Annotated in this window: 68 protein-coding genes, 6 pseudogenes and 1 riboswitch (2 of these 75 running past the window's edge); of the genes and pseudogenes, 33 read left to right on the top strand and 41 right to left on the bottom strand. The window is 72.2% G+C overall.

Annotated features, from left to right (window positions below):
* The 9 genes from ACIRRU_RS15970 to eccD all read right to left on the bottom strand — a co-directional run.
* Positions 1–18570: the 5' portion of a lonely Cys domain-containing protein gene (locus ACIRRU_RS15970; protein WP_403680536.1), read on the bottom strand. It extends 16806 nt beyond the left edge of the window; only the first 18570 of its 35376 coding nucleotides appear in the window; its start codon is at positions 18568–18570; its stop codon lies beyond the left edge, outside the window.
* Positions 18571–18657: 87 nt separating this feature from the next.
* On the bottom strand, positions 18658–19026 hold the full coding sequence (locus ACIRRU_RS15965) for a hypothetical protein (protein WP_363204749.1): 369 nt from the start codon (positions 19024–19026) through the stop codon (positions 18658–18660).
* Between the two features lie 2 nt (positions 19027–19028).
* On the bottom strand, positions 19029–19481 hold the full coding sequence (locus ACIRRU_RS15960; RefSeq protein ID WP_403680751.1) for a YbaB/EbfC family nucleoid-associated protein: 453 nt from the start codon (positions 19479–19481) through the stop codon (positions 19029–19031).
* Positions 19482–19587: 106 nt separating this feature from the next.
* Entirely contained in the window at positions 19588–23136 is a 3549-nt protein-coding gene (locus tag ACIRRU_RS15955; protein WP_403680748.1) for an AAWKG family protein, read from the bottom strand.
* A gap of 48 nt (positions 23137–23184) precedes the next feature.
* Entirely contained in the window at positions 23185–23658 is a 474-nt protein-coding gene (locus ACIRRU_RS15950; RefSeq protein ID WP_403680533.1) for a type VII secretion system-associated protein, read from the bottom strand.
* A 96-nt stretch (positions 23659–23754) separates the two neighbouring features.
* Positions 23755–24063, bottom strand: coding sequence for a WXG100 family type VII secretion target (locus ACIRRU_RS15945; RefSeq protein WP_363204747.1), 309 nt, complete (start codon positions 24061–24063; stop codon positions 23755–23757).
* 90 nt (positions 24064–24153) lie between these two features.
* Positions 24154–24489 (bottom strand): hypothetical protein, encoded by a 336-nt coding sequence (locus ACIRRU_RS15940; protein WP_363204746.1) that lies wholly within the window; start codon positions 24487–24489, stop codon positions 24154–24156.
* A gap of 480 nt (positions 24490–24969) precedes the next feature.
* Positions 24970–26487, bottom strand: coding sequence for a type VII secretion protein EccB (gene eccB / locus ACIRRU_RS15935; protein WP_403680530.1), 1518 nt, complete (start codon positions 26485–26487; stop codon positions 24970–24972).
* A 45-nt stretch (positions 26488–26532) separates the two neighbouring features.
* A complete protein-coding gene (gene eccD, locus ACIRRU_RS15930; RefSeq protein WP_403680527.1) occupies positions 26533–27939 on the bottom strand; it encodes a type VII secretion integral membrane protein EccD in 1407 nt (468 codons plus the stop codon).
* A gap of 405 nt (positions 27940–28344) precedes the next feature.
* Here eccD and eccCa point away from each other — a divergent pair, with 405 nt between their 5' ends.
* Entirely contained in the window at positions 28345–32370 is a 4026-nt protein-coding gene (gene eccCa, locus ACIRRU_RS15925; RefSeq protein WP_403680525.1) for a type VII secretion protein EccCa, read from the top strand.
* A 60-nt stretch (positions 32371–32430) separates the two neighbouring features.
* Here the strand turns inward: eccCa and ACIRRU_RS15920 are convergent, their stop codons facing one another.
* The 4 genes from ACIRRU_RS15920 to ACIRRU_RS15905 form a co-directional block, all read right to left on the bottom strand.
* Positions 32431–33711, bottom strand: coding sequence for a S8 family serine peptidase (locus tag ACIRRU_RS15920; protein WP_403680523.1), 1281 nt, complete (start codon positions 33709–33711; stop codon positions 32431–32433).
* Positions 33708–37019, bottom strand: coding sequence for a right-handed parallel beta-helix repeat-containing protein (locus tag ACIRRU_RS15915; RefSeq protein WP_403680521.1), 3312 nt, complete (start codon positions 37017–37019; stop codon positions 33708–33710). Before ACIRRU_RS15915 ends, ACIRRU_RS15920 begins: the two co-directional genes overlap by 4 nt.
* A 143-nt stretch (positions 37020–37162) precedes the next feature.
* A complete protein-coding gene (locus tag ACIRRU_RS15910) occupies positions 37163–38443 on the bottom strand; it encodes a ricin-type beta-trefoil lectin domain protein (RefSeq protein ID WP_403680519.1) in 1281 nt (426 codons plus the stop codon).
* Entirely contained in the window at positions 38440–39105 is a 666-nt protein-coding gene (locus ACIRRU_RS15905) for a type VII secretion system-associated protein (protein ID WP_403680517.1), read from the bottom strand. The genes ACIRRU_RS15910 and ACIRRU_RS15905 overlap by 4 nt, the downstream gene beginning before the upstream one ends.
* A gap of 282 nt (positions 39106–39387) precedes the next feature.
* Between ACIRRU_RS15905 and ACIRRU_RS15900 the strand changes: the two genes are divergently transcribed.
* The gene (locus ACIRRU_RS15900) at positions 39388–40566 is read left to right on the top strand and encodes a mannose-binding protein (protein WP_403680514.1); all 1179 of its coding nucleotides are present in this window, start codon (positions 39388–39390) and stop codon (positions 40564–40566) included.
* Positions 40567–40714: 148 nt separating this feature from the next.
* On the opposite strand, the gene ACIRRU_RS15895 is transcribed toward ACIRRU_RS15900, so the two are convergent.
* Complete coding sequence (locus ACIRRU_RS15895) at positions 40715–40909, bottom strand: hypothetical protein (protein ID WP_403680511.1); 195 nt, start codon at positions 40907–40909, stop codon at positions 40715–40717.
* 647 nt (positions 40910–41556) lie between these two features.
* On the opposite strand from ACIRRU_RS15895, the gene ACIRRU_RS15890 reads away from it, so the two are divergent.
* Together ACIRRU_RS15890 and ACIRRU_RS15885 are read left to right on the top strand one after the other, a co-directional pair.
* Complete coding sequence (locus tag ACIRRU_RS15890; protein WP_403680509.1) at positions 41557–43167, top strand: hypothetical protein; 1611 nt, start codon at positions 41557–41559, stop codon at positions 43165–43167.
* Between the two features lie 320 nt (positions 43168–43487).
* Complete coding sequence (locus tag ACIRRU_RS15885) at positions 43488–46490, top strand: family 16 glycoside hydrolase (protein ID WP_403680507.1); 3003 nt, start codon at positions 43488–43490, stop codon at positions 46488–46490.
* Between the two features lie 116 nt (positions 46491–46606).
* Here the strand turns inward: ACIRRU_RS15885 and ACIRRU_RS15880 are convergent, their stop codons facing one another.
* Positions 46607–47191 (bottom strand): DUF998 domain-containing protein, encoded by a 585-nt coding sequence (locus ACIRRU_RS15880; RefSeq protein ID WP_403680504.1) that lies wholly within the window; start codon positions 47189–47191, stop codon positions 46607–46609.
* Positions 47192–47401: 210 nt separating this feature from the next.
* Here ACIRRU_RS15880 and ACIRRU_RS15875 point away from each other — a divergent pair, with 210 nt between their 5' ends.
* From ACIRRU_RS15875 to ACIRRU_RS15865, 3 genes are all read left to right on the top strand, one after another.
* Positions 47402–48610, top strand: coding sequence for a saccharopine dehydrogenase C-terminal domain-containing protein (locus ACIRRU_RS15875; protein WP_403680502.1), 1209 nt, complete (start codon positions 47402–47404; stop codon positions 48608–48610).
* Positions 48611–48743: 133 nt separating this feature from the next.
* The gene (locus ACIRRU_RS15870) at positions 48744–49151 is read left to right on the top strand and encodes a YciI family protein (protein WP_403680500.1); all 408 of its coding nucleotides are present in this window, start codon (positions 48744–48746) and stop codon (positions 49149–49151) included.
* Between the two features lie 8 nt (positions 49152–49159).
* Positions 49160–50314, top strand: a complete 1155-nt coding sequence (locus ACIRRU_RS15865; RefSeq protein WP_403680745.1) for an RNA polymerase sigma factor — start codon at positions 49160–49162, stop codon at positions 50312–50314.
* A gap of 39 nt (positions 50315–50353) precedes the next feature.
* Here ACIRRU_RS15865 and ACIRRU_RS15860 read toward each other — a convergent pair whose 3' ends face one another.
* From ACIRRU_RS15860 to ACIRRU_RS15850, 3 genes are read right to left on the bottom strand one after another with little or no spacing between them, the layout of a single operon-like run.
* Positions 50354–51394, bottom strand: a complete 1041-nt coding sequence (locus ACIRRU_RS15860) for an ABC transporter substrate-binding protein (protein WP_403680497.1) — start codon at positions 51392–51394, stop codon at positions 50354–50356.
* 14 nt (positions 51395–51408) lie between these two features.
* Complete coding sequence (locus tag ACIRRU_RS15855; RefSeq protein ID WP_403680494.1) at positions 51409–52191, bottom strand: ABC transporter ATP-binding protein; 783 nt, start codon at positions 52189–52191, stop codon at positions 51409–51411.
* Positions 52191–53294 (bottom strand): FecCD family ABC transporter permease, encoded by a 1104-nt coding sequence (locus ACIRRU_RS15850; protein ID WP_403680492.1) that lies wholly within the window; start codon positions 53292–53294, stop codon positions 52191–52193. Before ACIRRU_RS15850 ends, ACIRRU_RS15855 begins: the two co-directional genes overlap by 1 nt.
* 97 nt (positions 53295–53391) lie before the next feature.
* A riboswitch (cobalamin riboswitch) is annotated at positions 53392–53509 on the bottom strand.
* Between the two features lie 102 nt (positions 53510–53611).
* Between ACIRRU_RS15850 and ACIRRU_RS15845 the strand changes: the two genes are divergently transcribed.
* Positions 53612–53941: an antibiotic biosynthesis monooxygenase family protein gene (locus ACIRRU_RS15845; RefSeq protein WP_403680490.1), complete on the top strand. Its 330-nt coding sequence runs from the start codon at positions 53612–53614 to the stop codon at positions 53939–53941.
* Positions 53942–54592: 651 nt separating this feature from the next.
* On the opposite strand, the pseudogene ACIRRU_RS15840 reads toward ACIRRU_RS15845, so the two are convergent.
* The 3 genes and pseudogenes from ACIRRU_RS15840 to ACIRRU_RS15830 form a co-directional block, all read right to left on the bottom strand.
* A pseudogene (locus ACIRRU_RS15840) lies at positions 54593–54969 on the bottom strand (transposase); the annotation flags it as partial.
* Between the two features lie 46 nt (positions 54970–55015).
* Positions 55016–55492, bottom strand: coding sequence for a protein phosphatase (locus tag ACIRRU_RS15835; RefSeq protein ID WP_403680487.1), 477 nt, complete (start codon positions 55490–55492; stop codon positions 55016–55018).
* On the bottom strand, positions 55486–56538 hold the full coding sequence (locus tag ACIRRU_RS15830; protein ID WP_403680484.1) for a GNAT family N-acetyltransferase: 1053 nt from the start codon (positions 56536–56538) through the stop codon (positions 55486–55488). The genes ACIRRU_RS15835 and ACIRRU_RS15830 overlap by 7 nt, the downstream gene beginning before the upstream one ends.
* A 366-nt stretch (positions 56539–56904) precedes the next feature.
* Here ACIRRU_RS15830 and ACIRRU_RS15825 point away from each other — a divergent pair, with 366 nt between their 5' ends.
* The 3 genes from ACIRRU_RS15825 (at position 56905) to ACIRRU_RS15815 (ending at position 60554) form a co-directional block, all read left to right on the top strand.
* On the top strand, positions 56905–58056 hold the full coding sequence (locus ACIRRU_RS15825) for a hypothetical protein (protein ID WP_403680481.1): 1152 nt from the start codon (positions 56905–56907) through the stop codon (positions 58054–58056).
* 327 nt (positions 58057–58383) lie between these two features.
* On the top strand, positions 58384–59844 hold the full coding sequence (locus tag ACIRRU_RS15820) for a hypothetical protein (protein WP_403680479.1): 1461 nt from the start codon (positions 58384–58386) through the stop codon (positions 59842–59844).
* The gene (locus ACIRRU_RS15815; RefSeq protein WP_403680477.1) at positions 59841–60554 is read left to right on the top strand and encodes a hypothetical protein; all 714 of its coding nucleotides are present in this window, start codon (positions 59841–59843) and stop codon (positions 60552–60554) included. The genes ACIRRU_RS15820 and ACIRRU_RS15815 overlap by 4 nt, the downstream gene beginning before the upstream one ends.
* Here the strand turns inward: ACIRRU_RS15815 and ACIRRU_RS15810 are convergent.
* Positions 60518–60934, bottom strand: a complete 417-nt coding sequence (locus ACIRRU_RS15810) for a nucleoside-diphosphate kinase (RefSeq protein WP_403680474.1) — start codon at positions 60932–60934, stop codon at positions 60518–60520. The genes ACIRRU_RS15815 and ACIRRU_RS15810 overlap by 37 nt on opposite strands.
* A 247-nt stretch (positions 60935–61181) precedes the next feature.
* On the opposite strand from ACIRRU_RS15810, the gene ACIRRU_RS15805 reads away from it, so the two are divergent.
* Together ACIRRU_RS15805 and ACIRRU_RS15800 are read left to right on the top strand one after the other, a co-directional pair.
* Positions 61182–61961, top strand: coding sequence for a class I SAM-dependent methyltransferase (locus ACIRRU_RS15805; RefSeq protein ID WP_403680472.1), 780 nt, complete (start codon positions 61182–61184; stop codon positions 61959–61961).
* Positions 61958–62536: a GrpB family protein gene (locus ACIRRU_RS15800; protein WP_403680469.1), complete on the top strand. Its 579-nt coding sequence runs from the start codon at positions 61958–61960 to the stop codon at positions 62534–62536. The genes ACIRRU_RS15805 and ACIRRU_RS15800 overlap by 4 nt, the downstream gene beginning before the upstream one ends.
* A gap of 141 nt (positions 62537–62677) precedes the next feature.
* On the opposite strand, the pseudogene ACIRRU_RS15795 reads toward ACIRRU_RS15800, so the two are convergent.
* The 5 genes and pseudogenes from ACIRRU_RS15795 to ACIRRU_RS15775 form a co-directional block, all read right to left on the bottom strand.
* Positions 62678–62803: pseudogene (locus tag ACIRRU_RS15795) on the bottom strand (transposase); the annotation flags it as partial.
* Positions 62804–62940: 137 nt separating this feature from the next.
* Entirely contained in the window at positions 62941–63075 is a 135-nt protein-coding gene (locus ACIRRU_RS15790; protein ID WP_403680467.1) for a hypothetical protein, read from the bottom strand.
* A gap of 47 nt (positions 63076–63122) precedes the next feature.
* Complete coding sequence (locus ACIRRU_RS15785) at positions 63123–63893, bottom strand: tyrosine-protein phosphatase (protein WP_403680465.1); 771 nt, start codon at positions 63891–63893, stop codon at positions 63123–63125.
* A complete protein-coding gene (locus ACIRRU_RS15780) occupies positions 63887–65086 on the bottom strand; it encodes a hypothetical protein (RefSeq protein WP_403680463.1) in 1200 nt (399 codons plus the stop codon). The genes ACIRRU_RS15785 and ACIRRU_RS15780 overlap by 7 nt, the downstream gene beginning before the upstream one ends.
* 178 nt (positions 65087–65264) lie before the next feature.
* Positions 65265–66551 carry a hypothetical protein gene (locus ACIRRU_RS15775; protein ID WP_403680461.1) on the bottom strand — a complete coding sequence of 429 codons (1287 nt, stop codon included), beginning with the start codon at positions 66549–66551 and terminating at the stop codon, positions 65265–65267.
* Between the two features lie 289 nt (positions 66552–66840).
* On the opposite strand from ACIRRU_RS15775, the gene ACIRRU_RS15770 reads away from it, so the two are divergent.
* The 5 genes from ACIRRU_RS15770 to truD all read left to right on the top strand — a co-directional run bounded on the left by ACIRRU_RS15770 (position 66841) and on the right by truD (position 71908).
* The gene (locus ACIRRU_RS15770; RefSeq protein WP_403680458.1) at positions 66841–68169 is read left to right on the top strand and encodes a B12-binding domain-containing radical SAM protein; all 1329 of its coding nucleotides are present in this window, start codon (positions 66841–66843) and stop codon (positions 68167–68169) included.
* Between the two features lie 4 nt (positions 68170–68173).
* Complete coding sequence (locus tag ACIRRU_RS15765) at positions 68174–69325, top strand: aminotransferase class I/II-fold pyridoxal phosphate-dependent enzyme (RefSeq protein WP_403680455.1); 1152 nt, start codon at positions 68174–68176, stop codon at positions 69323–69325.
* Complete coding sequence (locus ACIRRU_RS15760; protein ID WP_403680453.1) at positions 69322–69981, top strand: hypothetical protein; 660 nt, start codon at positions 69322–69324, stop codon at positions 69979–69981. Before ACIRRU_RS15765 ends, ACIRRU_RS15760 begins: the two co-directional genes overlap by 4 nt.
* Positions 69981–70604: a 2OG-Fe(II) oxygenase gene (locus ACIRRU_RS15755; RefSeq protein WP_403680450.1), complete on the top strand. Its 624-nt coding sequence runs from the start codon at positions 69981–69983 to the stop codon at positions 70602–70604. The genes ACIRRU_RS15760 and ACIRRU_RS15755 overlap by 1 nt, the downstream gene beginning before the upstream one ends.
* A 215-nt stretch (positions 70605–70819) precedes the next feature.
* Complete coding sequence (truD, locus tag ACIRRU_RS15750) at positions 70820–71908, top strand: tRNA pseudouridine(13) synthase TruD (protein WP_403680448.1); 1089 nt, start codon at positions 70820–70822, stop codon at positions 71906–71908.
* A 129-nt stretch (positions 71909–72037) separates the two neighbouring features.
* On the opposite strand, the pseudogene ACIRRU_RS15745 reads toward truD, so the two are convergent.
* The 7 genes and pseudogenes from ACIRRU_RS15745 to ACIRRU_RS15715 form a co-directional block, all read right to left on the bottom strand.
* Positions 72038–72196 (bottom strand): annotated as a pseudogene (locus ACIRRU_RS15745) (ATP-binding protein); the annotation flags it as partial.
* A gap of 179 nt (positions 72197–72375) precedes the next feature.
* Positions 72376–72844, bottom strand: a pseudogene (locus tag ACIRRU_RS15740) (IS5/IS1182 family transposase); the annotation flags it as partial.
* A 26-nt stretch (positions 72845–72870) separates the two neighbouring features.
* Positions 72871–73521, bottom strand: a complete 651-nt coding sequence (locus tag ACIRRU_RS15735; protein ID WP_403680445.1) for a 2OG-Fe(II) oxygenase — start codon at positions 73519–73521, stop codon at positions 72871–72873.
* Between the two features lie 53 nt (positions 73522–73574).
* Positions 73575–74321: a helix-turn-helix domain-containing protein gene (locus ACIRRU_RS15730; protein ID WP_403680443.1), complete on the bottom strand. Its 747-nt coding sequence runs from the start codon at positions 74319–74321 to the stop codon at positions 73575–73577.
* A gap of 218 nt (positions 74322–74539) precedes the next feature.
* Positions 74540–76396 carry an ABC transporter ATP-binding protein gene (locus ACIRRU_RS15725; RefSeq protein WP_403680441.1) on the bottom strand — a complete coding sequence of 619 codons (1857 nt, stop codon included), beginning with the start codon at positions 76394–76396 and terminating at the stop codon, positions 74540–74542.
* Complete coding sequence (locus ACIRRU_RS15720) at positions 76393–78246, bottom strand: ABC transporter ATP-binding protein (protein ID WP_403680438.1); 1854 nt, start codon at positions 78244–78246, stop codon at positions 76393–76395. The genes ACIRRU_RS15725 and ACIRRU_RS15720 overlap by 4 nt, the downstream gene beginning before the upstream one ends.
* Before the next feature lie 214 nt (positions 78247–78460).
* Complete coding sequence (locus tag ACIRRU_RS15715; protein WP_403680435.1) at positions 78461–78706, bottom strand: acyl carrier protein; 246 nt, start codon at positions 78704–78706, stop codon at positions 78461–78463.
* Positions 78707–79027: 321 nt separating this feature from the next.
* Between ACIRRU_RS15715 and ACIRRU_RS15710 the strand changes: the two genes are divergently transcribed.
* The 6 genes and pseudogenes from ACIRRU_RS15710 to ACIRRU_RS15685 all read left to right on the top strand — a co-directional run.
* Complete coding sequence (locus tag ACIRRU_RS15710) at positions 79028–80551, top strand: class I adenylate-forming enzyme family protein (RefSeq protein ID WP_403680432.1); 1524 nt, start codon at positions 79028–79030, stop codon at positions 80549–80551.
* Entirely contained in the window at positions 80548–81834 is a 1287-nt protein-coding gene (locus ACIRRU_RS15705) for a type III PLP-dependent enzyme (RefSeq protein ID WP_403680429.1), read from the top strand. Before ACIRRU_RS15710 ends, ACIRRU_RS15705 begins: the two co-directional genes overlap by 4 nt.
* The gene (locus ACIRRU_RS15700) at positions 81827–83005 is read left to right on the top strand and encodes an acyl-CoA dehydrogenase family protein (protein ID WP_403680428.1); all 1179 of its coding nucleotides are present in this window, start codon (positions 81827–81829) and stop codon (positions 83003–83005) included. The genes ACIRRU_RS15705 and ACIRRU_RS15700 overlap by 8 nt, the downstream gene beginning before the upstream one ends.
* A 52-nt stretch (positions 83006–83057) precedes the next feature.
* Positions 83058–84173: a nucleotidyltransferase family protein gene (locus ACIRRU_RS15695; RefSeq protein ID WP_403680425.1), complete on the top strand. Its 1116-nt coding sequence runs from the start codon at positions 83058–83060 to the stop codon at positions 84171–84173.
* 192 nt (positions 84174–84365) lie between these two features.
* On the top strand, positions 84366–85373 hold the full coding sequence (locus tag ACIRRU_RS15690) for a glycosyltransferase family 4 protein (protein ID WP_403680423.1): 1008 nt from the start codon (positions 84366–84368) through the stop codon (positions 85371–85373).
* 29 nt (positions 85374–85402) lie between these two features.
* Positions 85403–85804 (top strand): annotated as a pseudogene (locus ACIRRU_RS15685) (transposase); the annotation flags it as partial.
* Positions 85805–85811: 7 nt separating this feature from the next.
* Here the strand turns inward: ACIRRU_RS15685 and ACIRRU_RS15680 are convergent.
* Positions 85812–85982 (bottom strand): annotated as a pseudogene (locus ACIRRU_RS15680) (transposase); the annotation flags it as partial.
* A gap of 414 nt (positions 85983–86396) precedes the next feature.
* Between ACIRRU_RS15680 and ACIRRU_RS15675 the strand changes: the two are divergent.
* From ACIRRU_RS15675 to ACIRRU_RS15645, 7 genes are all read left to right on the top strand, one after another.
* Positions 86397–99035: an amino acid adenylation domain-containing protein gene (locus ACIRRU_RS15675; RefSeq protein WP_403680421.1), complete on the top strand. Its 12639-nt coding sequence runs from the start codon at positions 86397–86399 to the stop codon at positions 99033–99035.
* Between the two features lie 52 nt (positions 99036–99087).
* On the top strand, positions 99088–99801 hold the full coding sequence (locus ACIRRU_RS15670; RefSeq protein WP_363204727.1) for a DinB family protein: 714 nt from the start codon (positions 99088–99090) through the stop codon (positions 99799–99801).
* Positions 99802–99965: 164 nt separating this feature from the next.
* Positions 99966–100487 (top strand): hypothetical protein, encoded by a 522-nt coding sequence (locus tag ACIRRU_RS15665; protein ID WP_403680419.1) that lies wholly within the window; start codon positions 99966–99968, stop codon positions 100485–100487.
* Positions 100457–101986 carry a hypothetical protein gene (locus ACIRRU_RS15660; protein ID WP_403680416.1) on the top strand — a complete coding sequence of 510 codons (1530 nt, stop codon included), beginning with the start codon at positions 100457–100459 and terminating at the stop codon, positions 101984–101986. The genes ACIRRU_RS15665 and ACIRRU_RS15660 overlap by 31 nt, the downstream gene beginning before the upstream one ends.
* Positions 101983–103356, top strand: coding sequence for a VWA domain-containing protein (locus tag ACIRRU_RS15655; protein ID WP_403680413.1), 1374 nt, complete (start codon positions 101983–101985; stop codon positions 103354–103356). Before ACIRRU_RS15660 ends, ACIRRU_RS15655 begins: the two co-directional genes overlap by 4 nt.
* A gap of 96 nt (positions 103357–103452) precedes the next feature.
* On the top strand, positions 103453–104580 hold the full coding sequence (locus tag ACIRRU_RS15650; RefSeq protein WP_363204723.1) for an AAA family ATPase: 1128 nt from the start codon (positions 103453–103455) through the stop codon (positions 104578–104580).
* Positions 104577–107408: a hypothetical protein gene (locus ACIRRU_RS15645; protein WP_403680410.1), complete on the top strand. Its 2832-nt coding sequence runs from the start codon at positions 104577–104579 to the stop codon at positions 107406–107408. The genes ACIRRU_RS15650 and ACIRRU_RS15645 overlap by 4 nt, the downstream gene beginning before the upstream one ends.
* Before the next feature lie 142 nt (positions 107409–107550).
* Here ACIRRU_RS15645 and ACIRRU_RS15640 read toward each other — a convergent pair whose 3' ends face one another.
* Positions 107551–108315, bottom strand: coding sequence for an SDR family oxidoreductase (locus ACIRRU_RS15640; RefSeq protein ID WP_403680408.1), 765 nt, complete (start codon positions 108313–108315; stop codon positions 107551–107553).
* A gap of 307 nt (positions 108316–108622) precedes the next feature.
* On the opposite strand from ACIRRU_RS15640, the gene ACIRRU_RS15635 reads away from it, so the two are divergent.
* Both ACIRRU_RS15635 and ACIRRU_RS15630 read left to right on the top strand, forming a co-directional pair.
* On the top strand, positions 108623–109510 hold the full coding sequence (locus ACIRRU_RS15635) for an SIS domain-containing protein (RefSeq protein ID WP_403680406.1): 888 nt from the start codon (positions 108623–108625) through the stop codon (positions 109508–109510).
* Between the two features lie 50 nt (positions 109511–109560).
* A complete protein-coding gene (locus ACIRRU_RS15630) occupies positions 109561–110430 on the top strand; it encodes a ketose-bisphosphate aldolase (RefSeq protein WP_403680403.1) in 870 nt (289 codons plus the stop codon).
* Positions 110431–110509: 79 nt separating this feature from the next.
* Here ACIRRU_RS15630 and ACIRRU_RS15625 read toward each other — a convergent pair whose 3' ends face one another.
* The 5 genes from ACIRRU_RS15625 to ACIRRU_RS15605 form a co-directional block, all read right to left on the bottom strand.
* Positions 110510–111994 carry an HAD-IA family hydrolase gene (locus ACIRRU_RS15625; RefSeq protein ID WP_403680401.1) on the bottom strand — a complete coding sequence of 495 codons (1485 nt, stop codon included), beginning with the start codon at positions 111992–111994 and terminating at the stop codon, positions 110510–110512.
* Between the two features lie 61 nt (positions 111995–112055).
* Positions 112056–113093, bottom strand: coding sequence for a hydroxyacid dehydrogenase (locus ACIRRU_RS15620; RefSeq protein WP_403680398.1), 1038 nt, complete (start codon positions 113091–113093; stop codon positions 112056–112058).
* Complete coding sequence (locus ACIRRU_RS15615) at positions 113090–114028, bottom strand: carbohydrate ABC transporter permease (protein WP_403680395.1); 939 nt, start codon at positions 114026–114028, stop codon at positions 113090–113092. The genes ACIRRU_RS15620 and ACIRRU_RS15615 overlap by 4 nt, the downstream gene beginning before the upstream one ends.
* Positions 114025–115026, bottom strand: a complete 1002-nt coding sequence (locus ACIRRU_RS15610) for a carbohydrate ABC transporter permease (RefSeq protein ID WP_403680392.1) — start codon at positions 115024–115026, stop codon at positions 114025–114027. Before ACIRRU_RS15610 ends, ACIRRU_RS15615 begins: the two co-directional genes overlap by 4 nt.
* Positions 115027–115124: 98 nt before the next feature.
* On the bottom strand, positions 115125–115343 hold the final stretch of the coding sequence (locus ACIRRU_RS15605; protein WP_403680389.1) for an ABC transporter substrate-binding protein. 1086 nt of this gene lie beyond the right edge of the window; the window shows 219 of its 1305 coding nt (coding positions 1087–1305); the start codon falls outside the window, past its right edge; its stop codon occupies positions 115125–115127.

The raw sequence follows: 115343 nt of genomic DNA, 5'->3' as shown, positions 1-115343 counted from the left end.
GCCACCGCGGAACTCGATCTGGCGGTCGACGAAGTAGATCCCGAGGTCCTCGGCGCTCGCGAGATCGTCGGAGGACGCCTCCAACGCCAGCGATCCCAGGTCCAGTACGTCCTGGGCGGTCACCCGGGCGTCGCGCGGCATGTGCAGGACCTGGCGTGTGAGGTCGGCGAGACCGTCCCGCAGGCTGCGGCCGGCGGCGGTCTCCTCTGCCAGCGCGAACAGGGCCTGGGAGGTCTCCTGGAGCCGGGCCCTCGGGGCCCGGCTCCACTGCGGTCCGAATACGGGCGCGAGCCAGTCCGGCCAGGTCCAGACCGGAGTTTCGGCGCTCTCGTCGTCCTCGGAGTCCGTACTCGCGTCCGAGTCCGCGCCGCCTTCGTCGGCATCGGATGCCGCCGGGGCCGTTCCGGGGGGCAGCGGTGGCGGCACGGAGCCGTCCGGTTCCGTCTGCGGGGAGGGCGCGGGCAGCGACACCGGGTCAGCCCACACGCGTTCCCTGCGCTCCTCCTTGGTGTCCGCCCATGCCTGATCCCAGCTCGTCCCGTCCGCAGCGACTTGCGCCGGGAGGTCGCCGACGACGGCGGCCCACACCTGGAGGTGACGGCCCCTCAGTCCGCCCTGGTCGAGACCGGCGAGGGCCTGCTCGCGGAACGGGCCGAGGAGGCTGCCGGGGGCGTGCAGGCGGGCGGGGTTGTCGGCCCCGCGGGTCTCGTCGCGCAGAAAGAGCTGATGGGCCAGCTCATGGGCGAATTCCACCGGTTCGGCGTCCGCCCACCACGCCCGCTGGTTCATGGGCCGGTCCCGGCCGACGAGGTCCACGGTCAGGTGCGGGGAGGCGTCCGGCGCGACGGGGGTGAGGGTGATGTGCACCCGGTCGCCGTTGGGGAGGCGGTGCTCCGGGCGGTTGTAGAACTCCTCCACTCCCTCGCGCACCCGCGCCAGCACGGTCTCGGAGTCCTCCTGCCCGTCCCCCGGGCGCAGCGCGAGGCGGATCTCCAGGTCGGTGACGGTCTCGCCGCCGATGGCGATCCGGCGTACGTCGAAGGAGGACCGCACCACGACGCGCGGCCGGTCGTCGACGCGGGCGCGCGGCGCGGGTCCCTCGCGCAGCGGGATGCGGAACGCGGTGCCGCCGCCGTCCTCGGGCACCAGGTACAGGGACGAGCCGTCGGTCGTGACGCGGTACGGGGCGGCGTCCGGGTCGAGGTCCGACAGCGCCGGCGCCACGGTGTCGATGTTGGCGACACGGCCCAACCAGCCGCTGTCACCGCGCAGGAGGGCGCCGGACACGGGGTGGACGAAGTCGTCGCCGAAGCGCGTCCAGCCGGTCGGCGGGATCTGCTGTCCGGTGGGCAGGCGCAGGTGCCCGGTGTCGGCGACCTCGTACCGGAAGGGCTCCGGCCGGGAGTCGGCGGCCCGGGTGTAGGGGAACCAGCGGCGGGGGCCGGGCTCGGGGCTCTTGCCCTTGCCGGAGGCGGCAGGCGGGGCGGGCGCCTCGGAGGCGGGCAGCGCCCCGGGAGGCGCCTGTTCGCCGAACCGGGGCCGCATCACGGTGACGGGGCGGCCGATCGGCCACTGCTCGGCCACCGGGTCGAGACCGTCGTCGGGCGAGCCGCCGCGGAGGCCGCGGGTGGCGATCCGCCGGGGTCCGCCGCGCCGGTCGTCGACGGTGACGCGCACGGTGTCGGGGGCGGCACCGTCCCGGTCACGCGCCGACACCGGCCGGATGGGGAAGAGGTCGGCGCTCAGGTGCGGCCCCGGCAGCCCGTCCTGGAGGTGGGCGAGCGCGGTCGCCAGCTCCTCGTGGACCGTTTCAGCCAGGGCTTGGGCGCGGATCTTTCCGAGGTCGCGGGTCAGCCGGCCGGGCCGGTGGCCGGTCAGCGTGATCTCGGGCAGGGGGAGGCCGTTGGCGCTGTTCCACAACCCGGTGCGGGCCACTCCTGCGGCGAGGTGCCGGATGGCGAACGCCGAGCCCTCGGGCGTGCGCTCCGCGCCGGGATCGAAGAGTACGGGGACGGGGAGCAGCTGCTGACCGCGCAGCACGCTCACGGTGAGGGGATTGGCCTCCGCCGCGCGCTCGTCGCCCAGGAGATGGGCGTTGACGTCGTGCGCCGACTCTCCGGGCCGCTGGGAGAACATGCGCGTGTACCAGCGCCCCTTGCCGGGGACGACCCGTTCGATGTCCTTCACCCGCTGGGCGGCCGACCCCAGGAGGTTGGTGAACCTCTCATGCTCCTCGGTGTGTTCCGGGGAGCCGACGGCAAACCGGTCCCGCTTGTCCTGGGCCTCCTTGGCACGGATCAGGAGGATCGTGAGGTCGTGGAAGCGCTTCACCTCCCGGAGGTGCTCGTCGACGCCGTCCGCCGTCTGCCGGGCGATCTCCCGACTCAGATCCTCCGCGAGCTCCCGCAGTTCCGCGACGGAGTGGCTCTCGTAGTTCGCGGTGACGGTCCGGCGGTAGCGCTGCTCGTGCTGGCCCTCCCGCGCGTGGTTCTCCAGGGAGATCTGGTGGGTGCCGTCCTCGCTGGCGAGGACCACGGTGATGAAGTGGTAACCGAAGTACGACGAGCCGGGCGTGCTCGACGGCACGGCGTAATTCGTCTCCAGACTCGGGCCGTTCTCCCCGGGCGCCGCGACGGACTGGACGAGATAGCCCTCGCCGACATCGGCCCACGCGTATTCGTTGACGCCGATCCGCCTGGCCGCCACCGTCAGCTTCTCGCGCCGGGGGTCCTCGGCCGACTCCAGATTGAGGGCGCTGCCGTAAGCCTCGCCGGGGGTGGGACCGGTGTCGTCGCCGCCGGAGGGCCGGTCGTCCTGGCGGACCAGCGAGGCCGCCCAGCTGAGGTCCGCCCGGTCGAGGGATACGTCGCCGTCGGCGGCCTCGGCGAGCCCTTCGGCCAGATGATGGGTACCGGTGACCTCGGTCCCGCTGGTGGCGTTGACCGGCGCGGTGACCGCGGGCCCGCCGTGCGGGGCGCGGAAGATCAGGTGCGAGGTCCGGTTCTCGTTCGCCAGCATGTCGGCGAAGTCACGGCAGACCTCCTCGGTGGAGTCGCCCGCGCGGTTGACGAAGAAGGGGGTGACCTGGAAGAGCCGGCGGCTACCGCCGCCGGGGAGCGGCAGGATGATGCTCAGCTCGTCGTCCGTCCGGAGCCGGACGACCAGTCCCGCCCGCTTCAGTTTGGCGGTGGCCTCCTCGACCGCTCGTGAAGTGGCGTAGACCTGCTGCCCGTATTCGCCCTTCAGTACGGCGAGCGTGCGGTCGGCAGAGATCCGGATCGCGGGGAGGTCGGCGGTCGTCGCCAGATCCCACAGCTGGTTCGACAGCACGAGTTCGGGCGCGTCCTCGGTGCCCTCCAGGGCTCGCGGAGTGCTCCATTGCGGCCGGCTGCCGCCGATGGTGCGGAAGAGGACGCCCTCTCCCCGCTGGTCGACGATCCCGTAGTTCCGCGTGATCAAAGGCCGGGCCCTGCGCGCCTCGACGGCCGTCGCGCTCCCGGCCTCGTCCGACAGGCGGTCGGCCGTCTCCGGGCTCTCCGGGGCGCGTTCGCCCGCGACCGGATCCTGTCCGGGCAGCAGGGACATCCATGCCTCCGCCGAGCTGTCGCGCACCGGACCGATGGTCAGGCGGTCGGGGCCGCCACGCCAGTCGGTGACCACGTGCACGGCGGGCTCGGCCCCCTGGACGGCGGAGTCGGCGAGATTCGGATACCAGACGCGGGAGCCGGTGAGATCCGCCACGAAGCGGGCGACCGACTCGATCTCCTCGTGGGACAGGGCCAGCACCACGTCCGCACCCTCGGGCCTGGCGGGATCGCGGGCCACCAGCCTGGCCAGTTCCCCGGGCTCCTCCACGCGCAGCGTGCCGTCCGGGGTGTGCAGATGCAGGGTGTCACCGGAGGACTGGGCCAGCACCACGTACGCGTCCGGCCAGGGGGCGGGCCAGATGACCTGGAGCCCGTCCCCGTCCTGTGCGGCGTAGGAGTCGAGGGGCGGCGTCGGTGCGCCGACAGCGGCCCAGTTCCGTCCGGCGACCCGTTCGGACCTGAACCGGCTTCCCTCGCCCAGGGCGATGTCCTGGCGCGTCAGGTATTCGGCGAGCAGGTCCTCGTCGGCCAGTTCGTCGGGCGAGGCGCTGAGCGCCAGTGATCCCAGGAGCAGCAGATCGCGCGGGCCGACCGGAGTGCCGGGGCCGAGGTTCAGCACGCGCCGGGCCAGGCCGTGCAGGCCGTCGAGGACGCCGGTCGCCACCGAGGCGCGACCGGCGTCCCGGCGGGACAGCTCTTCCAGCGACCGAGCGGCTTCGATCATCACGTCGGTCGAGTAGTCGTGCCTGGCGGCTGATCCGAACAGCAGGTCCCCCCAGCCGTGCGGCGCCGTGTCCGCGTCGCTCTCCGCGCTCGCGGAGTCGCCGTCGTGGGTGTCCGTGAAGCGGAAGCGCGACAGGGCCTCTGCCTCCGCGTCTCCGGCGCGCAACCGGTCCAGCGACTCGATCAGCCCTTCCGGGGGCTCGGCCCAGCCGCTGCGGCGGTCGGGCGGCGGGGGCAGAGCGGTGTGCACGTCGCCGTCCGCGGCCGGCTCCGCCGAGCCGGCGGCGGGCGGAGCGGGGAGTGCGGGGGCAGGGGGGTGCGGCTGCGCCAGGTGGAGGCCTTCCGCCTGGTCCCACAGGGCGCGGAACCCTTCGTACACCTCGTTCTCGGCGCGGGTGGCCTCGACGGGATTGGCGGGTCCGGGGCCGTCCTGCTCGGGAGTGGTGCCGAACAGCCGCTCCAGCAGGGGCAGCAGGTCGGGTTCGTTGGCACGTACCCATTCCGCGCCGTTGTTGCGCGGCTGGCCGGTGTACGGATCATGGCCGGCGTTGGTCGAGAGGTAGGCGTTGACGGCCTGGGCGAAGTACTCGAACTCGTCGGTGGAGCCGTAGTTGTCGGCCGGACGGTCGTCGACCGCACTGCGGCGGGGGCCGTCCGGCCAGTCCACATAGGCGGGGTCCTGCCCGGTGGGCGGGTTGAGCTTCGCGCGGTAGGCGGCCGTGATGGCCCGCCGGTCGGAGTCGCTGAGGCCGTAGAGGTGGATGGCGTGCGCGAACTCATGGGTGGTGGTGGAGTATCCGTCCACGTAGCTCGGCGCACCCGCCACGCCGGAGGCCTCCCCGAGAAGGTTCTCCTCGGTGACGCCCGTGTTCAACTGGCCGACACCGCGCACGGTGTCCCAGGTACGCCGGTCCGTCGCGGAGAGTTGGACTCCGGCGAGGCCGCGGAACGGGCTGAGCGTCGTCAGGGCCTCGTTCTTCGGCACCACCAGCACCCGGGCTCCCCGCTCCAGCAGGCGGATCGCCACCGCGGGGTCGCGCAGCATGGCCGCGATCCGTTCCCGAGCCGCGTGTCCGGCGGACACCGGCTGATCCACGCCGGACGCCACGTGCACGAGCAACTGGGCCGCTGTCTCGGCGAGTTCGCCATCGGTGAGGGTCGAGCGCAACGCCGCGACCAGGGCGGGGTCGGCGGCCAGCCGCTCCCGGTCGGCGGAGGACAGCAGCGCCAGCTCCCTCGCCCGGTCACCGGCCGTCATCCCGGGCAGCAGTGCCGCCAGGTCGGCGAGCGCGCCGGTCGGCGGGGAGACGGCGGCGGCCGTCGCCGGGGTCGGCAACGTGCTCGACCGCCCGGGAGCGGGTGCGGCGGTGTCCTGGGCGGGCGGCGGGGGTAGCGGGGTGCCTTCGGACCGGGCCGGGGCGGGCGCCGGGGTCAGCTCGGTGAGCGGGACGAAGTCGCCGCCGCGGCGGCGGAGCCGGATGTGCGGTTCTCCGGCGGCGGGCGGGCCCGGGTAGGTGTGCGCGGTGCCGTTCTCCTCGATCAGAGTGACGGCGGTGCCGGTGGCGGAGGCGGCCCACCGGGCGAGGACGCGGTCGGCGTCCGGCCCCCAGGGGGCGGTGGCCAGGTGGCGGCGCAGGTGGCTGTCGACCGCCTGCGGTCCAGGTGCGGGCAGACCGGGCCGGACGACCATCGGCGGCGGGGTGAAGAGCGTCCCGCGTTCCTCGCGGGTGCCGGGCAGCCCGTTCAGCCGCATCAGGGCGGCCGGCGACTCCCCGGCCCGCCGGATCAGCCGACGTTCCTCGCGCCGGTCGAGGCCGGGCTGCCTCGCGACCTGCTCCAGGGCGGTCGAGAGCGCGCCGAAGAAGCCGTTGCCCCGGCCGGTGGGGGTTCCCTGGCGGTAGGTGGCACCGTCCGGGCCGGTGAGGATCCCGTGGCGGTCGAGCCGGTAGCGGGGGCCGGTGGCGTCGGCGGGCGCCAGCCAGGGCGGGGTGGTGTGGGTGCGGTGGGCGGGCGGTTCGGCGTCGGCGGCCGAGGTGCCGGTCGTACCCGGGGCCCGGCTCGTACCGGAGGGCGCGGGCGTCGAACCCGTCGCCGTGGTCGACCCCGTGGTCGTCTCCGCCGTCGGCAGCGCGGTCGTGACCGGGGGCGCCGCGCCGGGTGCCAGGGCGGCGGAGAAGAAGTCGTCGGAGGCGAACAGCACCGGACCGGCCGACAAGTCGGCCGTCGCCGGGTCGGCCCCGTGCGGGAGGAACGTCTGCTGCCGCCCCTCCCCCGTCACCACGGTCACCGGGACGCCGAGGACCCGGGCGGCGAGCGCGGGCAGCAGGTCCGCGCCGCCGTGGTCGCCCGCCCGCCGCTCGGGCGGCGGCGGGGTTCCGGGGTCCGGCGTCGTCGCCACGGGCTCGGCGGCGAACGGGCGCGCGAGGGCCGCCGTGGCCAGCGCCACCCGCTGCCGCGGGCTCGGCCAGAACGTCTGCGGGAGACGGCCCAGCGCGTCGAACTCGGTCTGCTGGGCGGCGCTGAGCTCGATGCCCGCCGCGTCCAGTTCCTCCTGGGTGAAGGTGTCCGCCGCGTCGAGGGCCAGCCCGTCGAGCAGGTCGCTGTTGGCGTCCTCGGCCAGTGCCCAGGCGAGCCGGTGGCGTGCGGCGTCGACGGCCTCGGCGGTGACGTCCGGGTTGGCGGGATCGGCCGTGAACCGGTCCCGCAGGTCGCTGTCGAGCAGGTACGGCAGCCTGCCCCGGTCCTGTGCCGTCGCCAGGAGCGCGTGGAAGAACGAGGCCCCGTCGTGCGGGACTTCGTGTACCTCGTGCACCGTGGCGCCGTCCGGCGAGGTCAGGGTGCGGGGCGCGGTTCCGGTGGCCTCGGTGACCTGGTAGGGCTCGGGCGCCTCGGAGCGCCAGTCGGGCTCGGTGTACTCCTGTGGCGCGTCCTTCACCGGGACCGCGCCCGTGCCCTGGTGGTGGGCGGTGAGGCGGGTGGCGGCCAGGTGGAGGCGGTGGTGGTCGGTGGCGGCGGTCTCGACGCGCTGCTGCCAGCGGCGTACGTCGTCGCGGGCGGCCTGCCAGGCGGCGACGGCCGGGGACTCGGCGACCGGCCGGGGCAGCACCGTCGCGGCACCGTCCTCGCCGAGCGCGGCCCGCTCCTCGGGGCTCAGGTCGAGCCAGCTCTCGCGGGCCACGGCGCGGGCGTCGTAGTAGCGCGTCTCGGCGAAGGCCAGGTCGGCGGCCGCCTTGCCCTGGGCGTCCCACGCGTCGCGGGCCTCCTCGGGGAAGGTGGTGTCGTCCAGCAGGCCGAGGTCGCGGGCGATGTCCTCGCGCAGCCAGACCAGGGCGGTGGTCTCGGCCTCGGCGGCGCGCGGCCCGCGGCGGGGCTTGCCCAGGGCCTGCATCGGGCGGCTGTCGGTGACCCGGTGGTCCACCTCCGCCACCGTGAGCCAGCTCACCGGGATCGCGTAGAGCATGCTGCGGTCGGGCACGACCTTGACGTGCGAGCCGAGGGTGGTGTCCACGCCCGCCTTGAGGGCGGTGGAGTCGTTCGCGCCGCCGATGGGGACGTTCGCCCCCGGGTTGGTCACGCCCGCGTTGCTGTTCCCGGCCAGCGGGGAGGTGCTGAGCGCGCCCTCGATGTTGTCGGTGAATCCGGGTTCCAGCGCGTCGCCGGTCTTGTGCCGCCGCACCGCCTCCATGCGCGGCTTGTTCTCCACGGCGAGCAGCCGCGCCCCGCTCCGGTGCATCTTGGCGTAGACGCGGGAGTCGGCGGTGTGGGACTGGCCGAGGAGCCGGGCGGAGGACTGGGTGGGCAGCGGCGACCCGTCGGGGCTCAGCGCCTCGCGGAAGCCGCCGGTGAGGCCGATCTGCGAGGTGGACTCCTGCTGGGCCTGGGCGGCTGCGGTGCCGAGGCCGGTGAGCGGGGTGTGCCGGGCCATCCGTACGCGTTCGGCGAGCACGTCGCCCGTGTGGCGCTTGCCGAGGTCGGCGTCGCCGGGGAAGCCGTCGGCGCGGGCGGTGGCCAGGGTCAGGGCGTCCTGGACGTTGGGGGCGCCGAGGATGTCCACGGCGAGGATGCCGGAGCCCAGGACGTCGTCGACGGACAGGATGTCCGGGTCGCTCTCCCCGGTCGCCGGGTCCGTGGTCCGCCAGGCCGCGATCCCCTCCGGCCTGGCCTGATCGGCTGTCAGGACCTTGACCGCGCGGTCGGGTCGGGGCACGTCCTGCTCGGTGAGCGCGCCGTCGCTGCCGTCGCCCACGGGGGTGAGCAGGCTGGTCGGCAGGACTTCGGAGAGGCTGCCGACGTCGGCGGTGATGTCGGCGACCAGCGTCTTCCCGGCGGAGTCGGTCATGCTGATCGTCAGGGTGTAGCCGGTGACGATCTCGGCGTGCGTCTGGGTGGTGGCGATGTTGGGCATCGCGGTGGAGCCGACGGTGTCGCCCCGGCTGGAGGCGTGCTGCTTGGCCGCGGTGCCCTGGAGAGCCGGGTTGGCGGCCAGAACCCCGTCGCCCGTGGCGCGTTCGCTGACGCTGAGGGTCACGTCGCCGCCGCGGTCCTGGGTCCGGGCGTCGGCGTCGTCGCGGGAGGTGGTGCGGTAATCCTCCAGTTCGTAGCCGGTGCGCAGCCGCTGCACGGTGGTGGTGACGGGGGTGAGGGTGAACTTCAGCTGGCCGGGGCTGCCGCCGACCGGCAGGTGGTGCGGGCTGGACCAGGCGCGGTAGCGGACGGGCAGGGTCAGTCCGTCGGTGGTCAGTTCGTGGGTGTGGGAGCGCAGGAAGTCCGGGGAGATGCGCTGGAGGGCCTGTTCCCGGTCGTGCGAGGGGACGCCGAGCCTGTCCAGCTGCCCCATCAGCCGGGGTGCCGCCGGGCTGGCGTCGAGCTGGCCGCTGGGGTGGGAGGCGAAGCGCCGGCCGCCCAGGAAGGACGGCAGCCGGTAGCCGCGGCCGAGGTTGGCGGGGGTCGAGGTGCCGAGCCCGTCGGGGGCGAGACCGGCCTCGATGGCGTCCTGCATCGGCAGGTGGAACATCACGGCGTCGCGGACGCGCTGGAGTGCGGCGGCCGCCCTGCGTGGGGCGAGAGAGCGCCCGAGCCGTTCGGAGATCCGGCCGGCCGCGGAGCTGATCCCGCCTCCGGCCCGGGTGCCGATGGCGCCCATCGCGGCCGTCCAGCGGTCCCGTACGGCGACGGTCTCGGTGGCGTCGGCGACCACCAGGTACATCCGGCCGGCGTAGCTGAGCGTGGTGTTGCGTCCCCGGGTCAGGGTCTGCGCGGCGCTGCGGCCCTTGCCCCAGGCGTACTGGAGCGCGGTGGAGTACGAGCCGACCAACGCCCCGGCGCCGGGTGCCTTCTGGAGCGGCATGCTCGCGCCCTGGAGCCCGAGGGTGGTGCGTGAGGTGGTGCTCGAACTGCCCGCCACCCGGTGCTCGTTGCCGAGGGTGGCTTCGATGTTGCCGGGTTTGGGGTCGCTCTTGACCCTCAGGTTGTCGAGTTCGCCGCGGACGGCGCCCTTGAGGTAGTGGGTCGACAGGGGGCCCGCGCCGGTGAGTCCGGTGATGCGGGAGCCGAACGGGCCCAGGTACTGGCCGAGTTGTCCGGCGATCCCGAGGTTGGCCATGGCCCGGCGCAGGGCGGTGCGCACCGGGGCGCCGGGGGCGTTGGTGTGCCAGGAGGTGCCGGAGGCGCGGTCGGCGGTGTCCTGGACGAGCTGCTGGCGCTGCTCTCCGCCCTCGGTGCTGAGCACCACGTGCGGGGCGCGCAGCAGGCGCTGGACGCGTTGCCGGGTGGCGGCGTCGGTACGGGGCAACGGCCGGGTGCCGTCGAGCAGTTGGTCCGCCTCGGTGGCGGAGAGCTGGCGCGGCGGCGGGGTGGGCGCCGGCGTGGTGGCGGGTGTGGCGCCCGGATGGGTGGTGGTGGTGGCCGTCGCGGGACCGGTGGTCGCGGGGGCGGGCGGGTCGGTGGGGGCGTGGCGGTCGGAGCCGTGGCCGGTGGGAACGGCCAGCTCGACCCGGCCGACGGTCTCGCTCCCCCGGGCGAACAGGGGACGGTCACCGACCTTGCTGACGAACACGCCCGCGCCGAGCAGCCCCACCGAGACGAGCCGGGTCCAGCCGCGGGGGCGGCGGTGGCCCTCGAAGCTGGCGCCCAGCTCGACCTGGTAGCTGTAGAGGTCGGCGACGTTCTGGTAGGCGAGGTGGTCGTGGGTGACCGCCACGGTGTTCTTGGTGGCCCGGGTGTCGGTCTTGGCGTAGCGCGCGCCGACGGTGAGGTTGCCGGTCTGGCGGGGCAGTCCGCTCTCCGGCTCCTTGTCGTGGTCGCGGGGTGAGACGCCGAGTTCGACCCCGGTGGAGAGGGTGGTGGAATCCTGCTGCCCCTGCCCCGACAGCTCGGTGCCGATCACCGCGTTGCGCAGGGAGCGTTCGCTGAGGGTGGTCTCGAACCGCCGGTCGGTGAGCCGGGCGCGCAGGATCAGGGTGTGGTGCCCGCGGCGGACCTTGCCGTCCTCGGTGAGGGTGACCGGGACGCCGGTGGTCGTGAGGTCGTCCAGGCTCTGCGCGAGGGTGGGCCGGTTCAGCGCCTCGCGGACCTGGCGTTCGTTGTGCAGGGCGACGCGCATCCGCCCGTCGCCGTACCAGAGCTTCGCCAGGTGCGGGTGGCGCAGCATCAGCGGCGGGACGAACAGCGACGGGTAGGCGCGGGTGAGGGTGTCCAGCACGGTGTCGGAGAACGCGCGCAGGGGGTCCTGGGGAGCCGGGGCCGGGGCGGGCGGCGTCGCCGTGGTGGTGGTGCCGGGCGCGGGGGTGGTGGCCGGGGCGGGGCGCTGGTCGGGCCGGAAGCCCTCGGCGCGGACCTGGCCGCCGAGGTGGACGGGGTCCTCGCGGGTGAGGTACCAGGGCACCGGGGGTTCCGCGTCCGGGTTGGGTCCGGTCGCTCCGGGCGTACGGCTGTCCCAGCCCGCGAGGCGGCGCGCGTCCTGGGTGGAGTACCAGTCGAGGCTGACCACCCGGACGGGGCGGGCGGCAGCGGCGGGTTCCCCGGCCTTGCGCACCATCAGCGTGCGCTCCACCCGGTAGAGGGCGACGGGGTGGTTGCGGACGCGGCCGGTGACCTTGCGGGCGGCGTCGGTGCCGAGGTAGTGGCCGCGTCCGGTGCTCAGATCGGTGCGGACCAGGGGGCCGCCCTGGATGCGGACGTCGGTCTCCGGGCCGATCAGGGTGTAGTTCGGCCCGGCGGTGACCTGGACGCCGAAGCGGGTGTCGCGGACGTGTGCGCGCTCGTTCTGGTACGTGGTCTGCGTGAGGTCGCGGACCTCCGACTTGACGGACTCGGTGACCAGGGTGGCGCGGTGCGGGATGGACCGTTCCACGACCAGGTGGCCCAAGGGGTGCTGTCCGCTGCCCCGGGTCAGTTCGGGGCCGCTGACGGGTCCGGCGAACCGCCCGAACAGGCCGAGCAGCCGCTCGGGGCGGACGTAGGAGATCAGCGTTCGGTGGGCCGAACTGCCGGGCCGGGCACCGGAGACGGCCAGTGCCACGTCCTCCGGGGGGTCGGTCAGATGCAGGGCGGTGGTGTCGGTGACGCGGGGCTCGACCCCGTCGGGGAAGGTCAGGGTCTCCGGGGCCCGCTTCGGTCCCTTGAAGGGGACGGTCAGTTCGTCCGGGAGCCGCCAGCTGAGCCCGTCGCGCATCGCGAACGCCGCGGAGTGCACGGGGGTGCGCCGCCACCGTGGACCGGGGGTGGTGGTGTCCGCTCCGGTCGTCTTCGGCGCTTCGGTGATCCGCTCGACCCGTACCCGGTAGTGGACGTCGTCCAGGTGCAGGTGGGAGCCTTCCCATCCCCGGTACTCGCTCTGGTGGTACGCCTGGGTGCCCTGGGTGTAGTCGGTCTTGCGGCTCCAGCCCAGCGAGATGCCGATCTTCAGCATCCAGTTGAGCGGCGGGCCCATCCCCAGGGCCCCGGCGACGCGGCGGCCGACGCCGACGCTGCGTCCGCCGCCGGTACCGGCCTGTCCCCTGCGTGCGGTGTCCACCCGGACGGTGCCGTCGTCGCCTATGCCGCCGAAGCGTTCCCAGCGGTGGTACGGGATGGCTTCCACGATCAGTTCGTGGCCGACGCCCGACTTCTCCCGGCCCACGAGACGGGCGCCGCGGGGTGCGGTGAACGCGCCGGGCTGGTCGCGCAGCAGGCGCAGCAGTTCGGCGTCGTCGAACTGGCCGCGGAGCTTCTTCGGCAGCTGGTCGAAGACCTCCTTGGTGACCTGTTCGGGTCCGCGCAGGCTGAGGGAGCCGAGACCGTGGAGGAGCCCGGTGCGCGGGGTCGGTCCGGGGCGGGCGCCCGGCCGGCTGCCGTCGCCCGGGTCGCTGTCCGGGCTGATCAGCACGGTGGGCAGGCGGCTGCCGTCGTCGAAGGTGACCGTGCGCGGCGCGGGGCCGGGCGGCGGGGCGTTCTCCCCGGTGAGCAGCCGGGCGGGGCGGTGCCGCTCCAGCTGGGTCTCCAGGGGGGCGGTGTCGCCGGGCTCCGTGGCCGGTGTGCCGGTGCCGTCGAGGTCGGTGATGCCGATCATGCCACGCAGCCACTCGCCGAAGACGTCGTCGGCGGGCGGTTCCGTGGCCGGTTCCCCGACGGCCGTGCCCGTGGCCGGGGGCGTGGGGGCGGGGGCGGGCAGGGACGTCGTCGGGATCAGCGCGTCGTAGTGGTCACGGCCGTTGTAGGCCAGGTGCAGGGAGTCGGTGGCACCCGTCCTGAGGGGGGTGACGAGGCTGTTGGTCCCCCCTGCCGGGTCCGGCTGGACGAGTCGCAGGTCGACGTCGAGGGTGTGGGCCAGCAGTTGCGGGATCTGGTCGGCGAAGGGCGTGGACCAGAGTCCGGTGCGTTCGGCCGCCGCGAGGATCAGTCCGTCGGTGCCGAGCCGCCTCGCGTCGGCGGGGGTGGGGGCGACACGGGCGAGTTCCGGGTAGCCGCTGTCCCGCAGGACGCGCCGCCACCGGCGCCCGTCGCCGCCGGTGACGACGTCCTGCTCGATCCCGTCCCAGCGCCGCGTGAGGCGCTCGCGCGACTCCGGGTCCCGGACCCCGGCGAGCGCGGTCATCCGCAGGTCGTCGACGACGGCGAGCACCGGGTCCGGGGTCGGCTGGGCCGCCGTGGTGAGCAGTTCGGACCCGGTGAGCCGGTCGCGCAGGAGGCTCCGGAGCCCGGCGACGTTGCGCGCGGCCCAGGCGGGCGGCACGGACCTGCTGCGGGCGGAGTCGAGCACGGCGTGGAAGAAGCAGTCGCCGTCGGCCGGGGTGGTGAGCCGGTGGAAGGACCGGGCGTCGGCGTGGACCCTCTCGCCGAGGCCGGGCACGGAGGTGTCCCGGCCCGCCAGGTCGACGTCGGCGGCGATGCTCCCGGGGCGGCCGGGCGGCGCGGGCTGGCCGGGGCCGGGGGTGGCCGTTTCCTCGGATACGGGAGGAAGCTGCTGCGGCTGGTGGAGCCGACGGGCGAGTTCTGCGGTGTCGGCCGGGTCGAGGCCGAGTTCCGCGAGGGGAAGCGGAACGTCTGCGAGGGACCAGGCGGTCCGCGCCGACTGGGCGTAGGAGAGGCCCTGGACGTCGGCCCGGGAGACCAGGGTGTCCGGGGTCAGCGCGGGCGGCGGCAGCAGGTCGGCGAGCGTGGTCGTGGGGGTGGCGGCGGACCGCAGCCCGGCGGCGGCCTCCAGGAAGGCGGTGTACTGCGCCGGGGTGGGCCCGTCGGCGGGCTCCACGGCGGGTCCCCCGGTGGCGGCGTGCCAGTCGGTGACCATCCGGTCCAGCAGCTCCGTGGTCATCCGGCCGTCGCCGTAGCGCGCCGCGGTGCCGGGGTCGAGCCAGCGCAGCCCGTCCACGTACGCCAGGGCGTTGAGCGCGTCCCGGTTCTCCGGCCGCTGTTCGGCGTCCGGGCCGAGGACATCGCGCAGCGTACGGACCTGTTGGAGGGTGCGGGCCTGGGCGAAGGGGTCGGCCGGGCCGGGGCCCGCGTGCAGTCCCGCGTCGCGGGCCAGGGCGTCCAGATCCGCGCCGGCCGGCTCGGGGGTGAACAGCCGCCACCGCCCCGGGCCGTCCGCCCCGTCGGTCAGGACCGGCCAGACGGTGCCGTCCTCGTCGCGCGCCGTACCCACCTCGGAGGTGGGGGCGTAGACCGGTCGTCCGGTCCGGTTCGCCACGTGCTGGGCCACCGGCAGGCCCGCGATACGCGGCTGACGGCCGGTCTCGCAGGAGAACAGCACCAGCGGCCGGTCCTGCGGGTCGTCCTGGCTCCAGGCCTTGAGGACCTCGCCCAGCTGGACACCGCTCACCTCGATGGTGGGCCGGGCCGCGTCGTCGGTGCCGAGGGTGACCGTCCGGGGGGTGCCGTGCCCGGCGAAGGCGTCGGCGCCGTGCTCGGTCCCGGAGGTCGGCAGGGGGGCGGGAGGTCCGGTGAACACCCTGGTCGAGGCGGACGGGCCCGCGCCGTCCGGGTCGGCGGGCAGGGAGACGCTCCCCACCCCGCGGAAGGAGTCCTGGCCGAGCAGGGCGCGGCGGCCAGCGCTGTGCCGCGTGCCGTCCTCCTGCGGTCCCTGGGACACCGTCAGGGTGCGTATGGCCTGCCCCGGGTGGGGCCCGGTGGCGGATTCGGGCACCCAGCGGCGCAGTTGCGCCAGGGGGACCGTCGCCCCGTCGAGCGTGGTGACGACCGGGCCGGCGTCGGGGTCCCCGTCCCGCGCGGTGACCGGGCGGAGGGTGATCCGGCCCGCCGGGGGCGGTGTCGTGGGAGGCGCGGGCGTGTTGTCCGGAAGGGTCTCGGTGGGCGGCGGGGTGGCGGTCCCGTTCGCGCCGCGGCGTCCTCCGCCGGTCCCGGGACCGTCCTGGCCGGTGCCCCGTCCGCCGCCACGGCCCGATTCCAGCTGTACGTCGGAGGCCGGACCGGTCCAGGGGCGGGAGAGGGACGCCAGTTTGGCCGCGCCCGAGGAGACGGTGGGGACGGCCCGGTCGGCCCGTACGGTGGGCTTCTCCGGGGGGCGTACCGCACCGGAACCGGGCTTCTCCGAGATGTTCGAGCCAGGCTTCTCCGGGACGGAGGTGACAGCGGGGATCTCCGCACCCCGCCCGGTGGTCCCCTTCTCCGAAGAGAGAGTGACGGGCTTCTCGGACGAGAGGGTCGACGGCACGGCGCCCTTCGTCCGGTCCGGCGAGGAGAGACGGACGCCCGTGCCGAAGGCGTCGGCCAGCGGCAGCAGTACGTCGGAGCCGGGGAACGCCGCGGTACCGGAGTCCGCGGTGGGGGTGGTGAGCGGACGGACCCGCACCGGTGCGCCCGGGGCCTCCCGGGTCAGTTCGACGGCCGGGCGGATCTGCGGTCCGCTCCCGCCGACCGTCGTCGCGGGGCCGAGGACGACCGCACGGTCGGTTCCCGCTCCGTCGAGCAGCGCCGCCGCCTGCGGCGACCCCTCTGTGGGCAGGTCCGCCTCGGAGACCACCACGGTCAGCGGCGGCGGAGTGCTCGCAGCGTCCTCCCGTACGGGGACGGGCGGTGCCTCGGCATCGGCGGGACCGGTCTCGGACCGCTGGTCGGGCGCGGCGTCGAAGGAGCCGACGGTGTTCGGCCGCGCCGGAGCGACGGTGTCCGCGTCCACGTCCGGGTCCGGGTCCAGCTCCGGGTCCGGCGAGACCGTCGGGTCGGAACCGGCCGGGGGACGCTGGTCCGACGTGTCGACGACGCCGTCCGAGGAGCTGTCGGCGACAGCCGGTTCTCCGGTCCGCGGTGTCTCCTCGGCGACGTCGGAGCCGGTGGACACCGCCTCGCCCTCGCCGGTCCCCGGGACGTCCTCCCCCGTGGTCCGCGGATCCGCGTCCGGTGAGGTACGGGTGCCGTCGACCGCGCCGTCGGCTTCCGGCCTGAAGGTGTTCTGGGCCGGACCGGAGGAGGGGCTGCCCCCGGGGAGGCCACCGGGCCGGGCGGTGCCGCCCTGCCCCGACGCGGAACTGGCGACGGGTGCGACCGGGGCGACGGGACCGCCCTCCGGACCACCGGACACGGGAGCCTGCTGGTCGCTCCGCCCCGTGGCGTCTGTCGTGACCTGGATGTCCGGCGTGGTGTCCCGCGCGTCGTTGCCGGTGGTCGTGTCGTTGCCGGTGGTCGTGTCGTTGTTGGTCGTCGCTTCGTTGCCGGTAGTCGTGTTGTTGTTGGTGGTCGCTTCGTTGTTGCTGGTCGTGTTGTTTTCGGAGTTGCCGCCGAGGTCTCCACGGTCTCCGTCGACGGGTTGCCCGGCCGGCTCCTGGGCGTTCCCGTCGATCGGGGCGTTGCCGTTCCCGGGCGCCTGACCGTTGAGGGGCGCACCGGAGCCGACCGGCGCGTTCCCACCGACCGGGGCATTCCCGTTCACCGGCGCGTTCCCGCCCACCGGGGCGCTCCCGTTCACCGGGACGTTCCCGTCGACCGGCACGTTCGCGCTGTCCGGTGTTCCGCCCGGGGTGGGCGCACCGGACGTGATCGGACGGTCGACCGTGACCGGAGTGTCGAACCCGCCGAGGGCACGGCGGACGTTCTCGACGTCCACCTCGGCGGCCGGGTTGCCACCGCCGGAGATCACGCGCACCTCGGGAGAGTGCGACAGGCCTTCCTGGAGGCGGTCGCGGACCTCGATCTCGGCGGCGCCCGGCGGCTGGCCGCCGCGCAGTGCCGCCAGCTCCCGCAGGGCCTGCTCACGCACGTCGGCGGGGCCGCCGTGGACCTGGTTCCACAGCTCGTTCTCGGCGGCGGTCACCGGCATCGGGCCGGGGGTGTAGGCGGGTGGGGCCGGGGTGCTGTAGGGCGGCGGGGCGAGGGGGGCCGAGCCGTCGGAGACGTACGGGGGCGGCTGGTCGCTGCCGATGCCGTTCTGGCCGGTCGTCCGCTGGGCCGGCGGCGGTGCCCCGGTCCCCGGTCCCGATCCGTCACCGGTGCTGTCGGTGTCGCCCCGGCCGTCCGTACGGGCGGGTCCGTCCGGGCCTCCGGAACGCGTGGCGTCCCCGTCGCCGCCGATGTCGGAGGAGGAGAGGGTCGGCGGCGGCTGGACGCGCAACTTGTCGATGACATGGCGCAGTTCGGCCGCGCTGTTGACCGCGGAGTCGGAAAGCGTGGACTCGACCTGGCTGCTGACGCCCGCACCGACGAACGTCTGCCAGCTGGTGGACCAGTCCCCCTCGAAGGCCCCCTTGATGAGGATCTCCGCCAGCGCCTCACCGGAACCGGCGGCGAGGAAGTCGCTGACTCCCTTGAGCCCGTAGTGCCCGGCCAGCGCGCCCGGCCGGTCGGAGTTGTGGCGCAGGATCTGGCTGTTGCGCCACAGCTCGGGGTTGTTCCGGAAGGAGAGCGGGCCGTCCCGGAAGGTGACGGGCGGCTTGGGCGTCGGAGTCGGGGTGGGCGTCGGGCCGTTCCCGTACGGACTCGGATCGGGACGGTCCTTGGGGAAGCCGTCCGGGTCGGGACCCGCCTTCGGGTTCGGGGTCGGACCGCCCTTGAGGTCGATGTCCGGGCGGTCCTGGATCTTGGGCGGGGGCTTGAAGTCGAGGTCCGGTCCGTCCTTGAGGAACTTGCCGTCGAAACTCTTGACGATGTCCCGGGCGAACTTGTCGAAGACGCTGGTGAGGAAGCCGGCCGCCGCACCGAAGGCCGCCGCCTTGCCGATGTCGCTCCAGTCGATCCCGTCGGGCCGGCGGCCGTCGGGGGCGAAGTTCATCATCGCGAGCCGTACCGCGAAGGTGGTGAACGCCTCGGCGAAGGCCTCGGTCAGCGAGGGCGCCAGATGCAGTCGCTGGAGGAGATGGCTCAGCGTGGTGAGGATGAAGAAGCGGCTGCGCAGCTTGGCCATCATGATCTGGCTGGCCGACGCGCCCCCGGTGAAGAAGGACATGGCCAGGTAGATGGCGATCTCGATCAGCAGCCGGATGATCTCGGCGATCACCTGCCACTTGCCCTCCATGATGTCCATGGAGGTCTTGCGCCGGCCTTCGCCGATCTTGTCGAGCTGCCCGGCGAACTCGCGGAGGTAGTTCTTGCCCCCGTCGTCGACGAGCATCCCCATCGCCTTGCCGTACGACGAGGACAGCTCGTCCGGCATGGACTCGCCGATGTCGTGGACCGACTTGTCGATGAGCGAGGAGAGCTGCTCCAGCTTGCGCCCGAGGCCGACGTAGGGCTGACGGCTCTCGAAGGCGAGATCTTCGTCGGCGTCCATGAGCTTCTCCCCGGTGAGGATGAAGATCATGGCGTTGACCTCGGGCGAAACCTGGATGCTCACCGACGGCCGCCCCGGGCGTCACGCGGGCAGAGCACAGCGGCCGCTCCCGGCACGGTGGCGAACGAGGGGCGGCGCGCGGCGCGGAGTTCAGCGGCGGCCATGCCCGCCCGGACCGTCGAAGCCGTCGGTCTCCAGACGGCTGTTGCCCTGCTGGATCTCGTCCAGGTTGCGGTCGCGGGTGTCCTTCATCATCTGGACGTTGCCGATCGTGGCGTCGGTGATGGCGACCACCGCGTCCCGGATGGAGAGCATGGTGTCCTTCGTGGTCTGCCGCTCCTTCTGCTCCTGCGGCTTGGCCTTCTCGGAGAACTCGCTGTTGGTGCCGGGCCAGCTGACCGTGGGGGCCAGCCCGTCGAGGAACTCCTCGGTCATGGCGTCGGTGAGCGTGCTGATCTCCTCCAGCTGCCGGGTGAGAGCCTCGATGCGCTGCGGGTCGACGTGGTAACGCTGTCCCATCGTCAGTCCTCTCCCTCGGCGCCGAGCGCGTCGTGCCAGGCGGGTGTGGCCGGGACGTCACGCCTCTTCTCGGGGTCGTCCTCCAGCACCTCGGGGCCGAAGATCCGCTCCCAGTCCAACTCGAACCCCTTCAGCTCCGGCAGGTCGCTGCTGGGCTCGGTGAAGGGGGCCATCGCCTGCATGACGTGCCGGTTCATCTTCACCCGCGCCGCGCCGGCCGCCTCCAGGACGCTGGCGGCCAGCTCCTGCGGGGACATGTCCCGGTACTTGTTCTCCAGGAACTCGATTCCGGCCAGTTCGCCCTGGGGTCCGGCGGTGGCCCGCACCGCGCGGTCGGAGGAGACCACGCTGAACGAGGCGGAGCGCAGTTCCCGTTCGGTACGCGCCACCGCCTCCTGCGCCGCGTGCAGTTCGGACATGGCCTTTTCCAGGCGCTTCTCCAGCGATTCCGTCACGGTCACGCCTCCTCTGGCGTTGATCATTTCATATCTGCGGCCTCTGGTGATCAGGAGATCCGGGTACCCGGTAACGATCCCGGTCCGGGGCGGACCCGGCCCTCCCTCACCTGCCGATCACCGACGGGGTGCCGCCCTCCTCGGTGCCCCAGACGTCGGCGTCCTCCTCCAGGTAGTCCGCGGAGGTGGCGGGCCTGCGGCCCTCCTCCTGTTCCTCCTCGTCGGAGTCGCCACCGGTGGTGGCCACCCGGCGCGCCGGGGCGAGGAAGGTGTCGCTGTCCTCCTGACGGTTCCACGGGCTGCGTCGGCGGCGGTTGCGGCGTTCGCTCTCCTCGGCCGCGTCCACCAGGACGCTGCGGACCCGCTCGCCGTTGCCCTTCTCCCCGCCCGCGCCCATACCGCCCATCCCGCCACCCATCGGCATACCGGGCGTTCCCGGTGTTCCGGGTGCTCCCGGCGAGCCGGGAGAGCCGGGACCGGTGCCCGTGCCGGGGGTCGTCGCGTTGTTGGTCACGCTGTCGGAGAGGGGGGCGACCTGGCCGGGCGTCTGCTGCGAACCCGAGAGGCCGCCGTCGGCGTTCAGCCCGCCTCCGGAGACCGACTGGCCTCCGCCCAGCCCCAGTTCGGGCAAGGAGACGTCGCGGCTGATCGAGCCGCCACCACCACCGCCCCCGCCCACTTGGAGCTGTTCGCCGAGATCCAGGTTCCGGTCGCTGTTGAGCCCGTCGAGGTTCCCCAGATCACGCTGGGCGTTCTCCGCCACGTCCCGCTGCGTGTCGAGCTCCCGGCGCAGATCGTCGAGCGCGTCCGAGGAGTTGTTGCCGCCCCGCGTGTTGAGGTCGTTGAGATCGATCGTCTCGGTCCGGCCCTGCGGGTCGGTGACGGTGGCCACGCCGGTGTCCGGATCGATGACCTGGCTGGAGCCGTCGGGGAAGGAGTTCCTGAGCTGACCGTTGTCCAGGACCGTGGTGGAGCCGTCCGGGTTGGTGACCTTCGCGCCGTGGGTCAGGTCGGTCGTGGTGGTCGTGCCGTCCGGCGCGACGCTGGTGAGCATCCCGGTCTCCGGGTCGAAGCTGCTGCTGCCGCCGTCCGCGAAGGTGGTGGCGAAGTCACCGTTCTTCAGCTCCGTCACGCCGCCCGTCGGAGTCTCCAGGCCGGTCGGGTCGCCGTTGAGGTTGCCCAGGTCACCGAGATTCTCGACGGTCTCCCGGTTCCCCAGGTCACCAAGTGATTCGGTGGTGGGCAGGTCCGCGTTGATGTTGTCGAGGTCCGGGATTTCGCTGCGGTTGTTGAGACCTTCGAGGTTGCCCAGGTTCGACGTCGTGGTCGTACCGTCGGGAGCGGTGGAGGTGGCCTGGCCGGTCGCCGGGTCGACCACCTGGGTGGTGCCGTCGGGGAAGGTGGTGGTCAGCTTGCCGTCGTCACCGAGCGAGGTGACCGAGCCGTCGGGGTTGGTCACCCTGGTGCCGTCACCGAGGTTCTGGGTGATGGTGCTGCCGTCCGGGCCGGTGGTGGTGAGCACCCCGCTGTCCGGGTCGAAGGAGGTGCTGCTGCCGTCCGGGAATCCGGTGGTGAGCTGGTTGCCGTCGAGCTGGGTGACGCCGCCGGTCGGGGTGTCGAGGGAGCCCCCCGCAGGCGTCTTGTTGAGGTCGCCGAGGTTGCCCAGGCTCTCGGTGATGGCCTGGTTGGCCGCGTCGGCCGGGTTCTTGTTGTTCGCCGGGCCGCCGTTGAGGCCACCGAGGTTGCCGAGGTTGCCGAGGTTCTGGCTCACCGGCAGCGGACCGCCGACCGGTGTCTGCTGGTTCTCGCCCCCGGTGCCGTTCACGTCCCCGATGTTGCCGAGGTTCTCCGTGACCGCCTTGTTCACGTCGTCCAGGCTCGGGGAGTCTCCGCCGCCGGGACCGCCCTGGCCGTTGACGCCGCCGAGGTCCCCGAGGCTCTCGGTGACCGGCAGGTCCTCCTTGAGGTTCAGCAGGGAGTCGAGGTCGACCGGGCCCTGGTCGCCGCCTCCGCCGGGCCCGTTGATGCCGCCGAGGCTCTCCTTCATCTGCTTGGTCTGTTCCTCGGCCTCGCGCTTGGCCTCCTCCTGCTGCTGGCGCTGTTCCTCCCGCAGCTCCTCCTGGTACTTCTTGTCCTCCTCGCGCTGCTGCTGCTGTTCCTCGCGCAGCTCGTCCTGGAGTTTCTGGTCCTCCTCGCGCTGGAGGCGCTGTTCCTCGCGCAGCTCGTCCTGGAGCTTCTTGTCCTCCTCGCGCTGCTTCTCCTGCTCCTCGCGCAGCTCGTCCTGGTACCGCCTGTCCTCCTCGCGCTGGAGGCGCTGTTCCTCCCGCAGCTCCTCCTGGAGCTTCTTGTCCTCCTCGCGCTGCTTGTCGAGCTCCTCCTTCTCCTCCTTCGCCTTCTTCTCCTCGTACGCCTCGGAGGCCGTACTGGTCGACTTGGGCTCGGGAACGTTTTCGGAGAAGTCCTTCGAGAGCGTGATGAACTGGTTGTTCAGGCGGGACTGGACCTCCCGGGCCGGTTTGACGAGGTAGTCGTCCACACCCCGGCTCCAGATGTCGACGGCCTTGTCCCCGACCTTCGCCCAGTTGGCGATGTCGGTGAGGTCTCCGTAGTCCGGGTGCGTCTGGGAGAAGCCGCCCTGGGGGTTGTGCCGGACGGTCGTGGTGTAGCGGGTGGTGGTCGACGTGATGTCCGTCTTGGCGACGTTGTTCGCGTCGACCCACTGGGCCAGGTCGTCCAGGACGTACCGCAGCACCCGGTGCGGGTCGTAGTAGTCGGACTGGGCCCACTTCAGCCAGGCGGCGAGCAGGTCGCGGGCGGCCTGCTCCAGTTGCTGACGGCCCAGGGAGAGCGCGCGGGAGTAGACGGTGGCGCCGGTGCCGGTCTGGTCGCCGCTGCCGGCCGTCTCGTTGAAGGTCTCGACGTAGCTGTCGTAGTTCTCGCGGATCTTGTTGATGAGGCTGCGGAAGACCTCCGCGGCCTCGCCCTTCCAACTCGCGTCCTCGCGGCCGAAGCGGTCCTCCCAGTCCTTCAGCAGCGGCGCGTGGTCCTTGAAGAACTTCGCCGCGTAGTCGAAGGACTGTCCCGTCTCGTTGAAGGAGTCGAGGTCGACGACATCGGCCTCCTTGGCGACCAGACCGCTGAACCGGCCGTCACCGCTGTTGCCCTTCAGCAGGGCCATCAGCGCCGCCCGGGGCCCGTTCATGTACTGGGCCAGCGGGATGGTGCTCATCTTGTCCTTGTTGTAGTCCGTGAACTCGTTGCCCTCACGGACGGACACGTCGTTGACGTCGGTCGAGTCGGTTCCGGCGAAGATGATCTCCTCGCCGGCCTTCACCCGTCCTTCGAAGACGATCCGGGCCTGCATGATGGATCGCTTCTTGCCGCTGTCGAAGAACCAGATGTCGTAGTCCTGGCCGCTGCTCTGAAGGAAGCCGGAGTCCTTGACGAGGAGGCTGAGGCTGCGCTCCTTGATGTCCATCCGGAAGAGCTTGCCGCCGTGGTCGGAGCGGAGCTTGTCGAAGATCTTGCCGCGCTCGGGCACGGGATATCCGGTGATGTGCGTGACCAGTTCGGCCCAGTTGTCGGCGGAGGCCGCGTCCTGGTCCTCGTACTTGTCGACGTTCTCCACGGATGATTCGTCGTACCGGTCAGCCACCACGCGCCCCTTCTCTTCCCTCGCCGCCCGGCCGTTGCCGGGGTGCGGCTACTTCTCTTCCGACTCCGTGGAACCGCTGGTGAGCGCATCGACCTCTTCGAAGGTCATGAGCAGCGTCTGGGCGTCGATGGCGTCCAGGTTCTTGTTCTTGGTCTTGTTGGCCTCCTCGATGGTGTCGGTGAGGGCCTCCTTGAGCTCCTTGAAGAGCTCCATCTGGTCACCGAGCAGCTTGTCGAGGGAGGTCGCCACGCTCTTGACGCTCTCGACCAGCGCGGGACCGGAGACGAGCTTCTGCGTGTTCATCAGCCCGAGGCGCAGCAGCTGCCGGTCCTGGTCGAGGTTCTCGGCCGTGGTGTAGCCGCTGATCAGCTCGCCGAGAGGGCGGATGCGGCCGTCCCCCTCGCCCTCGCCGTCCTCCTTGTGCTTCTTGGCCTTGGTATAGACCGGGTGGACCTCGTTGTCGCGGAAGTTCTCCATCTGCTTGAGGTCGAAATGCTTGACGTCGGCCTGCTCACCGGCCATGGGACGTCCTCCTGCGGTTGGTTCCGGACGGGGTCAGCGGAGCGGGACCGGGGCCCGCCCCCCGCGGCTGGCGGGAGGCGGGCCCCGGTCGGAGGGCTAGCGAGGACGCACACTTCCCCAGTTGTCGGCGCTGCGGCGCTCGTCCCGGGAGTGGTTGTCGTGGATGCTCTGCACCAGCTCACCGCTGTCACCGAGGAGCAGGGCCATGTTCTTGGTCGCCTGGTCCCACTCGGCCTGGACCCCGCGGTACATGGCCTGGTCGTCACCCTCCCAGGAGGCGATGAGCGGCTTCAGCTCGTCCTCGAGGTTGTTGAGGGTGGTGATGATCTGCTTGGTCTGCTGGGTCAGCTCCTCGATCGCGTTGCGGACCGTGGAGTACTGCACATCGATGATGCCGTCGGCCATGACATCTCCTCTCAAATCGCCGGGCCCCAGGGCCCGGGGTGCTCACGGACTCCGGCCTCACCAGGGGGCCGGCGCCGCGAAGGGGGCGGTTCAGCGCAGCGCTTCGAAGACGCCCTGGCTGGTCTTGCTGTTGAGCACCTCGGTGAGGTCCTGGTTCTCCTTCGCCAGCCGGTCGGCCGACGTGACGTTCTCCTGAAGGGCGTCGACCATCTTGCTGATCTGGACGACGACCTTCTGGGCCTCGCCGTTCCAGCTGCGGAAGAGCTTCAGAAGGGCCTGGCCCTCGTCGCCGCCCACTCCCGAACGCGCCGCGATCTCCGCGACGTTGTTCTGGATCTTCTCTACCGAGCTGCGGGCCGACTCCAGTGAGGACACACCTCCCAAGCCCTTGGCATAATCCGCCCTCCTCTGGCCACTGTCCGCCATGTCACGCTCCCTTCGTCAAGGCAACTCTCGTCGCACGGTTGCCCGCTGAGGCTATGAAAAGCCACGGCCCCTCGGCAACGTGTCCGAGAAAGATTGGAGCATAAGCCAGGGGATGCACCACCTCCGGCCTCCGGAGAAGCCCGATCCCCGGTTTACGGCAGGTGAACTCCCCTGGTCGCTCCCCGCCCGGTCGGCGGGTGATATATCAACTAGACGGAGAACGGGCGAGCACCCATTCACAACGGGCACCGAACGGGCCCGTTTCCGGGACCGGTCGCCCCTTTGGGAAGATTTGATGAAGGTGCCGTCGACCCGGTTTTTCTGAGCTTGTCTTGAGGATCCCCGGCCGCGGCCCGCTGAAAGTCGCGCCGTATGCACCGGCCGGAGACACCCGCATCCGGAAACGAATACCAAAACTTTGCGCAACCCAAGTAAATTATGCGGCTTTTGGGTTGGTCATGGCCGGAAAGTGCCCTGCGGCTACTCGTCGGTCTCCTCGCACCGGGGCGCGGTGACCTTGGGCTCGGCGCCGCCGGCCGCCGCGGCCGGGTCCAGGTCCGCACCGGTCGGCAGGGTCGCGAGCAACGGCGCGGGGACCGAGGCGATGTCCCCCTCCGCGTAGCCGAGTGCCGTCAGCGAGTCCTTGGCGCTGACGCGGTACTTCACACCGTTCTCCGCGACCAGGTAGGTGGTTCCGGCGTGCGCCGCGCCACTGGCGTTCAGGGCCCGGACCAGGGCGCCGCGCCCCGGACGTACCACCGTGGCGTCGGTGCGGGCGCAGGCCGGGGTCAGGGGCTGGGAGCTGCCCTGGGAGACCGCGAAGGGCCCGAGCCCGGCCAGCGGGACCAGCACCGACCTGATGCGGGCGCCGCCCGAGCCGCCGTCCACCTGCGCGCAGAGCGCGGTGCCGCGCGGGGCCGACTGCGGGAGCGGCGGGGTACGGGGCGCCTCGGCGGCCCCGGGGCCGGTGGAGGTGTCCTTGGACTGGTGGGAGCGCAACACGTCGGCGCCGACCGTGCGGGCCCGGGGCGAGCGCCCTTCGTAGGCGTCCTTCTGGGTGGCCGGGTCGCCCAGCACCAGGGCTGCCTCGAGTCCGGTGAGCGGCACCAGGCCGTCCTCGCGGAGCAGGTGGTAGGTGCTGCCGCCGCCGACGACGCTGACCTGGAAGAGCTGGCCGATCCGGCTGGGCTCGCCGCCGATCGCCGGTCCCTCGTCCCCGCGCCCGGAGACGTCCGGCGGCTTGAGGGCGGGACCGGGGGCCAGGGCGTCGAGGAACGCCGCCGATACGGGCATCGCCTGCTCCGAGCCGTAGCCGAGGGCGTTGCGGGCGTCGGACGCCCGGTCCAGCGCCAGGCGGCTGCCGCGCCACACCAGGTACTCGGTGCGGTCCGGGCCGCGGACGAGCAGGGCCCGGTCGCCGTCGACGTTCCGGGCCTCCAGCGGGGCGCCGGCCACCACGGTGGTGGCCCCCGGCTTCTGAGCCCCCACACCCACGAGCGCCCCGGACGTGCTGGGCAGCGCCCCGCCGGGCCCGGTGACGCACATGTGCCAGGCCCCGGAGTCGAGCTGGCCGGGGCTGGGCAGGGAGTCCGGGGCGCCGGGAATGCCCGCCGGGGAGCCGACGGGGACGTCCCGGAGCGAGGCGCTGGAGACGTCCACCGTCTTCAGGTCCGAGCCTCCGATGAGCCGCGCGGAGGCGTAGTTGCGCACCGGATGGAGCACCCCGTCGGTGGCGGTCCACAGGTAGCGGGCGCCGGTCTCGCGGTTCACCACCAGGTGCTCGTCCTTGCGCCACGTGTCATTCCCGCCGGGGCGCAGCAGCCCGTAGACGGTGGTGCCGGCGCCGATCAGGACGGTCACCAGGACGCCGAAGACCACACCGCGGGTGGTGCGGCCGAGCGGACTCTCGGGAGCGTCCGGATCGGCCGTCAGCAGACCCGAACTGAGCCTGCCCATCATGAAACCGTGGGCCTGCACCTGGTCGCGCTTGGACTGCACAGCCTCTCCTCAACTCGTTACGGGTTCGACGGCGTAAGGGCCCGGTCAGCCGAACAGGCCGCGCAGCCAGCCGAAAAGACCGGCCACCCACAGGGCGAACGGGAGCAGCGCGACGGCGAGACCCGTGTGCGCGAGCTCCGCCGCCCGGCCCCAGTACGGCAGCACGCGGCGGCCGGGCACGATCCAGGACGCGGTGACCAGCGAGGCCCCGACGGCCAGCAGCAGGGCGAAGACCACCAGCCGGCCGTCCGCGTCGCTGTCCACCGCCCAGGCGCGGGCGAGCAGCAGCAGCCCCCAGATCCCGGGCACCGCGAGGGTGAGCCGCTGGCCGATGTGGACCAGGCCCCGGGAGTGCAGGAGCAGCAGCAAGGACAGCGAGAGGGCGGTGAGCGTCTCGGGCAGGTCAGGGGTGTGGGCGAGCACCGCCAGGGCGGCGGCGGCGACCGTTCCGGTGGCGGCGAAGAGCGCCGCGACCCAGCGCCCGGCGAGTTCGGTGCGCTCGGCGACCTCGTCGCCCGCGTACGGGTCGATGCCCTCCTGGAGCTGTCCGGCCGAGGACGGCAGCGCGGGCATCCGCATGCCCGCCAGCTTGAAGGCGAACGGCGCCACCGCCCCGGCGGCGAGGGTGACGACGGTGGCCACCAGGGCCACCGAGGCCGGGGCGTCCAGGCCGGTGTAGCCCATCAGGGCCCCGGCGATCGCGGTGGCCACGGCGACCACGGCGGTGGCGAGCAGGGCGGGGGCGCCGACGGCGGTGGCGGCCAGCGCGAGGACCGCGCCGCCCGCCGCGGCGGCGCCCGCCGCGAGCAGCCGGGCCCCCACGACCTCCGTGGCGTCCGGGCCGGTCAGGTCGCCGCCGGGCAGCACCCAGCCGACCAGGGCGAAGCAGGGCGCGACCAGCAGGGCGAGGGCGGTCGCGGAGAGCCGGTCGCCGACCGCGCGGCTGGCGGAGCCGGCCCCGGCGAGAAGCAGGACCCCGGCGATCGCCGCACAGGCGGCACGCAGGGAGCTGGATTCGGCCACTCCTGGCCAGAAGACCAGCCCCAGGGCGGCCGCCACGGTCGCCACGGCGGTGCCGACCAGCAGGCCCCGGGCGGCCCCGGCGTGCCAGGTGTGCAGCCGCCGCCCGACCGTCTCCGCCATGCCGTCGACGAGGTCGTCCAGGCGGGCCTCGGGCAGGGCCTGGGTGTGCGGGCGCAGGTGGAGCACGGCACCGTCGACGAGACCGGCCCCGGTCAGGGTGGTCTCCTCGTCGAGCGGGGCGTCGCCGAGACGCTGGAGGACCCAGCCGGCGTGGTCGAGTCCGGCCTCCTCGGCCTCCTCACCGACGTAGCGCAGGAGGGTGGGGAGCAGATCGGCGACCGGTACGTCGGCGGGCACGGCCAGATCGATGGTGACGCTCGGCGCACGTACGGTCAGGCGGCACGTTTCGGCCACGGCACTGTCGGTCATCAGCAGAACTCTCGTCTTCCGTGCAGGCTTTGACAGGGAGCTTCCCCGCGAGAGGGAATGGGCGAACAGTACGGAAAAGTCCCCGTGGCTGTGAACCGGGGCGCGAAATGGGAAAATTGTGCCCGCGCATCCGGTGAACACCACTCCCGCGTGGACAGGGCGCGTTCCTCGAATGCAGACTACTGCCTGCGGTCACCGGTCGTCCCTCGGGCTGGGTCTGGAATCCGGCAGGCGGTCGGCCGTCGTCCAAGTCGACCGCGCTTGCAATCCGTTCGAAACATTCATCGGGCGTTCACCGGGGCACCGCGCTCCGGGGATTCCCGCCTGGTGCGGTCTTTCCTCCTGCCCGGTCCCCCGGCTATTCGGAGCAGGCCGAGAAGTCAGTGAACCCGGAGGTTCTGTTCCTTGAGTGTCGTGCTCTTTCGCCGCCCGGCCCGGAGGCGCGGTCCGGAGATGCCCGAGGGGCAGTTGACCCTCCAGGAGCCGCCGGTCCTCGCCGAGACGGTCCCGGACACCTCCGCGGTGTGGACCTATCTGCCGATGGCCCTGATGTCGGTGTCGATGATGCTGATGTTCCTGCGCCCCGGCGGCGGGAACGGCGTCTTCATGTATCTGGCGATGGGCGTGATGGCGCTCTCCGCCGGTGCGATGCTGCTGGGGCAGCTGATGCGCCGCTCCAGTGAGCGCAAGCAGCGCCTCAAGGGCGAGCGCCGCGACTATCTGCGCTACCTGGCACAGACCCGCAAGCGGGTGCGGACCACCATCGCGGAGCAACAGCGGGCACTGGCCTGGCGGCACCCGGAGCCCTCCTCGCTGCGCTCCCTGGCCCGTACCTCCCGGCTGTGGGAACGCCGCCCGGCCGACGAGGACTTCGGCGAGGTCCGTCTCGCGGTCGGCGAGCAGCAGCTCGCCCTCACCCTGAGCCCGGTCTCCACCCGGCCGGTCGAGGACCTCGAACCGCTGTGCGCGCACGCCCTGCGCCGGTTCATCCGTGCCTACTCCACCATCCCGGAGCAGCCGCTCGGCCTCTATCTGCGCTCCTCGGCACGGATCCTGCTGCGCCCGGAGGAGACGGACGGCGCGCAGGCGCCCGAGCCGGGCGCGCCCGGGGCCGACGACGGCGAGGCCGTACGGGCTCTGGCGCGCGCGGTCCTCGCCCAGCTCGCGGTGTTCCACGCTCCGGAGGAGCTGTGGATCGCCCTCTGTGTGAGCGACGAGCGGCGGCCCGAGTGGGAGTGGGCGAAGTGGCTGCCGCACGTGCTGGACCCGCACGAGGAGGACGGGGCGGGGCAGGCCCGCCGGATCACCACCGATCTGACCGAGCTGGACGACCTGCTGGGGGCGGAGTTCGCCGAGCGCCCCGGCTTCGACCCGGACGCCCGGCCCGGCCGGGACGAGCCGTACACGGTCGTCGTGCTGGACGGGGTGGCCGTCCCGGAGGGCCACCGCTGGGAGGGCCACGGCTACCGCAACGCCCTGATGCTCGACGTGTCGGAGGCGATGCGGTGGAAGCCCGGCCGCAACACGCTGCGGCTCACGGTCGGCCGGGACTCGGTGAACCTGGTGCGCACCGACCGCAGCCGCAAGGAGCGCTCGGTGCCGCTCGGGAAGCCGGACCGGCTCGGGCCGCTCGGCGCCGAGGCGCTGTCCCGGCTGCTCACCCCGCGCCGGATGAGCCTGGGCACCGACATCGCGCAGCCGCTGGACACCGATGTCGAGCTGACGACCCTGCTCGGCATCCCCGACCTGCACCGGCACGACCCGAAGACGCTGTTCGCCCGGCACTCGGGATCCGGCAGGCTGCGGGTGCCGATCGCGGTCGGTGTGGACGGCCGTCCGGTGGAGCTGGACATCAAGGAGTCCGCGCAGGGCGGGATGGGCCCGCACGGGATGCTCATCGGGGCCACCGGTTCCGGCAAGAGCGAGCTGCTGCGCACCCTGGTCCTGGGACTGGCCCTGACCAACTCCTCGGAGACCCTGAATTTCGTGCTCGTCGACTTCAAGGGCGGCGCGACCTTCCTCGGTCTGGAGGAGCTGCCGCACACCTCGGCCGTGATCACCAACCTGGCCGACGAGGTGGCGCTGGTGGAGCGCATGCAGGACGCGCTGCACGGGGAGCTGATCCGCCGGCAGGAGCTGCTGCGGGCGGCGGGCAACTACACCTCGGCGCTGGAGTACGAGCGGGCCCGTGCCGCGGGAGCGGATTTGGCGCCGCTGCCCAGCCTGTTCGTGGTGGTCGACGAGTTCAGCGAGCTGCTGTCCACGCACCGCGAGTTCATGGAGCTGTTCGTGATGATCGGCCGCCTGGGCCGGTCGCTGGGCGTACATCTGCTGCTGGCCTCGCAGCGCCTGGACGAGGGGCGGATGCACCAGCTGGAGAGCCATCTCTCCTACCGCATCGGGCTGCGGACGTTCTCCGCGATGGAGAGCCGGGGCGTGCTCGGTGTCCCCGACGCCTACGAGCTGCCCGCGGCGCCCGGCAGCGGCTATCTGAAGTCCGGGGTGGAGGCGCTGACCCGGTTCCGCGCCGCGTACTCCTCGGGGACCTACCGGCGGCGCACCGGCGCCGTCGTGCAGGCGCGGGTGGCCAGCCAGGTGGTGCCGTGGACGAGCGGCTGGGTGGTGCCGCGCACGCTGGAGGCCGCGCCCGAGCCGGAGCCGGAGACGCAGGAGTCGGAGGAGGACGAGGAGGCGCTGCTGGACGTGGCGCTGGAGCGGCTGCGGGGCTCCGGGCCGGACGCCCATCAGGTGTGGCTGCCGCCGCTGGACGAGCCCTCGTCGCTGGACGCCCTGCTGCGGGGCCTCGAGCCGGACAAGGAGCGCGGTCTGACCGCCGCGCGCTGGCCCTGGGTCGGCAAGCTGCGGGTTCCGGTGGGCCTGGTGGACAAGCCGTTCGAGCAGCGCCGCGACCCGCTGGTCGTGGACCTGTCCGGGGCGGGTGGCCATGTCGCCGTCGCGGGCGGTTCGCAGAGCGGCAAGTCGACGCTCGCCCGGACCCTGATCGCCGCTCTGGCGCTCACCCACACCCCTGCCGAGGTGCAGTTCTTCTGCCTGGACTTCGGCGGCGGCGGTCTCTCCCAGCTGGCGGGCCTGCCGCATGTGGGCGGGGTCGCGGCGCGGCTGAACCCGGAGCGGGTGAACCGGGCGGTGGCCGAGGTGATGGCGCTGCTGATGCGCCGGGAGCAGTTCTTCGTCGACCACACCCTGGACTCCATGCAGTCCTACCGGCGGCGCCGCGCCGCCGGGGAGTTCCCCGACGAGCCGTTCGGCGACGTCTTCCTGGTGGTCGACGGCTGGTCGACGGTCCGGCAGGACTACGACGACCTGATCCCGAAGTTCAACGAACTGGCCGCCCGGGGGCTCAACTACGGCATCCACCTGATCATCACCACCACCCGCTGGGTGGAGCTGTCCGCGCAGGTCCGCGACCAGGCCGCGACCCGGCTGGAGCTGCGGATGGGTGACCCGATGGACTCCGAGATCGACACGCGCAAGGCCCGGTCGGTGCCGCGCACCGGTGGCCGGGGCATCACCGCCGACACCAAGATGCACTTCCTCGCCGCGCTGCCGCGCCTGGACGGCAGCGGCTCCCTGGAGGATCTGGGCGACGGCGTCGGGCACCTGGTGGCGGAGGTCTCCCGGCACTGGTCGGGGCCGTCCGCCCCGCAGGTACGGATGCTTCCGCACCGCCTCCCGGTCTCAGAACTCCCCGCACCGCAGGCGACCGAGGGCGGGGGTATGAAGCTGGCGCTCGGGCTCGACCAGGAGGCGCTGGAGCCGGTCTGGCACGACTTCAGCCGTACCCCGCACCTGATCGCGGTCGGGGACACCGAGAGCGGCAAGACGAACCTGTTGCGCCTCATCACCCAGGGCATCACCCGCCGGTACTCCCCCGCCGAGGCGAAGATCATCGTGGTGGACTACCGCCGTACGCTGGTCGACGCCATCCCCGAGGAGTACCGCATCGGCCATGTGATCTCGCTGGACAACCTCAACGAGACCATCGAGGGCGCGGCGCGGGCGATGAAGACCCGGGTGCCCGGGGCGGACATCTCGCCGTCGCGGATGCGGGCCTGCGACTGGTGGACGGGCCCGCGGCTGTTCATCCTGGTCGACGACTACGACATGGTGTCGGGGAACTCCTTCCAGAGCCCCTTCGAGCCGCTCTTCGAGAATCTGACCCTGGGCTTCGAGATGGGGCTGCACCTGGTCGTCGCCCGGAGCGCGATGGGTGCGGGCCGGGGGCTGAGCGACGGGCTGATCCGGCGGATGGACGAGGCCAACAACCCGGCGGTGCTGCTGTCCTGCCCGCCCTCGGAGGGCCGCCTGTTCGGCAACGCGAAGCCGCTCAACCTGCCGCCCGGCCGGGCCCTGCACATCCTCCGCCGCAAGCCGCGCCTGGTGCAGACGGCGCTGGTGGAGGAGGGCTGAGGCAACGCCACAGGCGCCGTACCACGGGTGATGTCCCGTGGTACGGCGCCTGTGGCGTTCTCAGCTCCGGTCGGCCGGGGCCGCCCCGGCCGGACGCCAGCCGCGGGCGCGCGAGCGGGTGACGGCGAACCCGGCCCACAGGACGGCGAACACCCCGGCCGCGCCGAGCAGGACGAAGAGCACGGCCCGGCCGGTGGCCCGGTCGGTGTCGGAGGTGTCGCGTACGGCGACGGGGTCGGCGGCCCGCTCCGCCTGTCCGCCGGGGACGCCCGGCGCGCCGAGGACGGTGGTGACGGCCGCGTAGGCGTCCACCTGCGGGATGTCGGCCGGGTAGGCGGTGGCGGTCAGTCTGCGGGCGGCCTCGGCGGGCGAGTCGTCCGGGTGGGCGGAGCGGACCACGGCGGCGGCTCCGGCCGCGTAGGCGGTGGCCACGGCGACGCCCGCGCCGAGGTAGTGGCCGCTGCCGCGCGGTCCGCCGGAGACCACCCCGGCGCCGGGGGCGGCCAGGTCGATGCCCGCGGTGGGCAGCGCCGTGTCCGGGCGGGTCCCGGCGGGCAGCATGTCGGCGACCGAGAGGACGCCCGGTTCGGCCGCGGGCCAGTAGGGGCGGGCGGGGATCTCGTCGGACGAGCCGCGCCCCGGGGGCTCCGGGGTGGCCGCGGCGACGACCGTCGCTCCGGCCTTGCGTGCGTCGGCGACGGCGCGGGTGAGCGCGGAGTCCCGGGCCGGGAGGGCGACGGTGACGGCGATGACGTCGGCCTCGGCCTCGACGGCGGCGCGTACCGCCGCCGTGACGAGGTCGGCTTCGGGCTGTCCGCGCCGGTCGGTGCCGCGCAGGGCCAGGATCTTCGCGCGGGGGGCGACTCCGGCCAGCTTCGGTGTGCCTCCGCCGTCCCCGGCGATCAGTCCGGCCAGGAAGGTGCCCTGCCCGACGCAGTCGTCATCGGCGTCACCCTGCGCGGTGACCCGGCCGTCCAGCCCCTGGGCGCCGGGGTCGACCCCGGTGGAGATCAGGGCGACGGTGACGCCCTCGCCGGTGGTGTGGCGGTGCAGCCGGTCCAGGTCGAGGCGCTGGCGCGACCAGTCCTGCTTCCTGGCCTTCTCCTTGGAGGCGGGGGTGCAGGTGACGCTCTCGGCGCGGGCGTCGAGAGCGGCCGGCATCCCGGGCAGCTCCTGGCCCTTGTCCCCGTCGGCCGCCGGAAGCAACGCCAGGGGTCCGGAGCCGGTGGGCGTACGGGAGGGTGGCGCGGCCTGGGCCGGGGCGACGGCGGCGGGCAGCACGAGCGCGGCGGCGAGCCCGGCCCCGTAGAGCAGCCGGGTGCCGCGGGCGGGGGGTTTCACTGGGGGACCACCTTGGGGGCCGCGGCCGAGACGTCGGCCGGGAGCAGGATGCGCAGGTCGTCCAGGGTGGGCGCGGCCAGCGAACTGAGCCTGCCCGCCTGGCGGGTGACCATCGACTCGACCACCTGGCGGGCGAGGCGGGCGTTGCCGAAGGAGCGGTCGCGGGGCACGGCGTCGAAGTACTCCTTGAGCAGCGGGCCGGTGCCGGGGCCGCACTCGTAGCCCATGGAGGTGGCCTGCGCGCGGACGATGGTGACCAGTTCCTCGGAGGAGTAGTCGGCGAAGGCGACCCGGCGCGGGAAGCGCGAGGAGAGACCGGGGTTGGAGGCCAGGAAGCGCTCCATCTCGTCGGTGTACCCGGCGACGATGACGACGACCTCGTCGCGGTGGTCCTCCATCAGCTTCAGCAGCGTGTCCACCGCCTCCTGGCCGAAGTCGGCGCCGCCGCCGCGCGGGGTGAGGGTGTAGGCCTCGTCGATGAAGAGCACACCGCCCCGGGCCTTCTCGAAGACCTCCCGGGTCAGCTGGGCGGTGTGGCCGATGTAGCGGCCGACCAGGTCGGCGCGGGCGGCCTCGATCAGCTGGCCGCGCTCCAGGACGCCGAGCTGGGTCAGCACCTCGCCGTACAGGCGGGCCACGGTGGTCTTGCCGGTACCGGGCGGACCGGTGAAGACGAGGTGGTTGCTGAGCGAGGGGACGGGCAGCCCGGCGGCGGCGCGGTGGCGGGCGGTGGTGATGAGGTTGACCAGGTCGGCGACCTCGCGCTTGACCTCGGCGAGGCCGATCATGTCGCCGAGGCGGGTCAGCGGGTCGTCGGCGGGGGCCGCGGTGTCGGTGACGGCCGCGGCGGCGGTCGCGGAGACGTCCTCGGGCAGCAGCAGCCGCAGGTCGTGCTCGCCGACCTGGGTCTGGGAGGCCAGGCGGATCGCCTGCCGGTCCACCATCTCCTCGAAGACCCCGCGCGCGGCACGGCCGTTGCCGAATCCGGCGTCCCGGTCCATCGCGCCGAAGTGGGCGGCCAGCGCTTCGGCCGTGCCCTCCCCCAGCTCGTACTGGTGCTGGGTGCACATGCTCTCCATGATGGCGACCAGGTCGTCCACGGAGTAGTTCTCGAACTCGACGGTCCGCGAGAAGCGGGAGGCCAGGCCCGGGTTGGAGCTGAGGAAGGACTCCATCTCGCGGGAGTACCCGGCGGCGACCACGACGACGTCGTCGCGGTGGTCCTCCATGAGCTTCAGCAGGGTGTCCACGGCCTCCCGGCCGAAGTCGGCACCGCCGTTGCCGCTGTCGGCGGTGAGGGTGTACGCCTCGTCGACGAACAGGACGCCGCCGAGGGCTCGTTGGAAGGTCTCGGAGGTCTTGATGGCGGTGCCGCCGACGACCTGGGCGACCAGGTCGGCGCGGGAGACCTCGACCAGGTGGCCGCTGCGCAGCGAGCCCAGCTCGGCCAGGATCGCCCCGTAGAGGCGGGCGACGGTCGTCTTACCGGTGCCCGGCGGCCCGGCGAAGATCAGGTGACGGCTCATCGGCGGTGCGGGCATGCCCAGTTGTTCGCGCCGCTGGGCGAGCTGGGTGAGGTTGACCAGGGTACGGACCTGCTGCTTGACGTTCTCCAGGCCGATCAGCGCGTTGAGCGCGCCGAGCGGGCCGTCCGCCCGGTCCGGCGCCGGGCCGTCGGCGGCCCCGGACCCGGCCGGGTCGGTGTTCTCGGCGCTGCCGGTGCCCCAGGCGTCGCGCTTGCCGTTGCCGACGCTGTTCAGGCCGTCCACGGCGAGCCGTTCGCCGGGGGCGGTCTGCACCAGGCCGCCGCCCTCGTTCTCCCGGGCGGTGCAGTTGACGAGCGAGACGGGGGCGGTGGACTCCACCCGGAAGCCGTCCTGGGCGCCGGAGTTCGCCTCGCAGCCGCTGAGCGAGGCGAGCGCGCCCTCCCGGAGGAGGAAGCCGTGGCCCTTGGGGGCGTGCACGAAGGTGCGGTTGGCGGTCAGCTCGCCGCCCCCGGCGACGACCACGCCGTCCTCGCCGGAGACCTCGACGCGGAAGTCACGGACGGTGACGTTGCCGCCGTCCTCCACGAGCAGGCCGTGGGTCGCGGTGTCGGAGACGCCGCCGCCCGCCAGGTAGAGGGTGGAACCGGCCCCCACCCGGACTCCGGCGCCCTGAGGCCGGACTATCTCGCAGTCCTCGACCCGGCCGCGGGCCTCCTTGGTGGCCAGGATGCCGTCGCCCGCGGGCTCCACCAGCCGGGCCCGGCGCAGCAGCGGGTTGGCGCCGCTCTGGAGGGAGACGGCGGGCGAGGATCCGGTCACGTCCAGGCGGTCCAGCTCGGCGGCGGAATCCTCCTCCAGCAGCAGCCCGGTCCCCTCGCAGTCACGGACGGTGAGGCCGGTGAGGGCCGGGGAGGCGGCTCCGGCGACCCTCAGGGCCGCGCCCTGCGCCGAGTCGACCCAGCAGTCCTCGAAGGTGCCGCGCGCCCGGTCGGTGACGAACAGCCCGTGCCCGCGCGAGCGCGAGACGCGGCAGCGGCGCAGGACGGGGTCGGTGCCCGAGGCGAGGACGATGCCGTTGCCGGAGGCTCCGGTGACCCGGACGTCCTCCAGCGACGCGCGGCCCGCGGTGCTGAGGTGGACGCCGGTGCTGGTGTCGTGCACCACCGTGCGGACGACGGAGACGGCGGAGTTCTCCTCCAGGGCGATGGACGGCTTGTCGGTGGAGGAGATGTCGCAGTCCTCGACGGTGCCGCGGGTCTCGCCGTTGGCGAGCACGCCGTTGCCGCGCGCCCCGCGGATGGTGCAGTCGCGGACGCGGGCGTCCCCCTGTTCGGCCAGGACGATGCCGCTGGTGCCGAGGTGTTCGAGGGTGCAGGACTCCACGGTGGTGGGGGTGGTGGAGGTCACGACGATGCCCGCGCCCTGGGGGTTGCTGACCCGGCAGTCGCGCAGCGCGAGCGATCCGGTGCCGCCCGCCAGCATCGCGGTCCAGGCGGCGCCGACGATCTCGCAGCCGTCGAACGCCGCCTGCCCGCGCCGGACGTCGATCGCGGGCAGTTCGGCGTCACCGCCGCGCAGGGTCAGTTCGGAGAGCATCACCGCGTCGGCGCGCAGCGCGATCACGCTGCCGGACCGCGGCCGGATCTCCACCGTGCCGCGCCCTTCGGCCGCGGTGAGGGTGACCCGGGTGTGGATCACCAGATTCTCCGCGTACGTCCCGGGCCGGACGCTGATGAGCGCGCCGGTGCGGGCGGCGGCGAGCGCCTCGCCGATCGTCGAAAAGCGGTCCCCGGGGCCGACCGACAGTACCTGGCGCGACACGCACCAACCTCCTCGCTACGGAGACGTCCGGACCGGACGCCCCTTCTCACCGTGGACGCGGGTGGCGTTCCGGCGACCTCATCTTGCCTGGTCCCCGATGCCCGGCGACCAGGGGCACGGTTCCCCGCCACCCGGCGTCCGGATCAGGTGCTCCACTTCTGATTGTCGTTGCCCGTGCAGGTGAACAGGATCAGATAGGTGGACGGGCCCCTGTCCTTACTGTGGTAGGGGATGTCGACGCACTTCCCGACGACGGTGTTGACCAGGTCGTGGGCGCCGTTGAAAGCGAACTTCTGGGCGGCGGACCCGTTGCACCAGGCCAGTTGGATGGGGGTGCCGTCGTTGAAGTTCGCGTTGGCGACGTCCAGACACTTGTCCTTGGCCCGGATGGTGCCGTCGGAGCCGAAGCGCCACTTCTGGGCGTCGGCGCCGTTGCAGTCCCACATGAAGACCTGCTGGCCGTCGTTGAAGTTGTGGCCCGGTACGTCGATGCAGCGCCCGGAGAGGTGGCTGCGGAAGGAGACGGGGCCGCTGAACGTCACCGCCGGGGCCGCCTTGACCCGTTGCTTCGTGGCCGCCTTCTTCTTGGCCTCGGCCTTGGCCTTCGCCTCCGCTGCTTCCTTCTTCTCGGCCGCCTGCTCCGCGGCCTCCTTCTTGGCCTGGTCCTCGGCCGGCGGGGCGGGAGGAGGAACCTGCACCACGGGCTTCTGGGGCTTCTCCGCCTTCGGCTCGTCCTTCTTCTCGGCGGGGGCGCTGGTCTCGGGCGCGGCGGCGGCGAACTCGCCGGGCGCCTCCTGACCGTTGCCGTCCAGGACGGTCCCGGCTCCGGCGGTGTTGACCCGCCGGGGCTCGTCGCCGTCGTTCCCGGCGAGCACGAGGAAGGGCACCGACACGAGCAGCGCGCCCGCGACCGCCGCCCCGGCCAGGGCGGCCTTCCCGGGCCGCCCGACGGGTCCGGTCTCCGTCTGCGGCTTGCCGATGGCGGTGGCGCTCATGGTGCGTACGAGAGCGGGGAGGCGGCTCTGGGCGGCGGCGGAGGCCTCGGCGTCGGACTCTCCGTCCTTCGCCCCGTCCTTCGCGGTGCCCGCGGAAGCGCCCTCCGGCCGGCCTTCGGCGGTGGTGGCTGCCTCGGGGCTCCGGGCGGCGCCCTCGGACCCGGTCCCGCCCTCGCTGCCGGCCGGGGCGGCCTTCGCGAGCCCGGCGGCGGGCGCTGCGGTGTCCGCGGAGCCCTTCGCCTCTCCGGCCTTCCCGGCCTCGGCTTCGGGGGCGGGGGCTGCTTCGGTCCGCGACGCGGCGGCCTGGGGTCCGGTGGCCGGGTCGGGTGCGGCCGGGGCGGCGCTGTTCGCGGCCGCCTCCTCCCTCTCGGCTCCGGACTCCGGGCGGGCCTCAGCGGCGGCCTGGGTCTTCTGGGACGAACGCGTCATGGGGTTCTCCCTGTAGTGGGGGGCCAGGGTTCGGTCGGGCCGTCGCCGCCGGTCCGCTTCCCGGAGCCGGGAAGGCTCTCGAGCGGGACGAGCAGCGGTGCGGCGGCACCGGCGTTGACCATCAGCAGGGTGCCGGGCTCGCCGAGGGAGCGGGCCACCTCCCTGACGGGCAGGGTGGCATGGTCAAGTGCCGGGGACATGAATGCATGTGTGGACGAGGTGAACAACAGCGCCACCGGCGCCCCGTCGCTGCCCGCGGCCACGAGCGGCAGCCCGTCCGGTCCGCGCACGACGGCGACGTCCGCCTCCGCGAGTGCGGCGAGCGCGGCGTCCACCGAACCGTATCCGGTGGCGGCCCGCTGGGCGGCCGCGTCCACCGGGTCGGTGGGCTCCGGCCAGCCGAGGGCGCGCGCCGAGGGCCGGTAGGCCGGGTTGGCGCGGTACTCCCCCACGCCCCCGTCCTCGTCCGAGCGCCACTCGCCCAGCACCGCCCACTGCGGCGGTGTCCGCTCCTCGGTCCACTCCGGGTCGGCGATCCCGACCCAGTGACCCGGCGCGCGGCGGGCGGCGTCCTTCACCGCCTCCGGTACGGGGAAGGGCTCGGCAGGGGTGAACGGGGACGGTTCCCCGCTCTCCTGCCGCTCTCCGGGCGGTATGTGCACCTGAACTTCTCGCTCCGTACGAATGCTTGAGCGCCTGACGGCTCTCCCGCCGTCGACGGTACGCGGACCGGGAGGTCAACAGGATGGCATACGGCTCGCGCCTGCGGGGCCTGGCGGCGGGCCCGAATCGGGCGCTCACGTGCCCGTTTACCGCCCGGCTACGGAACGTTTGGGGAGCAGCGAGACGCAGGAGGACAAAGCGACGGCGTCCGTTGGGCCGAGAGGTCACCATGCTCTCCCGAACGGGCTACGTTGGGCACGCCCCCGAGGAGGAGTCACCGAATGTCCCCCGAGCACCCCACACCCGGCGCCGAGACCACTCCGCCCGCCGCCGCGGAGAAGCCCGGCGCCCGCCCCTCACCCTCCAGCGACCCGGCCGAGACGCGGAGGACACCGGCCTCGCCCGGCACTCCGGCGGCGGAACCGGGGTCCCGGACGCCGTCCGGACCGCAGGCCACGGCGGAGAAGAAGGAGACGGCCCCGACGGCTCCGGCCGCGGCCCCGGCCGCCGCCGCGGATCCGGTCTCGGAACCGGCCTCGGAACCGGCCCAGCCCTCGCCCGGACAGAAGGCGTCCCCGGGCACCGGGGCGGCCGCCGAGTCCGCGGCTCCCGAGACCGGTGGGACACCGACGGCGGGGACCGGGTCCGCGGCCGAGACCTCGGCGTCCAAGGCCGCCAAGGGCGCCGACGCTTCCGAGGCCGGTACGCAGGGCGTGGCACTGGCCGCGGCCGTCGGCACCCGCCCCGGGACCAGGACGATGTCCGCCGCGGACAAGGGCCGCCCCCGTACCCCGGTCCTCGCGGGAGCCGCGTTCGTCGGTGCCGCCCTGGTGGCGATACCCGTGCTGCTGATGGGCAGCGCGAACGACGAGGAGCCGCGCAGGACCTCCACCGCGCCGGTCGCCGGGAGCGCGGACACCGTGCTCAATCCCGAGACGGCCCCCGCGGCGCTGGACGACTACGTGGCGGCGAAGCCCTCACCGTCCCCGGCCGAGCCGAAGAAGGCCGCCCCGCCGAAGGTGGTCCCCGCGCCTCCGCCCCCCGCGCCGGAGCCCCGGACGAGCGCCCCCGAGGCCAAGGCCGAGGAGAAGCCCAAGGCCTCCGCCAAGCCGAAGCCCAAGGCGGCCCCGAAGCCGAACTGGGGAACCCAGACCGTCTCCGCGCCGAGTTCCATCGGCGTCGGCCAGTCCTGGGCCACCAACCGGATCCGCCTCACGATGCAGCAGGACGGCAACCTGGTCGTCTACAACGAGCACGACAAGCCCATCTGGGCGGCCATGACGTTCGGCCAGAACCACCGTGCGATCTTCCAGCCGGACGGCAACCTGGTCATCCACAACGGCGAGGACCGCCCCATCTGGGCGTCGAAGACCCATGACTTCGGAGGTGCCCGGATGGTCCTCCGGTCCGACGGCAAGGTGGTCATCGAGCACAACGGACGCGTGGTGTGGTCCACCTGACCGATCTGACCACCTGAGCCGCAGCCTCCGGGGGCCCGGGAACAGTGTCACCCCGGCGGCTCCCGGGGCGGCCGCGGGCCCCGGCCCGGACGTGCCGGTCCGGACAAGGACCCGGCGCTCCTCGGCCGGGGCTCGTCCGTGAGCCGTTTCACCCGATGGCGCGCAGCACCAGGCGTACGGCCGCCACGACCCCGCGCGCGGCCCACGCGAACAGTCCTGTCTCCACGGCCAGTTCAGCGGCGTCCGCCGCCGTCTCGCCGCGTTCGAGCGACCGGCCGCGGCACGTTGAGCAGGTCCGGGGCCAACGGCGCTTCCGCGCACGGCACTTCTCGCACTTCGCCATGCGGTGCATTCTCACCGCCACCCCCTCCCGGGGCGAATCGAACGGAGCGCGACGGAGGCGGCCCGTGCGCGTCGGCGGCCGCCGGACGCGGGGGCTGCACCGGACGTTTGGGAGGGGGCGGGGACCTCGGAGGAAAGTCCGGGGTGTGCTCAAGGTTCATGGGAGGGCTCCCGGAGCAGGGGCGAACTCCCCCTGGGGTGCGTCGGGCGTGTGCGAAGGGCTCTCACGGGTGGAGGAGTCGCGGCCGTACAGGGCCGGGCCCGGCGTTCCGGCGGCCGGGTCTCCGCCGGGCCGACACCTCTCCTGTGCCAGGTCGTTGGGTCAGGTATGTACCCCGCCCGCGGTTCCGGCATCCGCAGCGGCCGGGCCTTTCCCGCGCGCCGGGGCCGGCCGCCCGCTGATCTGCTCGCGTCCCGGAGAGCGCCGCGGCCGACGGGGCACCGCGGCCTCCGGCGCGGACCGGCCGACGTCGGCCGCCCCGGGGGAATCCTCTCGGTATTCACTCCTGCGTCAGCGGGTCATGACATAGCGTGATGGGCGGGGAGGGGAGGCAGCCGTCCGGTGTCCGAGCCGGTGCGCTCGGGTCGGGTCGCTTCCCCGCAGAGGTCAGGCACGGATCGGCAACGGGCAGAAGGGGCGCTACGGGCGTGGAGAGCACCGCGACGAGTGAGTTGGACGAGCGGCTTCCGGGGCGGAGGTGGACGGTGCGGCTGGATCCGGCGGGCGGGGGCAGCGCCTCCGTACGCGTCTCGTGCAGCCGTCCGGCCTGCGCTCCCCAGCAGTTCCCCGCCGCGGCCGCGGGTCGCGCCGCCGCCGTCGCCCATCTCAAGGCCCACCTCCGGGCCGCTCCGGCGCCCCGGTCCGAGGCGTACTGCGCCTGCCGGGCCGAGGAGTGCCGTCTGCACACACAGCCGACCGGCTCCCGGCCCGCCGCGCCCTGGCGGTGCGGCGGTCCGGTGGTCCTGGCCGTCGTGCACGACCGGCAGGGCCGCTGGTGGCAGGTGATGGAGTGCTGCACCCGCTGCGCGGCCGCCCACCCCGCCGCGAAGGTCGTCGCCACCGCCCCGGCCTCGTCCGGACCGGGCCGGGCGGCCGGTTCCGGTGCCGCTTCCGGTCCCGGTGCACGCGCCGCGTCCGGTGGCGGTGCGGCTGTCGGGCGTCCGGTGGGCGGGGCGGTGGGCGCGCCTCAGTTCTCCGACCGCTCCCCGTCCCAGGGCACCGTGGCGCGGGAGGTTCCCGCTCCCCGCTCCGCACCGGTGCGGCGTCGCCCCCGCTACGGCAAGATCGCGCAGCGGACCGTCCCGCAGGATCTGCGCCCCGTCGCCCTGCGCGACGAGCTGGTGGAGCTGGGCGATCTCTTCCGCGCCTACCAGCGGAGCGGCGAACCCGACCTGATGGAGCTCGCGGAGCTCCACTCGCGTAAGGCGAAAGCCTTCGTCACCTGGGCGGAGGTCACCGGCGACGCCCGGTTGCGGCTGGAGGCCGAGCGGGCCGAGCAGGCGGCCGCCGCCGCTCTCGTGCAGTACCAGTTCCGCACGGGCGTCACGGGCGAGGGCCAGGAGCCCTTGGTGAAGCGGCTGCTCACGGGAAGCGCGCAGCAGCACGCCCGCGACATCCTCGACCACGTGGCCGGGCATCCGCCTCTTCCCGGCCCCGAGGCGCGCCTGTTCGCGGTGATGCTGACCCTGCGTACCGTGCTGACCGGCACCGGGAACCTGGTCGGTCAGGACGTCACGTCGCTGCCGCTGCGGGATCCGGCGGATCTGATCGGGCGGCTCGTCGCGTGCGGCTGGCTGACCATCCCCGGCACGCCGGACGAGGTGCTCGCCTCCCGGCCCGAAGCCCCCACCCGGATCACCGTCCCCTCCCTGGTGCCCGGGGACGAGGGGTCCGGCCCGTTCACCTTCGGCAGGAAGACCCGGCCGAAGATCAGCGGGTGGGCCCAGAAGGTCGTCGGTGAGAAGAAGCTCCGCAAGCGCGGGACCGCCGCCGGGACCCGGCTGCTCGCGCTGGCCCTGGCCCTCGGGTCCACCGCCGACGGCCGGATCGGGCACGAGGGCGGGGGGCTCGGGCTCGCGGGCCTCGCCTCCTGGTGCGCGGTGGATCCCGCGGACATGGCGGCGCTGGTGGAGCAGTTGGAGTCCGCGCGGTGGCTGGCCGACGCAGAGGTCACCGGCGGACATCTGACCGGGCGGCTGGACGAGCGGCTGCTGCCGCTCACCTGCCCACTGGCGGTGCCCCGGAGCCCGGCCGCGTAGCGTCCCGGCATACCCCTTCTGGTGATGGTGCGTCACTTCCCGTTGATTCGGGGAGGTTTCTTCGAGGAGACGGAACGCGCCTTTCGCGGGGCCGGTAACCCCCGGGGAACTTTTCGGCAATGCCGACGAACTTTGAACACTGTGGTGACGAAGTATGGACGGCGGCGGTAGAAGCCTCCTACTGTTTCGACGCAGCCGCCCGGAGCCTCGCCCCGGAGCGGCGCAGCCCCACCGCACGAGCCGAACGTTCACCCCCGGGCGCCGGGTGGCCCCACCCACCGCCGCGATGTGTCCCTCGCCGCGAGGGGCCAGGAGGAAGAATGCATCCACGGCCGCTCCACCGTTGCCGCAGACACCTCACCGGTCTGCTGGTCTCCGCGTTTCTCGTCGGCGCCTTCTCGGCCGCGCCGGCCACCGCCGCACCCCGTCCCGCTCCGCAGGACGATCTCCCGCCGCAGGAGCCGGGTGTCACCCTGCGCGTCTTCGACGTGCAGGTCCCTCTGGAAGAGCTGTGCGACATCAAGGCCGGACAGACCCCGAACATCGACAAGTTGATGCCCGACATCGACTGGAGTTCGGAGGACGACTTCGGGTTCAGCGATCGTTTCGTCTCCCAGGTCACGGCCAACATCACGGTCCCTGAGGCTGGTTCGTACGACTTCCGGCTGATCAGCGACGACGGGTCGCGGCTGCTCATCGACGACCGGACCGTCATCGACCACGACGGGCTGCACGGCGCCGACCCCAAGGACGGCGCCGTCGAGCTGACGGCGGGTCACCACGCGCTGCGCATCGACCACTTCGACCGCACCGGCGGCCAGCAGGTCACCCTGGAGTGGAAGCCCCCGGGCGCCGGGGACTTCGCGCTCGTGCCCACCTCCGCACTGAGCACGGACGCCGACGTCGTACGGGTGACCGCGCCGGGCCGCAAGGAGTGCGAGGGCGCGCTCGACGCCCCCGGGGACGGGCTGCCCCTGACCGACGTGCACCCCGACTACGCGCTCACCGACCTGCGTCCCGAAGGGTTCGAGCCGCAGGTCACCGCGATGGACTGGCTGCCCGACGGCCGGCTCGCCGTGACCACCTGGGGTGGCACCGACAACACGACCGGCGAGGTCTACCTCATGGACAACGTCCAGGGGGAGACCGATCCGGGCAAGGTGACGGCGAAGAAGGTGGCCGAGGGGCTCAAGGAGCCCATGGGCATCAAGGCCGTCGACGGCAAGCTCTACGTCTCCCAGAAGCACGAGCTGACCGAGCTGAGCGACACCGACGGCGACGACGTCACCGACGAGAAGCGGACGGTCGCCACCTGGCCCTACGGCGGCAACTTCCACGAGTTCGCCTTCGGTCTGCTCTACAAGGACGGGTACTTCTACCTCAACCTGTCCGTGGCGATCGACCTCGGCGGCGCGACCACCGATCCGCAGCCCGCCCCGGGACGCGGCACCACCATCAAGGTGAACAAGGAGACCGGCGAGGTCAGCCAGGTCGCCGGGGGGCTGCGCACCCCCAACGGCATCGGCTGGGGGCCCGAGGGCGACATGTTCGTCCTGGACAACCAGGGCGGCTGGCTGCCGTCCTCGAAGCTGCTCCACATCAAGCAGGACCGCTTCTTCAACCACTACACCAACCCGACCGGGCCCTTCGACTCGAAGCCGGTGACCAAGCCGGTGCTGTGGCTGCCGCAGAACGAGATCGCCAACTCGCCTTCCACACCGCTCCAGTTGACCGAGGGACGGTTCGCCGGGCAGATGCTGTTCGGGGACGTCACCTACGGCGGTATCCAGCGCGCCCACCTGGAGAAGGTCGACGGCGAGTACCAGGGCGCGGTCTTCCGCTTCACCCAGGGCCTGGAGGCGGGCGTCAACCGCATCAGCATGGGGCCGGACGGCGCGATCTACACGGGCGGCCTCGGCGCGGGCGGCAACTGGGGCCAGGAGGGCAAGCTGACCTACGGGCTCCAGAAAATCTCCCCCAGCGGCGACAAGGCCTTCGACATCCTGGCGATGCGGGCGAAGCCGGACGGTTTCGAGCTGGAGTACACCGAGCCGCTGTCCGACGAGACGGCCGCGAAGCTCGCCGAGAGCTACCGGGTCGAGCAGTGGACGTACGCCCCGACTCCCGCGTACGGCGGGCCGAAGGTCGACGAGGAGTCCCTGAGCGTCAGCGGGGCCACGCTCTCCGAGGACCGCAAGAAGGTCACCCTGACCATCCCCGGGCTGAAGGAGAACCGGGTCGTGCACGTCCGCTCTCCGCGCCCCTTCAGCTCCGCCGACGGTGCCGAGCTGTGGAGCACCGAGGCCTGGTACACCCTCAACTCCCTCCCCGGTGACCAGCCGCCGCCCACGAGCTACGAGGCGGAGGAGGCGACCCTCACCGGGGGCGCGGGCTTCGACACCGAGCACGCGGGGTACTCGGGCGGCGGATTCGTCGACAACTTCGGCAAGGAGGGCGCGGCCGTCGCCTTCGACGTGGAGACCGCCAAGGCCGGGACGTACGACGTGGGTCTGCGCTACTCCAACGGCCCGGACCCGGCTCCCGGCACCAAGACGGTGAGCGTTCACGTCAACGGTGAGAAGGTGCGGCAGACCAAGCTGCTCTCCACGACCGACTGGAAGACCTGGGCGACCGGGACGGAGCAGCTGGAGCTGCGCGAGGGCCGCAACACCGTCACCTACTCCTACGACAGCGGCGACACCGGTCATGTGAACCTCGACATGATCGCCGTCCATCCGAAGGGCGAGCGCGTCCAGCTCTTCGACGGCACGGACCAGGCGGCCTGGCAGCACCCGGACGGCCGCAGGCCTCAATGGCCGGTGAGCGGCGAGGCGATGGAGGTCGCGGGCGGTGACCTGCGGACCAAGCAGGGCTTCCAGGACTTCCGCGCCCATGTGGAGTTCTGGCTGCCGAACCTGCCGCCGGACGTGACCGGTCAGGACCGCGCCAACAGCGGCGTCTACCTCCAGGACCGCTACGAGATCCAGATCCTCGACTCGTACGGGGACGACACGCTCGCCGACAACGAGGCCGGGGCCATCTACACCAAGAAGGCCCCGGACGTGAACGCGGCCACCGCCCCGGAGACCTGGCAGTCCTACGACATCACCTTCCGGGCCGCCCGCTACGACTCCTCGGGCAACAAGACGGAGGACGCCCGGGTCACCGTCGTCTGGAACGGTGTCACGGTCCACGACGACGTCGCCATCGACGGCGGCACCGGCGGCGGGGCGGCCGAGGGCCCCACGGCCGGGCCGATCAAACTCCAGGACCACGGCAGCAAGATCCGCTACCGGAACGTGTGGGTCGAGCCGCTGACCTGACGGGACGGCGGCGGGAAACCCGAAGCCCGGTGAGGGGGGCGGCAGCGCACCGGCTGCCGCCCCCCTCACCGCTGTCGTACGTCCCCCGGCGGGTCCGTACGGCGTGCGCGTCGGGGTCAGACGAAGCGCCGTCGGCAGGAGACGACGACCAGGAAGGGCCACAGCGCCTGGACGAACGTCACCACGCGCTCGGCGGCACCGGGCGCGCGCCCGCCGTGCAGTTCCGCCAGGAACCACAGCGCGGTCGCCCCCATGAAGGCGCTGGCGGCGAGCGACACGTCCAGCCGCAGGCCCCACGGTGCCGCCCTCGTGTCGCGGACGGCGGCCAGGGGAGGCCACACCGCGAGCAGGACGAGACCCACGGCCGCCACGGCCCCGTGCTCCAGCGCGCCGCCGCTGCTCGGCACCGGGACCAGGGTCAGGGCCAGCGCGCTCAGCCCGCCTCCGGCCAGGGCCAGCCGTCCGGCGAGCGCGGCCGCGCGCAGGGCGTGCGCGGTGAGCACGTAACAGGTGCCCAGCACCAGCAGCGCCCCCGTCATCAGCCAGTAGCTGTCGGCGCCGTAGGCCGCCAGCACGCTGAGGGTCTCGCGCGCCGGGTCGTACTCCGGGCCCTGGCGCGCCTGCGCGATGGCCCAGGAGCCGACCAGGAACAGAGGGGCGCATCCGGAGGTGAGCAGAGCCCACCAGGGAGCAAGTCGCATCGGATCACCATAAAGGGGATATCGGGTCGTGTCCCTGTTCCCCGGCCCGCCCGTCCGGTGCGCCCCACCGCGATCATCGCGCGCCGCGCGGGCCGCCGGACCGGTGGTTCCGGGGCGGTGGCACCGGTCTCGGCGGCGGCGTGGCTCAAGTACGGTCCGTCCCTGGCCGAATCCATGGGCCACTGCTCCCTCACGGAAGGTGTCCACACCATGCGTGTGCTGCTTGTCGGCGCGGGCGGCGTGGGAACGGCGATCACCAGGATCGCCGCCCGCCGCTCCTTCTTCGACCACATGACCGTCACCGACTACGACCTCGGCCGCGCCGCAGCGGCGGTGAGGGCCCTCGGTGCCGACGGGAGGCGGTTCAGCGCGCTGCGCGTCGACGCCTCGGACCGGGCGGCGGTGACCGCCCTGCTCGTCGAGCAGCGGTGCGACATCCTCGTCAACGCCACGGATCCCCGGTTCGTGATGCCGCTGTTCGAGGCCGCGCTGGCGGCGGGCGCGGACTATCTGGACATGGCCATGTCCCTGTCGTCACCGCACCCGGAGCGGCCGTACGAGGAGTGCGGGGTCAAGCTCGGGGACGGCCAGTTCGAGCGGGCCGCCGCCTGGGAGGAGGCGGGGCGTCTGGCCCTGGTCGGGGTGGGCGTCGAGCCGGGTCTCTCCGATGTGTTCGCCCGCTACGCGGCGGACGAGCTGTTCGACGTGATCGAGGAGATCGGTGTCCGGGACGGCGCGAACCTCACGGTGGACGGCTACGACTTCGCCCCGTCGTTCTCGATCTGGACGACCATCGAGGAGTGTCTGAACCCGCCGGTGGTCTGGGAGAAGGACCGCGGCTGGTTCACCACGGAGCCCTTCAGTGAACCGGAGGTGTTCGACTTCCCCGAGGGCATCGGCCCGGTCAGCTGCGTCAACGTGGAACACGAGGAGGTGCTGCTGATCCCCCGCTGGGTGCGGGCCCGGCGCGTGACCTTCAAGTACGGGCTCGGCGACGAGTTCATCGAGACGCTCAGGACCCTGCACCGGCTCGGCCTCGACCGGACGGACAAGGTGTCCGTCCCCGGTGGCGAGGTGTCGCCGCGCGATGTCGTCGCGGCCTGTCTGCCGGACCCGGCCACCCTCGGTGACCGTATGCACGGCAAGACCTGTGCCGGGACCTGGGTCAGGGGGACCAAGGACGGTGCGCCGCGGGAGGTGTATCTGTACCACGTGGTGGACAACCAGTGGTCGATGCGGGAGTACGGTTCCCAGGCGGTCGTCTGGCAGACGGCCGTCAACCCGGTCATCGCGTTGGAGCTGCTGGCGAGCGGCGCCTGGAGCGGCACGGGGGTGCTCGGCGCCGAGGCGCTGCCGCCGCAGCCCTTCCTCGACCTGCTCGCGGCCCACGGGGTGCCCTGGGGGCTGCGCGAGCAGTGACCGCACCGGCACCGCCGGGAGGCGTGGAGAACGGACGGGGAAAGGCGGGACGGCGATGTCGAGAACCCCGGACCGGTTCCGTCCCCGTAGTGAACGCGGCCGGCTGGGCCGCACGGCACCGAGGAGAAGACCGATGGCCAAGTACCTGTTGCTCAAGCACTACCGAGGCGCTCCGGCGGCCGTCAACGACGTGCCCATGGACCAGTGGACGCCCGAGGAGATCTCGGACCACATGCGGTACATGAACGACTTCGCGGACCGGCTGGAGCGGACCGGGGAGTACGTCAGCGGTCAGGCACTCGCCCCCGCGGGCGAGTGGGTCCGCTACGACGGCGAGGGGCGGCCTCCGGTCACCGACGGGCCGTTCGCCGAGACCAAGGACCTGATCGCCGGGTGGATGATCATCGACGTCGACAGTCACGAGCGCGCCGTCGAACTGGCCGGCGAGCTCTCGGCGGCCCCGGGCGCGGGCGGGAAACCGATCCACGAGTGGCTGGAGGTGCGCCCGTTCCTGACCGCGCCGCACACCATCACGGAGTGACGTCCCCGATGGACGCCTCCGTGCTCCGGAGCCTGACACCCGGGGTGCTGGGGGTCCTCGTCCGCCGCGGAGCCGATTTCGCGGCGGCCGAGGACGCCGTGCAGGACGCCCTGGTCGAGGCGGTCCGGGTGTGGCCGGCCGACCCGCCACGCGATCCCCGGGGATGGCTGGTCACCGTCGCCTGGCGGAAGTTCCTCGACGCGACCCGGTCGGACACCGCGCGCCGTCGCCGTGAGGAGCGCGTCGAGGAGGAGCCCGCGGCCGGTCCGGCGTCCTCGGTGGACGACACGCTCCAGCTGTACTTCCTGTGCGCCCACCCGTCGCTGACCCCCTCGTCGGCGGTCGCCCTCACACTGCGGGCCGTCGGCGGGCTCACCACGCGGCAGATCGCCCGGGCCTATCTGGTGCCCGAGGCGACGATGGCGCAGCGCATCAGCCGGGCCAAGCGGACCGTCTCCGGTGTCCGTCTCGACCGGCCCGGGGACGTCGCCACCGTGCTGCGGGTGCTGTATCTGGTCTTCAACGAGGGCTACTCCGGCGATGTCGACCTCGCCGCCGAGGCCATCAGGCTCACCCGGGCGCTCGCCGCCGCGATCGACCACCCGGAGGTGGCGGGGCTGCTCGCGCTGATGCTGCTGCACCAGGCCCGGCGGGCCGCCCGGACCGCGCCGGACGGCAGCCTGGTGCCGCTCGCCGAGCAGGACCGCCGCCGCTGGGACACCGGGGCGATCGCGGAGGGGGTCGCGATCCTCCAGGCGGCCCTGGCCCGCGACCGGCTCGGCGCGTACCAGGCCCAGGCCGCCATCGCGGCGCTGCACGCCGACGCCCCCCGCGCCTCGGAGACCGACTGGACGCAGATCGTGGAGTGGTACGACGAGTTGGTGGCGCTCACCGACAGCCCGGTGGTCCGGCTCAACCGGGCGGTGGCCGTCGGGGAGGCCGACGGGGCGCGGGCGGGGCTGGCGGCGCTCGCGGAGCTGGACGGTTCGCTGCCCCGCTACGCGGCGGTGTCGGCGTATCTCCATGAACGCGACGGCGACCCGGTGACGGCGGCGCGGCTCTACGCGGAGGCCGCCGACGGGGCCACCGACATCGCCGAGCGCCACCACCTGACCCGCCAGGCCGCACGGCTCAACGCCCACGCCCGCCCCTCGGCCACCTGACCCGCGCCCGTCCCCGACGGGCGGGCGCGGTGCGCCGTGCTACGACGCCGCCTCGCTCAGCTCCCGCGCCAGCGAGGTGATCGCCGCGGGGTTGCGCGGGCTCTCGACGAGGTCGACGTAGTCGAGCACGACGATCCGGTCGTTCCTGACGGCGGAGACGCCCGCGAGCGGCTGGTAGGTCTTCAGGAACGTCCGCTTCTGCTCCGCGCTGGTGCCCCCGTAGTTGTTGATGACGATGACCTCGGGGTCGCGGTCGACGACCGTCTCCCAGCCCACCGTCGTCCAGCTGTCCTTGAGGTCCTTCATGATGTGGTCGCCGCCCGCCTTGGTGATGATGTCGTGCGGTCCGGCGTACGCGCCCGAGGTCAGCGGCTTGTCCTTGCCGTCGTCGTACAGGAAGACCCGCGGCCGGTCGCTTCCCTTCGGCGCCTTCGCCCGGGCGTCGGCGACCTCCTTCTCGAAGGAGGCGATGAGGGTCGCGGCCCGGTCCTCCACGTCGAAGATCTTCCCGAGGTTGCGCAGGTCGGTGTAGAGCGCTTCGAGAGGCGGCATCACACCGCGGGCCTTGCCCTGCCCGTTGCGGCACGACTCGCTCAGCAGGTAGGAATCGACGCCGACCCGCTTCAGCTCGGCGGGCGTGAAGCCCTCCCCCTCGTTGAAGCCGTAGTTCCAGCCCGCGAAGACCAGGTCGGCGCGGGCGTCGAGGACCAGTTCCTTGTTGATGCGCTCCTTGGAGAGCCACTTCGTCTTCCGGTAGCCGTCCTTCCAGGGGACGGAGTCCGTGTCGCCCTTGTCGTCGGGCATCACGTATCCGGCCATGTGGTCGGTGAGGCCGAGGGCGAACATGATCTCCGTGATGCCTATGTCGTTGGTGACCACGCGCTGCGGCGCCCGGTCGTAGGTCTTCTTCTCGCCGCAGTTCTCGACGGTCACCGGATAGTGCGCGTCACGGTCCTGACCGGCGGCCCTGCGGTCGGGCTCGGGGGTGACCTCCGCCCCGCAGCCGGTGAGGGCCAGGGCGGCGGCGAGCAGGAGAGCTGCGGGGCGCAGGAAAGCTGCGGGGCGCGGAGGATTCGGCATGGGCTGGGGGCTCCTCAGGGGGCGGGGCGGGCGGAGGGGAGATCGAAGATCAGTTGCGGCGCGCCGGTCTCGGGGTGCGCCACCCGGTGCGCGCGCACGCCGAAGACGTCGGCCAGGAGCTCGGTGGTCAGGACCTCGTGCGGGGTTCCGGAGGCGACGATCCGGCCGCCGTCGATGACGTGGACGAGGTCGCAGTGGCGGGCGGCCAGGTTGAGGTCGTGCAGGGCGGTGAGCACGGTCAGGCCACTGGCGCGGACCAGGGCGAGGATCTCCAGCTGGTGGGCGATGTCCAGGTGGTTGGTCGGTTCGTCGAGCGCCAGGACCCGGGGCTGCTGGGCCAGGGCGCGGGCGATCAGGACGCGCTGCTTCTCGCCCCCGGAGAGGGTGAGGAAACCGCGTTCCGACAGGTGGGCCGCGCCCACCGCGTCCAGGGCCCGTGCGCAGCGGAGGCGGTCCTCCTCGGTCGCCCGGGACACCGCCCCCTGGTGCGGGATGCGCCCCATGGCGACGGTCTCGGCGACGGTGAAGTCGAACTCCGCGGTCGCCTCCTGCGGCAGCGCGGCCAGCCGGCGGGCCGCCTCCCGGGCACTCATGGCGTGCAGGTCGTCCCCGCCGATCCGGACCGCGCCGGCCGAGGGGCGCAGCGCCCGGTAGACACACCGCAGCAGCGTGGACTTCCCGCTGCCGTTGGGTCCGACCAGGCCGACGAGCTGCCCGTCGGGCGCGTTCAGCGTGACCTCGTCCACCAGGCGCGCCCCGGCGCGCTCGACGCTCACGGCGTCGGTCTCGATCCGCATCAGATGCCCCCGAAGGAGTAGGACCCGCGGCGCATGAGGAGGAGGAAACAGGGCACGCCGATGACCGCGGTCAGGACGCCCACGGGCAGTTCGGCGGGTGCCAGCACCAGGCGCGAGAGGATGTCCACCCAGACCAGCAGGACCGCGCCCGCGAGGGGCGCGACGGCCAGGAGCCGCCGGTGGTCCGCGCCGACGAGCATCCGTACGGCGTGCGGGACCATCAGGCCGACGAAGCCGATGGCACCGCTCACCGCGACGACCGCTCCCGTCACGGCCGCGGAGACGACGAAGAGCCGTTTGCGCAGACGGCCCGGGTCCACGCCCAGTGCGGCGGCGGTCTCGTCCCCCATGGCGAGGGCATTGAGCCCGCGCGCCGACCAGGCGAGATGGCCGAGACCGGCGCACACCACCGCCGTGACGAGGGGAAGGGAATCCCAGTTGGCCCCGCTGAGACTGCCGAGCAGCCACATCATCGCCGAGCGCGCCGCCTCGCCGCGCTCGGCCGCGAACACCATGAACGTGGTGACGGCCGAGAAGCCGTAGTACAGGGCGGTACCGGTCAGGACGAGCCGCAGCGGGGTGAGCCCGCGTTCGGTGCGGGCCACCAGGTACACCAGGACCATCGCCAGCAGCGCGGACAGGAACGCCGCCGTGGACAGAGCCCAGATGCCGAGGGCTCCGAAGGCCCCGAAGATGAGGACGGCGTTGGCCCCGACGGCCGCACCCGAGGAGATGCCGAGCACGAACGGGTCGGCGAGCGCGTTGCGCACCATGGCCTGCACGGCGACGCCGATGGCCGAGAGACCGGCCCCCACGACGGCGGCCAGCAGGGTGCGCGGCAGCCGCAGTTCCCAGACGATGGTGTAGGCGGAGACCTCGTCGGGGTCGATGGCCCCGCCGGACAGCCCCGCCCACAGGTAGCGCAGCACCTCGCCCCAGGAGAGCCCGGAGGCGCCGAGTCCGGCCCCGCAGACGAGCGAGAGGGGCAGCGCCGCGCCCAGGACGGCGAGAAGGACCGGCAGCGGGACGCGCCGCGGCGGACCGGTGCCGGTGCGGCCCGCCCGCGCGGGCGTGGAGGGTATGCGGTCGAGGGACGTGGCCACGGCCGGTCGCTTTCGCCTCGGGCCGTACGGCTGCGCGAGGAGGAGCGGCCGGACGTCGGCCGCCCCGCGCAGCGCCCTTCGCAGTCCACGGCGAATCGTCAGGAGCTTTCTCCGCCGCGGGTGATCGGGCTCACGGAACCGATGGCTCCGCCTACCGTTGCGGGTCAGCGCCGGATTTCGACCGGACTTCCCCCGCGGGGATTCGCAGCTTAGCGGGTGCCCGTGCGCCGTTCGCGGGGTGGGCAGGGGCAGCGGCTCGGGCGCCGACGCGGGGGCCGCCGCTCCGGACGCCCGGGCCCGTACGGCAGGATGACGGCATGAGCGTAGTCAAGATCAATGTGCTGACCGTCCCCCAGGAACAACGCGAGACGCTGGAGAAGCGCTTCGCCTCCCGCGCGCACGCCGTGGAGAGCTCCGACGGCTTCGAGTGGTTCGAACTCCTCCGTCCCGTCGAAGGGACGGACGACTACCTCGTCTACACGCGCTGGCGTGACGAGGCATCCTTCCAGGCCTGGATGGAGGGCCCCATGAAGGCGGGCCACCAGGGCGGCGACGCCGGCAGCGGGGAGCGGCCGAAGCCGGCGGCCAGCGGCTCGACCGTGTGGTCCTTCGAGGTCGTGCAGCAGGCCGCGCCGAAGGGCGCCTGACCGGCCGCCCCGCGGCCGGTACGGCTGGTATCGGGGCGGCCGCGACGTACGGCCGACCGCGCGCCCAGCCGACCGGTTCGACGCGTACGGGGCTCGCCCGGTGGGGGCGGGCCCCGTACGCGTTCCCGGGCGGGGTGCCGCATGCGCGGCCCGGCGTGCGCGGACCGGCGTCAGCGCGCGGCGTGATATCGGCGCAAAGCCAGCGCGCGAGCATGGGACCGGGTCCACCCCCGGTTCACCCACCGGGCCGCCTGGCTCGACCACGACGACGAACTCCCCCTGGTCGAAGGCACGTTGATCCGGCTGGAGGTCGAGCACCTCTCGAAGGACCGGGCAGCCCCGGCGGTTTGGTTGTGGTCCTCCAGGACCGGCGCCGACGCCGCGGACCGGGCCTGGCGGGCGTTTCTGCGGCGCTTCGACCTGGAGCACACCTTCCGCCTGTTCAAGCAGACCCTGGGCTGGACCCGGCCCCGACTGCGGGAACCCGAGGCCGCCGACCGGAGGACCTGGCTGGCCATCTCCGCCTACACCCAGCTACGGCTCGCCCGTCCGATCATCCACGACTTGCGGAGCCCCTGGGAGAAACGGGCCGCACCGCACCGGCTTACCACCCGCCCGGGTCCGGCGGACGTTTCGGAACCTCCGCCAGCAGTCGGTCGGGGTCGGTCCCGTCAGTGGCCCCCTTCGAGGGCGCGGACGCTGACGGAATCGATCGTGCACCGCGACCAGTCCAGCTCACCGCGCGAGCCGAGCTCGTCCAGGACCAAGCGGTGCGGCTCGGCCCATTCCCTCGCCTCGGGCCACTCCGTGAAACGACGGAACGCCGTCACCCTCGTCAGCTCCAATACGGGCGGCAGTTGATTCCCCGTGCATCCCGACGTGGCCACGAAGATGATCGCGGCCAGAACTTCCCGGTCCCCGCGCCAACAGCTGCCTCCACCCTGCGGACGTTCCGGCGCGGGAGCCATCACCCGCTCGAACAACACCCACAAACCGTCCGCCGAACAAGCGAAACGGTCACCGACCAAGACTGCCGCAAGATCACGCCAACGAGATGGCGTCCAAGGTGGCCGCTTACGGCATGCGGGCGCTCCCTGGGGCCAGCGACTGCTCGGCTTGGCGGACGAAACGCTCCAACTCCGGCGCGCCGACCGCGCGCGAGCAGTACTCGCGCCGAACGCGCGTCAGCGCCTCTTCGGCTGTCGCACCGCCCAGCACCATGTCCAGGCAGGCGAGAGCCGATCCGGTCCGCCCGTGCCCGCCGAAGCACGCCACCTCCAGCGTGGCGCCGTTCCGCACCTCCTGGGCCGCCTCCCGGACCCGGGTGAACAGCAGCGTGGCCTCCACCGGTGCCTCCAGCCGGGGCCAGGACACGAAGTACGGCCGGCGGGCGTCGGCCTCGCCGTGCCATCTCTCGTCGAGATAGAGGCCGAAGTCGGCCGACTCGGCGTGCGGCGCGCGCAGGCGGCGCTCGGGGCTGTCCAGCGAGGTGCCCCATACCGTGTGGTCACCGACCCGGTAACCGGTCCTCCAGTGGCGGTCTTTCAGCATGACGTCCTGTCTTCCTCTCGTGTCGCGCCGGTGACCTCCGGACCATCCGCGGATACTGGGATCCAGAAGCCGGCTGTGTGATCTTCCTTCGGGCCGAAGCCCGCTTTGAACTTCGTCACCGAGGTGCCGGGATAGGTGTCTCCCATGTGTAGGGACCGGGCGCCATGTGCGCAGGCGTCCATGATCACCAGATGCACCAGGTAGGTGGGGGCGTGGGTGCGGGCGGCGGCCGGCTTGTCCATGGCAGCCGCCCAGTAGACGACCTGGGAGCCGTGATGCAGGGCCAGCAGCGCGGCGACCGGTCTGCCCTCATGGGACGCCAGCCAGACCCGGCAGTCGGTTCCCAGATGCCGGGCCACGGCGGCGAACTTGGACATGGGGTTCTTCGCCCGGACCCGGCGCATGGTCTCTTCGGGCGCGCTGCCCGGCTGCTCGGCCCAGCGGGCGGCCGACAACTCGAACAGCCGGTAGAACTCGGGTATGAGCTGCCCCGTGTCGTCCTGCGACACGACCAGACCCGCCCTCTCGGCACGTCGTACGGCCCAGCGTGCCCTCTGACTGAAACGGTGTTCCCACACGTGGCCGAACCCGCCCGTCAGGTCCAGAACCTGTGTCATCCGCGGGTTGCGGCGGGTGCCCGGCGGCATCAGTTCTCCCCACATCGGAGCCGCCGCGGTGGCCGGGCGCAGATACACCTGCCGGGCGGGGAGAGCGGCCAGGTCGCGAAGCACGGTGCGCACGCGGTCGGCGGTGAGGGCCTCCGGTGCCGCGATCACGCCGCCGACTCCCCACCCTTCGGGCCACGACGCGTACGTGGTGCCGCTCTCGTCGGCGGAGCGCACCAGCGGCACGAGCAGCCGGCTGCCGTCCGGCCAGGTGTAGAGGCGGGACGCGTCCTGCCACCCGTTCGCACACACGGCGTCACGCCAGCCGGCCGTCTGGCTGGGCAGCAGGTCCCCGCCCGCTTCGCCGGTCATCTCGTGCCACAGCGATGCCGGAACGTGCGAGTGGACGCGCACGTCGTGAGTCGGCGGTTGTCCGTTCATCGAGAACCTCCGTGATCTGAGTCGACAGACATATCCCGTCCTCTGTCTTTTAGTTGACGGAACGTCAGGTATCAGATGCGACCGTGGAGGGATGGTCTCTGAATCGTGTCGCAGAAGGCTGCGAAGCGGGCGTTTCCCCTGTATGCGCGGAGTCGGAGTCGGCCGTGAAGCGGCTCGTTCCTGTCATGGACGCCCATCCTGGGCGGCAGCGGAGGTCCTGGTAAGCAGTCGTTTCTCCCCACGGAACGGCGAGCGCGGCCGTCTCGCCCAGTGGAACGGGCGGGTGCGGCGGAGGGCCGCCGGGAGCATGGTGGACCGGACCAGTCCGTGCGCCCGACGCGGCGCCCGCCCGAGGGAGCCGATGCTGTGTCGTCCCAGTCCGCGCCCCGTGCCCACGGGCCGGCCGCGTCGCCGGCCGCAACCAGGCTGACCTGGGGCCCGGTCAGCTGGGAACTGCACAGCCGCGACCCCGGGGAACATCACTGGTTCGCCGAGCACTTGGGGGTCACCGGTGATCACCTGCGCTACGCCGCCCCCTTGCACTCCTTTCGGATCGAGGTACGTCCAGGACCACCCACCGCCTGGCAGATCCAGCCGCGCCCGGGCCCCGCGATCCTCATCCACGACGCCCGCTACCGCCGTACCGCCTTGCTGGACCGGCCGGCCTGGGTCCGGGACGTCCGCGACAGCGTTGACGGCATACCTCACGCGTTCGTACGGCGCGGCCCGGACGACTGGTTGGTCCTGCGCGAGGATCACCCGACGGACCAGCCCGGCGCGGCACGCCGGGGACTGTTCCGGCCCGCCGAGATCCTGGCGGGCGAACTGCTCAACGCGACGCTGGCCACCCTCGGGGGCATCACCATCCACGCGTCGGCCGCCCACCGCCCCGCCTCGGGGGCGGGGCCCGGCCGACTGCGGCTGCCGCACGTCACCCTCTTCAGCGGTCACTCCGGCACGGGCAAGAGCACACTGGCGCTCGCTCTGGCCGCCGAGGGCGGGGCCTTCGTCGCCGGAGACCGCAGCGTGTTGCTGCCCGGCCGGGGCCGGTGGCATGTCGTGGGTGCCGCGGTCGCCGCGCGCTTCGGCCGGGGAACACTGCGCGCGGCCGGTCACGCCGAACGCGTGGGCGCCGCACGGCTTCTGCGGCACGGCGACACCCCGTTCGACGAACTGCCCGCTCCCCCGGCCAAGGCAGTGCTGACCCAGGCCGAACTGCAGCGGCTGCTGAAGGTGGACACCACGGCCGGCGGACTTCTTTCCCGCATCGTCCTGCTGGAGCGCAGCACGAGGAAGACACCGACTGTGGCGGTCGTTCCCGCCGACGAGGCCTCCGCCATGCTCCAGTCCCATCTTCTCTCCACGCCCGTCCCCTGGTGGGGACAGGGCGCGGAGCTGTCCGGCCGACTCGTGACCCGGCCGCCGGTCCCCGTGCTCATGGTGCGCTGGGACCCCCGCCTGCACCCGGTCGCCACCGTGTTGCGTCTGATGGACGGCCCGGTTCAGCCCGCCGGATGAGACCTGAGCGGTGCGGCAGGGACGACCGACCCGAGTTCCGCCCCGAGGAACAGCCACTTCAGCCGGGCCGCAGACGTCGCGAGGCTGGAGACCGGGCTCCACCGACCGCCCGCACGGCCGACGACCGCCATGCCCCCGCCCCTCCTCGCTCCAGGAGTCGTGCTCCATGAACGTCCCCGCCCTCCGGCAGCCCCCTGCACCGAACCGCCTCAACGGCCGCCCTCGCTACCGGACCCGGCACGGCCCGTACACCGCCGCCGTGCCGGTCCGCCGGTTCTGCGGACGGCGGGAGCGGCCTTGACCCCCTGGTCCCGCGGGGACGGACCGGTGACAGGAACACACCTGGTCGCAGCCCAACGACGGCCCCCGTCGTTGTCCGCCGCCGGGATTCTGTCGGCGGTCACTCTGCTTGGCGCGCTCGCCCCCGTGGCGGCGGTCCTGCTGCTCCTGGAGGACGGCCAGAGCGGACCGCTGCTGGAGCAAGGTCACATCGACCGTTCCCGGGCCGGTCTCCTGTGCGCACTCACGGCATGCTGGACGTTGTGGTGGCTCGCCCGGACCGCGACCGAGTTCACCGCACCCCGGGCCGCCCAGGCCGTGGACCACGCGGCCAGGCGGTCCGTCCTGACCGCCATCGCCCGGTTGTCGGATTCCAGCCGACTCTCCCCCGACGACCAGGTCCTGCGCGACGCCGTGCACGCCGCCGCGGGAGTGGCTGTCCGGTGGGAGCCGAAGCTGAGTACGGCCATAGCTCCGGCAACCCGCCTCGTGCACACCGCACTCGTCCAGTGCGGGGTCTGTCTGGCAGTCGCCTCAGCCGATGCCCTGGCCGGAGGGCTCTGCGCAGGCGCGGTCGTCCTGTGCGGGCTCGCCCGCTCATGGCAGCACGCCCCCGCCCGTGCTGATTTCGGCCGTGCGCAGTGGCTGGCTCTGGCCCGGCGGACTCGGCGACGGGACCTGACGGCACGAGTGCTGGCCCTCGGCACAGCTCTGACGGCCTACCTTTCGGTAGGCACCCGCCCGGGTCTCGAAGTCGGCGGGGTGCTGGCGGCCGTACTGCTGTACGGGACCGCGGCCACCCCCCTGAACACCACCGCACTGCGCCACGGCGTCACCGCACTCAGGCGGGTACGGCGGCTCGTCGCCCTGGCGGCCCGTCCGCCCGTCGACCGCAGGGCCGCGGTACGCATGTCCGTGCGCGCGCTGGCCGACGGAGGACTGAGGGTTCGCCTGGTCCAGACCGATGACTCAGGCGGCGTCCCCCGCGCCCATGTCACCGAGGTCCGGCTGGCTCCCGGTCGGCACGTGCGGCTCACCACGGCGCGGAACAGCGCCGATGTGCTGAACGATCTGCTCGGGGCGGGTGGTCGTCCGGAACCCGGCCGGACCACCGGCGACACCGTCCCCGTACTGCTGGTCCCGCCCGATCCGCTGTCCCTGGGCTTCGCCTCACTGGCCGACAACGTGACCCTGGGCAGCACCCCGGTGGGGCTTGCGCAGCCGCCGCCGGACAACGTGGCCCGCCTCGCGGCGGGCCTTTCCCACGGCTGGCAGACCGTCCTGTCCGGCCAGTTCTCGCAAGGACAGGAACTCGACACGGCCGGCTGGTCCGAGGTGACGGCCGCACGCGTCGCCGTTCGGTTGCCTGTCGGCACCGTCCTGGTGTGTCTCTCGGCGGATCCGGACCCGGCACTGGCGCGGGTCCTGGAGAAAGGCCGTGCCACCGGAGCCTGCGTCCTGCAACTCGAGCACGGCAGCCTCGCCGGCGTCGAAAGGGAGACCGCATGAACCGCCCCGCCACGGCATCCGGGTCTGGACCGCGTGCCGTCCTCACCTCGGCGGGACACCTTGCCGCGACCGCGGCCGGAGCCTCGGTGGGGTGGTGGACCGGCCATGTCGCACCACGCTTCCCCGCGACGGTGCTCGGACTGGCCCTCTCGCTGTGGTGTCTGGGCAGTGCCTGGCGCTGCCAGGGCCGTGCCCGTCTACCGGGCTTCGCCCTGGACCGGTCTGTCCGGCTCGCCACGGCATTGAGCGTCCATCCCGTCCTGGCCCTGGCCCTGGCGCCCCTCTGCCTGCCTTTCCCGCCGTCGGCCGCGTCTCGCGCCGGCCTGACCGGTGAGGCCGCCGACGCCTCCCGGGCGATCCGCCGTGTCCTGCGGGTCGCGGTCGAGCCGACCGGCTGGCCCGAGCTGACCGGGTGGCGGATGATGCCGCTGCTCGTGCGCCAACACCACCGGCACGCGAGCACGGTGGCGGCCGCGACCACCGGCGCCTCCGTGTGGGGGCGACTGCGCGCGCGGCTGCCCGTCCCGGCCGCCCTCCTGCTGAGCGCGGCGGCGACGCTGACCCTCCCCGGTATCACTCTCACGGAAGCCCAGATGGTCATGCTGGCGGTCACGGTCAGCACGGCGGCGTGGGATTCCCCGCGCGAAGGGTCACGCGGGGAATCCCACGCCGGTCACAGCAGCAGCGGCGCGAAAACCGTCCGTTCGTGATCACGTTCGCCCAGGGTCTCCGGGCAGTGCACCACGTTGCGCCGTTCGCCGCAGCCGAGGTCCGCCCGCAGCCTCCGTTTGACGGTCAAGGTCCGTCTCATGGCGTCCTCCCCATGAACCGCCAGCAGGAGCACGGGTCCCTCGCACAGGTAGGCCAGGGTCAGCTTGCCGTCCGGCTCGTCGCGCTTCTCCGGCAGCCAGCGCTCCGCGTCCGAAGGGCGCAGTACCAGTTCACCGACCGTCTCCACGCCCAGACCTGCTGCCCGCAGTCCGTCCACGACGGTCGCGGACAGACCACGTGCCACCCCGTCGGGCTTGACCAGGACATGAGTGTCCCCGGCGACGTCGCAGCGCGCGGGCAACGCGAAACGCGCCCGCACAGCGGACAGCCGACGCCTTGCCGCGGGAACCACCCGACGGATCCACATCCGACCGCTCCTCCGGTTTCGTTCCGACCGCCTCACCGACCTCGGCACGGTTGAGATCGTGCCGTTGAGCACCAGAACGCATAACCCTTGATTCCGTCCGGCGAAACATGCCGGTCAAGGCGACGGTCATGCTGACTAAGGTCGGCGATGAAGAAGATGGGGAGTCCGTGACACCCACCGACAGAGAGGGGATCACCCGATGACAAGGGACCGGGGACTGTCTCATGCCCAGAAGTATCTCGGCGACCTCAAGACGGCCGTAGCCGCCCGGATCGAGCAGCAGGGCAGGGTACGGCTGCTGGAGGCGGGCTGTGGCTACGGTGTGGCCATGCTCGACCTCACCCGCACCTTCGGCGACGCCGTTGAGGTGTGCGGCTTCAACTACTCGCCGGTCGACGGCGACGAACAGCGCATGCGCGCCGAGGCGGTGGGCCGGGGCATTTTCACCGCCGAGGAGCTGGAACGGACCGCACTGCCGCGGATCAGCTTCTGCGACGCCTCCCGGCCGCTGCCGTTTCCAGAGGCCTCCTTCGACTTCGTATACAGCCAGGCCTCGCTGTACCTGTACGACGACAAGGCAGCCTTCCTCAAGGAGTGCAACCGGCTCCTCGCACCCGGCGGAGTGGCCCGGATCAGCCCGTCCCTGCACTTCGACGAGAAGGACGCCCCGGAGAAGTACCAGGGGTACTGGGAGATCTGGGACCAGGGCCGGGAGGTGGAACTCGGCGACTACCTCGAGCGTGTCGACGGCGTGGAACTGGTCTGGCCGGCGGGCCGGGAGCACCCCGAGTGCGCCTATATCGAACTGCACCGTCAGGACCATCTGGACCTGGGCCTGCGACTGGTGGCATCCGTCGACCTCAACTTCCTGTGGCACGAGTGGGGCGGTGTCAGGAGCGTCTACTCCACCCAGGTGGCCTTCACGCCCCGCTACAAGCGCGAACAGGCCGGGCCCGTGAGGGCGGGGCACACGCCATGACCGAAGCAGACGGCCAGGGCCCGGCGGACGCGCCGGGCCGCAAGGTCGAGATCGTTCCTTACGATCCCCTGTGGCCCGTGCAGTTCGCCGCACTCGGCACTCTGCTGCGCGCCGCGCTGACGGACGTCGCGAGGATCGACCACGTGGGCTCCACCTCGGTACCGGGCCTGTCCGCCAAGCCCATCATCGACGTCCAGATCTCCGTCACCGCCCTCACACCGGACGACCCCTTCCGTCGCCCGCTGGAGGAGCTGGGATTCCGCTACCGTCGCGACAATCCCGACCTGTCCAAACGGTACTTCCGCGAGGCACCGGGCTCCCGCCGCACCCACATCCACGTACGTCGCGCCGGCAGTCTCGACGAACAACTGAACCTGGTCTTCCGCGACTACCTGCGTAGTCACCCCGAAAGTTCCCGGCGCTACGCCCGCACGAAACAGGAACTGGCCGCCCGGTACCGCTACGACGCCCAGGCCTACACCGAGAGCAAGAGCCCCTTCATCTGGGAAACCCTGCGCGAAGCAGCCTCCTGGTCCCAGGAAACCGGCTGGCAACCGGGCCCCAGCGACGCCTGAACGCCATGGCCGGGGCCAAGCGAGTACGGGATGGTCTTCAAGATCACTGCGCCCGTCACGCACTACTTCACCTTCTGGAAGTAGCCAGATTCGTCGCACGGGCCGGCAAGGCCTTCGCAGTGAGCCGTTCTGTCGGTGGGTGATGAGGCGGCAGGCGCGTTTGCGGAATGCTTCGTGGATGTCGGCTCGTGGTTCCCAGCGGATGCGGAGGCGTTGGAAGCCGTGGAGCCAGGCGAAGCCGCGTTCGACGACCCAGCGGTATGTGCCCGGTTCGGCCGCGATCGACCGGACTCGGTCCCGTCCGGCTCCCCTGCATGCCCCGTCGAGCGCGCGTCCTCAGATCCAGATCTGTGTCTCGCGGCTGCGCCGGGTGTTTGACGAGGCGGGGCTGCCCGGCCGTATCGTCACCTCGTCCCGGCCAGCGACTGGTCGCCGACCGGGACGAGGTGGACCTGCTCGTCCTTGAGCGACAGCCCCTGGGCCCGGTGTGGAATCAGGCAGTGTCGAAGCCGCACCGCGCTCGCCGAGGGCGTCGCCATCGCCCGCCGCGCCCTCGGGCCGTTCACGAGCGAGCCGCCGCCGAACGCTACTCCCGTGTCCCGGCGGACAACTCCCCCGGCCTGGACGGGACGTCCCGCAGCTGCGTGCCTACGGTGTTCAGGTCCGCCCACGACACGCCCCGTCGGCTCAGGTACGGGATCAGCCCCCCGTGCCGTACCCGAACCTCCGACAACCAGGTGCGCATCGTTTCGTCGCGCACCCGCATCCGGTGGACGTAGTCGTCACGGGTGTGCCCCCGCCGCACCCACTTGTCCTGGAAGCGGTCCACCTGGAGGACCAGGTCGCGGGCGCTCTCCGCGTAGTCGCGTGCGATGTCCTCGGCAGGACTGCCCAGCAGGTCGAGGATCGTGGCCACGGCGAGGCCGGTGCGGTCCTTGCCGAAGTGGCAGCAGATCAGGAACGGCTCCGCCGCGGCCGTGGCCAGGGCGTCGAAGAGGCCCGGCCAGCAGGGGTCGTGTGCGTCGGTGAGTATGCCGTGGTAGTAACGCACCATGTCCTCGGAGGCAGGGCGCGGGTCCTGGACAGGGGTGCCCGAGTAGCCGGTCAGCGGGGTGTTGATCCAACGCAGCCCGGCGTCGGTCAGGGCCCGCGGGGCACCGTATCTGGCGGTTTCGCGAGTACTGCGCAGGTCGATGACGGTACGGATCCCGTACCGGTCGCGCAGCACGGCCGCCTCTTGTGGCGTCCAGGCCGTGATGTCGCCGCAGCGGAAAAGCCGTTCGGGCCGAAGCCCCCGGGCCCGGACCTCGCGGAAGTTGACACCGAGGGCCAGGTGTTCCGTGTTTCCGGTCAGCACGGCCGCGCCTCCCCGAAGCCCAGAGCGTCGGTCACTTCGGACCAGAAACGCGCGAAGTCGGCGTTCACGTCCGGGCCGTAGCGCACCCGGACGCGGGGCAGTTGCCGCAGTCCGGCGAGGACCCCGGCGCGCTTCTCGGCGTCGAAGGGAGTCGGTGTGAGGATGCCGAGGTAGTCCACGAAGTACCGCAGGTTGCGCCCGCTGGTCGGCTCCAGTTCCGGCACCTCGCCGTCCGCCGGTTCGGTCTCCACGATCCATCCCGTCATATGGGGATCGGCGACGGGCAGGACGATTCCGGCCGGAGTGGCCCGCAGCGCGCATCGGGCGCCCGAGACGGCGGTGAACTCGTCGATGTCGCAGTAGAGGCGCACCCGGCCCTCGCGGGACCACGAGTCCGGCGCGGGCATGGGCAGCGTGCCCAGCGGCTTGTCGCCGTACCGGCGCAACGGGTACGTCTCGAAACGGGAGCGCGCGGGGTGCCCGGCGAGATTGCCTATCCCGATGCCGAGCCGGCGCGGGGCACCGCTCATCGACAGTGGCCCATCCTCCTCCTCGCCCCAGGCCAGCAGGGTGTCGTCCGAGACGAAGTCCCAGCCGGCCAGGGTGGAGGCCAGGAAGGCCAGGCTGGACTTGCCGGAACTGCTGGGACCGAGGATGGCGACGGCTCTGCCGTCCCGGGCGACCGCGGAACCGTGCAGCACCGGGACCCCGCCCGAGTGCAGCTGGGCGCTGAGCAGGAACGCCACCAGCCGGACGACCCCCCGTCGCGACCTGGGGGTGTCCGCCCGGATGTCCAGCCGGATGGTCTTCGCGGGCCGGTTCACGCTGATCAGCACGGGGTCGCTGTCCTGCTCCATGTCCCGCAGGATCACCATGGTGTCGCGCAGATGCTCCAGGACGACCATGCGAGGCCCGTCCTTGTCGAGCCATAACTGTGGACTCTGTGGTACGGCGTCCAGGTCGCCGCGGAGGACGGACAGCGTCGGCGAGCAGCGCACCGACACGGTCACCGCGTCGGGCGCGGCGCCCGCGGTCGGGACGAAGTACGGTCCGAGCAACGCGGTGAGGAACGCGTTGAGATCCGGCAACGCGCTGTCCACGGACAGCCGGGCGAACCACCGGGCCAGGGTGAAGGCGTCGCCCGGCGGGGATGCCGTCTGATCGAGCAGGGCCGTGCGCGGGTTTCCCGTCACAGGCTTCTTCCTTTCGCGGTTCACTTCGCGGGCAGGCACCGCACGACAGGGCCGGACAGTCCGGGTGCTCCACTCGGGGCCGGAAGCGGCCAGGTCTCATTCTGGAGCGCTGGGGCGGCCGCGAGCAGTGCGCGTTCTGTGGCCCGGAACGTGACCTCGCGCAACGCCGTAAGGAGGGTCACTCCTGGACGTCGGCGCCGAACAACCGCAGCTTGTCGGGCAGGTTGTCGTAGCCGCGTGCCAAGTGCCCTACGCCGTGCACCACATGGCGCCCTCCGGCCGTCAGCGCGCCGATCACCAGGGCCATCACCGCGCGCAGATCACCGGCGCGCAGATCACCGGCCGCCGGGCTGAGCACGCTGGGCCGTACGGTCATCCGGGAACCCGAGACGGTCAGGTCCGCGCCCAGTGCCCGCAGACCCTCGGCATAGCCGAAGCGGGAGCCCCACACCAGGTCGGTCACCACCGAGGGTCCCGACGCGCGCAGCAGCATCGGTACCAGCAGGGCCAGGGCGTCGCTGTAGACCAGATGGGAGGCGGCGACCACATCGACGGCGGCGAGCCGTTCGACGCGCCCGGTCCGCAGGGTGTCGCCCTCCCAGGCCAGGGGCACCCCCATGGCCTCCAGACACGCCAGTTCGGGGGCGAGACTCGCGCGCACCGTCTCGGGTCGGTCCAGCCGGAGCTGTGACTCGGTGTCCAGGCAGACGGACAGGGCGATCATCGTGACGACCTCCATCAGGTCGGACGGCAGGGACAGTTCGGTGCCGCCGATCGGACCGCCCTGTCCCTCCACGACGATCTCGTCCGGGCCCGTCCGCAGCGGTACGCCGGCCGTGCCCAGCGCCCGCGCGAGCTCCAGCACGTCGGCCTTGGGATACGGGTCGCGAAGTACGGTGGTGCCCCGTGCGACGGCGCCCAGCAGCAGCGCCGTCTTCGTCGCCCCGGAGTAGTGCGGTCCGGTGAGGGTGCCGGTGACCGGTTCCCGTTCGGCGAAGTCGGCCAGGTCGATGACGGCGCCACGCAGTCCGGACGCGGGCGCGGTGGCGCTGAAGGCGCCCTCCGTCACCTCGCAGCGGGCGCCGAACCGCTCCATCACCGCGGCGACATGAGCCAGTGGGCGTTCGCCCGACCCGCCGGAGCCGATCCGGCAGCCGCCGTGGCGTCCCGACACGACCTGTCCGGTCGCCGCCAGCAGAGCGGGCAGCAGATAGACGGAGCCATGCACCTGGCCGGACAGCTCGCCCGGGATGCGGTGTCGCCCCAGCCCCGCGGCGGAGACCCGCACGGTGCCCTGCCGCCGGTCGTGCGTGACCGCGGCACCCGCCGCGTCGAGCAGCGCGGTCAGCACCCGGGTGTCGGCGATATCCGGCACGTTGTCGATCAGCCAGGGCCGGTCGGCCAGACATGCCGCGGCGAGCGCCGGAACGAGGAGGTGCTTGAACCCGGAGACACGCACGTGCACTGACGCCGGCGTCGACTCCCGGGAAACCTCCCAGCTGTCGGATGCGAGCCGGGCCGGGGCCGTGATCACAGGTGCTCCACTGAGCATGAAGGGTCCTTTCCCGCAGCGGAATTACAGCGTCGTGGGCACCTTAGAGCGAATCGCCGAAACGGCCACCAAGGGTCTCGTGCTGCGGAACTCTCCTTACCCGCGGGTGGGCGAGAGGCGTTCCGCCGGGAGAAACGCGGGATTCCCTTCACGGTCGCCGTGTACCAGCCTGCTGGGACAGGCACAAGGCAGGAGTGAATTCATGAAGGTACTGGTCATCTGGCCACCTCATGTTCCCAGCTACTTCAACGCCGGTCACCACACGCCCGCGTTCATGACCGCCGGCCATCTCCGGCGGAACCCGCGGGTGACCCGAGTGGACGTACACGACGCCGGGGTGCTGAACATGAACTGGAAGGCTGTCGGCGATCTGCTCTTCCAGGGGGACTACGACGTCATCGCCGTGATGAACGACTTCGACGCGGTGGACGGCCTGGAACGGTTCGTCGCCTACGCCAGGGAACTGTCCCCGCGCAGCCGTCTGGTCACGTTCGGTCGCCTGAGCAGCATGAACCCCGGCTACTTCAAGCGGTACGACCTGGACGCCATCGTCCAGTCCGGTGACTACGAGTGCGGGGTGGCCGAGGTCGTCGACGCCGTCGGCGGAGGCTGGTCGGGCGGCCCGCTGCCAGGCGTCGCCGTGCGGGCGGCGGGAGAGTGGCACGATCCCCGCCAGCCCGGCGGGTCGCTGCCGGCCGAGGACTGGGTCCTGCCGGACGTGCACGAGATCCCGTACGCCGCGTACGACCGTCTCTACACCCGTGACGACCACAAGTTCTGCGGCATCCCCTTCCGCCGCGAACTCGTCGTGCCGGCCGCGCGCGGCTGCCCGATCGGCTGCGACTTCTGCGAAGTGCCCTCGATATTCGGCCTCAAGGAACGACGTCTTTCGGTGGACCGCGTCATCGACTACATCGAGAGCGCCTTCGCCGACCAACCCTTCGAATACGTCGCCTTCTACGCGCCCACCTTCACTCTGGACCGCCGCTGGGTGAGGGAGCTGTGCGAACGGTTCCAGCAGGGTTCGCTGCGACCGCGCTGGAAATGCGCCACGACGATTCACCACCTCAGCGAGGAACTTGTCACGCTAATGGGGGATTCTGGCTGTGTGCGTATCTCGGTGGGTCTGGAGACCCTCGAACCCGACAGTCAGGGCTCCCTCCCCCGGGCCAAGCAGATCGAGGACGAGCGGTTCCGCACCCTGGCCGGCTGGTGCGCACGCGCCGGCATCGAACTCAACGCCTTCGTGATCGTCGGCCTCCCGGGTACCACCCCCGCCGGAGTGGCCCGGACCATCGAGGTGGCCCGCAGCACCGGGGCCCGCGTCCGGCCCACCATGTACACCCCGTACCACGGGATGCCCGCCACTCTGAGCCCTCTGGAGATCAGCAGGTACAACCGTCAGCTCATGTCCGAGCCCGGGGATCCCGGGATGACCCGGGAGTGGTACGAGTTCCTGTTCGGCCTCGAGGACCGGCTGACGAAGGTGCACGAGGCCGTTCCTCGGCACGTCGGCCGAGAGGCCGTGTGACTCCGTGGCAGCCCCGCCCTCCACCACGAACTCCGCCACTCCGGAGTTCAGTTTTCCGGTCCGGGCCTCGGCCCTGACGGTCGGCCATCCGCCCCGGCGACGCTTCGCCGGAGTCAACCTGAAGAGCTGCGAACTCCAGCACCCGCTGGCTGACCGGCTGGTCCGGGAGGCGCTTGGCACGCTGGCCCCGCACGACACACGTTCCTACCCCGTCCTGACGGAGGTACGGGAGCGACTGGGCGCTCACCACGGCGTACCGGCCGAGGGCGTCCTGCTGACGGCGGGCTCCGACACCGCGATCGGTTTGCTGGTGGATGCCTTCGCCGCGCCCGCCGGCCGTCTGATCCTGCCGGAGCCTTCGTTCGACGCGTGGCGCTACTACACCCGGCTGCGCGGCGTTCCGGTGACCGGTGTACGCCAGATCCGCGGACAGCCCCCGCGGCTGGACGGCGCCGACCTCTTCGGCGCCGTACGCACCCGCCCGCCCTCGGTCGTCGCGCTGACCAACCCCGCCGGCCTCTCAGGGCTGCCGGTACCGCTCGAGGAGGTCGCGCTCCTCGCCGACGCGTGCGAACGCCACGGCCACCTGCTGGTGATCGACGAGTGCTACGGCGTTTACGCCGACATGACGCACGTTCCCCTGCTCGCCGACCACCCCCGGCTCGTCGTCGTGCGGTCCTACTCCAAGTCCCATGCCCTGGCCGGAGCCCGGATCGCCGTAGTCTTCGCGGGCAAGGACATCGCCGGGCACCTCGCCGGTTACCGGCCGGACAGTACGGTGTCCGGACCGGCGCTCGCGCTGCTGTCCGCGTTGCTGGACCGCACGGCGGAGTTCGCCGAGGTGTGGGACGACGTACGCGCCATCCGGGAGGAGTTCGCGGATGCCGTCGAACGGGTCCGCCCCGGTTGGCGGCGGCTCGAACCGGGCGGGAACTTCGTCACGTTCCACACCGGCTCCACGTCGGAGCCGGCGCTCGTCGAACGGGCGCTGCTGGACGAGGGGTTCAGGATCCGGGCGCTGACGGGTTTCCCGGGGCTGTCGGAATGCCTGCGGATCTCCCTGGCGGACAGGCCCGTCATGCGGCGGGTCGTCGATCTGCTCGCCGGGCCGGTTCCCGGGAAGGCAGCGCACCCACCTGTGCGAGGTGGGCGATGACGCCTTCCGGGGTCCCGGTTGTCGGCCGGGTGGCAGTGCTGGGAAGCCCGGGAAGCGGCAAGTCGACGTTCTGCCACGCTCTGGCCCGTGCCGGTGTCCCCGTCTTCCATCTCGACGACCTCTACTGGCACCCCGGCTGGCAGCGCACCCCACCGAAGGAGTGGCGGCGGCTGGTCCGGGACCTGGCGCACGGCGAGCGGTGGATCGTGGACGGCAACCATCTGGACACCATTCCCGAGCGACTGGCCAGGGCAGAGATCGTGGTCCTGCTCGACCTGCCGGTCCTGGTCTGCGCCTGGCAGGTCGTGCGGCGCAGCGTCCGGCTGCGCCGACACCGCGGTGCCGACGGCGAGTACCTGCCGCGGGGACTGCGCCCGGCCGACCGACCCGTGCACGATCTGCCCGCGCTGCTGCGCAAGGTCCTCGGCTTCCGGCGTCGCGAGCTCGTGGCGATGCGACGTCTGCTGGCCGGGTACGAAGGCCGGATCGTCGTATGCCGGTCACGCCGCGCGGTGCGCTCGGCAGGGCGTGAACTGACCGCCGCGCTCCGTGCGTGCCCGCCGGCCCCCGGCTCGCGGCCGGGCGCTGCCGGCCCGACCTCGTGTACGTGCGGTGGCCCGCGCCGGGCCGCTGCCTCCCTTCCTCTGGAGGACTGATGACGGACCATCTGGTACTGCTGGACCGGGCGCAGGCCGAGTACGCTCCGTTCCCCTACCATCACCTGCCCGAGACGTTCTCGGAAGCGGACGCCGAGCGACTGCGCGAGACGTTCCCGGTCTCCAGCTTCACCAAGGTCAGCGGTGACGACCCGGACAAGACGTACGCCATGTGGACTCGTCGGCTTCACCCCGCGCCCGACGTGCCCGACGATGAACTCGCCGCGCCCTGGCGTGCCTTCGTGCGCGAGGTGACGGGTCCGGATTACCGTGCCGGGCTGGCCGCGTTGACCGGGCTGCCCCTGGAATCCTGTCCGGTAGAGGTCAACCTCTGGAGGTATCCGCCGGACTGCTGGCTCGACCCGCACGTGGACAAGCCGGGCAAAATCGTCACTCACGTCTTCTACTTCAACGATCCATGGCCCGAGACGTGGGGCGGAAACCTGCTCCTCCTCGGATCGCAGGCGCCGCAGGACGTGGCCCGGCGCATCACGCCGCTGCACAATGCGAGTGTCGTCCTGGTGCGCGGTGAGACGTCCTGGCACGCCGTGGAGAGCGCGCTGCCCGGTAATCCGGGCGCCGTACGGCTGTCGGCTCAGGTGATTTTCCACCGTCCCGCGTGATCTCCGTTTCGTCACGCGGAATCGCCGGTACCGGTGATTCGGAAGCTGCAGTAGCGTGAATACCACCGGCGAGATCGGAAAGCCGTCTGGAATCGGCGTGAACACCCACTTATTCCCGGCCCTCAATATGAGCGCGGGAACGCTGCGCGCCCAGATTCTCCGGCTTTCCGGTCTTGCCGGTTCCTTGTGTCTTCGGTCGAACCTCTGGAATCGTCATGGGAAACCCCGTTATCAAAGCACTGCCCGAGGATTTCGTCGTACGGGAGGTCATGGCCCTTCCGGAACGGACCTCGGAAGAACCTCGCCACACCTATCTGAACCTTCGCAAGAAGGGCTACACCACCTTCGAGGCCATGGACCTGGTGGCCCGGCATCTCGAGATCCCCGCCGACGCCGTGTCCGCGGCCGGGCTGAAGGACGAGGACGGTGTCACCGAGCAGACCCTGTCCGTGGCGGCCGACGTGCCCACCGCGCTCCTCGACGCCTTCAACGGAAGGTGGACCCCAGGCACCGAGCGCTGGCTGTCTCTGGGCCGGGTCGGACGCGGTGCGAGGCGTCTGGGCATCGGCGAACTGCTCGGCAACGCCTTCTTGCTGACGCTGCGTGGCGTGGAGGCCGAAGAGGCCGCCCGGCTGCGGGCGGTGCCACGGGGCGAGGCGACCGTCCTGTTCGCCAACTACTACGACACCCAGCGCTTCGGTGTCGCGGGCGGCCCCAAGGTGACCCATCTGATCGGCCAAGCGCTACTCGACGACGAACCGGAACTGGCTTTCGAGCTGTTGCGCACCTCGCTCTCTCACGAGGGCGACCTGGCGTTGCGGCACACCGGTAGCGCCGAGGAGTTCTTCGCCGGTCTCGACCAGCGGGTGACCGCCTTCTACCGGACCGCCTGCTCGTCGTATCTGTGGAACCACCGACTGGCCCGGCTCCTCGAACGGCACGGCTCCGATGTGGAGCAGACCGACCGGGAAGGGCTCGGCTACACCTTCCCCACGAGCCGGCGGCCCCTGCTGGGGCTGCTGGCCGAAACGCCCGAGTTGGAGTACGACAAGTGGCGCTGGTCCGACGGCGCGACGCGCCGAAGGGTCTCGCGCAGGCCGACGGTCCTGCAGACCGTGGTCACCGTGCGTGATGTCGAACCCGACGACATGTTCGACGGGCTGTGGAAATGCGAGGTGTCTTTCATGCTGCCCTCGGGGTGTTACGCCACCAACGTCATCTCCCAGTTCCTGCTCCAGCTCGCCAGCGCCGACCCGGCCCGTCCCCCGCTCGGTGCGGTGGCTTCCCGCTCGGGCGTGGCTTGACCTGGCGGAGCGTTCCAGCCGCGCCGCGGCCCTGCCTTCCGGCACCGACGGGGGGAGGGCCGCGCTGTTTCCGGCTTCCGGCGGAATCCGGCCGGAGACAGCCAGGACGGTTCCGCCGTTCCGGCGGCCTTTGCCCACTCCCGGTGGTCCGAGCAGGGCAGCGTTGGACTTGGCCTCGATCAAGGAGCGGGCGGCGAGGTCTTTGACCTCGCGCGGGTCGAGTTCGGGCTGGAACGAGAAGTCGTCGTCCTCACGTGTCTTGTGGTGCGGCAGTTTAGAGGTTCGCAGGCAGGTCGCCACCCGCGGCGGCCGACACCGGTGGGAAGGCCGTTCCCGTGCGTCTCGTCCACGACGCGAACGCCGCGGCCCGTCGCTCTGGGGTGCGCCGCCAGCAGGGTCCCGCCCCCGGTGATCCGGGACGGTGGCGTGCAACATGATCTGGGACTGGGCCAGGAGTCCAGCGATGTTCACGCGGCCAGACCGAGAGTGTCGCGCCTGGTGGGGGCGGGTGTGGTGAGGCGACGGGTCATGTTCGCGATGGAGGCCCAGTGGACGCGCGAGGTGGAGGAGTCGGGCCGGTGTTCGTCGCGGGCCAGGCGGCGGTGGAGCATCAACGTTCCGTTCACCTGCTCCACGATCCACCGCCCGGGCTACGGGACGAAGCCCTTGCCCTGGTCAACCAGGACCTTCTCCAGGCGCATCCCGCACCGCTCGGCCGCCTGGTCGAGCAATGCGGTGCCGGCAGCGTTGTCCCGGGCGGAGGCCGCCTGCACCACGGCACCGATGATCAGTCCCAGGACGTCGACGGCCTGTCCCCGCTTGCGCCACGACACCCTCTTGTTGGCAGCCAAGTCCCGTCGTGGTCTTCGCGCCGCCCACGGCCGCACGGACGGACCGGGTGTCGGTGGTCACCAGGGACGGGTCCTCCGATCGGCGGGGCTATGAATCAGCTTTCCGCGACCTCAGAGCGCCGTCAGATGCAGCAGGAGGACCTTTCGGTCCCCCTTTACGGCATCGGATACCGGGGTGACGGCGTGCCAGGAGCGCTCCGACGGGCACAGCACGATGGACTCACCGGCGAGCGGCAGGATCCGCTCGGCCACGTCGTCGGCGGCGGGCGAGCGCAACACCAGGAATTGCCCCTCGTTGGCGGCCGGCCAATGGTCGTTGAAGTACCAGGTCTGCGTCACGAGTTTGTCGGTACGGTCGGTGTGCGGGTCGATCCACGCCCCCGCCGAGTAGCGGACTGCCCTGATCTCCAGCCGGGCCCGGGACACGTCCTTGGAGATCAGCTTGCCGATCACCTCCCGGTACTCGTCGGACATCAGGGCCGTGACCAGGTCCCGCCACACGGGGGTGAGGTGCCGGAACCCCTCATCGACCACCTCGTCACAGTCCACGAGGGTGAGGTTGTCCGTGCTGTATCCCTTCTCTCCCGGTCGTCCGCTCGGCCGTGCGGTGCGGGTGAAACCATGGTCGGGGAACTCCTGGACGAGCCGGTCGAGGGCGGGTTGGCGCAGCATGCCGCGGACAGTGCCCCAGACGAATGGAGAGGAGTTCAGGACGGCGCCGCTCAGGGCGTCCATGTCGACGAGGGGGGCTGGGCTGCTCATACAGGGATTCCTTTTCTCTTCTGACCAACTGTTCCGTCGGGATCCCGGACTGGCTAGGCGGCGCCGCTGACGTCCGCAGTCGACGCGATGGTGACCGCGCGGGAGTCCGGCAGTGTTGCGATGCGGGTCGCCAATTCCTGGGCGGTGTGTTGCAGTTCCCTGGCCAGGGCGCTGCGGTCCTGCTGCCCCGCCACACTCAGCACAGAGAGCGCCAGCGCCTCGGCCGCCCCGGGCAGTCGGATGGGGCAGGCCAGCACCGCGCTCGCGCGGACGGCGTCCTCCAGCCGCACCACCGGGCCGGTCGCCGGACCCGGTTTGGATATCTGTGCCAGCACCCTGCGAGAACCCAAGTCCACGATCTCCTCGCGCTCGTCGGCCACCCGGGACCTGCCCACCCGCAGGAGATGGATCACGTCGCGGCCACGGGCGACGGACAGACAGACCATGGACACCCCGGCGCTCCGGCGCAGTTTCTGCAGCTGGGGATGGGCCAGCACGCGGATCTTCTGATCGCGCTGGAGGCGACCGCCCAGCACGAACACCTGCCGCCCCAGGACGAGGCCGCGTTGGCCGCGTTCCAGGAACCCGGAGTCCAGGAGTTCAGCGACGAGCCGGTGGGCGGTGGGCTTGGGCAGACCAGCGCGGCGGGCCAGTTCGGCCAGCGTGACTTCCACGTCGTCCGTCCTGAACGCGCTGAGGATCGCCAGCCCCCGGGTCAGCATGGAGTCGCGTTTACGACCGGCATACAGTTCACCCGTCCGGTCGAGCCGTTCGGTCCGATCCTCCTTGGAACCGTTCACCGTGCTTCCCTCCTTCGATCCACCACGAGAGTTGACGCAGAATCAAATAGAGAGGGATATGCGTACTTGAAGAAGGCGTTTTTCGGCATGGAGGAACTCCTGGAGTTCGGATAGGGACTGCCTCAGGGCGATCAAAGGGACTGGTGCACGGCCGCATTGCGAGTGGAAGTGACGTGCGACGGATGACAGCATGGCGATCAGAGTCGGCAGCCGACCTCTCACAAGCCGCTCCACCGGTCGATCGGCATATCCGCGAGCTCATCCTGGTACGCGGCGGCTTGGACGGTGTAGAGCTCCGCGTAGCGGCCCTGGCGGGCCATTAACTCGACGTGAGTCCCCTGTTCGGTGACGCTCCCTCCGTCCAGGACCACGATGTGGTCGGCTCTGCGCACGGTGGAGAAGCGGTGGGAGACCAGCAGCGTGATCCGGTCCGGATCCGCGGCGGCCTGCCGCATGAAGACCTCGTACAGTTCGTGCTCGGCCAGCGGGTCGAGGGCCGCAGTGGGCTCGTCCAGTACGAGGAGAAGCGGATGCCGGCGCATCAGGGCCCGGGCTACGGCGAGGCGCTGCCATTGGCCTTGGGAGAGTTCGGATCCGCCGTACACCATGCCCAGTTGGGTGTCCAGGCCGTCGGGCAACCGATCAACGATCGATTCGGCCCCCGCCTCGCGCACCGCACGAGCTACCTCTTCCACGTCGTCCATGGCGTCGGGCTCGCCGATCCCCACGGTCTGCTGGACGGGTAGCTGGAAGCGGAAGAAATCCTGGAAGGCAGCGCTGAGCCGGCGGCGCCAGGCTGCGGTGTCAAGCTCGACCAGGGGCACACCGCCAACCTCGATGCTCCCGGCGGTGGGCGCGTACATCCCACTCAGCAACTTGACCAGAGTGGTCTTACCCGCGCCGTTCGCACCGACCACCGCCACCGTCGTTCCGGGCCGCAGGTCGAGGTTCACACCGGACAGCACATGTTCATGTGAACCGGGGTAGGCGAAGCCTACGTCGCGCACCTGGATACCGTTCCCCCGCAGGTCGGGGACGGCTTGCGTGCCGGTGTCCCGCTGCTGGCGGGCGTGAGCCAGCAACCAGAGGTAGTGGTCGGTGGCGTGACCCGCCTCGGCGATCAGGGAGTAGCCGGAAACCGTGCCGCGAATCTGGGAACGCAGTTGCGTACCCAAGGTGATGACCAGCATGAGATCCCCGAGCGAGGCCGCGCCCCGGACCACCAGTGACACCGTGAGAATCAGAGCGCCGATGTAGCCGGCCGCGTAGCATATCCAGCCGCTGAGCTGCCTGCCGAGGGCGCCGAGCCGAGCCTTGAGTACGGCGTTGACAACGCGGGAACGGGCGGCGTGGGCGGTCTCGTCCAGGGCAGGGCCCGCCCCCGCCAGGTAGATCTCCTTACCTGACTCCGGCGCCAGGAACATGCGGTGGATCCGGTCCTCGAGACGCTGGTCCTCGGCTGTGGCCGTGCGAGCGGCGGCGAGACTGCGCTTGGCGCGGTCCGCTGCCCACAAAGGGGGCAGGGCGAGCAGCGACAGTGCACCGAGGGCCGGATGGACCCCGACCAGGAGCCACAGCGAGAGTCCGGCGCTGATCACGGCGATCGCAGTGTCGGACATCGCCCAGCAGGAGCCGGCGAGGGAGGCTGTGTGGCGGCGCAGAAGCTCCAAGCGGTTGAGAAAGTCGGGGCGTTCGAGGTGTTCCAGGGTGGGGATGGACGCGGTGCGGGTCAGGATCTCCCGGTTCACCTCCAGGTCGACGCGGTCGGTGAGGTCGTGCTGGTAGTTGTACCGGGTGCGGTTGCCGGCCGCGGCGGTGACGTGGGCGGCAACCCCGATCAGGACTGCCAGGGCGAGGGCGGCGAGTGGCGGCCCGCCGGAGTGCTGCGCCGCGTCCACGACCCAGCGCTGGCTCAGACCCGTGGCGGCGACCGCACCCGCTTGTGCGAGGGAGAGACAGACGACCACAGTCACCACAGAGGGGTCGATGCGCCAGGCCAACGCGAAGGTGTGATGGGCGATGCGCAAGATGGCGGCGCCTTGCTCGCCCTCACTCCTTGGATTCCTGCCCTTCATCGTGAGGCCTCCTTCCTCCCGGTGTGCGGGTGGGTGTCGACGAAGCGAGCAGCCTGGAGCCGGAAGAGGCGGGCGTACTCCCCCTCGAAGTCCAGCAGTTCACGGTGAGTGCCCTGCTCGGTGACCCGTCCGGATTCCAGAAGGACGATCCGGTCCGCCCGGCGCACCGTGGACAGGCGGTGGGAGATGAGCAGTACGGTCGCCCCCGTCACCTCGGCGACGACCTGACGGAAGAACCGGGTTTCCGCCTCCACGTCCAGATGGGCTGTCGGCTCGTCCAGGACCAGCAGGTCACGACCATGCTCGACGGCGAAGACCGCACGCGCGATCGCGACGCGCTGCCACTGACCGCCGGAAAGGTCGGAGCCATCGGCACGGTCGGCGCTGAGCACGGTGTCGTAGCCGTCGGGTCGGTTCGCGGCGATGACGTCGACACCGGCGCGGCGTGCGGCGGCGCGGATCCCCTCCCTGTCGTGCCGGTGTTCGGGCGCCGAGAGGGCGATGTTGTCGGCGAGAGTGAGCGGATAGCGGTTGAAGTCCTGGAAGACGACTGCGACGCGCCTGCGCCAGGCCTCCATCTCCGACGCGTCCAAGGGCCGCCCGTCGACGAACAGGGCTCCGGCGGTGGGGGGGTAGAGGCCTGCGAGCAGTTTGATCAATGTGGTCTTGCCGACGCCGTTGTGCCCGACGAGCCCGACTACTTCTCCCGCATGAACGGTCAGGTTCAGACCGTCCATGATCCGGCGTCGGCTGCCGGGGTAGGCGAAGACCAGTCCCTCGGTGCGCAGCGTCACCGGGTTCCGCTTCTGCGGGCCGGCAGCAGAGTCGCCCGACTGTCGCGGCACTGAGAGGGTGCCGGCGGGCCCGCCCAGGACAGCGGTGGGCGCGGCGGTCTCACGGAAGTCGGTGGCGAGTCGGTCCAGCGCTCTGACCGCGCCAAGACCGTATTCGATGTCGAACGCTTCCCGCCCCATGGCGGCGATCTGGAAGACGCCCCACGCGGCCACGATCACGGTCATCAACTCGCCGACAGCAAGGCTGCCGCGTGCGGCGGCCAGCCCCGGCAGGAGGAGCGCGGATCCGGCGGCGATCGCGGACAGAAGGACGATCCAGCCTTGCTGGCGCAGGATGCCCCGACGGGTGGACCAGATGGTCTCCGCCCAGGCCAGGACTGCACGGCTGCGCCGCTTGACCACCCACTCGTGCAGGCCGAAGATGCGGATCTCCTTGGCGGCCGGCCTCCCCGAGGCGACGTCGCTCCAGTACTGTGCGCGCCGCCGTAGCGACTCGCGTTCGTCGCGAACCTGTGCCAGATGGACCCACCAGCGCCGCAGCAGTGCCCGGTTGATCACGCAGACTGCGAGCAAAAGGGCGGCGAGCCACCAGGAGAAGGTCAGGGCGATGACAGCCGCAGAACCCAACGCCCCCAGAAAGCGGAAGAGGAGCCGGAGCTGGCCGACTGCTGCGGTTCCCGGAGAGCGGACCCGCCCCTCACCGACATCCGAGGCACGGGCGGCGTCGTCGGCGAAAACCGGATCTTCCAGGTGCGTCATGTTCAACGGCGCCGTCGCCAGGCGCCGAACCCGCCGCCGTATCTGAGCATCCAGACGTCCGGCCGTGAACTGTTCCAAGGTCACTCCCACCGAAGTGAGAATCTCCTCCGCCACCAGGAGCACGGAGACCGCGACCAGCGGCCACACCAGCGTCGAGGCGGTCTGACGCTCGGACGCGGCTTCGGTCAGTCCGGCCGCGAGCCATCCGGTGATCACGGCGCTGAGCGCGGGCACAATCGCGGTCCACAGGTGAACCAGGACCAGGGCACCGCCGGCTCGGCGGTCGGTGGCGCACATCCGTATGAGGTGGAGACGCTCGGCTATCAACGATCTGGCCTGGGATAACCCCAAAGGGGACATGCGTAATTTCACCACCCGACCTCCTGACGGTCGCCATATGAGTTGCCGCCTTCGGCACCAGTACGGCGACGCCATCCAAACATGGCAGCCCTTGGTCGATCCGAAGCGGATCCGATTTCCCTCAGCACAGAAAAGAGAACTCCCGCAGCAGTCAGGCCAGATTCTTCGCTGACAGCAGTTCGACAATAGATTTGACGCTCTCGAAATGCTCGAACATCATCTCGTCATCCTCGAAGACCACACCGAAACGGTCCTCCAGACGAAGGGTGAGTTCCACGCCGGCCAGCGAGTCCAGGCCGAAAGAGCTCAGCAAGGCACCGTCCTCCATGCCGGTCGCCTGAGGAACAATCTCACGAACGACCTCGCGAATCGCGTCAGCAATATCCGTCTGTTCCATGGTCCCCTCCTTCTCATTTTCCGGCGAAATTCTGAAGAATCGATCCGCCATATTTATCAGGCTGCAAAGGTGGACTGCCGCACTCAAACGGAATACTGAATAGCCTCTTGATGTCCGCGACAGATTGGCTCCAATGGTCAGGGACACTACACCGGAATGACCATCCCGCAACCTGTTCCCTCGCATTCTTTGCGTATATCAGCAAATTGAAGGACGGCCGGTCCGGCAGAGGACATCGTGGGTACAGACCGAGCGATGCTGCCTGGCGACGACCGAGAGAAGGGTGGGGTCCATGGCTGTAGATGTAGGGAAGGTGACGCGATGACCGTCTCGATACCTCCGGAGGCTGTGGCGATGCGTCCTGCTCCGCAAGAACACATCAGCTTGGTCGGTCTCCTGGATTTCGCGGCGCGGGCCCACGCCTCGCAGACCGCGGTCCGCACCGCCGGTGCGGAGTTGCTCACTTGGTCCGAACTTGAGCTGACTGGACAGCGGATCGCCGGAAGGCTAGCGGCCGCTGGGGTGGGGCGGGGCGACCGGGTGGTCGTCTCCCTCGCCCCCGGTCCGCGCTTCGCCGCTGTGCTCTCCGCGGTTCTGCGGCTCGGAGCGATCCTCGTCCCCGCCAGACACCGAGCAACCGCCTATGAGCTGGAGTGGCAGATCCGGGACGCCGATCCTGTTCTCGTTGTCGCGGAGGGAGGGACGGCCGACGAGGCGGAGCGGATCGGTGCCACCGTCATGAGGCTCACCGATCTGAGCGGTGGGGATGCTCCTGCGGCGCCCTCGGTGCAGATCAACGGCTCCGAAACTGCCTTCTTGATATACACCTCGGGTAGCACCGGTCGCCCGAAAGGGATCGTGTGCCCTCACTCCGCAGTCCTGTTCGCAGTACGGGCCATCGCCAAGCAAGTGGGCTACCGTTTGGGCGACGTCGTATGGAACAGGCTTCCGGTTTCCTTTGACTACGGCCTCTACCAACTGTTCCTCTGCGCCCTCACCGGTGCCGAACTCGTCGTACCTACCGGGGAGTTGTCTGCCCGAGAGCTGGCCGAGATGCGAGCTGTCGGGGCCACGGTCGTCCCCGTGGTTCCCGCGTTGGCTCTCACGCTGGCGCGGTTGGCCCGTCGAGACCGCACGCCGACCGGAGTCCGGCTGTTTACCAACACGGGCGCGGCACTGCCCCCGGCACACTCGGCACAGCTGCGTACGGCGTTTCCCGGAGCCGGCGTCGTGCTGATGTACGGCATGAGCGAGTGCAAACGCATCACGGTGGCCCCGCCTGACGAGGACCTTGTTCATCCCGGCAGCGTCGGGGGTTCGCTGCCCGGCACACGGCTGTTCGTCGTGGACGCGGCCGGGGTGCCGCTCCCTCCGGGCGAGATCGGCGAGATCGTCTCTGCGGGGCCTCACGTCATGGCGGGCTACTGGCACTCGCCGACCGAGACCGCCCGGAGGTTTCGCGTCGCACCGGACGGCCAGGGCATGGCGGTGTTCACCGGTGACAGAGGGAAGCTCGATGAAGCGGGGCGACTGTACTTCGTGGGTCGTGACGACGACATCTTCAAGTACCACGGATGGCGGATGAGCCGGACGGAACTAGAGGCCGTCCTGGCAGATATTCCCGGCGTCAATGCCGCCGCGGCCCTTCCCCCCGGCCCCGACGGCCGACTTTGTGTGTGGGCGGAGACATCGCTTTCACCGAGTCAGGTGCTCGACGGAATCAGGGCGCGCCTGGGCCCGGAACGAACGCCGGACCGCTGCGTCGTCCTCGACAGGCTCCCCCTGACGGCTCACGGGAAGATCGACGTGGCGGCTCTCCGTCAGTTCGCGGGGACGGGATCATGACCGGGTTTTCCATGGAATCGGGCATCGACGGGGCGACCAGCCGTCGTCTGGACGCGCTCGCACAGCGCGTCGGAACTCCCGCCTACGTCTACGATCTCGCCGTTCTACGCTCGTCCTTCGCCGCTCTCCGAGGCGACCTGCCGGACTCAGAGCTGTTCTACTCACTCAAGGCCAATCCGCATCCCAGAGTCGTGGCGGAGCTCATCGCCTCTGGCGCGCAGGCAGAGGTCAGTTCGACCGGCGAGCTGGACACGGCGCTGGCGGCCGGCTGCCCGGCGGAGCACGTGCTGTACAGCGGGCCGGGCAAGACCCGGGAGGAAGTGGAGCAGGCTCTCCGACGTGGGGTCCGTTTGTTCTCCGTCGAGTCGGTCACCGACCGGCAGCGCCTCGCTGATGCATGCGCCGAGACCGATAGCACGGCCGAGTACCTGGTACGCGTGAACAGCCCGCGGGGCAGCACCGGAGGGTCTCTGCGCATGGGCGGCCGTGCCAGCGCGTTCGGTGTCGATCACACCGACACGCAGTCCCTCGACCAGCTCCTGCGTCCCCTCGGTCGCGCCCGGCCAGTGGGTCTGCACACCTTCAGCGCGACCAATATCGCTGATCCCGCGGAACTGGCGGCAGAGTTCGAGCAGTCCGTCCGCACGGTCGCGGCTATAGCCGGACGGGCGGGATTCACACCCTCCGTGCTTGACCTCGGCGGAGGGTTCCCCGCCCCGTTCGCCCGCCCCGGGCCGGTGCCGCGCCTGCCCCGGCTACGAGCAGCCGTCGATGCTGTGCTGGACACGGCCTTCCCCGATCGACACCGGCTCGGCACCCGTGTCGTCTTTGAGTCCGGCCGGGCACTGGCAGCGTCCGCAGGGACCCTGCTCACCACTGTTCTGGACGTCAAGCGGAGCGGCGACCGCACCTTCGCTGTGCTGGACGCCGGCGTCAACGTTCTCGGCGGAATGTCAGGACTCGGCCGGCTCCGGCCGCCGAGCGTCGTCCCGATCCCCCTCGGCGCGGAAGCGCCCTCCTCCCGGAGAGACGTCGACAACCCGGTCACATTGGTCGGCCCCTTGTGCACACCGCTCGACGTACTCGCTCCCTCCATCGACGCCTCATACCTCTACCCGGGCCAGGTACTGGCGATTCCCAACACGGGCGCCTACGGCCCCACCGCGAGTCTCCTGGGATTCCTCAGCCGCACCCCTCCTGCCGAGGTCGTGCTCGACGGCGACCGCCTGGTGGCCGTGGGCCGTACCGAACTACGTACACAGGAGGAGATCCTCTGTGACTGACGTCAGCACTCCCTCAGCACCACCAGCCGTCGGCCTGGCCTCGCTCATCGACCTGATCGGCAGTCATGCTCGCGACGTCGACCGGCAGGCACGTTTCCCCGTCGAGAGCATGGCGGCGCTGCGCGCCGGCGGCTACATGGGCTACCTCGTCCCTTCGGAGTACGGAGGCCAGGGCGGCAGCCTCACCGGCATGGTCAGCCTCGCGAAGGAACTGGCCGGTGCCTGCATGTCCACCGCCCTGATCTGGGCGATGCACTGCCAGCAGGTCGACTGCCTGGTCCGGCACGCCGACGCCCGTCTCAAGGCAGAGGTGCTGCCGAGGATCGCCGCCGGTGAGATCTACCTCGCCTCCGTCACCACCGGTTCCAGTGGCGGCCATCTGATGTCGGTCGACGAGAACCTGACCGACGCACCTGACGAGAATCTCCTCTGTCTGGGCCGGACCGCCCCGGTAGTGACTGGCGGTGAGTACGCCGACGCCTTCCTGGTGACGATGCGCGAGAGCGACGACGCTTCCGACCACGGAGTCTCGTTGGTCTACGTTCCTCGGTCAGATGTGACGATACGTCCGATCAGTACGTGGAACCCCATGGGAATGCGGGCCACCGCAAGTGGAGGGCTGCGGCTGGACGGAACGGTTCGCCGGGACCGGCTGGTGGGACAGCCTGGACAGTTCCGCGACGTTTCTCAGGACAGCATGGTCCCGCTGGCCCACCTGGCGTGGAGCGCGTGCTGGTTGGGGGCGGCGCAGAGTGCGTTCTCCGGTCTGCTGCGGCAGATCGGATCCACCGTCGCGGCCGACCGCGGTTCGCCGCTGGTCCAAGAACGCATCGCCCGCATCCGGGTCGATCTAGAACTGGTCAACGCCTACCTGCGGCGGACCTGCGAGGAGATTGAGCTCCTGCGTGAGCAGGGCCACAACGTCAACAGGCCCGATCTCCACATCCATGTGAACACGCTCAAGCTCGCTGCCTCCGAGCTCACGTTTCAAGCGGTCGACCGCATGGTGCAGCTGGCTGGACTGTCGGTCGGCTACAACGCTGACGCCCATCTCCCTCTGGAACGCGTCTTTCGTGACCTGCGCTCCGCCGCGCTCAACTACTCCAACGACCGTCTGTGGACCGCGACGGGCGCTCTCAGTCTGATTGACCGTTCCGTGCACCTGTTGTGAACCACCACTTCGCCCCGCGCGGAATGCGGGACACCCAGCGAAAGGCATCACGATGACCACCAGCATTGACGTGGGACCAGCCCGGGTGGACAGGTCCGACCAGGCCTGGGAGGTACTGCTCGCCATCGCGTCCTTCCGCGCGCGCTCCGACGGACACGACCGCGTCCAGGCGCTCCTGGCAACTCCGTCGTTCGATTTCGAAGAACTGATCGGGAAAGCGATGCGCCACCGCATGCTCGCGGCCTTGGCCAACTTCCTCGAAGTCCACAACCTGCGCGAGGCAGTTCCCCATCGGCTGCTCCGCCAGCTCGATGTCCAGCGCAACGTGGGCCGTCATCGTGCGGCGCTCCTGACCGAGGAAGCACGGCGTATCGGCGCGGCCCTGCGCGACGCCGATGTCACCGGCGCATGGACAAAAGGGGTAGTGGCCCACCACGCCCTGTACGGACGGTCCGGCGCCCGGATATTCGATGACATCGACCTCATGATCCACCCCCGTCACCGGGAGGCCGTCGATGAGGTGCTCACCACTGCGTGCGGCTACAGCCGAAACTCCAGCTACGACGTCCCATCTGGCACCCTCGTGCCGCGATCGAAGGCAGCGTTGCGTGTCTACCGACTGTCCCCGGATCATCTTCCGCACTACCGCAGGCTCAATTCCGACCCGGTGCTCCCCTGCATCTCGGTCGATGTGGCGAACAGCCTGACGTGGCACACCAGTTCTTGGCAGCTGTCGATGGAGGACGTGTTCGCTGAGCTACGCAGCGTGGAGACCGGTCCGGGGGCGCACCTGGACGCACTGATGCCCCACTACGCCTTCTTGTTCACCTGCCTCCACCTGTTCCGTGAGGGGTGGCTCACTCGTGGCTCCTCGACCAAGCAGCTGGCGCTCTCGCAGTTCGGTGACGTGGTCACCGAGTGGCATCAGCTCCGTCCCGCCGAACGCACCGCCGTCCACCACCTCATCAAGCGTTTCGGGCTGGCTCAGCCGATGGCGTGGGTGGTCGCGCACACCGACGCGCTGTTCGGATCCGGGATCACCGCCGAGCTGGACCTCGAATCCGAAGCCACCTCCGACTGGCTTGCCACCTCCATGGCTCCGGACAACGCCGCGGACAGCCTGCCGGACACCATGGGCCAGCGCCTGCGTCGGCCTCTGCGCCTGTAGAGCACCACATCAAAGCCACCGACCATTCTCATCTCATCGCGGGAAGGGCAAACCATGCGGTTTCTCGTAGTCACCGGAACCAGGCCGTGGGCCGCCACAGGAGGAGCTCGACGTATCCGGGCCGCCTCCGAAGCTCTTTCCAGGCTCGGAACGGTCGACCTGGTCGTGTTCCGCTCCCAGGGGTTGCCCCCGGTGGAGTCGGACCCCCAGGCCGGCCCCTTCCGCAAGGTCCTCCTCCTGGAGGACGCCTACGACAATGACAAGAACAGGGCAGCCCTCGACGAAGCACTGCCGCAGTGGAACGCCGGTGAGCCATACGACGTGATCTGGCACGACAGGGAGCGCCTGTGGCACATCGCCAGGGGCTTGGTCGAAGGGAAGGCGGTGGTGGATGTCGACGACCTGGAGGACGTGATTCTGGAGCGGTGGCTGCGTCTGAAGAAGAATCCCGAAGGGCGCCCGCTGGACGCTCCGGCACTCGAAGCGCAGCGGTTCGAGATCGATCGTCTCCGAGCCGGCCACTCCGAAGTCGCCGCGGCAGCCGATATGCTGGTCTTCACCAGCGAATTGGACTCAGCCAAATTCGCCTTCCCCAACAGCACGGTGGTTCCCAACACCTACCGCCGCGAAGAGGAGACAGGGCAGGACACAAAGGATCACGCGCTCGATGAAGGTGACACCATCCTGTTCCAGGGGTGGCACGAATGGCCACCCAACGTGGACGCCGCGACCTGGTTCGTCGAGGAAGTTTTTCCGAGCATCCGTGACAGGTGCCCGCAGGCCCGGCTTCTGCTGGTAGGAAAGCCCTCGCAGGCCGTGCGAGAGCTGGGAACAGTGCCGGGTGTCCACGTCGTGGGCGAGGTTCCGCATATGCAGCCCTATCTTGACCGGGCGCGTGTAATGATCGCACCGTTGCGCGTCGGTGGCGGCACTCGCATCAAAATTCTGGAAGGCTTCGCCAGCGGTATTCCCGTCGTTTCTACCAGTATCGGCTGCGAAGGGCTGGAAGCGAAAGACGGAGTGCATCTCCGCGTGGCGGACCAGGCAGAAGAGTTTAGTCATTCAGTAATTCAGCTGCTCGAAGACGGAGAAATGCGTCACTCTCTCGCGACGCATGCGGGAATCCTGTACAAGAAGCAGTACGCCCCTCACGCGGCGAATGAGGCAATACGCCAGCTCATCGAGCGAATGACAGCATAACGCCGGACTCTCAGCCCTTCAGACGTGCGGCATTTCAACTTCGTGACGTCGTCGAACGGCTATCGCGGCGGGCCAGTGGGTGCCGGGCGAGCCGGACATCGTGATCGTGACGGACGCGGGCTACGACGTGACCCGTCTGGCCTGAGTGCTGCGGGACCTGCTGGTCGAGCTGATCGGCCGCATCCGCGGTGACCGCATGATGCGGCTGCCGAAGCCGCCCCGGGTCCACGACCCGAGGGGCGGCCGGCCGCCGAAGCACGGTCCGGAGTTCCGCTTCGCCGGGCCCGAGACCTGGCGCGAGCCCGCGATCACCACGCACACCGCGACGACGAACTACGGCAAGGCCACCGCGCGAGCTTGGGACCGGGTCCACCGCCGGCTGCCCCATCGGGCTGCATGGCTCGACCACGACGGCGAACTTCCACTGGTGCGGAGGCGGACGAGGATTTCCCTGGCCGCGTCGCGGTCGCTGAGGGAGGCTGGGGTGACCATCACCATCAGTGGCAGGCCCCGGGTGTCGACCACCAGGTGCAGCTTGTGGCCGTTGAACTCCTTGCCCGCGTCGTAGCCGCGGGTGGCCCGGGAGACGGTCTCGGCGGCCTTCACGGACTAGCAGCGGCGGCGCAACCGCCACTGCCTGGAACGACAGGCCCCCGAGCAGAACACCGCGTGGGGCCGGGCATCCGGCCTCAGCCGTTCACCACGGCCCGCAGAGAGCCTCTGCCCGGCCCCGCCGACGCCTTCAACCAAGGCACCAGCGTGTGACTCGGGCTGCTCGTCGACCGGGGATAAGAAGCGAGTTCTGAAGCTTGTTCGGTGCGTTCTGAGCTTGTTCGGTGCGGTGGCAACGTTCGGTGCTGTGTGCGTGCGGCTGTTGCGGTGTCAGTCTCAGGGCGCACGCCGTCTCCTCCCGTCGGTGGATTCTGGGTGCTCAGCGCGTTTTTATGATCATTCCGGAGAATTCGATCAACGCGTGCGGCTGGCGCGTGTGAAGAACGGACCGACGGACCGGTGGACCACGACATGACACTGCTGGATGTACTGCTGGGCGCGGTCCGCGAGGCTCCGGGGCAAGTCGTCGTCCACATCCGGGGTGACGGCGCTGAGATGACCGTCACGTTGCGCGAACTGCTGGACGACGCGTTGCGGGTGGCGGGCGGATTCCGGGAGGCGGGGGTCGCGGCGGGGACCTGCGTCCCGTTGCTGGCCGATCGCAGCGAGGACTTCCAGCCGATGTTCTGGGGCGCGCTCGCCGCCGGACTCGTCCCGGTACCGCTGGCCCCGGACGCCCGGCGGACCCTGCCGGTCTGGGAGCACCTGGGCCGCCCGCCGGTCGCCGTGGACGGCCCGAGCACTCCTGTAGCGGACGAATTTCCCGACGATGTGAGCGTCCTGACGCTCCATCACCTGCGGGGTGCGAAGGAGCCGTTGGACCTCGCGACCGCCACCGCGACCGCGGCCCACGGCCGTGACGGGGTCGCGTTCGTGCAGTTCTCCTCGGGGAGCACCGGCGCGCCCAAGGGCGTGGAGGTGACGCACCGGGCCGTGCTGGCCAACCTGGAGCAGATACGGGAGGCTTCGGCGCTCGGCGCCGAGGACGTGGTCGTCAGCTGGATGCCGTACTTCCACGACATGGGGCTGATCGGTACGCATCTCGCGCCCCTGGCCGCCCGCGCCAAGCAGGTGAAGATCGGGCCGCTGTCTTTCGCCAAGCGCCCCCGGGTGTGGTTCGAGGTCGCGGACCGGCACCGGGCGACCGTGCTCTCGGCGGCCAACTTCGCCCTGGCCCTGGCCGTCCGGCGGGTCCCCGACGACGTCGTCGCGCGACTGGACCTGTCGGCCGTACGGCTGATGCTGGTGGGTGCGGAGCCGATCGCGCCTGCCGTGTGGCGCGACTTCGTCCGCAAGACACGTCCGGCGGGCCTTCGTCCGGCGGCGGCCCAGCCGGTCTACGGGCTCGCGGAGGCGACGCTGGCGGTGACGTTCCCGCCTCCCGGCGAGATCGCGCAGCCGCTGGTCCTGGACCGCGCGGCGCTGAGCGACGGGATGGCGGTCGACACACAACCGGGTCCGGGAGCCGTCGAGTTGATGGACGTCGGGGCACCGGTGACCGGGTGCGTCGTGCGCGTCGTCGATGACGCGGGCACCGTCCTGGGGGACCGCCGGGTCGGGCACATCCTGGTCAGCGGCCCCCAACTGGCCCGTGGTTACCACGAACTTCCCGGCGTCAGCGCCGACACCTTCGCCGACGGATGGCTGCGCACCGGCGACCTCGGGTTCCTGCGGGACGGGCGGCTGTGTGTGACGGGCCGCCACAAGGACGTCCTGTTCCTCAACGGCCGCACCTTCCACGCTCCGGACCTGGAGGAGGTGGTGGCGGCGACCCCCGGGCTGCCCACCGGCGCGCCCGCGGTGATCGGCTCAACCGATCCGGTGAGCGGTAGGGAGCGCGTCGTGGTGTTCGTCCCCTGGGCCCGGCCTCCGGGTGACGCGGGGGTCGTGCTGGCACGGGTCGCCGCACGCGTGCGCGAGGCGCTGTTCCACGACGACGTACGGGTGCTGCCGCTGGCTCCGGGAGCCTTCCCCCGGACGACGAGCGGGAAGCTCCAACGGCAGCGGCTGCGCGAGCGGTTCGAGGCGGGGGCCTTCGAGGCGGGGGCCTGGGGGACGGGGGCCATCGGAGAGGCGTCCGGGAGCGCGGACGCCCGGGGACCGGCCACGCCCTCCGCCGTACGGGAGGAGGAACCCCGCGCGCGGCCCGCGTCGCCCCGTACGCGGGCCGGGACCGAGACCGTCGTGCGGGAGGTGTGGGCACGGGTGCTGGGGCTGCCCGCCTCGGCGATCAGCAGCGACGAGCGGTTCGGGAGCCTCGGGGGGACGTCCCTCAAGGCGATGGAGGTGCTCGTCGCGTTGGAGGAGGCCTTCGGCGTGACGCTACCGCCCGCCGTGATCCGTGACCACGGGACCGTCGCGGAGCTGGCCTCCCACCTCGCGACGGTGGCCCCGGGACCCCGGGCCGCGACCCCCGTCACACCGCAAACCCCCGCCGCACCGTCACCCGCCGCGCCGGAACCCGCCGCATCGTCGTGCGTGGCGCAGGAGCCCACCGCATCACGCTCCCTCGGGCAGGGCCCGGAAGGCGACGCGCCGCAGCGTTCGTCCAGTCCCGCTTCCGTCGGCGTCATCGGGATGGCGTGCCGGTTCCCCGGCGCCGGTACGCCCGAAGCCTTCTGGGACCTGCTCATCGAGGGGTACGACGCCGTCACCCCCGTACCGCGCGGGCGGTGGGACACGGCCGTCGGCCGGAAGGGCACCGACCCCCAGGATCCGCGAGGTGCGGGCGGGCAGCAGGGGCGGTGGGGCGCGTTCCTGGACGACACCGCGGGTTTCGACGCCGCCTACTTCGGCATCGGGCACGAGGAGGCCCGCGCGCTCGACCCGCAGGCCCGGCTCTTCCTCGAACTCGCCCACGAGGCCCTCGAACGCGCCGGTTACGCGGGCCCCCGTCGGCGCGGCCGCCGGGTCGGGGTCTTCGCGGCCGTCGGGGACAGCGGCTACCGGGAGGTCCTGGACGGCGCCTCGGGCGGCGGAACCCTGCCGCCCTCCTCGCTGACGGGCAACCTGCCCAACCTCGTGGCGGCCCGGGTCTCCCAGTGCCTCGACCTCGACGGCCCCGCACTCGCCGTGGACACCGCCTGTTCCTCGGGGCTGGTCGCCCTGCACCTGGCCCGGCGCAGCCTGCTGGACGGGGAGTGCGACCTCGCCGTCGTCGGCGGGGTCAACCTGCACCTCACCTCAACCGGTCACCGTCTGCTGGAGGAGGCCGGGGCCCTCTCCCCCACCGGGCGCTGCCGCGCCTTCAGCGCCGACGCCGACGGCTTCGTGCCCGGTGAGGGCGGCGCGGCCCTCGTCCTGACCCGCCTGGACGCCGTGCGCCCGGCCGACGACCCGGTGCTCGCGGTCGTCCGGGCGACGGCCGTCAACAACGACGGCAGGTCGTTGAGTCTCATGGCCCCCAACCCGCTGCGCCAGCGCGAGGTCATCACCCGCGCCTACGAGGAGGCCGGGATCGATCCGGCCGCCGTGACCTACGTCGAGGCGCACGGAACGGGCACGGCCGTGGGCGACCCGATCGAGCTGCGCTCGCTCGCCCACGCGTTCCCGGCGCGGCCCGACGGCGAACCCCGGCTGCTCGGCTCGGTGAAGACGAACACCGGGCATCTGCTGAACGCCGCGGCCCTGCCCGCCCTGGTGAAGGTCGTCCTGGCCCTGGGCCGTCGCAGGCTGCCGGCGTCCCTGCACCACACACCGCCCTCCCCCGGCCTCAAATCCGCCGGTTTCGCCGTGGTGGCCGAGGCCCGCGACTGGACCTCGGCCGGACCGCTCGTGGCGGGCGTCAACTCCTTCGGCTTCGGCGGCACCAACGCCCACGCCGTCCTCGAACAGGCTCCGCCTCCGTCGGCTCGGCGTCAGCAGGCTCCCCTCCCTGCCGCCCCCGGGCACGACGAAGCGGAGCCCCACCTGCTGACCCTCTCGGCGCGCAGTGCCGCGGCGTTGCGGGAAGCGGCGGCTCGGCTCGCCGAACATCTTGTCCAGCACTCGGAGTTGAGCGAAGGGGACATCTGCCGGACGGCCAGCACTTCCCGGGACGACGGCCCGCACCGGCTCGCTGTCGTCGCCCAGGGGGACCTGCGAGAACGGCTCGCCGCCGCCGGGGAGATCAGCCTCGGTGGTGGGTGCGTCCCTCCGACCGGGCGGCGCGTGGTCTTCCTCTTCCCCGGACAGGGGACGCGGTTCCCCGGCCGGGGCCGCGCCCTGTACCGCACGGCTCCGGTGTTCCGGGACACCCTGGACGAGGCGTCGGCGCTCCTCGGCCCGGTGCGGGGGCGGTCCCTGCTGGACTGGGCGCTGGGCTCGGACGCGAAGGCCGCGGGGGACGCGTCGGAGGGCGCGGCCCGGACGGAGGTGGCGCAGCCGTTGCTGGTCGCCACCGGGGTGGCGCTCGCCCGTCAGGTGCGGAGCTGGGGCCTGGAGCCCGACGCGGTCGCCGGACACAGTGCCGGGGAGATCGCCGCCGCCTGCGCGAGCGGGGCGCTGAGCCTTGCCGACGCCGTCCGGTTCGCCGCCGAACGCGGCCGCCTCATGGGCGAGTTCACCGGGCCCGGGGCGATGCTCGCCGTCCGGGGCGGTGAGGAGCAGGTGGCCTCGCTGGTCGCCGGGTCCGACGGCGCGCTCGCCGTGGCCGCGTACAACGGTCCGGGTCTGCTGGTCGTCGCGGGGGGTGTTCCGGCGGTGGAGCGCGCCGCGCGCGACCTCGGTGCCCGCGGCGTGGCCGTACGCCGTCTCGATGTCTCGCGGGCCTTCCACTCGCCGCTCATGCGGCCGGTCGCCGACCGGCTCGCCGCGGCGGCGGGCGCGCTCACCCCGCAAGCCCCGTCCGTCCCGCTGATGAGCACGCTGACCGCCGCGTGGCAGCCGGACCTCGACCCGGACCACCTGCGTGACCACGCCCTGTCGCCGGTGCGGTTCGGGGCGGCCGTGGAGCGGCTGGCCGAGGAGGGCTACGACACGTTCGTCGAGCTGGGCCAGGGCGGAACTCTCCTGGGTGCGGTCCGCGCGGCGGCGGGACGCGGTGGTTCCGGGAGCGGCGGCCGGAAGGTGCTGGTGGTGATGCCGGTCCTCCCCGCCGATTCCGACGCCGACCGGCCGTCCGCTTCCGATCGCGGCAAGGAGCTGTCCGGGTCCGGCGAGGAGCCGTCCGGGTCCGGCAAGGAGCTCTCCGGGCGTCGCGGACGGGGCGCGCTCCTGGAGACCATCGGCCGACTGTGGGCACACGGCGTGCCCCTGGACCGTACCGCCCTCGACAGCGGCCACCACCGGGTGGACCTGCCCACCTATCCCTTCCAACGCTCCCGCCACTGGCCGGACCCGCCCGCCACCCAGCTGCTGCACCAGGTCCGGTGGGAGGACGCTCCCCTGCCCGAGGGCACGGCAGCCGTGCGTCCGGTGCTGCTGACCGGGCCCGACTCCGCGTCCGTCGACCTGCTCGCCGGCCGGCTCGCCGCCGAGGGCATCCCGGTGCACGGCGTCGCGGAGGGGCGGCCGGACACGGTGATCCTGGTGGCCGGACCCGCCCCGCGGCAGCGGGACGACGCGGCCCCCGGCCGTGCGCAGGCCGTCGCGCTGGCGGCCTTCGACACCGCGCTCGCGCACCTGGACGCGACGGGAGCCGAACGGCTGCTGGTCATCACCGAGGACGTCCACACCACCGGTGCCGTACCCGAGCGACCGCGACCGGTCCACGCTCTGCTCACCGGGCTCCTGCTGGCCGTACCGCAGGAGACCCCGGGCGCGTCGGCCCTCGGCGTCGACCTCTGCTCGCTCGACTCCCCCGCCCAGCGGCTGGCGGCGGTGCTCGCCGAGCTGCGCTCGCCCGCCGCTCCCGGGGAGGCCGGGAACACCGCGTGGCGGGCGGGACGCAGGCTCACCCGTACCGTCACACCGCTGCCCGCCACCGCACGCGAGCCGGAAGACGCCGCACCGGCGACCGGCGCACCGGCCGACCCGCCCCGTCCCGGCGGCTCACCGACCAGTGGCGCACCGCTGAGTGGCGCATCGTTCTCGCTGCCGCCGGACGGCACCTTCCTCATCACCGGAGGCGGTGGGGGGATCGGGGCCGCGCTCGCTCGCGACCTCGCGTCGAAGGGGCGTCCGACGCTCGTCCTCGCCGGTCGCTCCCCCGCGCCGCCGACCGGGCTGGCCGACGAACTGCGCGCGCTCGGGGCCACCGTCCGCTACCAGGTGGCCGATATGACGCTGGAGCGGGACGTGGAGGCGCTCGTCGCCGGACTGCCGCGCCTGGACGCCGTGTTCCACGCGGCGGGCATCGTGCGCCCCGGCACCCTGCGTGGCAGGACCTCCGAGGAGGCCGCGGCGGCCCTGGCCGCCAAGACGCGGGGCACGCGGCTGCTCGCGTCGGCGCTGCGGCGGCACGACCGGCGCCCGGCGGTCTGTGTGGCGTTCTCCTCCGTCTCCGCGCTGCTGCCCGGCCTGGCGGGCGCACTGGGTGACTACGCGGGGGCCAAAGCGTTCCTGGACGCGTTCGCCGCCTCGGAGCGGGCGGCGGGCAGGCCGTGGCTGTCCGTGAACCTGGCCGCGGTCGCCGGGACCGGCATGGCCGCGGCCCTGGACGCGGGGGCGGGCGCCGCTCTCGTGTCGCGCCCCGGTGGGCGGCCCGTGGCCGTCGCACCCGCGCTGGCGGCGCTCCGTACGGCGTGCGCCGTCGACGCGGCGCAGGTGGTCCTCGCCGACCTGACGCCCGACGCCGCGTGCCCTCCCGCGCACTCCGGTCACCGGGCGGACCCGGAAGTCCCGGCGCGCTGGACGGTTCCGGCATCCGGCGCCACGGCCGGGTCCGTACCGGACGTGCCGCCCCGGCCGCTGCCGGTTGCCGGGGGCGGAGCGACCGGTCCGGGGACCGCCGCGCTGCTCCGGGGGCTGCTGGCCTCCGCACTCGGACTGGCTCCTGGCGAGATCCCCGACGACCAGCCGTTCCTCACCCTCGGCCTCGACTCGCTCGCCGCCGTGGATCTCGTCAGACGTCTCGAACAGGAGCGGGGCACGCCGCTGCCCGCGACCCTCTTCTTCGAGTACCGGACCGTCCGCGAGCTGGCCGCCCACCTCGACACCCTGGCGGACCCGCCACCGGCGCCCGGAGCCGTAGCGGGTGGCGCGCCGTCCGCACCGCGCGGTGAGCCGGCCGACGCGCCGGTCCCCGAGGGCGTCCCCTTCGCCCTTACCCCCGTCCAACTGGCGCTCCACACCGGCCACCGGCTCCACCCGGACGTCCCGGCCCACGGCTACGTCCGCCAGACCGTCGGCGGACCGCTCGACCCGGACCTGCTGGGCCGGGCCCTCGCGCGGCTGGCCGAGCGGCACTCCATGCTGCGGATCCGGATCGAGAGCGCCACGGGCGGTGACGGCGGGACACTCCCGCGCCAGTACGTCGCACCCGCCGCCGAGGTCACGGAGTGGTACGAGGTGCGGAACGGCCTCGCAGCCGGGGACAGCCTCGCGGCGGTGGAAACCGCCCTGTGCAACCGCCCCTTCGACCTCACCCGCGAGCCGCCCGTACGCGCGGTCCTCGTCCGGGAGTCCCCCGCGCTGGCCCATCTCCTGCTGGTCATCCACCACGCGGCCGGAGACGGCTACAGCCTCAACGTCCTCGGGGAGGACCTCTGGTCCCTCTACACCTCCCTCGCCCTCGGGGAGGCGCCCTCGCTGCCCGCTCCCGGCGCGGACTTCGCGCGGTACGCCGCCGCCGACGCCGAGGAGCGCGCCTCCGCGGCCGGTGCGGCGGTCCTGGACGCCGATCGGCGCTACTGGGCGGACCGGCTGGCCGCGCGGGGTGCGGCGCCGCGGCTCTCCCTGCCGTACGACGGTGATCCGGGCGCCCTTCCCGCACCTCCGCTGACCACCCGGCAGAGCGCACTGGACGCGGTCACGACCGGCGCGCTGGAGGAGCGGGCCGCCGCGCACGGGGTGAGCCTGTTCCATCTGCTGCTCGCCGCCCAGGTGCGGTGTCTGACCCGGTGGACCGGGCAGCGGGAGATCGCGGTGAACGTCGCCCGCGCCCGGCGTGACATCCGCCTGCCCGGCGTGGACCGGCTGGTCGGACCGCTGGCCGACACCCTCCCCCTGCTCTGCGCCACGGACCCGGACGAGTCGGTCTGGGCGCTGGCCGGGCGGCTGGGGCGGATCTGGCTGGAGGGCGAGCGGCACGCCACGCCGACCGCGCTCGACCTGGCCCGGCTACTGCCGTCCGACCACCCGGGAGACGGCCCGCGGACCGTGAGCCCGGCGGGATTCAGCTTCGCGCGGTTCCCGGCCGTGGTGGACGGACGCTGCCCGGTGGACGTACGGCCGACCGCGGCCGGGACCGGCACCCCCGCGACCCGGCTGAGTCTGCTGTGCTGGCAGGACGGGGCGGTCCTGCGGTTCTCGTGGAACTTTCCCGTCCGCCTCTTCGACCCGGCGACGGTCGCCCGGTTCGACCGCGACTTCCACGACCAGCTCACCGCCCTCGCGGGCCCGCGGGCGGAGCCCGACGCCCCGGCCCGCCCCAACTCCGGCTCCGGCTCCGGCTCCGGCTCCGGCTCGACCATCGTTCGACGGCTGCTCGACCAGTTCCGGGCCACCCCGGACGCCATCGCCGTCCATGCGGGCGAGGGCAGGGGCGACGGCGGCAGCGGGACCCTGACCTACGCCGAACTCGACCGGGCCTCCCGCGCGGTCGCCGACCGGCTCCGGGCCCACGGCGTCACGCGGGGAGGTCTCGTCGGGCTCCTCACCGAACCCGGCGCAGACACCGTCGTCGCGGTCGTCGCGATTCTGCGGGCCGGGGCCGGCTGGGTGCCGCTGGACGCCGGGCATCCGACCGCACGCCTCGCGGACCAGGTCAGCCGCACGGGAGTACGGACGGTGCTCTGCCACGCCCCGACCCGGGCGGCGGCCGACGCACTCGGCGACGTCGCCCCGGTGCCTGTCGACGTACCGGCCGACGCGACAGCCCCGCGAGGCGCGCGCGAACGCGAGGACGTACCGGCGACGGAGCAGGCATCGCCCGAGGGGCGGTCGTCCGGCGAACAGTCGCCCGGAGAACCCGTCGACGCCGCGTCCACCGCGTACGTCATCTTCACCTCCGGTTCCACGGGCCGCCCGAAGGCCGTGCCCATCTCCTACCGGTCGATGGAGAACTATCTCGACTGGGCGATCGGCACCTTCCGCTACCACGCGGGCGACCGGCTCGCCCAGACGGCGTCGGTCTGCTTCGACGCCTCCGTCCGCCAGCTGCTCGCTCCCCTCCTCGTCGGGGCGACCGTGGTGACGGTGCCGTGGCAGCTGCTGCGCGACCCCGGTCTGTTGCTCACGCACGTCGAACGCACCCGTATCACCGTGTGGAGTTCGGTACCGACGCTCTGGGAACAGCTGCTCACCGCCGCCGAGGAGCGCATGCGCGGCGGTGCCCCGCGTCCGGACCTGTCCGCGCTCCGCTGGGTGCACGTCGGCGGCGAGGCGCTGTCGCCCGCCCATGTGCGCCGCTGGTTCGATCTGCTGGGCGACGGCCAGCGCATCGCCAACCTGTACGGGCCGACCGAGGCGACCGTGAACACGACCTGCCACATCATCAGTTCCCGGCCCGGCGACGACGTGCGCAGGCTGCCCATCGGCCGCCCGGTGGCCGGCGCGGAGGTGGAGATCGTCGGCCCGGACGGCCGGACGCTCCAGCCCGGCGAGGAGGGCGAGCTGTTCATCGCCGGGATGGGCCTGACCTCCGGATACCTCGGCGAACCGGCCCTCACGGACGCCGCGTTCACGATCCGGCGGGGGCGGCGCTGGTACCGCAGCGGGGACCGGGTGCGGAGCACGGCGGACGGCACCCTGGAATTCCTCGGACGGCTCGACGACCAGGTGAAGGTACGCGGTCACCGTGTCGAGCCCGGCGAGATCGAGGCGGTGCTCCAGACGCACGAGGATGTCGCGCACGCCGTCGTCCTCCTCCAGGAGGGGCGCCTCGCCGCGTTCGTGACGCCGCGGCCCGGGGCATCCGGCGTGGACGCGGTCGCGCTGCGACGGCGCCTCGGGAGGACGCTCCCGCCGTACATGGTCCCGTCCCGCATCACGTCGGTGGACAGCATGCCGCTCACGGGCACGGGAAAGGTCGACCGGCGTCGGCTGCTCGCGCTCGGTGGGCCAAGGACGTCGGCCGGGGCGTCGCGGACGGGTGCCGGGTCCGGAGACACGCCTCCGCGCACACCGCCGTTGACGGCGACGGAGATCCGGCTGGCCCGTATCTGGTCCCAGCTGCTCGGGACCGACGACGTGTGCCGGGAGGACGACTTCTTCGCCCTGGGCGGGGACTCCCTGCTCGTCCTGGAGGTGTTCGCACGGCTGGAGAAGGAGGGCGGCGGGCCCCTTCCCCGGCCGACCGCCGTCTACCACCACCGCACGCTCGCGGCCCTAGCCACGGCGGTGGACGCCGCGACGCGGACGCCGAGCGGTACGGACCCGGCGGCCGAGGCGCGCACACCGCACGCGGAGAACGGCCCGTTCCCGCTGACGCCCACCCAGCGCGGGTTCCTGCTGGCCGAGACCATCGCCCCGGGAGCGAGCTCGTCCTGGCTGACCCGGCTGCGGCTGCACGGCCCCCTGGACGCCGACCGTTTCCAGCGCGCGGTGGACACGCTCGTCGCACGCCATGCGATGCTGCGCACCGTGTTCCCCGCCGGGGCGCGCCCGGCCGTCCAGCAGGAGCTGCCGTCCTCGCTGCGGCTGCCGGTGGAGTTCGAGACGCCGGCCGAGGCGCACCGCCTGGACGAGAAGATCGCCGCCGAGCGGGCGCGCCGCTTCGAACTGTGGGCGTGGCCCCTGCTGCGGCTGCGGGTGTTCACGCTCGAACCCGACGAGCATGTCCTCGTGGTGCACGCGCATCACATCATCGGCGACGGCTACAGCGCCGCGCTGCTCGTACGGGAACTGCTGGCCGTGTACGACGCGCCCGGCGATGGCGACAGCCCGGCGCCGCCGCGCACCACGTTCCGTGACTACGCGGCCCGTCTGGCCGGGGCGGAGGAGGCGGGGCGCGAAGCGCGGCGGGACGAGGGTTCCCGTTGGGCGCGGCTGAGCGCCCCGTACGCCCGGCCCGTCCTCGGTTGCGGGACCGTCACCGGCCCGGTGGGCGATGTGCCGGGGCGTACGGGGGCGGACGGTGTCGGCCCCGCGTTCCACGCCGGCGGTTTCGTGCTCGACGCCGCTCGGGTGGAGGCGCTCCGCGCCCTCGCCGCCCGCGCCGGTGCGACTCTGTACGCCCCCGTCCTCACCGCCTACTACCGGGCGCTCGTCGCGTCGACCGGCACGGCGGACGTCGTCCTCGGGCTCGCCGTGAGCGGACGGGACCATGCCGCCCTGCCCGACGTCCACCGCGTGTTCGGCCCCTGTGCCACGGCGGTGCCCCTGCGGCCCGCCGGGGGTGCGGGGTGCGGGCGGCCCGCCGACGCGGGCTTCGAGGACGATCTGCGGCGGGTCGCGGCCGAGGCGGCGGCCGCGCGGACCCACGAGGGGCCCGTGCCCGCCCTGCCGGACGGGCTGCCGCTGACGTCGCAGTTCTTCTTCACCTATCTGGACTTCTCCGCCCTGGGACCGGAGAGTGGGCAGACGTTGCGGATCGTCCGGGAGGACGGTGACAGCACGTACACCCCGCCCCCGTTCGGTACGGACGTGTTCCTGTCCGCCCGCCTGGACGACGGGCGGCTGCGGATCACCCTGCGCGCCGCCGCGACAGCGCTCACCCCGCAGGGTCTGGCGGCGTTCGCGGCGACGGTGCGCGAGAGCCTGACGGAGGCGGCGGACACGGCCGCCCCGACCCGGGACCGGGCCCCTCACCGGAGCCGGGACCGACTGCGGTCGGCGCTGCCGGGTGCGGGCTCCCACGGCGCGGCGGAACGGGGCCTGGATGCCGCGCTCATGGGCTACCTGCCGTCCCCGGGGCACCTGGCCCGGCTGGCGGGTCTGCCCGAGGAGAGGCTCGCGCGCGAGGAGCTGCGGGTGCTGCTCTTCCCGGACGGCGGTCCGCGCCTCCTGGAAACCCTGAGCACGCCGCTGGGCCGGTCGGGCTTCGTCTGCCTGCCGGTGTTCGCGGACGAACTCGCTCCCGGCGATTCCCTGCTCGGGCACACCGTCGGCGGGGTGACCCTGGCCTCTTCGCTCGGTGCGCGCTCGGTGTCGCTGGCCGGGATGATCCCGTCGCTCACCGGGTACGGGTTCGACGTGCTGCGCGCCACCCGCGACACCGGTGTCAGCGGCGTCGCCGTCACCACCGGGCACGCGGCGACGGTCGTCTCGGTCGTGAAGAGCGTGCACGCCGCACTCGACGCGGGCCGACGTGACCTGTCCGAGCTGACCGTGGCGTTCGTGGGGCTCGGTTCGATCGGTTCGTCCTCGCTGGAACTGCTGCTCGGCCGCGCGGAGCGCCCGCCCGCCCGGCTGCTGCTCTGCGATGCGCCGGGCAGCGGGCCGCGCCTGACGGAACTGGCCGCGAGCCTTCGCGGACGCGGGCTCGCCGGTGCGGTGGAGGTGCTCACGACGGACGGAGGGCTGCCGCGGGAGGTGTACGGGGCGCGGCTGATCGTGGCGGCGGTCAGCGGCGGCGGTTCGCTCCTCGACGTCGACCGTCTCGCACCCGGTACGACGGTGGTCGACGACTCCTTCCCGCACTGCTTCGACACGCGTCGGGCGATCGGCCGGATGGAGCGGGACCGGGACGTCCTGGTGGCGGGCGGCGGGCTGTTGAGCGTCGGCGCCACCGAACGACGGGTGGCCGAGGGGCTGCCCGCCGCCGCGGTCGACGGATACTCCGCCCAGCCCTGGCTGCCCGGAGCGGTCGCCTCCTGCCGACTGGAGTCCCTGCTCCACGCATCCGGGGCGGGCGTCCCGCTCGTCCACGGCACGGTCGACAGCACCACCGCCCAGGCCTACTGGGACGCCGCGGAGGCGGCCGGGGCGCACGCCGCGCCGCCGCACCTCCTGACGCACACCATCGACGTGGCCGCCCTCGGACCGTGGGCGAACAACAAAGAAGTCGCGCCGCCCGGAGGGAGCCGTTAGCTTCCGTCCCGGCGTCACGGGGCGCGCGACACGACGGCGAGGGGAGCCGGGCATGGCGAACGAGGATGTACGGACCGACCGACTGGGCCTGCTGCTCGAACAGTTCGACCAGGCCAGGGAGATGGCCCAGGTGCGGCTCACCGGGCTCGGCGACGAGGAGTATCTGTGGGAGCCGGTGGCGGGCTGCTGGTCGATCCGCCGCCGGGAGGAGGCGGTGACGCCCCGGGCGTACGGACCCGGGGCGTGGGTGATCGACAAGGGCGCGCCTCGGATCCCGGCCGCCGAGTACGCGGAGGTCGCCCGGCAGGTCGCCTCGGGGATGCCGGTCGAGAAGATCGCCGTCGACTGGAGCGTGAGCGTGGAGCGGGTCGAGGAGGTTCTCGCGCACACCGGGGAGCCGGAGCCGGACGAGGTGCCGGTCACCACCATCGCGTGGCGGCTGGGGCATCTGCACTCGGGCTTCGCGGGGCAGTGGGAGTGGTCCTTCGGCGAACGGCGTCAGGAGCCGCACGACCTGGTCGACTTCACGCCCTCCGCGTCCTTGGCGCTGGAGCGGTTCTGGGCGCGGTTGGACCGCTGGCGCGCGAGCATGGCCGCCACGACCGAGGAGCAGCTCGACACGGTCGGCTTCTCGCAGTACCCCTACGGCTCGGACCCGGACGACCCGTTCGCGAGCACGCTGGCGGCGGCGAACCTGGAACTGATCCACCACATGGCCGAGATCGGGGTGCTGCGCGACCTGTGGCGCACCCGCTTCGGGGCGTAGCGGCCGTCGGACCGCCCGGCACGGCCAGGGGTCCTCTCCCCGCCTCCCCCGGTGGGCGTGGTGGGGATCCGTCGATGCGGGGACGCGCGGGACGCGTTGTCAGTGGTCGCGACTAAGTTCGGTCGTGTTCCGCCGCTGTGGCGTGGACGCCCCTTGTCGCATGTATGGGAGATGGCGCGTTGTCGGTCTGGGAGAAGTCGTCCACCGCGCGGGTGGTGCCGCCCGCGCGGCCGCGGAAGCTGGCCAAGGTGCCGTTCGTCGAACTGGCCGACGGACGGTTGCAGGGAGTCGTCTCCAGCGGGTCGGACATCGGGCGCGTCTACGTGTCCTCGGTCGCGGCGGGGTCGTACACGTTCGCGTGCAGCACGAACAACAACCGGCCCTGCGGCGGGGCGCGCGGCGGGTTCTGCAAGCACATCAGCGCCCTCGTCGGCGAGGCGGTGTTGCAGTACGGCGCCGAGCGCGTGGCACGCTACCTGAAGGTGGAGGTCCCGGACGGGGAGGAGCCGGACGCCCGGTCCCTCACCGCCGCCATGACGGCGGTGAGGCCCGCGCAGGGCGACTCCTCGGCCGCGGCGCCGGTGTTCAGCCGCTTCCTGCGTCATCTGGCCTACCTCGAACTGGTCCCGGTCACCGTGCCGTTGCCGGAGATGCAGTGGTTCCCGGCGACGGGGGCGGTGGCCTGATGCGCGGCGATCTGCTGGTCGAGCCGGTCGACGGGCTCGACGAGGTGTTCGCGGCCGTGGACGCCTTCGACACGGTGCTGGTGGCCGGTCTGCTGCGCCCGCAGCCCGCCCAGGGCGCGGCCCTGGCCGGGCTGGCCGAGGCGGTGGCCGGAACGCCGCTGGCCGATCGGGTCGCCGAGGCGGCGGCCAGGGCCGCGGCCGGTACGGCGGGTGAGGAGCACTTCGTCGCCCTGGCCGCCGCCAGGAGCGCGCTCCTGGGCTCCGTGCACGACGCGTTGACGTCCCGGATCGACCAGGCCATCGGGCGCACCGGTACCGAGGGCGCAGGCCCCGACCGGACCGGCGGACCGCACACCGCCGATCCGGACGGCTCCGTTCCGGGCGGCTCCGGTCCGGACGGCCCTCTTCCGGACGGTGACGCTCCCTCCGCTGCCTCGCCCTCCCCCTCGCCGGAGTACGGGGCGAATCTGCTCGGGGCCGCCCGTGCGTGGCTGTGCGACCTCGCGCGCCGCGGCTGGCAGGGCATCGACCACGAACTGGTCGCCGGGGCCGTCCCCGTGGTCTCCGCGATGCTGCCGGACCCCGTGCTGCGCCGCCCGGCGACCCTCCTCGACGGCTTCGCCGCCGAACTGGCCGCCTCCTGTCCCGGGGCGACGCTGGAGCGGGTGCCGGTGCGCCGGTGGGCCGACCTGTGGGCCCGAGCCGTGCTGCTGACCGTGCCCGGGGCGCTCAGCGCTGCCGGAGTCTCCTCGACGGCGACCGGTCGGCTGCTGCCGCTCGGCGTCGACGTCTCGGAGCACGCGACCGCCGTGCAGGCCCAGGTGCACGCCGTGTTCGAGCCCGCGGGCGGAGGTCCGCCCCGTCTGGTGCGGGCCGGGGTGTCCGCGCCGAAGCCCGACACCGTCGTCGGGGCGGGGCTGTGGCAGCTGCTGCGGCCGCGGCTGTCCCTGCTGGGCGCGGTGAGCGAGGGCCGCTCGATGGTCCTCGACGCCATGCCCGTCACTCCGGAAGGGGATCTGCTCTGGGACGAGGGCCGGGCCCGGCCGGGCGAGCCGGCCGACGCCTTCGCCACGGCGCGCGTGATGCTGTCCGCCGCGGTGTCCGACGCGGTGGCGCCGCTGGACCGGCATCCGGTGCGGATCGCCGCCCCCGTGCTGCTGGAGGGATACGCGGCACACGGCACGGACGACCGGCTGACGTTCGAGGTGGCCGGGGGACGGTTGGCCGTGGACACCGACCGGGTGCCGGCCGCGGGCCCGCTCACCCCCGAGGCCGTCGCCGCTTCCGGCGCCTGCCTGGCCCTGCTGCGCTGGGACGCCGGGGAGTTCCGCCTGCAACCACTCGCCGTCGAGGCGACCGTGCGGAAGAAGTCCGTCGCCGTGCACGCGGGCGCGTGGGCGGGCGGGACCACCGACAAGGCGGGCGTGCGGGCGGAGAAGGCCTCCACCGACGCCGCGGCCGTACTGCGGGAGCGCGCGGGAAGGCTGCTGCGGAAATGACCGAGGAAACACGTTCCCCCACCGCCTCCGTTCCCCCGCCCTCCGGTCCCGACCCGGACGACAACCGGCGTCAGGTGCTGTACTGGCGCCTGCTGGCCCGCCTCTTCGACCCCGAGGAGCAGCCCGCGCTGGAGTCGGCGAGCCTCGGTGTGGTCGAGGACATCGGGCTGCCGCCCGCCCTGCTGGACCCCGGAGCGTCCGTCGACTCGATCGTCCAGCGCCACCCAGGCCTGGCCGCCGAGTTCGAGGGGCTGATGGTCCCCGAGGCGGCGGACGGCGAGCGGGACCGCGCCGCGGAGGTGCGGCGCGCGGCGCTGGTGTCGAAGGTGCTGCTCAACGTCTTCGCGTCGGGTTCGGGTCCGGTCACGGCGCAACAGCTGGCCCGTTGGCAGTCCGACGCCGGCTGGCTGGAGCGGGCGATGGGCTGTCCGCCCGGCGGCCTGCGCGGCGGACGGACCCAGGGGAGTTCCGGCGGGGCGCAGCTGGGACCGGAGCTGGGCGCCGTCGAGGCGGATCTCGTGAGCCGGATGCGGCTGCGGGAGGTGCTGGCCGATCCGGCGCTGGCCGCTCAGCTGACGCCCAGCATGTCGCTGATCGAGCAGCTGCTGCGGGACAAGGGCAACCTCTCGGGGGTGGCCCTGGCCAATGCCAAGGCGCTCATCCGCCGCTACGTCGACGAGGTCGCCGAGGTGCTGCGTACGCAGGTGGAGAAGGCCACCGTGGGTGAGCTGGACCGTTCCGTGCCGCCCAAGCGGGTCTTCCGCAATCTCGATCTGGACCGCACGATCTGGAAGAACCTCACCAACTGGAGCCCCGAGGAGGAGCGGCTTTACGTCGACCGCCTCTACTACCGGCACACCGTGCGCAGGACGACGCCGCAGCGGCTGATCGTCGTGGTGGACCAGTCCGGCTCCATGGTCGATTCCATGGTGAACTGCACCATCCTGGCCTCCATCTTCGCCGGGCTGCCGAAGGTCGACGTCCACCTCATCGCCTACGACACCCGCTCGATCGATCTGACTCCTTGGGTGCACGACCCGTTCGACGTCCTCCTGCGGACGAACCTCGGCGGCGGCAACGACGGGCCCGTCGCGATGGCGATGGCCCGGCCGAAGATCGCCGAGCCCAGGAACACCGTGATGGTGTGGATCTCGGACTTCTACGAGTTCGACCGCTCGCAGCCGTTGTTCGAAGGCATCGAGGCCGTTCACCGCTCCGGGGTGAAGTTCATCCCGGTGGGCTCGGTGACCAGCTCCGGCCGCCAGGAGGTCAACCCCTGGTTCCGGGAGCGCTTCAAGACTCTGGGCACGCCGGTGGTCTCCGGGCACATCGACAAGCTGGTGCACGAGCTCAAGACGTTCCTCACCTGAGGCCCGGCCCGAGCCCGCCGCTTCCCCGCCCTCCCTCTCTTCGTTCTTTTCTCCTTCTTCTCCCTCTCCTTGACGTTCGTTCAGAAAGGCCGAGTCATGTCCGAGCTGTTGCGCGCCCCCGCCGAGACCAAGTACGCCGAGGAGCTCGACTGGCTGGAGTCGATCGACGACAGCCCCAAGCCCTTCTCCTGGCGGCTGTCCCCCAAGATGGTCCGGCTGTTCGTCCTGGGCTCCGAGCGCGCCGACGGTCTGGACCGGGAGATCCCGCAGAAGTGGTTCGGTGACCGGAGCTTCGTCGAGCGTTCGATCGTCACCCTCGCCTCCGACCGGGGTCTGCTGCTCATCGGGGACCCCGGCACCGGCAAGAGCTGGCTGGCGGAGCTGCTGTCCGCCGCGATCTCCCGCAACTCCACCCTGGTCGTGCAGGGCACGGCGGGCACCACCGAGGACCACATCAAGTACTCCTGGAACGTGTCCATGGTCATCGCCAAGGGACAGTCGCGCGCGTCGATGATCCCCTCACCGATCATGACGGCGATGGAGACGGGGGCGATCGGCCGCTTCGAGGAGCTGACACGGTCGACCAGCGACGTCCAGGACGCGCTGATCTCCATCCTCTCCGAGAAGTACATCTCCGTCCCCGAGTTGCAGAGCGACGGGGACGACGGCGACAACATCGTGTTCGCCAAGCCCGGTTTCTCGATCATCGCGACCGCCAACAGCCGCGACCGGGGCGTCAACGACCTGTCCTCCGCGCTGAAGCGCCGCTTCAACTTCGTCCGCATCCCGGTCGTGACGAACAGGAAGAGCGAGGCGGAGATCGTCCGCTTCCGCACGGAGGAGCTGCTGCGCCGCCACGCGATCGACCTGGACGTGCCGCCGACGCTGCTCGACATCCTGCTCCGCAGCTTCGCCGACCTGCGTGCCTCGGCCGACGCGGCGGGCAGCGACGAGGAGAAGCTGGAGTCCGCGCTGTCGACCGCCGAGCAGATCGGGGTGCTGGAGGACGCCGTCCTGCACAGCAACTTCTTCGGTGAGAGCGCCCTCACCGCCCGTACGCTCGCCTCCTCGCTCGTCGGCTCCCTCGCCCGGCGGGACCCGGAGGACCTGGCGATCTTCAACAAGTACCTGCACGGTGTGGTCGAGCCGCGGAGCAAGGAGGAGGGCGGCTCGTGGCCGGAGTTCCTCGACGGCGGCCGTGACGCGATCGCCACGCTGTCATGAGCGGGCCCCACGAGACGCCGTTCGGCGCGCTGCGGGAGCAGTTGCACGAGGCGGCCACGGAGTTCGCCGACGGGCCGGGCGCTCTGGAGGGCATCCTGCTGGGCATGGTCGACGACGTCGACCGGGCGGTGCGGGAGCCGCTGGAGATCTTCCCGGTCTGCCACCACTCCCCCGCGTCGGCCCTGGCGATGGCCCGGCGGCTGCGGGAGAAGCAGCCCAAGGTCGTCTACCTGGAGCTGTGCGAGGACATGGCGCCGCTCCTCGACGAGTTGCGCAACTGCCGTCTCCCGGTGGCGGTGCAGGCCTTCGCGAGCGCTGTCGACGGCTTCCCCGAGGAGTGGGCCCCGCTGTCGGTGGTCGCCCCGATCACCGAGGCGTCCGCCGAGTACCAGGCCATCGCGTACGCCCTCGACACGCCGGGCGTCGAACTGGTCCTCGTCGACCGGTCGTCGGACCACGTCTTCCAGTGGGACGGCCGCCACGGCGAGGGGGCCCCGGAGACCCCCGGGGACAAGGCGCCCGCCGTCGCGGGGGAAGAGCCGGAGTCCGGGGCCGCGCTGCACGGTGAGGCGGTCGGCGTGGAGATCGGCGACCTGCGGCCGCGCTTCGCCGAACTGGAGGAGCACCTGCTGCGCCACGGCAAGGTGCGGCACTGGTCGGAGTGGTGGCACCAGTACGTCGAAGTGCCGCTCGGCGGCAGCGACCACGCCACCTACCGCCAGGTGATGTTCCTCGTCGGCAGCCTGTTCCGGCGGCTGGCCCCCGGCGACGGGCAGCGGGTCCGGGTGGACGAGGACCGCGAGCGGTACATGTGGACCCGGATGCGCGAGCATCTGGCCTCCAGCGGGGCGGACCCGGCGGACTGCCTCTATGTGTGCGGCGCGTTCCACGCGGCGAGCCGGGTGGCGGAGTTCGGGGTGGCGGGCAGCGGGTCGTTCACGATCTCCCCCCGCTCGGCGACCACCTGGCAGCACGGGCTGATCCCGTCGAGCAACACGGCGATCGAGGCCCAGTTCGGCCTGGCGTCCGGTTCGGTGTCGATCGCGGCGACGCAGTGGGCGAAGAACCTCAAACGCACCCGGGTGCAGCCCTACCGGCTGGCGGGGCAGGACGGCACGAAGAAGCCGCGGGCGACGAAGAAGACCGCGGCCCCCGTCCCCGCGCCCGCCGAAGGGGCCGCGGCGGACCGGCTCTCCGGCTTCCTGCGGCAGCCTCCGGTCCTCGACGGCCTGGACGAGGCGGAGCTGCTGGGCTGGTCGGTGGAGATCGTGCGGGCGGCGCGCCGCAGCGGCTATCTGGCGTCCACGGCGGACGCCATCGCGGTGTTCGAGACGTCGATCCTCCTGGCAGGGATGCGGGACAGGGCCAAGCCCACCCCGTACGACTTCCAGGACGCGGCGATCACCTGCATCGAGAAGGACGCCGTGCCGGGGCGGCGGGACGTGCGGCGTCTCGTCGACATCATGATGGGCGGCGACCGGATCGGCCGGGTCGGCTACGACGCGCTTCCGCCGCTGGCCCGCGATGTGCACGACCGGCTCGCGCCGCTGGAGTTGAAGCTCCAGCAGCGCGGCGTGCAGCGCGCCCTGCTGGACCTGGGCTCCCGTCCGGAGTTCGAGGCCTGCTCCGACGTGCTGTGGATGCTGCGCCGACTGATGCCGCACGGCGCGGCCCGCCCGATCATGGGCGAACGAAGGCTCGGTGAGCGTTCCCTCCAGGAGTCGTGGGACGTGGCGCTCGGCACCCACCAGCGGGCACTGATCGAGCTCGGTTACGAGGGTGTGAGCATCGAGCAGGTCATGGAGCAGCGGCTGCGGCGCGCCGCGTACGGTCCGCGGGCCACGGCGGCGGGCGTGCTGGGGGCAGTCGAGGACGCGACGCTGTATCTCGGCGGGCGGCGGCTCGCCGACGAGCTCGGCAACCGGGCGCTGGAGGTACTGGCGGCGGAGCGCACGGTCGACGGGGCGCCGGAGGTGCTGCGCCGGATACGGCGGCTGCTGGCGTACTACCGCACCAGCGAGCCGGTCCTGCCGCCGTGGGTCGAGTCCTTCGTGAAGGCCGGTTACGCGCACTACTGCACGTTGCTGCCGACGGCGTTCACGGACGAGGACGCGACCGTGGGGCAGGTCGCGGCGATGCTGGGTTTCCTGTTCAGCATGGAGGGCCTGGCGTTGTCCCTGGGCTGCGACCGGACCCAGCTGGAGCTGGCCGTCGCCCAGTCGCGCCCGGAGAGCCCGGAGAAGACGGCCCTGCTGTGGGTGGCGCGGGTGCAGCTCGGCACCCTGTCCCGGGACGCGTTGCGGGCGCGGTGCGCCGAACTGCTGGCGAACCCCTTGGTGGTGCCCGCCTATCCCCGCTATCTGAGCGGTTTCGTGCACGCGTTGGAGCCGGTGCCGTGGCTGGCGGACGTGGTGGTGGAGGCCGTGTCGAACGCGTTCGGGCGGCTACCGGACCCGGTGCTGCTGCCGTGGCTGCCGAACCTGATCACGACGCTGCGGTCGAACGCGGCGGAGCTGGCCCCGCTGCTGATCCGGGAGGCGGGCCGGATCTTCCCGGCCCGGCTCGCCGCGCTCGACACGTGGGTGCCGCCGTGGAACGACGCTCCGGAGGAACCGCCCGCGTCGCCGCCCGGAGCACGGTCGGCGGGCGGCAGCCCTCGTGGCGCCGCGCTGCTCCTCGCCCACCCCGAGGCGCTGGACGCGACCGCCCGGCTGCTCGGCTGCGACGCGCCGTGGGCGGCACCCGCGTCCGCCCCGGCGGGCGCGCTGCTGACGGCACGCCACCCGGACAGCGCGGCCGCCTGGGAGACGCTGCTGACGGGCGCGTGAGGGCGACGATCGCGGCACCGGCCGGGGCCGCGTGTCCCCCGGCGCGGGGCCGGGGCGGCTGTCCCCGGCCCCGCGAGCGCCCCCGCCCGCTGCGGAGGAGCCGGTCGAGGGAGCCGGGGCCGTGCCCCTGACGGGCAGCCGGTCAGAGCGCGGTGCCTCCGGAGGCGTCGATGCTCTGGCCGGTGACCCAGCGGGCGTCGTCGGACGCGAGGAAGGCGACGACGTCGGCGATGTCGGCCGGCTGGCCTATGCGCCCGAACACGGACTGGGCGGCCAGAGCCGCCGCGGCCTCGGGGGTCTCGCGCCGCCTGGCGTTCATGTCGGTCTCCACGAACCCCGGCACCACCGAGTTCACCGTGATCCCCCGGCCCGCCACTTCCTTTGCCACCGCAAGCGTCAGGGTTTCCAGCGCCCCCTTGGTCATGGAGTAGATCACCGAATCCGGAAAGGATTTACGGGCGGCCGCCGAGGAGATGTTGACGATCCGTCCGTCGTCCCGCATCAGCGTCAGACCGTGCTGGACGAGGAACAGAGGGGCTTTCACGTTCACCGCGAACAGCAGGTCGAAATTCTCCGGTGAGGCCGCGCCTATCCGCCCCGAACCGCTCGTACCGGCGTTGTTGACCAGGATGTCCAGGACCGGTTCCTCGCCCCGGTCGGCCATTCCCGCGCCGAACGCCTCGTACAGCGTCGCCACGTCGCCCTCCACGCCGAGCAGGGAGCCGACGGCGAAAGCCTGGCCGCCCGCTTTCCCGATCTCCTCGACCACGTCCTGCGCAGCTTCTTTCCGCGCACCGTAATGGACGGCGACCAGAGCCCCGTCGCGCGCCAGCCTCCGGGCGATTCCCCGGCCGATGCCCCGGCTCGCCCCCGTGACCAACGCGACCTTTCCCGCCAACGCACCCATGAATCCAGCCCCTTAACTGCGACATTCCGCGGTCTTCACAAACGCAGCCACCCTACCCAGGCTCCCGGAACGCGATGTGCTCGCGCGACGCCTCGGCGCGGGGCAGGGAGGAGGTTTGGCGGTGGAGCGGACCCCTCCCGCACCACACCGCGTCGCCCGGCCGACGCGGGGGCGGGCACAGACGCGTCGCCCGCATCACCCCTCACCCATCTGCTTGATATTGATTGAAACGCTGCCCTAATATGCAGCTTCGAACATCGACGGGTATCGGTGGAGCGCGGGGACGCGGGGACAGAGGGAGCACCAGATGACGTATGTGGCGCAGGAGCTGGCCAGTCAGCCCGACTGCTGGCAGGTGGCCGCCGGCATGGCGGCGGGCCTCGCTCACCGGCTCCCGCAGAGCGGCGAGCGCATCGCCGTCGTCGGATGCGGGACGTCGTACTTCATGGCCCAGGCCTACGCGGCCCTCCGCGAGGGCAGCGGCCAGGGCGAGACCGACGCGTTCGCCGCCTCGGAGTTCCCGGCCGGGCGGCCCTACGACCGGGTGGTGGCGCTGAGCCGCTCCGGCACCACGACCGAAGTCCTCGGTCTGCTCGGGCAGCTCGCCGGGACGACCCGCCGGACCGTGGTCATCGGCGACCCCGACACCCCGATGGCGGCCATGGCCGACGACACGGTCGTGCTGGAGTTCGCCGACGAGAAGTCCGTCGTGCAGACCCGCTTCGCGACCTCCGCGCTGACCCTCCTCCGCGCCCACCTCGGCCTGCACACCGACGCCGTCGTCGAGGACGCCCAGGTCGCGCTCGCCGAGCCGCTGCCCGACGGACTCGTGGAGTGCGGCCAGTTCACCTTCCTCGGACAGGGCTGGAGCGTGGGGCTCGCCAACGAGGCGGCCCTGAAGATGCGCGAGGCGGCCCTCGCCTGGACGGAGGCGTACCCGGCGATGGAGTACCGGCACGGCCCCATCAGCATCTCCACCCGCTCCACCGCCACCTGGATGCTGGGCGAGGCCCCGGCCGGGCTCATGGACGAGGTGCACGCGACGGGCGCCCGCTGGGTGGCCGGCGGCCTCGACCCGCTGGCCGAGCTGGTCCGGGTCCAGCGCCTCGCTCTCGCCATCGCGCAGGCCCGCGGTCTCGACCCGGACCGGCCGCGTCATCTCACGCGTTCCGTCATCCTCAGCAGCACAACCTGACCCGCCCGGCCTCTCCTCTCCGTCCGACAGACCTTCACCACGGAGCCACCATGCCCATCGCCGCCACCGGCGAGCTGGTCGCCGAGGCCGCCGCGCAGCAGCGTGCGGTCGCCGCGTTCAACGTCATCACCCTGGAGCACGCCGAGGCCGTCACCGAGGGGGCGGAGGCCGCCGGGTCCCCGGTGATCCTCCAGATCAGCGAGAACGCGGTCGCCTACCACCGGGGGCGCCCGCGACCGCTGGCCCGTGCCGCCGCCGCGCTGGCCGAACAGGCCGCCGTCCCCGTCTCCCTCCACCTCGACCACGTGCAGTCGACCGGACTCCTGCATCAGGCGGTGGACTGCGGATTCAGCTCGGCGATGTTCGACGCGGCCCGGCTGCCGTACGCGCAGAACCTGGCGGCCACCCAGGACGCCGTGGCCTGGGCGCACGAGCGGGGGCTGTGGCTGGAGGCCGAGCTGGGCGAGGTCGGCGGCAAGAACGGGGAGGCCCCTCTCGACGCGCACGCCCCGGGAGCCCGTACGGACCCCGGGGAGGCGCGGGCGTTCGTCGAGGCGACCGGGGTCGACGCGCTGGCCGTGGCGGTCGGCACCTCGCACGCCATGACCTCGCGGGACGCCCGCATCGACCACGGCCTGCTGGCCGGACTGCGGACGGCGGTACCGGTGCCGTTGGTGCTGCACGGGTCGTCCGGGGCCTCCGACGAGGAACTGGCCCGCGCGGTGGCGGGCGGGATCGCCAAGGTCAACATCGGTACGGCCCTGAACATCGCGCTGACCGGCGCGGTACGCGACCGGCTGGCCCGGGACGAGCAGGGCGTGGACCCGCGCCGCTACCTGGCGGAGGGCCGGGACGCGATGGCCCGGACGGTGACCCGGCTGATCGGGGTGCTCCCCCAGCGGCGGCCGCCCGCCGCCTGACGTGCGCCGGGGTGGTGTCCCGGCGGGCGCGATGCGCGGTGCCCACTCGGTCGCCGCCCCGGCGCACGTCCTGTTCGGCTCACCCGGGGTCGCTCCCGAAGGCGCCGAGCACCGCCGTGAGGTCCGGTGCCACCCGTCGGCCCGGGGCGGACGCGATCGGCTCCGCCGTCGGGACCGCCAGCACCCGGCAGCCAGCCGCCTCGGCCGCGGCGACCGCGGTGGGGGTGTTCTCGATCGCCAAACAGGCCTCGGGCGGCAGGCCCAGCCGGGCCGCCGCCTTCCGGTAGGGGTCGGGATCGGGTCCGGAGCGGTCGCTCTCGCCGTCCGCCGGCGTCGTGCGGAACGCCTCGCCGCCCAGTGTCCGCAGGACGGTGTCCACCACTGCGCGCGGGGAGGCGGAGACCAGGGCGGCGGGCACGCCGTCGCGTACCAGCCGCTCCAGCAGCGTACGAGCACCGGGCCGCAGGTCTACGCCCGTCTCCACCGCGGCGAGGAACGCGTCCTCCAGCTCCGACTCCAGCAGGATCGCGATCGTTGGCCGGGGGCACAGCCGGACGAGCCGGGCCGCGGCGTCCGCGCAGCTGAGACCGCGCATCGCCGCGCTCTCCCGGTCCGTCAGGGCGTGCCCGTGAGCGGCGGCCACCTCGCGGACGGCCGCCAGCCAGCGGGGTTCGGTGTCGACGAGGGTGCCGTCCATACCGAGGAGGACACCGCGCGGCACGGTGAGCACCTCGGCTCCGTCCAGCGTCCAGTGCGAGTCGGGCCTACGGTCCAGGGCCGCGTACACCTGGGCGGCGACGTCCTCGTGCCGCACCGGGCGGGCGGGGCGGGCCCCAGCCGTGATGTCCGGGCCCGCGCAGGCCAGCCACGCGGTCCGTTCGGCGGCGCTGCGGCCGCCGTGGCCGCCCTCGTCGCGGTGCCCGTGGTCGGTGACGACGAGGACCGTCCAGGCCTCCCGCGCGTACGAGGAGCGGGCGCGCACCGCGGCGAGCAGGTCGCCGAGGCGGTGGTCCGCCGAGGCGATCGACGCCTCGTACGCCGTCCCGCACCCCAGGTGGTGGGCGGTCTCGTCGGGGGCTCCGAGGTAGACGAAGGAGACCTCCGGGTCCTCGTGGGTGAGCACGTGCGTCGCGTCGCGCACGGTGGAGTCGTCGGCCCGCTCCCAGGCCTCGGGGGTGTCGGCGGCCGGGGCGTGGTGGGTGAGCCGGGTGGGGCGGCGCAGCATCGGGCCGCCGTCGGCGACGGTGACCAGAGGTTCCCAGGCGGCGGCGACGTAGGTGCGGCGGCCGTCCTGGCGGGCCAGCCGGGTGGTGAAGTCCGGGAAGACGCCGAGGCGGTGGCCGCTGAGGTCGTTGCTCCACACGGCGTGCTTGGTGACGTCGACTCCGGTGACGACGGTCGCCCAGCAGGGCCCCGACATGGTGGGCGTGGTGTCCGCCACCATCACGGGGGCCAGGAAGCCCGCGTCGGCGACCGAGTCGAGGTGCGGGGTGGGCACGCGGTTCAGGGTGTCGAGGCGCACTCCGTCGATGCCGACGACGAGCACCCGGCGGGCTGAGGACATGACGGGTCTCCGGAGAGGTACGAGGCGGCGGTGGTGTACCCGGGTGAGGTAGGGGTGCGGGTCAGGCCTGTTGGTGCAGGGTGCTCGGGTCGACCGGGTGGGCGAACGGCAGGCCGTCGGCGTAGCGTTCGAGTTCGTCGGCGGCGGCGTCCGCGAGCCGGTGCAGTTCGTTGCCCTGGGAGCCGGCGATGTGCGGGGTGAGCAGCACGTTCGGCAGGTCGTAGAGCGGTGAGTCCGGTGGCAGGACCTCGGGGTCGGTGTGGTCGAGGACCGCGTCGAGGCGTCCGGTGGCGACTTCCTTGACCAGGGCGTCGGTGTCGATCAGGGAGCCGCGCGCCGTGTTGATGAGGGTGGCCCCGTCCCGCATGCGCGCGAGGCGGGGTGCGTCGAACAGGTGCCGGGTGGAGGGGAGTTCCGGTGCGTGGATGCTGACGACGTCGCTGCGGGAGACCAGGGCGTCCAGGCCGGCCGGTTCCGCCCCGAGGGCGTGGGCGGCGTCCTCGGTGAGGTAGGGGTCGTGGAGCAGGACGCGCAGGTCGTACGGGCGCAGGAGTTCGACGACGCGGCGGCCGATGCGGGAGGCGCCGACGATGCCGACGGTGCGGCGGTAGTTGCCGACGTCGGGGAACCGGGCGAGGAGGTTCACCCGGGAGCGTTCCTCGCGGTAGAGGCGGGCGCTCTCCAGGACGCGCTTGTTGGAGAGGAGGATCGCCGCGACGGTGTACTCCGCGACGGGGAGGGCGTTGGCCGTCGCCGCGGTGCTGACGGCGATGCCGCGGTCCCAGACGTCCTTGGTGATGTGGTGCTTGACCGAGCCCGCGGCGTGGATCACGGCCCGCAGCCGGGGCATGGCGGTGAGGGCGGCCGGGTCCAGGCGTGGGCAGCCCCACCCGGTGACCAGCACCTCGGCGTCGCGCAGTTCGGCGCGCTGGAGCGGGTCGTCGGCGGCGAAGTCGGTGACCAGGAGCCCGGGGACGAGGTCGGCGACCCTGGCGATGCGGTCCAGCGCCTCGGGGGGCAGCACCGCGGCCCGGGTCTCGCCGCTCATGGCCAGTACGGTGCGCGGGCGGGGCCGCCGGGGCGGGGCGGGGTGGCTCACTTGACGGCTCCTGCGGTGAGGCCCGAGCGCCAGAAGCGCTGGAGGCAGAGGAAGGCGACGATCAGGGGGAGCACGGCGACGAGGGAGCCGATGATGACCAGCGGATACAGCTCGGGCTGCTGGTAGACGTTCTGGTTCCACATGAACAGGCCCAGGTTGACGGGGTAGAGCCGGTCGTCGTTGAGCATCATGAGCGCGCCGTAGAAGTTGTTCCAGCTGGCGGTGAACGAGAACAGGAAGATGGTCACGAAGCCGGGGGCCAGCATCGGCAGGGACACCTTCACAAAGGTCCGCAGCTCCCCCGCACCGTCGACCCGGGCCGCTTCCAGGACCTCGCCGGGGACGTATCCCTCCGAGAAGACGCGGGCCAGGTAGACGCCGAACGGGTTGACGAGGCTGGGGATCAGGACGGCCCAGTAGGTGTTGACCAGGCCGAGTTCGGAAGCCATCAGGTAGAGCGGGAGCTGGACGACGGTGGAGGGGATGAGGACGCCGACGAGGACGACCCCGAAGAGTTTCTCGCGGCCCCGGAAGTCGTACTTGTCGAAGGCGTAGCCGCAGGCGACCGAGATCAGGGTGGACAGCCCGGAGGCGACGACCGTGTAGAGCAGGCTGTTGAGCAGCCAGCGGAGGAAGACCCCGTCGTCGTAGGCGAACAGCGCCGCCAGGTTGGAGAGCAGGGCGAAGTCGCCCAGGCTGAACGGGTTGGTGGCGAAGAGGTCCCGGTAGCCCTTCGTGGAGGCGATGACCAGCCAGGTCAGCGGCATCAGGGTGTAGACGGCGACGACGGCGAGGACGCCGTTGACCACGACCCGGGAGGTGAGGCTTCCGGTGCGGTTGCCGCGGCGGGGCGGCCGGGCGGGGGTGCGGCGTTCGGCGCGGGCGGGCGGCCCGGGGGCCGGGGGTGCGCCGGGGGTGGCAGTCTGGGTGCTCATGAGGCCTTCCACCGGTTGCCGAGCTTGGTGACGACGAAGGACAGCAGGCCCGCGACGAGGGCGAGGATCAGCGAACTCGCCGCGGCCAGGCCGTAGTCGTGGCCCTTGAAGGCCACGGTGTAGATGAACATGGTCGGTGACCAGTCCTCCCCCATGGTGTTGGCCCGCAGCTGGACGAGTTTGGGGGCGTCGAAGAGCTGGATGGCCCCGACGCAGGTGAAGAGCAGGGTCAGGACGACGGTCGGCCGGATCATGGGGATCTTGACCTGGAGGGCGGTGCGCAGCGCCCCGGCCCCGTCGACCGTGGCGGCTTCCAGGACCTCGCGGGGGACGGCCTGGAGACCCGCGTAGAAAATGATCATGTTGTAGCCGGTCCACTGCCAGGCGGAGATGTTGACGACGGAGAAGATCGCCTCGTCCTCGCCGAAGAAGTTCCAGTGCGCGCCGAGGGCGTCGAGGACGTCGGTGACCGGGCTGAGGCCCGGGGTGTACAGGTAGAGCCAGATCAGCGAGGCGATCAGGCCGGGGACGGCGTGCGGCAGGAAGTAGGCGATCTGGAAGAAGCGCCGGGCGCGGGCCATGGCCGAGTCGACGAGCAGGGCCAGCACGAGTGCGCCGCCGACCATGGCGGGGATGTACAGCGCGCAGTAGAGGGCGATGTTGCCGAACGAGCGGAGGAAGGCGTCGTCGCCGAGGGCTTCGGTGAAGTTGCCGAGCCCGGCGAAGACCCGTTCGGTGCCGCCGAATCCGAGGCCGGAGGACTCCTCACGGAAGAGGCTCATCCAGAGCGCGTACAGTAGGGGCAGGACGGTGACGGCGGTGAAGAGGGCGAAGAACGGCACGGTGAAGAGCGCCACGGCACGGCGCTGCCCGCGGCGGGTGCCGGGGCCGCCCGGACCGGAGGGACTGCCGGGGCCGCCCGGGACGGGGGGACTGCCGGGGTGGGGCGCGGCCGGGCGGGTGGTCTTCCTGGCCGGCCGGGCGAGTGGGGCTGCCACCTGTTGCTCCTTCGGCGGGTGGGGCTGAGCGGGGAGGTACAGGGCGGGGCGGGCCGCGCGGGCCGCGAGGGTGCCGGTGGGGAAGGACCGGCCACCGGCTACTTCGCGAGCTTGAGGCCGCGGTCGGTGACCGCCTTCTCGCCCTTCGCCTGTCCGGTGCTCAGCATCTTGGTGTGGTCTCCGCCCGCCGCCATCTGCGCCGAGGTGACCTGCTGCTGCACGGGACCCCAGGTCCAGCCGGGCACGATGGTGTCGGCCGCCTCGCCCGCCAGGGCGTACACGTCCTGGTCGCCGAAGTAGGAGTTGTCGAACTCCTC

This window comes from Streptomyces sp. NPDC101181, assembly GCF_044767975.1.
GTDB lineage: Bacteria > Actinomycetota > Actinomycetes > Streptomycetales > Streptomycetaceae > Streptomyces.
The sequence above is the reverse complement of the archived record's forward strand: the minus strand, read 5'-3'. Positions and strand labels throughout refer to the sequence as shown.

What these genes read in the sequence shown, in the direction of transcription:
- ACIRRU_RS15965 (WP_363204749.1), bottom strand. Translation starts at nt 19,026, where the DNA reads ATGGGACAGCGTTACCACGTCGACCCGCAGCGCATCGAGGCTCTCACC.
- ACIRRU_RS15950 (WP_403680533.1), bottom strand. Translation starts at nt 23,658, where the DNA reads ATGGCCGGTGAGCAGGCCGACGTCAAGCATTTCGACCTCAAGCAGATG.
- ACIRRU_RS15945 (WP_363204747.1), bottom strand. Translation starts at nt 24,063, where the DNA reads ATGGCCGACGGCATCATCGATGTGCAGTACTCCACGGTCCGCAACGCG.
- ACIRRU_RS15940 (WP_363204746.1), bottom strand. Translation starts at nt 24,489, where the DNA reads ATGGCGGACAGTGGCCAGAGGAGGGCGGATTATGCCAAGGGCTTGGGA.
- eccD (WP_403680527.1), bottom strand. Translation starts at nt 27,939, where the DNA reads ATGACCGACAGTGCCGTGGCCGAAACGTGCCGCCTGACCGTACGTGCG.
- ACIRRU_RS15910 (WP_403680519.1), bottom strand. Translation starts at nt 38,443, where the DNA reads ATGACGCGTTCGTCCCAGAAGACCCAGGCCGCCGCTGAGGCCCGCCCG.
- ACIRRU_RS15900 (WP_403680514.1), top strand. Translation starts at nt 39,388, where the DNA reads ATGTCCCCCGAGCACCCCACACCCGGCGCCGAGACCACTCCGCCCGCC.
- ACIRRU_RS15895 (WP_403680511.1), bottom strand. Translation starts at nt 40,909, where the DNA reads ATGGCGAAGTGCGAGAAGTGCCGTGCGCGGAAGCGCCGTTGGCCCCGG.
- ACIRRU_RS15885 (WP_403680507.1), top strand. Translation starts at nt 43,488, where the DNA reads ATGCATCCACGGCCGCTCCACCGTTGCCGCAGACACCTCACCGGTCTG.
- ACIRRU_RS15880 (WP_403680504.1), bottom strand. Translation starts at nt 47,191, where the DNA reads ATGCGACTTGCTCCCTGGTGGGCTCTGCTCACCTCCGGATGCGCCCCT.
- ACIRRU_RS15875 (WP_403680502.1), top strand. Translation starts at nt 47,402, where the DNA reads ATGCGTGTGCTGCTTGTCGGCGCGGGCGGCGTGGGAACGGCGATCACC.
- ACIRRU_RS15870 (WP_403680500.1), top strand. Translation starts at nt 48,744, where the DNA reads ATGGCCAAGTACCTGTTGCTCAAGCACTACCGAGGCGCTCCGGCGGCC.
- ACIRRU_RS15865 (WP_403680745.1), top strand. Translation starts at nt 49,160, where the DNA reads ATGGACGCCTCCGTGCTCCGGAGCCTGACACCCGGGGTGCTGGGGGTC.
- ACIRRU_RS15860 (WP_403680497.1), bottom strand. Translation starts at nt 51,394, where the DNA reads ATGCCGAATCCTCCGCGCCCCGCAGCTTTCCTGCGCCCCGCAGCTCTC.
- ACIRRU_RS15855 (WP_403680494.1), bottom strand. Translation starts at nt 52,191, where the DNA reads ATGCGGATCGAGACCGACGCCGTGAGCGTCGAGCGCGCCGGGGCGCGC.
- ACIRRU_RS15845 (WP_403680490.1), top strand. Translation starts at nt 53,612, where the DNA reads ATGAGCGTAGTCAAGATCAATGTGCTGACCGTCCCCCAGGAACAACGC.
- ACIRRU_RS15835 (WP_403680487.1), bottom strand. Translation starts at nt 55,492, where the DNA reads ATGCTGAAAGACCGCCACTGGAGGACCGGTTACCGGGTCGGTGACCAC.
- ACIRRU_RS15830 (WP_403680484.1), bottom strand. Translation starts at nt 56,538, where the DNA reads ATGAACGGACAACCGCCGACTCACGACGTGCGCGTCCACTCGCACGTT.
- ACIRRU_RS15815 (WP_403680477.1), top strand. Translation starts at nt 59,841, where the DNA reads ATGAACCGCCCCGCCACGGCATCCGGGTCTGGACCGCGTGCCGTCCTC.
- ACIRRU_RS15805 (WP_403680472.1), top strand. Translation starts at nt 61,182, where the DNA reads ATGACAAGGGACCGGGGACTGTCTCATGCCCAGAAGTATCTCGGCGAC.
- ACIRRU_RS15800 (WP_403680469.1), top strand. Translation starts at nt 61,958, where the DNA reads ATGACCGAAGCAGACGGCCAGGGCCCGGCGGACGCGCCGGGCCGCAAG.
- ACIRRU_RS15790 (WP_403680467.1), bottom strand. Translation starts at nt 63,075, where the DNA reads ATGGCGACGCCCTCGGCGAGCGCGGTGCGGCTTCGACACTGCCTGATT.
- ACIRRU_RS15770 (WP_403680458.1), top strand. Translation starts at nt 66,841, where the DNA reads ATGAAGGTACTGGTCATCTGGCCACCTCATGTTCCCAGCTACTTCAAC.
- ACIRRU_RS15760 (WP_403680453.1), top strand. Translation starts at nt 69,322, where the DNA reads ATGACGCCTTCCGGGGTCCCGGTTGTCGGCCGGGTGGCAGTGCTGGGA.
- ACIRRU_RS15755 (WP_403680450.1), top strand. Translation starts at nt 69,981, where the DNA reads ATGACGGACCATCTGGTACTGCTGGACCGGGCGCAGGCCGAGTACGCT.
- truD (WP_403680448.1), top strand. Translation starts at nt 70,820, where the DNA reads ATGGGAAACCCCGTTATCAAAGCACTGCCCGAGGATTTCGTCGTACGG.
- ACIRRU_RS15735 (WP_403680445.1), bottom strand. Translation starts at nt 73,521, where the DNA reads ATGAGCAGCCCAGCCCCCCTCGTCGACATGGACGCCCTGAGCGGCGCC.
- ACIRRU_RS15725 (WP_403680441.1), bottom strand. Translation starts at nt 76,396, where the DNA reads ATGAAGGGCAGGAATCCAAGGAGTGAGGGCGAGCAAGGCGCCGCCATC.
- ACIRRU_RS15720 (WP_403680438.1), bottom strand. Translation starts at nt 78,246, where the DNA reads ATGTGCGCCACCGACCGCCGAGCCGGCGGTGCCCTGGTCCTGGTTCAC.
- ACIRRU_RS15715 (WP_403680435.1), bottom strand. Translation starts at nt 78,706, where the DNA reads ATGGAACAGACGGATATTGCTGACGCGATTCGCGAGGTCGTTCGTGAG.
- ACIRRU_RS15710 (WP_403680432.1), top strand. Translation starts at nt 79,028, where the DNA reads ATGACCGTCTCGATACCTCCGGAGGCTGTGGCGATGCGTCCTGCTCCG.
- ACIRRU_RS15705 (WP_403680429.1), top strand. Translation starts at nt 80,548, where the DNA reads ATGACCGGGTTTTCCATGGAATCGGGCATCGACGGGGCGACCAGCCGT.
- ACIRRU_RS15695 (WP_403680425.1), top strand. Translation starts at nt 83,058, where the DNA reads ATGACCACCAGCATTGACGTGGGACCAGCCCGGGTGGACAGGTCCGAC.
- ACIRRU_RS15675 (WP_403680421.1), top strand. Translation starts at nt 86,397, where the DNA reads ATGACACTGCTGGATGTACTGCTGGGCGCGGTCCGCGAGGCTCCGGGG.
- ACIRRU_RS15670 (WP_363204727.1), top strand. Translation starts at nt 99,088, where the DNA reads ATGGCGAACGAGGATGTACGGACCGACCGACTGGGCCTGCTGCTCGAA.
- ACIRRU_RS15665 (WP_403680419.1), top strand. Translation starts at nt 99,966, where the DNA reads ATGGGAGATGGCGCGTTGTCGGTCTGGGAGAAGTCGTCCACCGCGCGG.
- ACIRRU_RS15655 (WP_403680413.1), top strand. Translation starts at nt 101,983, where the DNA reads ATGACCGAGGAAACACGTTCCCCCACCGCCTCCGTTCCCCCGCCCTCC.
- ACIRRU_RS15650 (WP_363204723.1), top strand. Translation starts at nt 103,453, where the DNA reads ATGTCCGAGCTGTTGCGCGCCCCCGCCGAGACCAAGTACGCCGAGGAG.
- ACIRRU_RS15645 (WP_403680410.1), top strand. Translation starts at nt 104,577, where the DNA reads ATGAGCGGGCCCCACGAGACGCCGTTCGGCGCGCTGCGGGAGCAGTTG.
- ACIRRU_RS15640 (WP_403680408.1), bottom strand. Translation starts at nt 108,315, where the DNA reads ATGGGTGCGTTGGCGGGAAAGGTCGCGTTGGTCACGGGGGCGAGCCGG.
- ACIRRU_RS15635 (WP_403680406.1), top strand. Translation starts at nt 108,623, where the DNA reads ATGACGTATGTGGCGCAGGAGCTGGCCAGTCAGCCCGACTGCTGGCAG.
- ACIRRU_RS15630 (WP_403680403.1), top strand. Translation starts at nt 109,561, where the DNA reads ATGCCCATCGCCGCCACCGGCGAGCTGGTCGCCGAGGCCGCCGCGCAG.
- ACIRRU_RS15625 (WP_403680401.1), bottom strand. Translation starts at nt 111,994, where the DNA reads ATGTCCTCAGCCCGCCGGGTGCTCGTCGTCGGCATCGACGGAGTGCGC.
- ACIRRU_RS15615 (WP_403680395.1), bottom strand. Translation starts at nt 114,028, where the DNA reads ATGAGCACCCAGACTGCCACCCCCGGCGCACCCCCGGCCCCCGGGCCG.